Source organism: Micromonospora lupini str. Lupac 08 (assembly GCF_000297395.2).
GTDB classification, from domain to species: Bacteria; Actinomycetota; Actinomycetes; order Mycobacteriales; family Micromonosporaceae; genus Micromonospora; species Micromonospora lupini.
On record NZ_HF570108.1, the window covers coordinates 6,346,964 to 6,461,329 of the forward strand.

Annotated in this window: 99 protein-coding genes and 4 pseudogenes (2 of these 103 only partly in view); 51 read left to right on the top strand and 52 right to left on the bottom strand. The window is 71.8% G+C overall.

The window, feature by feature from the left end:
* The 5 genes in view from MILUP08_RS30095 to MILUP08_RS30115 are tightly spaced (at most 29 nt apart) and all read left to right on the top strand, a layout consistent with a single transcriptional unit that may run on beyond the window.
* On the top strand, positions 1-81 hold the final stretch of the coding sequence (locus MILUP08_RS30095) for a type VII secretion target (RefSeq protein ID WP_007464955.1). 237 nt of this gene lie to the left of the window's left edge; the window shows 81 of its 318 coding nt (coding positions 238-318); the start codon falls outside the window, past its left edge; the stop codon is at positions 79-81.
* Positions 82-89: 8 nt separating this feature from the next.
* Positions 90-581, top strand: coding sequence for a WXG100-like domain-containing protein (locus tag MILUP08_RS30100; RefSeq protein WP_007464957.1), 492 nt, complete (start codon positions 90-92; stop codon positions 579-581).
* On the top strand, positions 578-1,147 hold the full coding sequence (locus tag MILUP08_RS30105; protein ID WP_007464959.1) for a hypothetical protein: 570 nt from the start codon (positions 578-580) through the stop codon (positions 1,145-1,147). The genes MILUP08_RS30100 and MILUP08_RS30105 overlap by 4 nt, the downstream gene beginning before the upstream one ends.
* Complete coding sequence (locus MILUP08_RS30110) at positions 1,144-1,698, top strand: nucleotidyltransferase domain-containing protein (protein ID WP_007464961.1); 555 nt, start codon at positions 1,144-1,146, stop codon at positions 1,696-1,698. The genes MILUP08_RS30105 and MILUP08_RS30110 overlap by 4 nt, the downstream gene beginning before the upstream one ends.
* Positions 1,699-1,727: 29 nt before the next feature.
* Positions 1,728-2,075, top strand: a complete 348-nt coding sequence (locus MILUP08_RS30115; RefSeq protein WP_007464962.1) for a hypothetical protein — start codon at positions 1,728-1,730, stop codon at positions 2,073-2,075.
* Positions 2,076-2,082: 7 nt separating this feature from the next.
* Here the strand turns inward: MILUP08_RS30115 and MILUP08_RS30120 are convergent, their stop codons facing one another.
* Positions 2,083-2,817 (bottom strand): Type 1 glutamine amidotransferase-like domain-containing protein, encoded by a 735-nt coding sequence (locus MILUP08_RS30120; RefSeq protein WP_007464964.1) that lies wholly within the window; start codon positions 2,815-2,817, stop codon positions 2,083-2,085.
* Positions 2,818-3,150: 333 nt separating this feature from the next.
* Positions 3,151-3,576 (bottom strand): annotated as a pseudogene (locus MILUP08_RS30125) (hypothetical protein); the annotation flags it as partial.
* A 139-nt stretch (positions 3,577-3,715) separates the two neighbouring features.
* Here MILUP08_RS30125 and MILUP08_RS30130 point away from each other — a divergent pair.
* From MILUP08_RS30130 to valS, 8 genes are all read left to right on the top strand, one after another.
* The gene (locus MILUP08_RS30130; RefSeq protein WP_007464967.1) at positions 3,716-4,225 is read left to right on the top strand and encodes a SigE family RNA polymerase sigma factor; all 510 of its coding nucleotides are present in this window, start codon (positions 3,716-3,718) and stop codon (positions 4,223-4,225) included.
* Positions 4,222-4,728 (top strand): hypothetical protein, encoded by a 507-nt coding sequence (locus tag MILUP08_RS34060; RefSeq protein ID WP_007464970.1) that lies wholly within the window; start codon positions 4,222-4,224, stop codon positions 4,726-4,728. Before MILUP08_RS30130 ends, MILUP08_RS34060 begins: the two co-directional genes overlap by 4 nt.
* A 230-nt stretch (positions 4,729-4,958) precedes the next feature.
* On the top strand, positions 4,959-6,401 hold the full coding sequence (locus tag MILUP08_RS30140) for an FAD-binding oxidoreductase (RefSeq protein WP_083915946.1): 1,443 nt from the start codon (positions 4,959-4,961) through the stop codon (positions 6,399-6,401).
* A gap of 104 nt (positions 6,402-6,505) precedes the next feature.
* Positions 6,506-7,978 (top strand): DNA-3-methyladenine glycosylase 2 family protein, encoded by a 1,473-nt coding sequence (locus tag MILUP08_RS30145; protein WP_039909009.1) that lies wholly within the window; start codon positions 6,506-6,508, stop codon positions 7,976-7,978.
* Positions 7,975-8,484: a methylated-DNA--[protein]-cysteine S-methyltransferase gene (locus MILUP08_RS30150; protein ID WP_007464976.1), complete on the top strand. Its 510-nt coding sequence runs from the start codon at positions 7,975-7,977 to the stop codon at positions 8,482-8,484. Before MILUP08_RS30145 ends, MILUP08_RS30150 begins: the two co-directional genes overlap by 4 nt.
* Positions 8,485-8,521: 37 nt before the next feature.
* Positions 8,522-10,390 carry an ABC transporter ATP-binding protein gene (locus tag MILUP08_RS30155; protein ID WP_007464977.1) on the top strand — a complete coding sequence of 623 codons (1,869 nt, stop codon included), beginning with the start codon at positions 8,522-8,524 and terminating at the stop codon, positions 10,388-10,390.
* Positions 10,387-12,267, top strand: a complete 1,881-nt coding sequence (locus MILUP08_RS30160) for an ABC transporter ATP-binding protein (protein WP_007464978.1) — start codon at positions 10,387-10,389, stop codon at positions 12,265-12,267. Before MILUP08_RS30155 ends, MILUP08_RS30160 begins: the two co-directional genes overlap by 4 nt.
* 56 nt (positions 12,268-12,323) lie before the next feature.
* Entirely contained in the window at positions 12,324-14,888 is a 2,565-nt protein-coding gene (gene valS, locus MILUP08_RS30165; RefSeq protein WP_007464979.1) for a valine--tRNA ligase, read from the top strand.
* A 49-nt stretch (positions 14,889-14,937) separates the two neighbouring features.
* On the opposite strand, the gene MILUP08_RS30170 is transcribed toward valS, so the two are convergent.
* The 5 genes from MILUP08_RS30170 to MILUP08_RS30190 all read right to left on the bottom strand — a co-directional run bounded on the left by MILUP08_RS30170 (position 14,938) and on the right by MILUP08_RS30190 (position 19,114).
* Positions 14,938-15,582 (bottom strand): hypothetical protein, encoded by a 645-nt coding sequence (locus MILUP08_RS30170; protein WP_007464980.1) that lies wholly within the window; start codon positions 15,580-15,582, stop codon positions 14,938-14,940.
* 93 nt (positions 15,583-15,675) lie between these two features.
* Positions 15,676-16,386: an ABC transporter permease gene (locus MILUP08_RS30175; RefSeq protein ID WP_007464981.1), complete on the bottom strand. Its 711-nt coding sequence runs from the start codon at positions 16,384-16,386 to the stop codon at positions 15,676-15,678.
* A gap of 4 nt (positions 16,387-16,390) precedes the next feature.
* Positions 16,391-17,302 (bottom strand): ABC transporter ATP-binding protein, encoded by a 912-nt coding sequence (locus MILUP08_RS30180; RefSeq protein WP_007464982.1) that lies wholly within the window; start codon positions 17,300-17,302, stop codon positions 16,391-16,393.
* A complete protein-coding gene (locus MILUP08_RS30185; RefSeq protein ID WP_007464983.1) occupies positions 17,302-18,207 on the bottom strand; it encodes an ABC transporter permease in 906 nt (301 codons plus the stop codon). The genes MILUP08_RS30180 and MILUP08_RS30185 overlap by 1 nt, the downstream gene beginning before the upstream one ends.
* Positions 18,200-19,114, bottom strand: coding sequence for an ABC transporter ATP-binding protein (locus MILUP08_RS30190; protein ID WP_007464984.1), 915 nt, complete (start codon positions 19,112-19,114; stop codon positions 18,200-18,202). The genes MILUP08_RS30185 and MILUP08_RS30190 overlap by 8 nt, the downstream gene beginning before the upstream one ends.
* 236 nt (positions 19,115-19,350) lie before the next feature.
* On the opposite strand from MILUP08_RS30190, the gene MILUP08_RS30195 reads away from it, so the two are divergent.
* The 4 genes from MILUP08_RS30195 (at position 19,351) to galT (ending at position 24,493) form a co-directional block, all read left to right on the top strand.
* Entirely contained in the window at positions 19,351-20,865 is a 1,515-nt protein-coding gene (locus MILUP08_RS30195; RefSeq protein ID WP_007464986.1) for a glycosyltransferase family 2 protein, read from the top strand.
* Positions 20,866-20,953: 88 nt separating this feature from the next.
* Positions 20,954-22,483 (top strand): adenylyl-sulfate kinase, encoded by a 1,530-nt coding sequence (gene cysC / locus MILUP08_RS30200; RefSeq protein WP_007464988.1) that lies wholly within the window; start codon positions 20,954-20,956, stop codon positions 22,481-22,483.
* 112 nt (positions 22,484-22,595) lie between these two features.
* Positions 22,596-23,420: a DeoR/GlpR family DNA-binding transcription regulator gene (locus MILUP08_RS30205; protein WP_007464989.1), complete on the top strand. Its 825-nt coding sequence runs from the start codon at positions 22,596-22,598 to the stop codon at positions 23,418-23,420.
* Positions 23,417-24,493 (top strand): galactose-1-phosphate uridylyltransferase, encoded by a 1,077-nt coding sequence (gene galT / locus MILUP08_RS30210; protein WP_007464992.1) that lies wholly within the window; start codon positions 23,417-23,419, stop codon positions 24,491-24,493. Before MILUP08_RS30205 ends, galT begins: the two co-directional genes overlap by 4 nt.
* A 715-nt stretch (positions 24,494-25,208) precedes the next feature.
* Here the strand turns inward: galT and MILUP08_RS30215 are convergent.
* Positions 25,209-26,426: an NADP-dependent isocitrate dehydrogenase gene (locus MILUP08_RS30215; RefSeq protein ID WP_007464993.1), complete on the bottom strand. Its 1,218-nt coding sequence runs from the start codon at positions 26,424-26,426 to the stop codon at positions 25,209-25,211.
* Positions 26,427-26,562: 136 nt separating this feature from the next.
* Between MILUP08_RS30215 and MILUP08_RS30220 the strand changes: the two genes are divergently transcribed.
* Positions 26,563-27,369, top strand: coding sequence for an MBL fold metallo-hydrolase (locus MILUP08_RS30220; RefSeq protein ID WP_007464995.1), 807 nt, complete (start codon positions 26,563-26,565; stop codon positions 27,367-27,369).
* Between the two features lie 144 nt (positions 27,370-27,513).
* On the opposite strand, the gene MILUP08_RS30225 is transcribed toward MILUP08_RS30220, so the two are convergent.
* Both MILUP08_RS30225 and MILUP08_RS30230 read right to left on the bottom strand, forming a co-directional pair.
* The gene (locus tag MILUP08_RS30225) at positions 27,514-28,464 is read right to left on the bottom strand and encodes a malate dehydrogenase (protein WP_007464997.1); all 951 of its coding nucleotides are present in this window, start codon (positions 28,462-28,464) and stop codon (positions 27,514-27,516) included.
* Between the two features lie 128 nt (positions 28,465-28,592).
* Complete coding sequence (locus tag MILUP08_RS30230; RefSeq protein ID WP_039909011.1) at positions 28,593-29,453, bottom strand: bifunctional methylenetetrahydrofolate dehydrogenase/methenyltetrahydrofolate cyclohydrolase; 861 nt, start codon at positions 29,451-29,453, stop codon at positions 28,593-28,595.
* A 447-nt stretch (positions 29,454-29,900) separates the two neighbouring features.
* Between MILUP08_RS30230 and MILUP08_RS30235 the strand changes: the two genes are divergently transcribed.
* The 5 genes from MILUP08_RS30235 (at position 29,901) to MILUP08_RS30255 (ending at position 35,790) form a co-directional block, all read left to right on the top strand.
* Positions 29,901-31,502 (top strand): peptide ABC transporter substrate-binding protein, encoded by a 1,602-nt coding sequence (locus MILUP08_RS30235; RefSeq protein ID WP_007465001.1) that lies wholly within the window; start codon positions 29,901-29,903, stop codon positions 31,500-31,502.
* A 200-nt stretch (positions 31,503-31,702) separates the two neighbouring features.
* Entirely contained in the window at positions 31,703-32,641 is a 939-nt protein-coding gene (locus MILUP08_RS30240; protein ID WP_007465003.1) for an ABC transporter permease, read from the top strand.
* A 72-nt stretch (positions 32,642-32,713) separates the two neighbouring features.
* Entirely contained in the window at positions 32,714-33,670 is a 957-nt protein-coding gene (locus MILUP08_RS30245) for an ABC transporter permease (RefSeq protein WP_007465005.1), read from the top strand.
* Positions 33,671-33,740: 70 nt separating this feature from the next.
* Positions 33,741-34,769, top strand: a complete 1,029-nt coding sequence (locus tag MILUP08_RS30250) for an ABC transporter ATP-binding protein (protein ID WP_007465006.1) — start codon at positions 33,741-33,743, stop codon at positions 34,767-34,769.
* The gene (locus tag MILUP08_RS30255) at positions 34,753-35,790 is read left to right on the top strand and encodes an ABC transporter ATP-binding protein (protein ID WP_039906894.1); all 1,038 of its coding nucleotides are present in this window, start codon (positions 34,753-34,755) and stop codon (positions 35,788-35,790) included. Before MILUP08_RS30250 ends, MILUP08_RS30255 begins: the two co-directional genes overlap by 17 nt.
* Positions 35,791-35,913: 123 nt before the next feature.
* On the opposite strand, the gene purH is transcribed toward MILUP08_RS30255, so the two are convergent.
* Together purH and purN are read right to left on the bottom strand one after the other, a co-directional pair.
* Positions 35,914-37,485: a bifunctional phosphoribosylaminoimidazolecarboxamide formyltransferase/IMP cyclohydrolase gene (purH, locus tag MILUP08_RS30260; protein WP_007465010.1), complete on the bottom strand. Its 1,572-nt coding sequence runs from the start codon at positions 37,483-37,485 to the stop codon at positions 35,914-35,916.
* Positions 37,482-38,102, bottom strand: a complete 621-nt coding sequence (purN, locus tag MILUP08_RS30265; RefSeq protein WP_007465012.1) for a phosphoribosylglycinamide formyltransferase — start codon at positions 38,100-38,102, stop codon at positions 37,482-37,484. Before purN ends, purH begins: the two co-directional genes overlap by 4 nt.
* A gap of 207 nt (positions 38,103-38,309) precedes the next feature.
* Between purN and MILUP08_RS30270 the strand changes: the two genes are divergently transcribed.
* Entirely contained in the window at positions 38,310-38,897 is a 588-nt protein-coding gene (locus MILUP08_RS30270; RefSeq protein WP_007465014.1) for a DUF4190 domain-containing protein, read from the top strand.
* A 151-nt stretch (positions 38,898-39,048) separates the two neighbouring features.
* Here the strand turns inward: MILUP08_RS30270 and MILUP08_RS30275 are convergent, their stop codons facing one another.
* Positions 39,049-40,368, bottom strand: a complete 1,320-nt coding sequence (locus MILUP08_RS30275) for a cell division protein PerM (protein ID WP_007465015.1) — start codon at positions 40,366-40,368, stop codon at positions 39,049-39,051.
* 201 nt (positions 40,369-40,569) lie between these two features.
* Between MILUP08_RS30275 and MILUP08_RS30280 the strand changes: the two genes are divergently transcribed.
* A complete protein-coding gene (locus tag MILUP08_RS30280) occupies positions 40,570-40,836 on the top strand; it encodes a hypothetical protein (protein ID WP_039909012.1) in 267 nt (88 codons plus the stop codon).
* A 63-nt stretch (positions 40,837-40,899) separates the two neighbouring features.
* Here the strand turns inward: MILUP08_RS30280 and sucD are convergent, their stop codons facing one another.
* The 3 genes from sucD to MILUP08_RS30295 form a co-directional block, all read right to left on the bottom strand.
* Positions 40,900-41,787 carry a succinate--CoA ligase subunit alpha gene (sucD, locus tag MILUP08_RS30285; RefSeq protein ID WP_007465020.1) on the bottom strand — a complete coding sequence of 296 codons (888 nt, stop codon included), beginning with the start codon at positions 41,785-41,787 and terminating at the stop codon, positions 40,900-40,902.
* A gap of 2 nt (positions 41,788-41,789) precedes the next feature.
* Positions 41,790-42,968 carry an ADP-forming succinate--CoA ligase subunit beta gene (sucC, locus tag MILUP08_RS30290; protein ID WP_007465023.1) on the bottom strand — a complete coding sequence of 393 codons (1,179 nt, stop codon included), beginning with the start codon at positions 42,966-42,968 and terminating at the stop codon, positions 41,790-41,792.
* 430 nt (positions 42,969-43,398) lie between these two features.
* Entirely contained in the window at positions 43,399-43,803 is a 405-nt protein-coding gene (locus MILUP08_RS30295) for a coenzyme B12-dependent isobutyryl CoA mutase small subunit (RefSeq protein WP_007465027.1), read from the bottom strand.
* Positions 43,804-44,239: 436 nt separating this feature from the next.
* Here MILUP08_RS30295 and MILUP08_RS30300 point away from each other — a divergent pair, with 436 nt between their 5' ends.
* Positions 44,240-44,947 carry a M23 family metallopeptidase gene (locus MILUP08_RS30300; RefSeq protein WP_007465030.1) on the top strand — a complete coding sequence of 236 codons (708 nt, stop codon included), beginning with the start codon at positions 44,240-44,242 and terminating at the stop codon, positions 44,945-44,947.
* Between the two features lie 274 nt (positions 44,948-45,221).
* Positions 45,222-45,995, top strand: coding sequence for a M23 family metallopeptidase (locus MILUP08_RS30305; protein WP_007465032.1), 774 nt, complete (start codon positions 45,222-45,224; stop codon positions 45,993-45,995).
* A gap of 84 nt (positions 45,996-46,079) precedes the next feature.
* On the opposite strand, the gene pcrA is transcribed toward MILUP08_RS30305, so the two are convergent.
* A complete protein-coding gene (pcrA, locus tag MILUP08_RS30310; RefSeq protein ID WP_007465034.1) occupies positions 46,080-48,485 on the bottom strand; it encodes a DNA helicase PcrA in 2,406 nt (801 codons plus the stop codon).
* Positions 48,486-48,798: 313 nt separating this feature from the next.
* Between pcrA and MILUP08_RS30315 the strand changes: the two genes are divergently transcribed.
* Entirely contained in the window at positions 48,799-49,188 is a 390-nt protein-coding gene (locus tag MILUP08_RS30315) for a chorismate mutase (RefSeq protein ID WP_007465035.1), read from the top strand.
* Positions 49,189-49,435: 247 nt separating this feature from the next.
* Here MILUP08_RS30315 and MILUP08_RS30320 read toward each other — a convergent pair whose 3' ends face one another.
* The 8 genes from MILUP08_RS30320 to MILUP08_RS30355 all read right to left on the bottom strand — a co-directional run bounded on the left by MILUP08_RS30320 (position 49,436) and on the right by MILUP08_RS30355 (position 59,138).
* Entirely contained in the window at positions 49,436-50,449 is a 1,014-nt protein-coding gene (locus tag MILUP08_RS30320; protein WP_007465037.1) for an ABC transporter ATP-binding protein, read from the bottom strand.
* Positions 50,442-51,470, bottom strand: coding sequence for an ABC transporter ATP-binding protein (locus MILUP08_RS30325; protein WP_039909015.1), 1,029 nt, complete (start codon positions 51,468-51,470; stop codon positions 50,442-50,444). Before MILUP08_RS30325 ends, MILUP08_RS30320 begins: the two co-directional genes overlap by 8 nt.
* A 25-nt stretch (positions 51,471-51,495) precedes the next feature.
* Positions 51,496-52,455, bottom strand: coding sequence for an ABC transporter permease (locus MILUP08_RS30330; RefSeq protein WP_007465041.1), 960 nt, complete (start codon positions 52,453-52,455; stop codon positions 51,496-51,498).
* On the bottom strand, positions 52,448-53,374 hold the full coding sequence (locus MILUP08_RS30335; protein ID WP_007465043.1) for an ABC transporter permease: 927 nt from the start codon (positions 53,372-53,374) through the stop codon (positions 52,448-52,450). The genes MILUP08_RS30330 and MILUP08_RS30335 overlap by 8 nt, the downstream gene beginning before the upstream one ends.
* A 149-nt stretch (positions 53,375-53,523) precedes the next feature.
* Positions 53,524-55,164 (bottom strand): peptide ABC transporter substrate-binding protein, encoded by a 1,641-nt coding sequence (locus MILUP08_RS30340; protein WP_007465045.1) that lies wholly within the window; start codon positions 55,162-55,164, stop codon positions 53,524-53,526.
* A 663-nt stretch (positions 55,165-55,827) separates the two neighbouring features.
* Positions 55,828-56,994, bottom strand: a complete 1,167-nt coding sequence (locus MILUP08_RS30345) for a thioester domain-containing protein (RefSeq protein ID WP_039906896.1) — start codon at positions 56,992-56,994, stop codon at positions 55,828-55,830.
* A gap of 189 nt (positions 56,995-57,183) precedes the next feature.
* Positions 57,184-57,870: a response regulator gene (locus tag MILUP08_RS30350; RefSeq protein ID WP_039906898.1), complete on the bottom strand. Its 687-nt coding sequence runs from the start codon at positions 57,868-57,870 to the stop codon at positions 57,184-57,186.
* 2 nt (positions 57,871-57,872) lie between these two features.
* A complete protein-coding gene (locus tag MILUP08_RS30355) occupies positions 57,873-59,138 on the bottom strand; it encodes an ATP-binding protein (protein WP_039906899.1) in 1,266 nt (421 codons plus the stop codon).
* Between the two features lie 159 nt (positions 59,139-59,297).
* Here MILUP08_RS30355 and MILUP08_RS30360 point away from each other — a divergent pair, with 159 nt between their 5' ends.
* The 3 genes and pseudogenes from MILUP08_RS30360 (at position 59,298) to MILUP08_RS30370 (ending at position 63,496) form a co-directional block, all read left to right on the top strand.
* A complete protein-coding gene (locus tag MILUP08_RS30360; RefSeq protein WP_007465062.1) occupies positions 59,298-61,337 on the top strand; it encodes a PspC domain-containing protein in 2,040 nt (679 codons plus the stop codon).
* Positions 61,334-61,603: pseudogene (locus MILUP08_RS30365) on the top strand (hypothetical protein); the annotation flags it as partial. The gene MILUP08_RS30360 and the pseudogene MILUP08_RS30365, both read left to right, overlap by 4 nt.
* 639 nt (positions 61,604-62,242) lie before the next feature.
* Entirely contained in the window at positions 62,243-63,496 is a 1,254-nt protein-coding gene (locus MILUP08_RS30370; RefSeq protein WP_039906901.1) for a phosphatidylserine decarboxylase, read from the top strand.
* A 57-nt stretch (positions 63,497-63,553) separates the two neighbouring features.
* Here MILUP08_RS30370 and MILUP08_RS30375 read toward each other — a convergent pair whose 3' ends face one another.
* The 3 genes from MILUP08_RS30375 to MILUP08_RS30385 all read right to left on the bottom strand — a co-directional run bounded on the left by MILUP08_RS30375 (position 63,554) and on the right by MILUP08_RS30385 (position 66,950).
* Complete coding sequence (locus MILUP08_RS30375; RefSeq protein WP_039906902.1) at positions 63,554-64,492, bottom strand: CDP-alcohol phosphatidyltransferase family protein; 939 nt, start codon at positions 64,490-64,492, stop codon at positions 63,554-63,556.
* A 346-nt stretch (positions 64,493-64,838) separates the two neighbouring features.
* Complete coding sequence (locus MILUP08_RS30380) at positions 64,839-65,876, bottom strand: NUDIX domain-containing protein (RefSeq protein WP_051065844.1); 1,038 nt, start codon at positions 65,874-65,876, stop codon at positions 64,839-64,841.
* Positions 65,877-65,999: 123 nt separating this feature from the next.
* The gene (locus tag MILUP08_RS30385; protein ID WP_039906906.1) at positions 66,000-66,950 is read right to left on the bottom strand and encodes an NUDIX hydrolase; all 951 of its coding nucleotides are present in this window, start codon (positions 66,948-66,950) and stop codon (positions 66,000-66,002) included.
* 144 nt (positions 66,951-67,094) lie between these two features.
* Between MILUP08_RS30385 and MILUP08_RS30390 the strand changes: the two genes are divergently transcribed.
* Positions 67,095-67,451: a PspC domain-containing protein gene (locus tag MILUP08_RS30390; RefSeq protein WP_007465073.1), complete on the top strand. Its 357-nt coding sequence runs from the start codon at positions 67,095-67,097 to the stop codon at positions 67,449-67,451.
* Positions 67,452-67,458: 7 nt separating this feature from the next.
* Here MILUP08_RS30390 and guaA read toward each other — a convergent pair whose 3' ends face one another.
* On the bottom strand, positions 67,459-69,015 hold the full coding sequence (gene guaA, locus MILUP08_RS30395) for a glutamine-hydrolyzing GMP synthase (RefSeq protein WP_007465075.1): 1,557 nt from the start codon (positions 69,013-69,015) through the stop codon (positions 67,459-67,461).
* A 133-nt stretch (positions 69,016-69,148) separates the two neighbouring features.
* On the opposite strand from guaA, the gene MILUP08_RS30400 reads away from it, so the two are divergent.
* On the top strand, positions 69,149-69,604 hold the full coding sequence (locus tag MILUP08_RS30400; protein WP_007465076.1) for a GNAT family N-acetyltransferase: 456 nt from the start codon (positions 69,149-69,151) through the stop codon (positions 69,602-69,604).
* Here MILUP08_RS30400 and MILUP08_RS30405 read toward each other — a convergent pair.
* On the bottom strand, positions 69,601-71,298 hold the full coding sequence (locus MILUP08_RS30405) for an FAD-dependent oxidoreductase (protein WP_039906908.1): 1,698 nt from the start codon (positions 71,296-71,298) through the stop codon (positions 69,601-69,603). The genes MILUP08_RS30400 and MILUP08_RS30405 overlap by 4 nt on opposite strands.
* 160 nt (positions 71,299-71,458) lie before the next feature.
* On the opposite strand from MILUP08_RS30405, the gene MILUP08_RS30410 reads away from it, so the two are divergent.
* On the top strand, positions 71,459-72,562 hold the full coding sequence (locus tag MILUP08_RS30410; RefSeq protein ID WP_237747208.1) for an LCP family protein: 1,104 nt from the start codon (positions 71,459-71,461) through the stop codon (positions 72,560-72,562).
* Between the two features lie 49 nt (positions 72,563-72,611).
* On the opposite strand, the gene MILUP08_RS30415 is transcribed toward MILUP08_RS30410, so the two are convergent.
* The 4 genes from MILUP08_RS30415 to guaB form a co-directional block, all read right to left on the bottom strand.
* Complete coding sequence (locus MILUP08_RS30415; protein ID WP_007465082.1) at positions 72,612-74,072, bottom strand: M1 family metallopeptidase; 1,461 nt, start codon at positions 74,070-74,072, stop codon at positions 72,612-72,614.
* A 107-nt stretch (positions 74,073-74,179) separates the two neighbouring features.
* Positions 74,180-75,604 (bottom strand): M1 family metallopeptidase, encoded by a 1,425-nt coding sequence (locus MILUP08_RS30420; protein WP_007465084.1) that lies wholly within the window; start codon positions 75,602-75,604, stop codon positions 74,180-74,182.
* A gap of 151 nt (positions 75,605-75,755) precedes the next feature.
* Positions 75,756-76,874 (bottom strand): GuaB3 family IMP dehydrogenase-related protein, encoded by a 1,119-nt coding sequence (locus tag MILUP08_RS30425; protein ID WP_007465086.1) that lies wholly within the window; start codon positions 76,872-76,874, stop codon positions 75,756-75,758.
* Between the two features lie 27 nt (positions 76,875-76,901).
* Entirely contained in the window at positions 76,902-78,464 is a 1,563-nt protein-coding gene (guaB, locus tag MILUP08_RS30430) for an IMP dehydrogenase (RefSeq protein WP_007465088.1), read from the bottom strand.
* Between the two features lie 186 nt (positions 78,465-78,650).
* Between guaB and MILUP08_RS30435 the strand changes: the two genes are divergently transcribed.
* Complete coding sequence (locus tag MILUP08_RS30435; protein WP_007465090.1) at positions 78,651-79,070, top strand: DUF5319 domain-containing protein; 420 nt, start codon at positions 78,651-78,653, stop codon at positions 79,068-79,070.
* Between the two features lie 37 nt (positions 79,071-79,107).
* On the opposite strand, the pseudogene MILUP08_RS37495 reads toward MILUP08_RS30435, so the two are convergent.
* Positions 79,108-79,305 (bottom strand): annotated as a pseudogene (locus tag MILUP08_RS37495) (response regulator transcription factor); the annotation flags it as partial.
* An 83-nt stretch (positions 79,306-79,388) separates the two neighbouring features.
* Positions 79,389-79,926: pseudogene (locus tag MILUP08_RS30440) on the bottom strand (helix-turn-helix transcriptional regulator); the annotation flags it as partial.
* Positions 79,927-80,182: 256 nt separating this feature from the next.
* Between MILUP08_RS30440 and MILUP08_RS30445 the strand changes: the two are divergent.
* Positions 80,183-80,566: a WhiB family transcriptional regulator gene (locus tag MILUP08_RS30445; RefSeq protein WP_039909021.1), complete on the top strand. Its 384-nt coding sequence runs from the start codon at positions 80,183-80,185 to the stop codon at positions 80,564-80,566.
* Positions 80,567-80,693: 127 nt separating this feature from the next.
* Here the strand turns inward: MILUP08_RS30445 and MILUP08_RS30450 are convergent, their stop codons facing one another.
* From MILUP08_RS30450 to groES, 3 genes are all read right to left on the bottom strand, one after another.
* Positions 80,694-82,409, bottom strand: a complete 1,716-nt coding sequence (locus MILUP08_RS30450; RefSeq protein WP_007465097.1) for a molybdopterin-dependent oxidoreductase — start codon at positions 82,407-82,409, stop codon at positions 80,694-80,696.
* Positions 82,410-82,534: 125 nt separating this feature from the next.
* Positions 82,535-84,175, bottom strand: a complete 1,641-nt coding sequence (gene groL, locus MILUP08_RS30455) for a chaperonin GroEL (protein WP_007465099.1) — start codon at positions 84,173-84,175, stop codon at positions 82,535-82,537.
* A gap of 70 nt (positions 84,176-84,245) precedes the next feature.
* A complete protein-coding gene (gene groES, locus MILUP08_RS30460; RefSeq protein WP_030330046.1) occupies positions 84,246-84,560 on the bottom strand; it encodes a co-chaperone GroES in 315 nt (104 codons plus the stop codon).
* A gap of 335 nt (positions 84,561-84,895) precedes the next feature.
* Here groES and MILUP08_RS30465 point away from each other — a divergent pair, with 335 nt between their 5' ends.
* The 10 genes from MILUP08_RS30465 (at position 84,896) to MILUP08_RS30510 (ending at position 93,747) form a co-directional block, all read left to right on the top strand.
* Complete coding sequence (locus tag MILUP08_RS30465; RefSeq protein WP_007465103.1) at positions 84,896-85,696, top strand: helix-turn-helix domain-containing protein; 801 nt, start codon at positions 84,896-84,898, stop codon at positions 85,694-85,696.
* Positions 85,687-85,875, top strand: coding sequence for a DUF397 domain-containing protein (locus MILUP08_RS30470; protein WP_007465105.1), 189 nt, complete (start codon positions 85,687-85,689; stop codon positions 85,873-85,875). Before MILUP08_RS30465 ends, MILUP08_RS30470 begins: the two co-directional genes overlap by 10 nt.
* Before the next feature lie 295 nt (positions 85,876-86,170).
* Positions 86,171-87,367 (top strand): THUMP-like domain-containing protein, encoded by a 1,197-nt coding sequence (locus tag MILUP08_RS30475; protein WP_007465108.1) that lies wholly within the window; start codon positions 86,171-86,173, stop codon positions 87,365-87,367.
* Positions 87,368-87,377: 10 nt separating this feature from the next.
* Positions 87,378-87,857: a Cys-tRNA(Pro) deacylase gene (gene ybaK / locus MILUP08_RS30480; RefSeq protein ID WP_007465110.1), complete on the top strand. Its 480-nt coding sequence runs from the start codon at positions 87,378-87,380 to the stop codon at positions 87,855-87,857.
* A 179-nt stretch (positions 87,858-88,036) separates the two neighbouring features.
* Positions 88,037-89,131, top strand: a complete 1,095-nt coding sequence (locus MILUP08_RS30485; RefSeq protein WP_007465113.1) for a sugar ABC transporter substrate-binding protein — start codon at positions 88,037-88,039, stop codon at positions 89,129-89,131.
* A gap of 113 nt (positions 89,132-89,244) precedes the next feature.
* On the top strand, positions 89,245-90,063 hold the full coding sequence (locus MILUP08_RS30490) for an ATP-binding cassette domain-containing protein (RefSeq protein ID WP_007465114.1): 819 nt from the start codon (positions 89,245-89,247) through the stop codon (positions 90,061-90,063).
* The gene (locus MILUP08_RS30495; protein ID WP_007465117.1) at positions 90,060-91,322 is read left to right on the top strand and encodes a sugar ABC transporter permease; all 1,263 of its coding nucleotides are present in this window, start codon (positions 90,060-90,062) and stop codon (positions 91,320-91,322) included. Before MILUP08_RS30490 ends, MILUP08_RS30495 begins: the two co-directional genes overlap by 4 nt.
* Before the next feature lie 22 nt (positions 91,323-91,344).
* On the top strand, positions 91,345-92,526 hold the full coding sequence (locus MILUP08_RS30500; RefSeq protein WP_007465119.1) for an ROK family protein: 1,182 nt from the start codon (positions 91,345-91,347) through the stop codon (positions 92,524-92,526).
* A 19-nt stretch (positions 92,527-92,545) separates the two neighbouring features.
* On the top strand, positions 92,546-92,854 hold the full coding sequence (locus MILUP08_RS30505) for a DUF1707 SHOCT-like domain-containing protein (RefSeq protein WP_007465121.1): 309 nt from the start codon (positions 92,546-92,548) through the stop codon (positions 92,852-92,854).
* Between the two features lie 152 nt (positions 92,855-93,006).
* Positions 93,007-93,747, top strand: a complete 741-nt coding sequence (locus MILUP08_RS30510; protein ID WP_007465124.1) for a DUF4142 domain-containing protein — start codon at positions 93,007-93,009, stop codon at positions 93,745-93,747.
* Positions 93,748-93,769: 22 nt separating this feature from the next.
* Here MILUP08_RS30510 and MILUP08_RS30515 read toward each other — a convergent pair whose 3' ends face one another.
* Genes MILUP08_RS30515 through tsaB form a run of 4 tightly spaced genes read right to left on the bottom strand, consistent with a single transcriptional unit; the run spans position 93,770 to position 96,237 of the window.
* Positions 93,770-94,024, bottom strand: coding sequence for a hypothetical protein (locus tag MILUP08_RS30515; protein WP_039906914.1), 255 nt, complete (start codon positions 94,022-94,024; stop codon positions 93,770-93,772).
* Between the two features lie 14 nt (positions 94,025-94,038).
* Positions 94,039-95,085 (bottom strand): tRNA (adenosine(37)-N6)-threonylcarbamoyltransferase complex transferase subunit TsaD, encoded by a 1,047-nt coding sequence (gene tsaD / locus MILUP08_RS30520; protein ID WP_007465128.1) that lies wholly within the window; start codon positions 95,083-95,085, stop codon positions 94,039-94,041.
* On the bottom strand, positions 95,078-95,563 hold the full coding sequence (rimI, locus tag MILUP08_RS30525) for a ribosomal protein S18-alanine N-acetyltransferase (RefSeq protein WP_007465130.1): 486 nt from the start codon (positions 95,561-95,563) through the stop codon (positions 95,078-95,080). The genes tsaD and rimI overlap by 8 nt, the downstream gene beginning before the upstream one ends.
* Complete coding sequence (tsaB, locus tag MILUP08_RS30530) at positions 95,560-96,237, bottom strand: tRNA (adenosine(37)-N6)-threonylcarbamoyltransferase complex dimerization subunit type 1 TsaB (protein ID WP_039906916.1); 678 nt, start codon at positions 96,235-96,237, stop codon at positions 95,560-95,562. Before tsaB ends, rimI begins: the two co-directional genes overlap by 4 nt.
* A 355-nt stretch (positions 96,238-96,592) precedes the next feature.
* On the opposite strand from tsaB, the gene MILUP08_RS30535 reads away from it, so the two are divergent.
* Positions 96,593-97,297, top strand: a complete 705-nt coding sequence (locus tag MILUP08_RS30535; protein WP_039906918.1) for a helix-turn-helix domain-containing protein — start codon at positions 96,593-96,595, stop codon at positions 97,295-97,297.
* Positions 97,298-97,350: 53 nt separating this feature from the next.
* Here MILUP08_RS30535 and MILUP08_RS30540 read toward each other — a convergent pair whose 3' ends face one another.
* The 6 genes from MILUP08_RS30540 to MILUP08_RS30565 form a co-directional block, all read right to left on the bottom strand.
* Positions 97,351-98,052 (bottom strand): uracil-DNA glycosylase, encoded by a 702-nt coding sequence (locus MILUP08_RS30540; protein ID WP_007465135.1) that lies wholly within the window; start codon positions 98,050-98,052, stop codon positions 97,351-97,353.
* Positions 98,053-98,151: 99 nt separating this feature from the next.
* A complete protein-coding gene (gene tsaE, locus MILUP08_RS30545; protein WP_007465137.1) occupies positions 98,152-98,634 on the bottom strand; it encodes a tRNA (adenosine(37)-N6)-threonylcarbamoyltransferase complex ATPase subunit type 1 TsaE in 483 nt (160 codons plus the stop codon).
* Positions 98,631-99,734: an alpha/beta fold hydrolase gene (locus tag MILUP08_RS30550; protein ID WP_007465139.1), complete on the bottom strand. Its 1,104-nt coding sequence runs from the start codon at positions 99,732-99,734 to the stop codon at positions 98,631-98,633. The genes tsaE and MILUP08_RS30550 overlap by 4 nt, the downstream gene beginning before the upstream one ends.
* Complete coding sequence (alr, locus tag MILUP08_RS30555) at positions 99,731-100,852, bottom strand: alanine racemase (protein WP_007465142.1); 1,122 nt, start codon at positions 100,850-100,852, stop codon at positions 99,731-99,733. Before alr ends, MILUP08_RS30550 begins: the two co-directional genes overlap by 4 nt.
* Before the next feature lie 90 nt (positions 100,853-100,942).
* Positions 100,943-102,412: an NAD(P)H-hydrate dehydratase gene (locus MILUP08_RS30560; RefSeq protein ID WP_007465143.1), complete on the bottom strand. Its 1,470-nt coding sequence runs from the start codon at positions 102,410-102,412 to the stop codon at positions 100,943-100,945.
* 54 nt (positions 102,413-102,466) lie between these two features.
* On the bottom strand, positions 102,467-102,835 hold the full coding sequence (locus MILUP08_RS30565; RefSeq protein WP_007465147.1) for a holo-ACP synthase: 369 nt from the start codon (positions 102,833-102,835) through the stop codon (positions 102,467-102,469).
* Positions 102,836-103,008: 173 nt separating this feature from the next.
* Between MILUP08_RS30565 and MILUP08_RS30570 the strand changes: the two genes are divergently transcribed.
* Entirely contained in the window at positions 103,009-103,305 is a 297-nt protein-coding gene (locus tag MILUP08_RS30570; RefSeq protein ID WP_007465149.1) for a hypothetical protein, read from the top strand.
* On the top strand, positions 103,302-105,035 hold the full coding sequence (locus MILUP08_RS37230) for an alpha/beta hydrolase (protein WP_007465151.1): 1,734 nt from the start codon (positions 103,302-103,304) through the stop codon (positions 105,033-105,035). Before MILUP08_RS30570 ends, MILUP08_RS37230 begins: the two co-directional genes overlap by 4 nt.
* Positions 105,036-105,093: 58 nt before the next feature.
* Here the strand turns inward: MILUP08_RS37230 and glmS are convergent, their stop codons facing one another.
* Positions 105,094-107,007: a glutamine--fructose-6-phosphate transaminase (isomerizing) gene (gene glmS, locus MILUP08_RS30580; protein WP_007465152.1), complete on the bottom strand. Its 1,914-nt coding sequence runs from the start codon at positions 107,005-107,007 to the stop codon at positions 105,094-105,096.
* Between the two features lie 238 nt (positions 107,008-107,245).
* Between glmS and MILUP08_RS35635 the strand changes: the two genes are divergently transcribed.
* A complete protein-coding gene (locus MILUP08_RS35635) occupies positions 107,246-108,277 on the top strand; it encodes an MmpS family transport accessory protein (RefSeq protein WP_007465153.1) in 1,032 nt (343 codons plus the stop codon).
* Positions 108,278-108,314: 37 nt separating this feature from the next.
* Here MILUP08_RS35635 and MILUP08_RS35020 read toward each other — a convergent pair whose 3' ends face one another.
* Complete coding sequence (locus MILUP08_RS35020; RefSeq protein WP_007465154.1) at positions 108,315-112,184, bottom strand: tetratricopeptide repeat protein; 3,870 nt, start codon at positions 112,182-112,184, stop codon at positions 108,315-108,317.
* A gap of 86 nt (positions 112,185-112,270) precedes the next feature.
* Between MILUP08_RS35020 and MILUP08_RS30605 the strand changes: the two genes are divergently transcribed.
* On the top strand, positions 112,271-113,461 hold the full coding sequence (locus tag MILUP08_RS30605) for a pyridoxal phosphate-dependent aminotransferase (protein WP_007465155.1): 1,191 nt from the start codon (positions 112,271-112,273) through the stop codon (positions 113,459-113,461).
* A 30-nt stretch (positions 113,462-113,491) separates the two neighbouring features.
* On the opposite strand, the gene glmM is transcribed toward MILUP08_RS30605, so the two are convergent.
* Positions 113,492-114,366: the 3' portion of a phosphoglucosamine mutase gene (gene glmM, locus MILUP08_RS30610; RefSeq protein WP_007465156.1), read on the bottom strand. 484 nt of this gene lie beyond the right edge of the window; the window shows 875 of its 1,359 coding nt (coding positions 485-1,359); its start codon lies beyond the right edge, outside the window; its stop codon occupies positions 113,492-113,494.

Here is a 114,366-nt window from a genome sequence, read left to right on the forward strand (position 1 = left end):
GACGGGCTGAGCCTGATGGCCGACCAGTACGACCTGGTCGAGCAGGACAACGACGCCCAGTTCACGACGATGAGCTGGTAGGCGGGTCGATGGGCATCATGCTGCCCGGCGAACTCGCCGGCCTGCTCAACGAGCTGGGATACACCTGGCCCAAGTCGGACGAGACAAAGATGTTCGAGCTCGGCCAGATGTGGATGGAGATGGCCGACTCGTTGAGCAATGCGGCGGCGGAGGGCACCGCGGCCGCCCAGCGCGTGCTGACCGGCAACCAGGGCGATGCGCTGGCCGCGTTCCAGGAGCGCTGGGAGGCGGACGGCTCGGCGATGTCGGTGCTCCGCGACGGTGGCACCGGTGCGCAGAGGGTCGCCGCGACGCTCTTCGTGTGCGCGTTGATCGTTCTCGCCCTGAAGATCAACGTGATTGTCCAGCTGGTCATCCTGCTGGTGCAGATCATCCAGGCGCTGGCGACGGCCGCGCCGACGTTCGGTGCCTCGCTGCTGGAGATCCCGGTCTTCAAGAAGCTCACCGACATCGTCCTCAACATGCTTATCGACCAGGCCATCGGCGTGGTGCTGGGATGACCGCCCCCCTGCCCGAGCTGTACATCGGCGTCGACGTGGAGGCGGACGGGCCGATCCCGGGGCCGTACAGCATGATCTCGCTGGGTATGGCCGTGGCCGGCCGTCCGGATCTGACGTTCTACACCGAGCTGCGGCCCATCTCCGACGAGTTCGTTCCGGCCGCGCTCGCCGTGTCGGGCCTGGACCGGGACCGCCTGCTCCGCGAGGCGCCCACCGCCGAGGAGGCGATGTCGGCAGCGGCGGCCTGGGTCAACGGGCTGCGCCGCATCGGCCGGCCGGTCTTCCTCGCCGCGCCCGCGGTCTGGGACGGCATGTTCGTGCACTGGTACTTCGTACGCTTCGTCGGCCACAGCCCGTTCGGTGCCACTGGCTCCGGCGTCGACCTGCGCAGCTACTGGATGGGGTTGACCGGCAGCGAGTGGGTCCAGACCCGCAAAGGCAAGATCAAACACGAGCTGGGTCTGCACGACGTGCCGCACACCCACCACGCCGGCGAGGACGCCGCCGAGCTGGCGCAGGTCTTCGACGCAGTGCTGCGCCGCCGGCAGTCCGGCGAGCCGACATGACCGGTCGTCGGCGCGACCTGCCGGACGGCGCCACCAGCGCCGCCCGGGGCATCGTGGCGCAGGCCGCCCGCAGCATGATGCGGCGGGCCGACGACGTGGCCGGCGAGGCTGCCGAGGCGGCCACCACCCGGGCCGCCCGCCGGGTCCCGCAGGGGTTCACCGAACGCCAGTGGACCCGCTTCGCCCGGGGCGCCCGACAGACGCAGCGGCAGGCCGGGCTGCCCGACGGGGACCTGGTTGCCCACGGCAGCCGGGTACGCGGCACCGCCCGCCCGGACTCCGACATCGACGTGGCGCTCATCGTCGACGACAAGACGTTCTTCGACCTGGCCGAACGCTCCCTGTCCCGGGCACCGGACGGCACCCGGCTGCGCAAGACGATGCTGCGCCGGATCAACGAGAACGGTCAGCTCGCCAGCTTCGACCTGGGCACCGACTTCACCCACCTGCGCCGCGAGTTGATGGACTCGCACGTGCCGCACAAGGTGCAGTTCTCGGTGCTGCGCCGAGGCGGCAAGTTCGACAACGGCCCGTTCCTCCCGCTCGATTGAGCGGTTCCGCATCTGGCAAGGTGGCAGACGTGCAGACGACGTTGCAGTTCCTCATCATGGTCGACGGCCCGCTGACGGCGGCGGAGCTGCTGGACCTGATCCGCACCCGGCTGCCCGACGCGGTGCCCTACCGACGGGACTCGGTGGACGTCCGCGGCAACCTGCTGGAGATCAACCCCAACGAGGCCGCCGACCCGCGGCTCGCCGCGACCGACGAGGACGACTACCTCTACTTCCGGTGGCGGGTGGAGCTGACCCCGATGGACAGGGCGGTCGACGAGGGGCACCAGATCGCCCTCGCCCGGGAGCTGCTGCGGGCGATCGAGGGGCCGCAGACGCGGGCTACCGTGTGCGCCGCGTTCGAGGACCGGGTCTGACCCGCGCTCAGCCGAGCAGGCGCGGGGCGATGACGGTCTCCGCGACGGTGCCGTCGGAGGCGCGGCTGACCTCGTACGCCGAGACGCCCTCGCGGTCGGCGACCGCCTCGACCAGCCGGGTCCCCCGGTAGACCAGGCCGACGCCGTCGTCGGTGCAGTGGCTGGTCGGCAGCGTGCCGTCGCCGACCAGCTCGTGCATCAGCGGTCGGCGCTGGGCCTCGCTGTCGTAGTGCACGCCGTTGCCGTACGGCAGCCAGCCCAACGCCTCGGTGAAACCGCGCAGGCGGGGGCCGAAGCTGTCGGTGGCGCCGCCCACGTGCCAGCAGATCGAGCCGGCCGAGACGCCTGCCAGCACCACGCCGGCCTGCCAGCACTCGTGCAGGATCTCGTCGAGCCCGTGCACCCGCCAGACCGCGACAAGGTTGGCGACGCTGCCGCCGCCGACCCAGATCACGTCCTGGGCGAGCAGGTGGGCGCGGACGTCGTCGACGTTCGGCATCGGGAACAGCGCGAGGTGCGACAGGCGGAACCGGGTGTCGGCGAACGCGGCGTAGATGGCGGCGAACGAGGTGGGCTGGTCGCCGACGGCCTGCCCGAGGTAGCAGATCCGCGGCTGCGGGCCGGCCTCGGCCAGCTCGGCGGCCAGCTCGAAGATCGGGCCGGGGCGCAGGTCGGCCGGCCCGCGGTCGCCCCGGAAGAAGCCCATGCTGGTGGCGAGGATGGTCGGTTCGCTGGCGGGCATGGGAGGTCCTTCCGTCGGTGCGGTCCGACGTCCATCCTGCCCCAGTCGATCATCCGCCCGCACGGCGACCGGCGGGCCACCGGCTCAACCCGCGCGGCGTTGACGGGGCACCAGGGCCAGCGGGCCGCAGGGTGGTGTCTCGCCCGGCTCCCGCCCGGAGCCGGCGCCGGAGGGCGTGGCGGGCTCGACGGGCTGCCGGTCGGCTGGTTCGCCGCCGGTCCTGGCCGAACTGCTGTTCGCCACCTCCCCCCGCGGCTCCGTCAACGCGCCGGCTGGCACGTCGCGGAGGGCCACGCCACCGTCGGGCAGCTCGTCGATCGGACGGTCGGTCGCCGGCAGTTGCGCCGCGGCGGCGCGGGGCAGGGTGAACCGGTCGGCGGCGGCCGGCCCGGCCGAAACCGACTCGCGCAGCATCCACCGCACCTCGTCGGCCGTCCAGCCCAGCCCCGGTCGTGCGGCGATCTCGCGGATCAACCGCCGGCCGACCCTCGTGTCGTCGTCGTAGAAGCGCATGCACCAGTGGTGCGTCCACATCCCGAGCGCCCGCAGGCCCGCGTCGTCGAGCGAGCCGACCAACCGGCCGCAGGCGGTATCGGGGAAACTCTGCTCGGGGTCGCCTGCCCGGTCCCGTTCGATCGCGCCCTTGGCGGCCGGCGCGACGGCCCGCATCCGGCGGTAGAAGGACTGCGCCACCGCGCGGGGCAACGGCGGGAACGCACCCAGTGTCGACGCCGCCGCCCAACCCGCCACGCTCGTCATTCGCCGCACCCCTTCTTCAGTTGGTGGCCGGACGCTACCCGGCACGACCGACACTTTCGGGCCGAAAAACCCCACCGGTCGTGGATAGCGACGATGACCTGGGACGTCTGTATCTGTGACAACGAAACGGGGGTGGCGGGTGGACGAGGACGAACGCGCGCGGCTGGCCGAGTTCGTCGGCAGCCGGACTCCGGCGCTGATGCGGGTCGCGTACCTGCTGACCGGGGACCGTAACGCCGCCGAGGACCTGTTCCAGTCGGCGTTGGCGCGGACCATCCCGAAGTGGGGAACCATTCGGCACGCCGACCCCGAGGGCTATCTGCGGGTGGTGATGTACCGCGAGCAGATCAGCTGGTGGCGGCGACTTCGCCGGTGGCGGGAGATACCGCTCAAGCCGGCGGACGAACCGGTCGGCGGCGACCCCAGCGGCGGCTCCGACGTGCGGTTGGCGATGCGTGCCGCGCTGCGTCACCTGCCACCGACGCAACGGGCGGTGGTGGTCCTTCGCTACTACGAGGACCTGCCCGAAGCCCGGGTGGCCGAGTTGCTGGGCTGCTCGGTGGGCACCGTGCGCAGCCGTACCCACCGAGCGGTGCAGCGACTGCGCGACCTACTGCCGGACGTCGACAGGCTGGAGGTACGGCGATGACCGAACACTTCGAGAACCTCATCCGCTCCACCCTCACCGACCTGGCCGAGGAGGCACCGATCGTGCATGACCAGTTGAGCCGAGCGGAACGGCGGGTGCGCAACCGACGCCGCGCCACGGTGACAGTGGGGGCGGCGAGCACCCTGGCGGCGATCCTGATCGCCACCCCGATCGCCCTGGCGGCGACCGGCTCGGACGAGCCTCCGCCGGCCGTGCCCAGCCCGGCCGGGCCGGCGGTCGTGCCCAGCCCGGCCGTACCCACGCCGTCCGCGCCCACCGCGGTGCCCAGCCCAGGGGGCGCTGACGCGAACCCGTCGAGTCCGCCGGGACCGCCCGGCGTGCCGGGCCAGCCGACGGTCAAGCCGAGCCCGTCGAGCCCACCGGGCGACCCCGGTAACCCCGCTAACCCGGGTAACCCCGGTAACCCGGGAGCGCCCGGGGCGCCCGCGGTCGTTCCGAGCCCGTCAGGCGCCCCCGGCGTGCCGGGTCGACCGAAGAGCTGAGCGGGACCGGTCAGGCCGGCGGGTCTTCCCGCGCCGGCCTGACCGGCCAAATCTGGAGTCGAGCGGAGATCCCGGTCACCTTCGCGCACCACTCTCCCGTACTGGCGAGCGTCGCCGGCGGCGGCGACCAGCGGGTACCGGTCCGCCGAATTTGTCGAGGCCGGTGTGCCCGCTCATCCTTGAGCCATGACCGATCCCGGACACCCGAGGTGCGAGCCGCGCGGGCAACGATGAGCACCCCCATGGCCCAGGTGCCCGACTCCCTCCGGGGGCAGATCGTCACACCCGGCGACCGCCGGTACGCGCAGCTGCGCTCGACGTACACGACGACTGCCTCGCCGGCCGCCGTCCTGCTGCCGAAGACCACCGCTCAGGTGATCGACGCGGTCCGGTACGCGCGGGAGCAGCGAGTGCCGATCGCCGTCCGCAGCGGCGGGCACGGCTTCTCCGGGGCCTCCTCCAACAACGGCGGGATCGTCATCGACCTGTCGATGCTCAACCGGGTGCGGGTGCTCGACGAGCGGGCCGGGCTGGTCCGGGTCGAGGCCGGCGCGCGCTGGGCCAACGTCGCGCAGGCGCTGGCCCCGTACGGCCTGGTGATCAGCTCGGGCGACTACGGCGGTGTCGGCGTCGGCGGGCTGGCCACCGGCGGCGGCGTCGGCTGGCTGGTACGCGCCCACGGCCTCACCATCGACCGTGTCCGCGCGGTGGAGGTCGTGCTCGCCGACGGGACGCTGGTACGCGCCGACGCGACACACGAACCCGAGCTGTTCTGGCTGGTCCGGGGCGCCGGCGCGGGGGCCGGTGTCGTGGTGGCGTTCGAGATCGAGGCCGCCGAGCAGCGCAACGTCGGCGTGACGCAGCTGGTCGTCGAGGCGCACCCGGACGGCCGTACCGTCCGCGAGTGGGCGAGCTGTCTGGCGCAGGCCCCCCGGGAGCTGTCCGCCGCCGCCGTGCTGTTCGCCGAGGGCCGCTCGACGCTCATGTCCGTCACCGCCGTGGTGGCCGCGGAGAGCCTGCGCCGCGTCCGGCCCGTCGTGGAGCCGCTGCTGGCCATCGGGAAGGTCCTCGAACACCGCAGCGACCTGCTGCCCTACCCGACGCTGGTGCCGACCGCGCACCTGAACCCGAACGTCGGGCAGCAACGGGGTACGACCACCAACGGGCTGTTCACCGAGCTGGACCCGGGCGTCGCCCGGGCGGTCATGCGGGCGACCACCGGTCCGGGCCGGGCCGTGGTCCAACTGCGCTCGGTCGGCGGAGCGGTGAACGACGTCGCCGCCGACGCGACGGCCTATCGGCACCGGCACCAGAGCACCCTGGTCATCGCCTCGACGTTCCCACCGCAGGGCGGCGCGGCGTTGGACATCGCCTGGCGGGCCGTGGGCGCGCGTGCCGACGGCGAGTACGTCAACTTCGAGAGCCGACCGGACCCGGCCGCGTTCGCCCGGATCTACCCGGGCGAGACCGGCGCCCGGGTGCGCCGGCTGTGGAAGCGGTACGACCCGGACGGCGTGTTCCGCTCGCCCCTGCTCAGCGGCCAGACCAACCGGTCGGAGCAGTCCAACCGGTCGGAGCAGTCGACGCGGTCCGGCCAGCCGTCCGGGCAGCGGGCCGGCCGGTCCGCCCGGTCCGGGCAGCGGTCCGGGCAGCCGCACCGCCGTCGCCGCTGAGCGGGCGGCCTCCGGGCCGGCGAACCCATCGACGGGCGGCCCGCGCACGCCCAGGTCCGATTCCCGCCAGCCGAGGGCCCGACCAGCGGGGCACCATGGGTGACGTGGAGATGGACTTCGAACGGTGCTACCGCGCGGTGGACAGCCGTGACCAGCGGTTCGACGGCTGGTTCTACACCGGCGTGACGTCGACCGGGATCTACTGCCGGCCGTCCTGCCCGGCGACCACGCCCAAGCGGCGCAACGTCCGGTTCTTTCCGTCGGCCGCCGCCGCGCAGGGTGCCGGGTTGCGCGCCTGCCGCCGCTGCCGACCGGACGCGGCACCCGGCTCGCCGCAGTGGGACGTCCGCGCCGACGTGGTCGGCCGGGCGATGCGACTGATCGCCGACGGGGTGGTCGACCGGGACGGCGTGCCGGGGCTGGCCGCCCGCCTCGGCTACACCGAACGGCACCTGCACCGGATGCTGCGCGCCGAGATGGGCGCCGGGCCGCTCGCGCTGGCCCGGGCCCAGCGGGCGCAGACCGCCCGGATCCTGATCGAGACGACAGGCCTCGGCATGGCCGAGATCGCGTTCGCCGCCGGGTTCGGCAGCGTGCGGCAGTTCAACGACACGGTCCGCGAGGTGTACGCGAGCGCACCGTCGGAGCTGCGGACGGCCCGGGGCCGGCACCTGGCGGCGGTCGGGGCGGGCACGATCACGCTCCGACTGGCGTACCGTCCGCCGCTGCACGCCCGGGCGCTGCTGGACTTCCTCGCGCTGCGCGCGCTGCCCGGGGTGGAGGAGGTGCGCGACGGGACGTACCACCGGGGTTTGCGGTTGCCGCACGGCGTCGGCCAGGTGGCGCTGACCCCGGCGGACGGGCACGTGGCGGCGACGCTGCGCCTGGCCGACCTGCGTGACCTCGCGCCGGCGGTGGCCCGCTGCCGACGCCTGCTCGATCTGGACGCGGACCCGGTCGCCGTCGACGCCACGCTCGCGGCGGACCCGGCACTGGCCCCGGCGGTGGCCGCCGAGCCCGGCATCCGCGTCCCCCGCGCGGTGGACGGCTTCGAAATGGCGGTAAGAGCGGTAATAGGCCAACAAGTCGCGGTCACCTCAGCGAGAACCACCCTCACCCGCCTCCTGGCCGCCCGCGTCGATCATGAGGTTGACGAGGTCGACGGAGATCAAACCCCAGGTCAACCTCATGATCAACGGGATGGTCTGCGGGGGTTTCTCAGCCCGGAGGAGGTTCTGGGGTTGCCGGACTCCGCTTTTGGGATGCCTGGTCGGCGGCGGGAGACCATTCGGGGGCTTGCCCTTGCCGTCGCGGACGGGACGCTCGACCTGGCGCCGGGTGGTGACCGGGAGGAGACCGTACGGCGGCTGCTCGCGCTGCCCGGCATCGGTCCGTGGACCGCCAACTACCTCGCCATGCGCGCCCTCGGCGACCCGGACGTCCTCCTCGACACCGACCTCGCGATCCGCCGCGGCGCAACCGCGCTCGGCCTGCCCGACACGACCCTCACCGCGCACGCCGAACGGTGGCGCCCCTGGCGGTCCTACGCCACGATCAGACTCTGGAGAGCGGCATGAGCATCGACAGCACCGTCCTGACCACCCCGACCGGCCCGCTGAGCATCCTCGCCGGCCCGGACGGCGAGGTCCTGGCGGCCGGTTTCACACCCGACCCGGCGGCGCTGCTGCCCCTGATCCACCCGACCCTGCGGGCGCCGCTGCGGCAACGCGCCGACCTCGGGCCGGCCACCGTGGCCGTCCGGTCCTACCTGGACGGCGACCTCACCGCCATCGACTCGGTCCCGGTACGGCAGCACACCGGCGGCGCGTTCATGGCGCACGCCTGGCAGGTGCTGCGGGACGTTCCGGCGGGCACCCCGGTCACCTACACCGGGTACGCGGCGCTGGCCGGCCGGCCACCGGCGGTACGCGCCGCGGCGGCGGCCTGTGCCCGCAACGCGGCGGCGCTCTTCGTACCCTGCCACCGGGTGCTGCGCACCGACGGCACCCTCGGCGGCTACCGCTGGGGGCTGGACGTGAAGAAGTGGCTTCTCGGTCATGAGCGGCGGTTGACAGCAAGCTGACAGCAGCATCGACACCTATTGACGCTACCTTCGGGTAGTGCCTGTGGAGAGCGACGGCGACCGGGCCGCCCCGGTCGCCGCGGGCCGCCACCCCGTGCACAACCTCTGGCGGTTGCGCCGCTACCTGCGCCCGTACGCCGCCGAGTTCGCCTGGTTGCTGGTCGCAGGGCTCGCCGGCACGGCCGCCGGGATCGCCGTACCGCTTGTGGTGCAGCGGGTGGTGGACGGGCCGGTGGCCCGGCACGAGCCGGCGGGTCTGCTCCAGCTCGGTGGTCTGGCGCTGGTGCTCGGCGTGGTCGAGGCGGCCCTCATCTTCATCCGCCGGTGGGTGCAGTCCTCCTCGGCCGTGGGCATGGAGGCGGCACTGCGCGCCGACGTCTACGCGCACCTGCAACGGCTGCCGGCCAGCTTCCACGACCGCTGGCAGTCCGGCCAACTGCTCTCCCGGATCACCAGCGACCTGTCGGTGATCCGCCGGTTCCTCTCGTTCGGTGTCTTCTTCCTGGTGCTCAACCTGACCACCTACGTGGTGGTGGTGCTGCTGCTGATCCATCTGCACGCGGCCCTCGGGCTGCTGGTCGCGGCCAGCGCCGTGCCACTGCTGCTGATCACCCGCCGCTTCGGCCGGCACTACCACACCGCGTCCCGCCGGATGCAGGATCAGCAGGGCGACGTGGCGACGCTTGTCGAGGAGACCGCGCAGGGCCTGCGCACCATGAAGGCGTACGGCCGGGGGCCGGAGTTGGCGGCCCGCTTCGCCGCCGGGGCCCGCACGCTGCACGACACCGGTGTGGGCAAGGGCCGGCTGCTGGCGAACACCGCGGCGCTGCTCGACCTCGTGCCCAACGTGACCCTGGGCGTGGTGCTGGTGGCCGGGGCCGCCGCCGCCGCGCAGGGTGTGCTCACCATCGGCGAACTGGTGGCGTTCGCCAGCCTCCAACTGATGCTCATCTGGCCGGTGCAGTCGCTGGGCTGGATCATCGCCAACGGTCAGGAGGCGGCCACCGCCGCGGACCGCATCCAGGAGGTGCTGGACACTCCGCCGCAGATCGTGGACGCTCCGGACGCCCGCGTGCTGGCCCGGGACGCGGTCCACGGCCGGCTCCGCTTCGAACGGGTCGACTTCCGCTACCCGGGCGCCAGCGCCGCCGTACTGCACGGGATCGATCTGACCGTCGAGCCGGGCGAGACGTTGGCTCTGGTCGGGGCCACCGGCTGCGGCAAGAGCACCCTGCTCTCCCTGGTGCCCCGGCTGCACGAGGTGACCGGCGGCCGGATCACCCTGGACGGGCACGACCTGCGCGAGCTGCGGCTGGCCTCGCTGCGCCGACTGGTCGGGGTGGCGTTCGAGGAGCCCACGCTCTTCTCGATGTCGGTGCGGGAGAACCTCACCCTGGGCCGCCCGGACGCCGACGACGACGAGGTCCGCGCGGCCCTCGCGCTGGCCCAGGCCGATTTCGCGTACGACCTGCCGTGGGGTCTGGCGACCCGGGTGGGTGAGCAGGGGCTGTCCCTCTCCGGCGGCCAGCGGCAGCGGTTGGCGCTCGCGCGGGCGGTGCTCGGCCGCCCGGCGCTGCTGGTGCTCGACGACCCGCTGTCCGCCCTCGACGTGCACACCGAGGCGCTCGTGGAGGCGGCGCTGCGGCAGGTCCTGCGGGCCAGCACCGCGCTGCTGGTGGTGCACCGGCCGTCGACGATCGCACTGGCCGACCGCGTCGCCCTGCTCGACGACGGACGGATCGCCGCGGTCGGCAGGCACTCGGAACTGCTGGCGAGCGTGCCCGCCTACCGGGCGTTGCTCGCGGCCGAGCCGCCGGCCGGGGTCACCGACGCGACGCCGGGGCGCACCGGGCCGGCGGCGCCCGACGCGTCCACCCCGGACGGCTGGGGGCTGGTGCGCTCGTGAACTCCGCGGAGCCTGTCGACCCGCCCGGTGGGGAGGAGCCGGAGCTGAACCGCTGGCGGGGAACGGCAACCGACCCGGAGGCCGACCGGAGTCGGGCCGAGGAGACCACCCCGGAGGCGGTGGCCCGGCTGCGCCGGCACAGCCGAGCCCTGCTTGCCGACCTGCTGCGCCCGCACCGGGGTCGGCTCGCCGCGGCGGTCGGCCTGCTGCTGGCGCAGAACGCCGCCGCAATGGCCGGCCCGTACCTCGTCATGGTCGGCATCGACCGGGCCATCCCGCCGCTGCGGGCCGGGAACACCACCCCGCTTGTCGCCGTCGCCGGGGCGTTCGCCGTGGCCGCCGTCACCGAGTACGCGGCCCGCCGCGGCTTCCTCGCCCTCTCCGCCCGGATCGGCCAGGCCGTCCTCCTGGACCTGCGGCAGCGGGTGTTCGGGCACTTCCTGCGGCTGTCGGTGGGCTTCCACGAGCGGTACACGTCGGGCCGGATGGTGTCCCGGCTCACCAGTGACCTGGACTCGATCGCCGAACTGGTCGACGGTGGGATCGACAGCCTGGTGCTGGCCGCGCTGTCGATCCTGACGGTGGCCGGCATCCTGCTCTGGCTGGACCTGCCGCTGGCCGCGGTGACGCTGTTCGCGTTCCCGTTCCTGTTCTGGCTCTCCCGCTGGTTCGCCCGGGCGTCGGCGGGCGCGTACCGGCGGACCCGGGAGGCCGTCGCGCTTGTCATCGTGCACTTCGTCGAGTCGATGCGGGGCATCCGGGCCGTGCAGACGTTCCGCCGGGAGCCCCGCAACCAGCGGATCTTCGTGGCGCTCGGCGACGACTACCGGCAGACCAGCCTGCACGCGTTCCGGCTGATCGCCACGTACTCGCCGGCGATCAAGCTGATCGGCAACGTCACTGTCGCGCTCGTGCTCTGCTACGGCGGTTGGCGGGTGCTCGGCGGGCGGACCGAGGTCGGGGTGCTCGCCGCGTTCCTGCTCTACCTGCGCCGCTTCTTCGAGCCGATGCAGGAGCTGAGCCAGTTCTACAACTCGTTGCAGTCGGCGACGGCCGCGCTGGAGAAGCTGGCCGGGGTGCTCGACGAGCGGCCGGCCGTGGCCGAACCCGCCCGGCCGGTGCCGCTGCCGACCGGCAGCGGTCACGGCGAGCTGACCTTCCGGGGCGTCTCCTTCGGCTATCGCGCCGACACGCCCATCCTCGCCGGGCTGGACCTGACCGTGCCGGCCGGACAGACGGTGGCGCTGATCGGGCCGACCGGCGCGGGCAAGTCGACGATCGCCAAGCTGGTCGCCCGGTTCCACGACCCGGACGCCGGCAGCGTCCTGCTGGACGGGATCAACCTGCGCGAGGTGGCCGACGCCGACCTGCGCCGCGCGGTGGTGCTGGTGACCCAGGAGAACCACCTGTTCAGCGGCACGGTCGCGGAGAACATCCGGTTCGGCCGGCCGGACGCCGACGACGCCGAGGTGCGGGCCGCCGCGCAGGCGATCGGCGCGCACGACTTCATCGCCGCGCTCCCCGACGGGTACGCGACGCAGGTGCACCGGCGCGGCGGCCGGCTCTCCGCCGGGCAGCGGCAACTTGTCGCGTTCGCCCGGGCGTTCCTGGCCGACCCGACAGTGCTGATCCTCGACGAGGCGACGTCGTCACTTGACGTGCCGACGGAACGGCTCGTGCAGCGGGCGCTCGGCACCATCCTGCGGGACCGTACCGCGCTGGTGATCGCACACCGCCTCTCCACTGTGGAGACCGCCGACCGGGTGCTCGTCCTCGACGGCGGGCAGCTCGTCGAGGACGGCCCACCCGCCGTTCTGGCCGCCACCGACGGTCGCTACGCGGCCCTGCACCGGCAGTGGCGCGACTCGCTCGTGTAGAGGCGGCGATACGCAACTCCGTGGCCCGGCACCCTACTGATGCCTACGATCGGCAGATGACCGATACGGCGAGGACGGCCCGCGCCGGCGTTCCCGAGCGTCCGAGTCTGGACGGGCTCGAGGAGCGCTGGGCGCACCGCTGGCAGGAGGACGGCACGTACGCGTTCGACCGCGCGAAAAAGCGGGGCGACGTGTACTCCATCGACACCCCGCCGCCGACCGTATCGGGCGAGCTGCACATGGGTCACGTCTTCTCGTACACGCACACCGACACCGTCGCCCGCTACCAGCGGATGCGCGGCAGGGCCGTGTTCTACCCGATCGGCTGGGACGACAACGGCCTGCCCACCGAGCGTCGGGTGCAGAACGTGTACGGGGTGCGCTGCGACCCGGCCCTGGCGTACGACCCGGTGTGGCGGCCCCCGGCCACCCCTGTCGACGACGCCGCGCGCCGCGACCCCACGCCGATCTCGCGGCGCAACTTCATCGAGCTGTGTGAGCTGCTGACGGTCGCCGACGAGCAGGTCTTCGAGGCCCTCTGGCGGCGGCTCGGGCTCTCGGTGGACTGGTCCCTGACGTACACGACGATCGGTCGGGTGGCGCGCGCCACGAGCCAGCGGGCGTTCGTGCGCAACCTGCGCCGCGGCGAGGCGTACCAGGCGGAGGCGCCGACGCTGTGGGATGTCGGCTTCGCCACCGCGGTCGCCCAGGCCGAGTTGGAGGATCGGGAGCGCCCCGGGGCCTACCACCGGCTGCGGTTCGTCGGGCCGGGCGGGCGCGAGGTGCTCATCGACACCACCCGGCCGGAGCTGTTGCCGGCCTGCGTCGCGCTGGTCTGCCACCCCGACGACGAGCGGTACGCCGACCTGGTGGGTACGACGGTGCGCAGCCCGCTGTTCGACGTCGAGGTGCCGGTGCGCGCCCACCCGCTCGCCGAGCCGGGCAAGGGCACCGGCGTCGCGATGGTCTGCACGTTCGGCGACCTGAGCGACGTGACCTGGTGGCGGGATCTCGAACTCGACACCCGGGTGGTCATCGGCCGCGACGGCCGCCTGCTCCCCGAGCCACCGGCCGGGGTGCCCGCCGCGCCGTACGCGGCGCTGGCCGGGCAGACCGTCAACGGCGCCCGCCGGGAGATCGTCGGGATGCTCGCCGACGCGGGTGACCTGATCGGTGAGCCGCGCCCGATCACCCATCCGGTGAAGTTCTACGAACGCGGCGACCGGCCACTGGAGATCGTCTCGACCCGCCAGTGGTATCTGCGCAACGGCGGGCGGGACGCCGACCTGCGGGCGACACTGCTGGCCCGGGGCGCGGAGCTGCACTGGGTGCCGGCGCACATGAAGCACCGCTACGACAACTGGGTGGGCGGCCTGACCGGCGACTGGCTGGTCAGTCGGCAGCGCTTCTTCGGCGTGCCGGTGCCGGTGTGGTACCGGCTCGACGACGCTGGCGAACCGGACTGGTCCCACCCTCTCACGCCCGATGAGTCCGCGCTGCCAGTCGATCCATCGAGCGATCCGGCGCCCGGTTTCCACGAGTCGCAGCGCGGCCGACCAGGCGGTTTCCTCGGTGACCCGGACGTGCTGGACACCTGGGCGACCTCGTCGCTGACCCCGCAGATCGTCGGTGGCTGGGAGACCGACCCGGACCTGTTCGCGAAGGTCTTCCCGATGAACCTGCGTCCGCAGGGGCAGGAGATCATCCGGACCTGGCTGTTCGACACCGTCGTCCGGTCGCACTTCGAGCACGGGGTGCTGCCCTGGCGGGACACCGTGCTCTCCGGCTGGATCCTCGACCCGGACCACAAGAAGATGGCCAAGTCCAAGGGGAACGTGGTCACCCCGCTGGCCCTGCTCGAGCAGCACGGCTCGGACGCGGTGCGCTACTGGGCGGCCAGCGGCAAGCCCGGCATGGACCTGGCCTTCGACCCGGCGCAGATCAAGGTCGGCCGGCGGCTGGCCACGAAGCTGCTCAACGCGACGAAGTTCGCGCTCGGCCTCGGCGCCGGGGACGCGTTGCGCGCGGTGGCGACCGCCCCGCTGGACCGGGCCATGCTCGCCGAACTGGCCACCGTGGTCAGCGCCGCGAGCACCGCCTTCGACTCCTACGACCACACGGCCGCGTTGCAGGCCACCGAGGCGTTCTTCTGGCGCTTCTGCGACGACTACATCGAGTTGGTCAAGGAACGGGCGTACGGCGCCGGAGCGGCGGCCGACTCGGCGCGGGCAGCGCTGGCCGGCGCACTGTCGGTGCAGCTACGGCTGTTCGCCCCGGTGCTGCCGTACGTCACCGAGGAGATCTGGTCGTGGTGGCGGTACGGGTCGGTGCACCGCGCGCCCTGGCCCACCACGTACGAGGTGGACCGGACGATCGAGGGGACGGGCGAGCCGGCGCTGCTGCGGCTCGCGGGTGACGCGTTGGGCCAGGTGCGGCGGGCCAAGTCGGAACGGAAGCTGTCCATGAAGGCGGAGGTGCCGCTGGCCGAGGCGCTGGGCCCGGCGGCGCTGCTGGAGCAGCTCACCCTGGTCGCCGACGACCTGCGCGCGGCCGGCCGGATCGGCAAGCTCGACCTGCTCCCGGACCGCACCCCGGAACTCGTCATCGCCTGCGCCTTCTGACCGGCGTCCGCCGCCGCCCACCCCCCGGGGGCGGCGGCGGACCCGTCGCTCACCAGCCGCGCAGGAAGCGCAGGCCGAGCAGGATGGCCGCCACGGCCGGCCCGACCAGCAGGGTGATCGCCTGGAGCCGGTACGGCATCCGATGCCGGGTCAGCTCGCCCGCGTTGCCCAGCACGATCGCCCCGGCCAGCATCAGGAACACGCCCCACCAGCCCGTCTCCAGGTGGAGGAGACGGATGTGGATCAGTTGCAGGGTCGCGCCGAGCAGCGCGCCGGTGAGCGCGAGCAGCGCCACCGCGCGGTGCAGACCACGCGCCAGCGGGTGGGCGGCCCGCCAGCCGTACGTGCCGGCGACCGCCAGGCAGGGCAGCCCCACCAGCAGCGGCCAGCCCTCCCCCATCGCCCCGAACATCAGCAGCGCGCCCACCACGAACACGAGCGTGCCGACGCAGGCGATGACGTACCCGGCGAAGGCCCGACCGCCGCCGCGGGCCAGCAACGGCCCGCCGCCGGCCGCGATCAACGCGGCCGGGATCAGGATGAAGCCGGCCCACCAGTGGAACCGTCCGCTGCCCTGGGCGGCCGTCGCGACCGTCGCGCACGCCAGCCCGGCGACCGCCAGGCTCGTGAGCCACGGCCGGCTGCTCCGGGAGTACGGCTCAGCCAACGATGTCCAATCCGCTTCGACGCTCACACCCACGAGCCTGGGCCCAGGTGCCCCGTCCGGTCCATCCGGCCAGCCCTACCCGTCGCCGGGGGCTGGCCGGAACCGTACCCCGCACCGGCCTCAGCTCGTCTCGCCGGCCACGCTGAACGAGCGGAGGCGGTCGATCGCCAGCACTGTGAAACCGACACTGACCAGCGCGGTCATCACGGAGGCGACGGGCACCGACACGGTGGTCTCCAGCAGTCCGCTGGGGGCGAGCCGGTCGGCGAGGGCGATCACGTACTGCTGGATGGAGAGCACCTTCGTGCCACTGACGAAGTTGCCCAGCAGCCCCTCCCAGATCAGCACGTAGACCAGGCCGAGCAGCACCGGCCGCCGGGTGACCAGGCTGAGCGCGAGGAACAGCGCCGAGTACGCCAGCGCGCCGAGCGCCGCCGCGAACGCCAGCGCCAGACCGAGGCGTACCGAATCGGCAAGCACGCCCGCGACGTAGAGCGGCACCGCGACGGTGGCCGCGGTGACCCCGGCGGCCACCCCGAGCTTCGGCAGGATGATCTGCCAGCGCGGCAGAGGCTTCGTCAGGATGTGCACGACGGTGCCGTCGTCGATCTCCGCGCCCAGCACGCCGGTACCGATGATCAACGACACCACCGGCAGCACCACCGCCAGGCCGAGGCCGACCAGCACCGGCGGCCCCCACTCGCCCGGGTCCACGCCCAGCGACCGACAGAGGACGGCCAGCCCGAGCAGCACCAACGGCAGCGGGAGCAGCAGCAGGAACCGGCGCCGGCCGAACAGGCCACGCGCGGTGATCCAGGTAATGGTCGACATGTTCTCAGGCCTCCACCAGGTAGGAGAAGACGCTCTCCAGGGACTCGTCGGACGGCACCAGCTGACGCACCCGGATGCCCTGGCTCAGGGCGATCCGGGGCAGCGCCCGGGTGAAGGCGCCGTAGTCGCCGGCGCGTACGGTCAGGCCGGTGCGGTCCAGCTCGACGCCGCTCACCGACGCCTCGGCGATCAGGGCGACGGCAAGCGCCCGGTCGTCGGTGGAGCGCACCGCGAAGACGTGCGGGCGGTTGGTCATCAGCCGGCGGATGGTCCGGAAGTCACCGGAGGCCGCCAGTCGACCGGCCACCATCACCTGCACCGTCCCGGAGACCTGCTCGACCTCCTCCAGGATGTGCGAGCTGAACAGGATCGTCCGGCCGGCGTCACCCAGCTTGTGCAGCAGCTCCATCATGTGCAGCCGCTGGCGCGGGTCCATGCCGTTGAACGGCTCGTCGAGCAGTAACACCTGCGGGTCGTGCACCAGCGCGGCGGCCACCCGGGCGCGCTGACGCATCCCCTTGGAGTACGTGCCGATCCGGCGGTCCTGCGCCGACTCCAGCTCCACCAGGTCGATGGCCCGCCGGGCCGCCGCCGCCGGGTCGGCCAGCCGGTGCAGCTTCGCGCTGGCGAGCACGAACTCGTACGCGGTGAGGAAACTCTGCACCGCCTCCCGCTCGCTGACCAGCCCCAGCCGGCGGTAGACGTCGGGATTGCGCCAGGTCGGCTCGTCGTCGAGGGTCACCGTTCCGCGCGACGGGGCGAGGAACCCGGCCATCATGTGCAGCAGCGTGGTCTTGCCGGCGCCGTTCGGCCCGAGCAGACCTGTCACGCCCGGCCCGAGGGCCATGCTGATGTCGTTGACGGCGACCACGTTGCCGTACCACCGGGACACCCCGGTCAGGCTCAGCGTGCTCATCAGGAGGCGACCTTCCGGTAGCGGGCCAGCAGGAGGGCGGCCGCGCCGGCGACCAGCAGCACCGCGACCAGGGCGTAGACCGGGCCGAACCCGCCGATCATCATCTCGCCCGGATCGCCCTCGACCAGCAGGTCACCCAGCGACCAGATGCCCACTCCCTGCACCAGCGTGGTGGGCGAGGCAAGCCCGGCCAGCTCGTTGGCCGTATGCGACGGCAGGATGCTCAGCACCCCCACGATCGGGGTCGTCATCAGGAAGACCGCGACCACGCCGCCGGCGGCGAAGGCGCGCTTGCCGGTCAGCGACGCGATGAGCAGCCCCACCGAGGCGAAGACCACCGCCCACAGCCCCGCGTAGAGCAGGCCGGGAAGCAGGTCGAGCAGCTCGTTCCAGACCCCCTTCAGCCCGTCCTTGGTGGTGAACGCGGCGCCCAGGAACATCACCAACTGCGGCCCACCGAGCAGCAGCCAGAGGCCGGTGACCAGCGCGAGCAACTTGGCGAGCGCGTAGTCGGCGCGGGGCAGCGGGCGGGAGAAGTACAGCGGCAGCACACCGCTGCGCAGGTCCCGGGAGACCAGCTCCGGCGCGGCCACCGCGACGAAGAACAGGACCAGCCAGCTCATCGCGTCGGCGAACTGGGCGTACGTGGCGACCGGCTCGCCGAGCTGGCTGCGGAGGGCCGCCAGGGCCACCGCGACCAGGGTGACGATGCCGACCACCAGCCACGGGAAGATCTTGGCCTTGGCGCTGCGCCCGAACCCGAAGATGGTGCGCAGCCCGTGCAGGTAGAGCGCGCCGAAGACGTGCCGGCGACCCAGCCGTGGGCCCTCGTAGCGCTGGTAGCCGATGTCGTGGATGACGCCTGTCGGCGTGGGCCGCACGGCGGCCGATGACAGCTCAGGCATGGGTGAGCTCCCTCGTGGCGAAGAGTTCGGACACCCGGTGCCGGCGCTGGTCCAGCCGGTGCAGAGGCAGGTCCAGTTCGGCGACCGCGCCGAGGATCAGGTCGTAGGTGCTGTCGTCGGCGAGCGGTACGAGCAGCAGCCGGCCGTCCCGCGCCACCGGCAGGTCGAGCGCCGCGAGCCGGGCGGCCAACTCCTCGGTGCCCTCGCTGACCTCGACGGCCAGCACGTCGGTGGCCGTGGTCATCGCGGAGATGTGATCCGCGCGCAGCAGCCGGCCACCGTCGATGGCGATGAGCGTGTCGCAGATCCGCTCGACCTCGCCCAGCAGGTGTGAGCACACCAGCACGGAGATGCCGAACTCGGTGCCGATCCGGTGCACAAGCGCCAGCATGGCGTCCCGGCCGGCCGGGTCCAGCCCGTTGGTCGGCTCGTCGAGCAGCAGCAGGTCGGGGTCGTGCACCAGCGCCTGGGCCAGCTTGACCCGCTGCTTCATGCCTGTGGAGTAGCCGCCGACCGGGCGGTAGCGCTCCTCGTAGAGCCCGACGTGGCGCAGCGCCTCCGAGGCGCGCTCGCGGGCCGCGGTACGCGGCAGGCCGCTCATCCGGCCGAGGTGGGTCACCAGCTCGGCGGCGGACAGATCCGGTGGGAGGCAGTCGTGCTCGGGCATGTAGCCGACGCGGGCACGGACCGCCGCCGGTTCGGCGGTCGGGTCGATGTCGAGCACCGAGACCTGACCGCTGGTCGGGGCGATCAGGCCGAGCAGGATCTTGATCAAGGTGGATTTGCCGGCGCCGTTCGCGCCCACCAGGCCGATGATCCCGGGCTCGACGGCGACGGTGAGGTCGGTGAGCGCGGTGACCCGACCTCCGTACGTCTTGGTGAGCGACTGGGTCGCGATCAGTGTCACGACGCCAGCGTAGGGAGTCGATGGCCCGTACCGACACCGGCGCGCCCCCGGTGCTCCCCTGATCCTCACGCGACCCACCCCTAAGGTCCGCCGAGCGCAACGACGAACGTTTGCGCCGGTCGTGCGTTCGGCAAGACCCCGCCGCCGCAAAGACCCCTCCGGGGTGGCACGATTCACTTCCCGTTCACCGGGCAGTGTTCCGGGGGATATTCGGCCGCCAAAGCGGAAGGATCGTGATGGTCGAGGTTGGCGTCCCCAAGGTGAGTGTCGTGGTGCCCGCGTACAACTGCGGTCGGCACATCGAGAAGCTGGTGGCGTCGCTGCTGCGCCAGTCGTTACCCGCCGACGAGTTCGAGGCGATCTTCGTCGACGACGGGTCGACCGACGGCACGGGCGAACGGCTGGACCGGCTGGCCGCCGAGCACCCGCACATCCGGGCACTGCACATCGAGAACTCGGGCTGGCCGTCGCGCCCGCGCAACCTCGGCATCGAGGCGGCCCGCGGCGAGTACGTCTTCTTCGCCGACGACGACGACTGGTTCGCCGACCAGGCGTTGGAACGGCTCTACGACTGCGCGAAGACGTACGACGCGGACGTGGTGATCGGGAAGATGGCGGGGCACGGGCGCGCCGTGCCCCGGGAGCTGTTCCGCAAGAACCGCTTCGACGCCACCCTGGAGAACTCCCCGCTGATCGACAGCCTGACCTGCCACAAGATGTTCCGCCGCTCCTTCCTCAACGAGCACGGCCTGCGGTTCCCGGAGGGCGGCAAGCGGCGACTCGAGGACCACGCCCTGGTCGTACGGGCCTACTTCCTGTCCCGCCACACCTCCGTGCTGTCCGACTACACCTGCTACCACCACGCCCAGCGCGGCGACGCCCGCAACGTCACCGCGGCGCGGCTGGAGCCGGCGAGCTACTTCGCGAGCGTGCGCGACGTGCTCGACGTCGTCACCGCTCACACCGAGCCGGGGCCGCTACGCGACCGGCTGCACCGGCGGTGGCTGCGCAACGAGATGATCAACCGGCTGCGCGGCAAGCGGCTGCTGAATGCTCCCGAGGACTGGGTGGAGCAGGTCGCCGCCGAGGTCCAGCAGATCATCAAGGAGACGTTCGCTCCCGGGGTCGCCGCCGGCCTCCCGCCGCTGCAACGGGCAGTGGCGTACCTGACCGAGCACGGCCGGGTCGCGGACCTGCGACGGCTGGCCCGGTGGGAGTCGGGCGTCGCCGGGCACGGCAGGATCGACGCCCTCCGGCCGGACGAGCACGCCGTCACCGTCACCGTCGCCGCCGAGCTGCGCTCCGCGGACCAGCCGATCGGCTTCCGCGCCGACGGAGGGCGCGACGTGCTGGTGCTTCCGGTCGACGAGATCTCCCCCGAGGTGCTGGACTCCACCGCGCAGGTACGCAAGGCTCGCCTCGACGTGGTGGCCCGCCGCCGGGAGACCGGCGACGAGATCTTCCTACCGGTGCAGTTCCAGACCGAGCGGGTCACGGGCGGCGACGGCACGGAGACAGTCCACCTGGTGCACCGCGCCACCACCACCATCGACTTCCGCGCCCTCAACGGGGGCCGCACCCGTGGCAGTTGGCTCCTCAAGGCACGGATCACCAACGCCGGGTGGACCGAGGACGCACAGCTGCCGCTGCTCTTCATCTGCCCGGCCGACGGCGTGCCGCCGCGGATCCGCGACGAGCGGAAGGTCTGGAACTGGTTGCGGTCGGCGGTGGCTCGCCGGGTCCGGCGCTGACCCGACCGCTCGGGTCGTGGAGTGGCGGCCTCGACCGATCGGCGGTCGGCTGCGAAACTGTGTGCCGGTCAGCGAGTGGGGGGTGTGGATGAGCAACGGCTGGGTGCTGCCCGACGAGGTGCTCCGGGACGCGCCGGCGTACACGCCGCGTCCTGGTGAGCTCGCGGATCTTGAGCTGCTGCTGACCGGCGCGTACGCCCCCCTGACCGGCTTCATGACCCGCGCCGACCTGGTGTCGGTGAGCCGACGCGGCCGACTTGCCGACGGCACGCCGTGGCAGGTTCCGGTGACCCTGCAGGTGCCGGCCGCGCTGGCGCAGGGCTTCGACCCGCGCGACCCGGCCCGGCGGGCCCTGGTGCTGACCGACGGCGAGGGGGCGCCGGCCGCCGCCCTCGACGTCGCGGACGTCTGGCCGGTACGCGAGGGCGTGGCGGGCCTGGGTGGTCAGCTCCGCCGGCTCGGCGAGGGCGGTCACGGCCCGTTCCAGCGGTTGCGTCGCAGCCCGGAGGAGGTCCGCGCGCTGCTGCCGCCGGGTCGGGTGCTCGGGGTCATCGCCGACCGTCCGCTGCACCGGCCGCAGCTCGCCCAGATCGCGCACGCCGCCCGCACCCTGGCCGCGCACCTGCTGGTGATGATCCCGGTCGGCGAGGGCGGTGTCGGCGGGCTCGCGCCGGAGGCGCTGGTGCGTACGATCTTCGCCGCCCGGGACCGGATGCCCCCGGCCACCCTGGTGGCCGTGCCGCTGTCGCACCGCCGGGAGGAGATCAGCGACGCTCTGCTGCGCGCCCGCGTCTCCGCCGCGTACGGGGTCACCCACCTGCTCTCGACCGGGGACATGCTCTCCGGCGCCGGACTGCGGGTGCTGGTGCCGCGTGAGCTGGCGTACGACAACAGGGACGGGCAGTGGCGTTGGCGGGAGGACATCCCGCCGCGTAACCGCCGCCTCGCGCTCACCCAGGACGAGATCGACGACCTGCTCGACCGGGGCTTCCCGCTGCCGGAGTGGCACACGCCTCCGGCGGTGGCGAAGGAGTTGGCGCGGGCCCGTCCGCCGCGCCGGCACCGAGGGCTGGTGGTCTTCCTGACCGGCCTCTCCGGCTCCGGCAAGTCCACCATCGCCCGAGGGCTGGCCGACGCGCTGCGCGAGAGCGGCGACCGGACGGTGACCCTGCTCGACGGGGACGTGGTACGCCGGGAGCTCTCCGCCGGTCTGGGCTTCAGCAAGGCCGACCGCGACCTCAACGTCAGGCGGATCGGCTGGGTGGCGGCCGAGATCGCCCGGCACAACGGGGTGGGCATCTGCTGCCCGATCGCCCCGTACGCGGCGGCCCGCGCGACGGCACGGGAGATGGCCCTGGCCGCCGGGGCGGGCTTCGTGCTGGTGCACGTCGCGACGCCGCTGGAGGTGTGCGAGCAGCGGGACCGCAAGGGCCTGTACGCGCGGGCCCGCGCCGGTCTGCTCACCGGCATGACCGGCATCGACGACCCGTACGAGGAGCCGACGGACGCGGACCTGGTGCTCGACACCACCCACCTGAGCATCGCGGACGCGGTGCAGGCCGTGCTGCATCACCTGACCGAGAGTGGCTGGGTGGAGTTGAAGATCCAGTCGGCCTGAGGCGTCGTCCCACCCCTTTCCTTCCGCCGGTTCCGGGCACGCGCTAGTGTTCATGTTTGTTGGAACACGTTCGACCGCGTGAGAGTACGTGGACCCTCGGGAGGCACGGCGCATGCTCGCTCAACAGCGGCAGTCGGCGATCCTGGATCGGGTCCGGTCCGCCGGTGGTGTTCGCGTGACAGACCTGGCGACCGAGTTCGGCGTCTCCGACATGACCATCCGCCGCGACCTGGAGACCCTGCACGACCGCGGCCTGCTGGCCAAGGTGCACGGCGGCGCCACCGCGGCCGGCCCCAGCTCGACCGACGAGCCGGGCTTCCACGCCAAGTCGGTCCGTCAACTGCCGGAGAAGGCCGCCATCGCGGACCGGGCCGCCCGGCTCGTCCGGCCCGGCGCGGCGGTCGCCCTCTCCGCCGGCACCACCACCGCCGAACTGGCCCGCCGACTGGTGGACGTCCCCGGCCTGACCGTGGTGACCAACTCGCTGCCGGTGGCCGAGATCCTGCACGGCGCGGGCCGGCCCGATCAGACGGTGGTGCTCACCGGCGGCGTGCGGACCCCGTCGGACGCGCTTGTCGGGCCACTCGCGGTCGGCGCCGTCCGGCGGCTGCACCTGGATCTGCTCTTCCTCGGCGTCCACGGCATCACCGAACGGGCCGGCTTCACCACCCCGAACCTCATGGAGGCGGAGATCGACCGGGCGCTGGTGGCCGCGGCGGACCGGCTGGTGGTGCTCGCCGACCACACGAAGTGGGGCACGGTGGGCATCTCCTCGATCGTCGAGCTGGCCGCAGCTCACGTACTGGTGAGCGACGAGGCGTTGCCACCGCCCGCACGACGGGTACTCGGCGAACAGGTGGGCGAATTGATCATGGCAAAGGCAACAAGGGCGGGCCGCGCGACGCGCACGCCGACGAGTGAGGAGACGGCGACGTGAAGCGCACCGCGATCGACCTGGCCGACGGCCGGGAGCTGATCTACTTCGACGAGAACGACGACGCCGTCCGCGACCAGCCGGACCGCCGGGACCTGCCGCCACCGCCACCCGCGTCGCAACTGCGCTACGACCCGCTTACCGACGAGTGGGTGGCCGTGGCCGTGCACCGGCAGACCCGCACCTTCCTCCCGCCCGCGAACGAGTGTCCTCTCGATCCCTCGGTGGGCGACCGACTGACCGAGATCCCCGCTCCGGACTACGACGTGGTGGTCTTCGAGAACCGGTTCCCGTCGTTGAGTGGCCGCGTCGCGGACGAGCCCGGGGAGATCACCCCGTTCACGCCGGTCCGGCCGGGCGTGGGCCGGTGCGAGGTGGTCTGCTTCACCTCCGACCACAACGCCTCCTTCGCCAGCCTCCCGCCGCGTCGCGTCCGCACCGTGCTCGACGCGCTCGCCGACCGGACCGAGGTGCTCGGCGAACTGCCCGGCGTGGAGCAGGTGTTCTGCTTCGAGAACCGGGGCGTCGAGATCGGCGTCACACTGCACCACCCGCACGGGCAGATCTACGCGTACCCCTTCGTGACGCCGCGCACCCGGGCGCTGCTGGCCGCGGCCCGCAGGCACGCCGAGCGGACCGGCGGGGGCAACCTGTACGCGGACGTGCTGGCCGCCGAGCGCGCGACCGGCGACCGGGTGGTCACCGAGAACGACCACTGGACGGCGTTCGTGCCGGCGGCGGCCCGCTGGCCGTTCGAGGTGCACGTCGCGCCGCGCCGCGTGGTGCCGGACATCCCGGCGCTCAGCGACAGCGAGCGGGACGCCTTCGGGCCGCTCTACCTGGATCTGCTGCGCCGCTTCGACGGCCTGTTCGACATGCCGATGCCCTACATCGCGGCGTGGCACCAGGCGCCGGTGCGGATCGACCGCGAGCTGGGCCACCTGCACCTTCAGCTGTTCAGCATCCGGCGGGCCAAGGACAAGCTGAAGTACCTGGCCGGCTCCGAGTCGGGGATGGGCGTCTTCATCAACGACATCTCCCCCGAGCGCGCCGCCGAACTGCTCCGCGCCGCCTGATCGGGCACACCGGCAGGGCAGGTGGAGCCGGCGGGGCGGGCATTGCGGGAGACAGGGCGCGGGGGGCCCGGGACAGGGCCCCCCGCAGGGAAGGGACGGCTGGCTGTGCTCGACACAGCCGGGAAGGCTGCCTGATCGGCACGCATACCGCGGTCGACCGCGGTCAACCTTCCTTGGACGCGACTGGCATCTCGTCCACCCTGGTCAACGAGGCGCGCTGGGCCGGGTGACGCCGCAGAGGTGTCACCCGACGGACACGCCGGAGCCCGGCAGCCCGGCAGCCCGGCGATCATTGAAGTCGGTGGGCATGCGGATCCCGGCCAGCCAAGCTGGCCCGGCCACACAAAGCTGAGCCCGGCTGGACAAAGCTGAGCCCGGCTGGACAAGCTGAGCGCGGCCGGACAAGCTCAGGGCCGGCCGAGCGCGGCCCGACCAGCCGAAGTCCTCCGGCCCTGTAGAGCTGCCCCATGGGTGGGGCAGTCATCCGCCGGGCGGCCGGTCCTGGGGTGCTCCCACCGGATCTGCCCCAGAGGTGGGGCAGCTCTACAGGGGCGAGCAACGTCATCAGACGCTGGATCGGGCAGGGACGGCACCGACACCGAGACCCCGCCGAAGACACCGCTCCGCGCCGAAGACACCGGAGCGCCGAGGACCAGCCGGACACGCCGGAGCCCGCCGGCGGGTACCGACGGGCTCCGGTGCTGGTGCGGTCGAATCAGGCGGCGAGCCTACGGGCCAGGTTCTCGTCGAGCGCGTTCATGAACTCGTCGGTGGTCAGCCACGGGGCGTCGCGCGAGATGAGCAGCGACAGGTCCTTGGTCATCTGGCCACCCTCGACGGTGTCGACGATGACCTGCTCCAGCGTGTTGGCGAACTCGGTCACCGCCGGCGTGCCGTCCAGCTTGCCCCGGTGGGCGAGGCCCCGGGTCCAGGCGTAGATCGACGCGATCGGGTTGGTCGAGGTCTTCTCGCCCTTCTGGTACTGCCGGTAGTGCCGGGTGACAGTGCCGTGCGCGGCCTCGGCCTCGACGGTACGGCCGTCCGGGGAGAGCAGGACCGAGGTCATCAGGCCCAGCGAGCCGAAGCCCTGCGCGACGGTGTCGGACTGCACGTCACCGTCGTAGTTCTTGCAGGCCCAGACGTAGCCGCCCTCCCACTTGAGCGCGGCGGCGACCATGTCGTCGATGAGCCGGTGCTCGTAGGTGATGCCGGCGGCGTCGAACTCGGCCTTGAACTCGGTCTCGAACACCTCGGCGAAGATGTCCTTGAACCGGCCGTCGTACGCCTTGAGGATGGTGTTCTTGGTGGACAGGTAGACCGGGTAGTTGCGGTCCAGCCCGTACCGGAACGACGCCCGGGCGAAGTCCCGGATCGAGTCGTCGAAGTTGTACATGCCCATGGCGATGCCGCCGCCGGGGAAGTTGGCGACCTCCATCTCCATGGGGGCGCCGCCGTCAGCCGGGGTGTAGGTGATGGTCACCGTGCCCGGGCCGGGGACGACGAAGTCGGTGGCCTTGTACTGGTCACCGTGGGCGTGCCGGCCGATGATGATCGGCTTGGTCCAGCCGGGGACCAGCCGCGGCACGTTGGACATGATGATCGGCTCGCGGAAGACGACGCCGCCGAGGATGTTGCGGATGGTGCCGTTGGGCGACCGCCACATCTTCTTCAGGCCGAACTCCTCCACCCGGGCCTCGTCCGGGGTGATGGTCGCGCACTTGACGCCGACGCCGTGCTCCTTGATGGCGTTGGCGGCGTCAATGGTGACCTGGTCGTCGGTCTCGTCGCGGTACTGGATCGACAGGTCGTAGTAGTGCAGGTCGACGTCGAGGTAGGGCAGGATCAGCTGCTCCCGGATCTGCTTCCAGATGATCCGGGTCATCTCGTCGCCGTCGAGCTCCACGACCGGGTTGTTTACCTTGATCTTCGCCATCGGCCGGCGCTCCTCTCGGGGGACACGTGCTCAAGCAGTACGAGCGTACTGCAATTGGGCCGGCAGCCCTCAGCCGGCCTCGACGGACCGGAAAACCGGGCTGCGCGACACAGCAGTTCCCTGACACCATCGCTCGATGCCACTGAGCCGCATCCTCGGGTCTATCACGGTGACCGCACTCACGGACGCCGAGGGGGTCTTCTTCCAGCCTCGCGCGGAGGCATTTCCGCACGCCACGGCGGCCCAGTGGCAGGAGGCCGACCGCCGCGACCCCGCCTCGGTCACCGCCGACGGGCAGTGGTGGCTACCGTTCCGCAGTTTCGCGATCCGCGCCGGCGACGGGCCGGTGACCCTGGTCGACGCCGGGGTCGGCCCGGCCGACTCCCCGGCCGCGAGCTGGGCACCGGTACCGGGGAGGCTGCCCGCCGAACTGGCGGCCGCCGGCATCGACCCGGCCGACGTCGACACGGTCGTGCTGACCCACCTGCACAGCGACCACATCGGTTGGGCGGTCACCGGCACGCCGGGCCGGCCGTACTTTCCCAACGCGAACTACCTGCTCCAGCGCACCGAACTGGAGGCGGCCGAGGCGATCAACCCGGGGCTGCCGGCCGGGCTGGTCGCGCCGTTGCGCGCCGCCGGCCAGCTCCGGGTGGTCGACGGCGACACTCCACTCACCCCGGGGGTACGCCTGCTGAGCACCCCGGGGCACACTCCCGGCCACCAGTCGGTGCTCCTGACCACCGCCGACGAGCGGATGCTGCTCACCGGCGACCTCCTGGTGCACGTGGTGCAACTGATCGACCCCACCCTGGCGTACGCCCACGAGGAAGACCCGGACCAAGCCCGCACCTCCCGCCTGACCGCCCTGCAAACCCACAACCCCACCGTCCTGGCAACCCCCCACCTCTCCACCCCCTTCACCCCCCTGCGAGCGGGTTGATCATGGGGTTAGCGGGGCCGTTGATCTCCATCACCCTCGTTAACCTCATGATCAACCGTGGGTAGACGGACGAGTGGGGTTGGGGGGACGGCGAAGGGCCCGCCGGATCGGCCGGCGGGCCCTTCGCGTGGTTGGTTCGGGGAACTACATGCTGGAGACGTCGCCCTGCTTGGCGCGGACGGCCTCGGCGGCGGCCAGGAGGCTGGCCCGCTCGTCGGCGTCCAAGTCGGTCTCGACGACCCGACGGACACCCTCGGCGCCGATCTCGGCCTCGACACCCAGGTAGACGCCGGAGATGCCGTACTCGCCGTCGACCCAGGCGCAGACCGGCATGACGTCGCCGGAGTCCTCGGCGACCGCCTTCGCCATCCGGGCGGCGGCGGCGGACGGGGCGTAGTACGCCGAACCCGTCTTGAGCAGCGCGACCACCTCGGCGCCACCGTTGCGGGTCTTGACGACCAGCTCCTCGATCTGCTCGGCCGGCATCGCGTCACGCAGCGGCTTGCCGTTGACGGTGCTCCTGGACGGCACCGGGACCATGGTGTCGCCGTGCGAGCCCAGGGTCAGCGTGCGGACCGACGCCACAGGTACGTTCAGCGCCTCGGCGACGAAGTTGCTGAACCGGGCGGTGTCGAGCATGCCGGCCTGACCGAGGACCCGGTTCTTGGGGAACTGGGTGGCGATCTGCGCCAGCGCGGTCATCTCGTCCAGCGGGTTGGAGACGACGATGACGACGGCGCTCGGGGCGTACTTGGCGACGTTCTCGGCGACCTGCCGCACGATCTTGGCGTTGGTCTCCAGCAGGTCCATCCGGCTCATGCCCGGCTTGCGCGCCAGACCGGCGGTGATCACGACGACGTCGGAGCCCTCGATGGCCTCGTAGCCCTCGCCGTTCGGGCCGGTGGTCACGCCGACGACCTTGGTCTCGAAGCCCTCGATGGCCCGCGACTGGTTGAGGTCGAGTGCGAGGCCCGCGGGCTTGCCCTCCACGATGTCGGTGATCACAACGGTGTCGAAGACGTCGTACTCGGCCAGGCGCTGTGCGGTGGTGGAGCCGTAGAAGCCAGCCCCGACGACAGTGACCTTCTTACCCATGGTCGTCCCACTCCCTGATACCAGTCGGTTTTCCGGACCGTATCAGCCATCCTGGCACCGATCCGGCCAGGGGCGGACAGTTATGACCGGACGGACGCGAACGGCACTCGTGGGACGGCTGCGACGCTTCAGCCGCGCTCGGCGCGCTCCACGACGTTGGTGAGGAGCATGGCGCGGGTCATCGGGCCGACGCCGCCGGGCATCGGCACCAGTGCGCCGGCCGTCTCGGCCACCTCGGGGTCGACGTCGCCGGTGTAGCGGCCCTTGCCGTCCGGGCCGATCACCCGGGTGATGCCGACGTCCACGACCACCGCACCCGGGTTGATCATGTCGGCGGTCAGCAGCCCCGGTACGCCGGCCGCGACGATGACGATGTCGGCGGCCCGGGTGTGCGAGGCGAGGTCAAGGGTGCCGGTGTGGCACAGGGTGACCGTGGCGTTCTCGCTGCGCCGGGTGAGCAGCAGGCCGAGTGGGCGCCCGACGGTGTTGCCCCGCCCGACGACCGCCACGGTGGCACCGCGCAGCGCCACGTCGTGGCGGCGGAGCAGCTCGACGATGCCGCGCGGGGTGCAGGGCAGCGGGCCGTCGTAGCCGAGGACGAGACGGCCCAGGTTGACCGGGTGCAGGCCGTCGGCGTCCTTGGCCGGGTCGATCAGCTCCAGCACCCGCTGGGTGTCCAGGTGGGCGGGCAGCGGCAGCTGGACGATGTAGCCGTGGCACGCCGGGTCGGCGTTCAGCTCGGCCAGGACGTCGTCGACCTGCTGCGGGGTGGCGTCGGCCGGCAGCTCCCGGCGGATCGAGGCGATGCCCACCTCGGCGCAGTCGCGGTGCTTGCCGTTGACGTACGCCTGGCTGCCGGGGTCGGCCCCGACCAGGACCGTGCCGAGCCCGGGGGTGATGCCGCGCTCCGCGAGAGCCTTCACCCGGATCCGCAGCTCGTCCTTGATCTCCGCCGCGGTCGCCTTGCCGTCCAGAACCGTCGCCGTCACCACCAGATCGTCTCATGTCCGGCACCTGCCGATCCGGCGACCTCGCTCCGGCCAGCCGGCGAGGCCCCCGTCACGCCGCCAACGGTAACGATGAGTTACGTGTTGCTCATCACTCTGAGTGACATCCTGTGCAACCCATCACCCGGAAAACGGTAGGACCCCGCGTAGCTGGCCGAGACCGGTCGACTCGCCCGAGGTCGCCGAATCCGCCCCAGGCGGCCACACACCGCTCCCCCATCGTCGGCGGACGTGCAGCCCAGCGCCCGATGTCCCGTTTGGGGTAGCACGCCCGGCGGCACCCGGCAAGGAAGCTGTCCTCGGACCGTTACGCACCCGCAACCGGGCCGTTGTCGACGGCCGGTAACGCGACCTACCGTTACCGCTTGTTGCGCAGCGTAAACCCAGCGTCGGGCCTGACTGCGCAGCGTGAGGAGATGAGGAGGCTCAATGCGAGTTCGTAGACTCGCCGCCTGGACCGCCCTCCCGCTCGCGGTGACGCTGGGCCTCGCGGCCTGCGGCAGCGGCGGAGACGGTGGATCCGGCGGCAGCGGCAATTCGGCGGTCAGCATCCAGATCGGCGAGCCGAAGCACCTGGTTCCCACAAACACCACCGAGACGGCCGGCGCGCAGGTGCTCACCGGCCTGTTCAGCCCGCTCGTCGACTACGACGCCCAGAACAAGCCGTACGAGGTCGCCGCGCAGTCGATCACCTCGTCCGACAACAAGGTCTGGACGATCAAGCTCAAGGACGGCTTCACCTTCCACAACGGCCAGAAGGTCACGTCCGAGGACTACATCAACGCCTGGAACTACGGCGCGTACGCCCCCAACGGCCAGGACAGCAACTACTTCTTCGAGAAGATCGCTGGCTACCCGGACCTGCAGGGCAAGGAGCCGAAGGCCAAGGAGATGACCGGCCTGAAGAAGGTCGACGACCTCACCTTCACCGTGACGCTTGCCGAGCCGTACATCGACTTCCGCACGATGCTGGGTTACACCGCGTTCTACCCGATGCCGGAGGCCGCGTTCTCGGCCCCGGGCGTGCTCAAGGACTCCTACGAGCAGGCGCCGATCGGGCAGGGCCCCTTCAAGATGAAGGGCACCTGGCAGCACGACAGCAAGATCGACGTCGAGCGCTATGACGCGTACCCGGGCGAGAAGGCCAAGGTGCAGAACATCGAGTTCCGGATCTACCAGCAGCTCACCGCGGCCTACGCGGACGTCCTGGCCGACAACCTGGACGTGCTGCCGACGATCCCGAGCGAGAGCCTGAGCACCGCGCCGACCGACCTGGGCGACCGGTACCAGACCAGCCCGATGTCGTCGTTCCAGTTCCTCGCGTTCCCGACGTTCGACAAGGACTACGCGAACCCGGACGTGCGCAAGGCCATCTCGATGGCGATCGACCGTGACGAGATCACCAAGTCGGTCTTCAAGGGCTCGCAGCAGTCGGCGCGCTCCTTCGTCTCGCCGGTCCTGCCGGGCTACCGGGAGAACACCGCGGGCAAGGCGGGCGAGTTCAACCCGACCGAGGCCAAGAAGCTCTACCAGGCCGCGGGCGGCCCGAAGAAGATCGTCATCTCCTACAACGGCGACGGCGGTCACAAGGACTGGGTCGACGCCACGGTCAACCAGCTCAAGGCCAACCTGGGTGTCGACGCCGTCGGTGTCGCCGAGCCGAAGTTCGCCGACCTGCTGACCAAGGTCGAGAAGAAGACGCCGGTGGGTGCGTTCCGGATGGGTTGGGTCATGGACTACCCGACCATGGAGGACTACCTCGGCCCGCTGTACAGCACCAACGGCTCGTCGAACTACTACGGGTACAGCAACCCGGAGTTCGACAAGCTCGTCAAGGAGGGTTCCGCCGCCAAGACGCAGGACGAGGCGATCGCCAAGTACCAGCAGGCGGAGGACATCCTGGCCAAGGACATGCCGGTGATCCCGCTCCGCTTCGGCGAGAACGTGTTCGGCCACTCGTCCAAGGTCAAGAACGTGCAGATGGACCTGTTCCAGCGCGTCAACCTCGTCAAGATCGAAGCGGCCAGCTGAGCTGACCAACGGTTGCGGGCCATCCGGGCGACGACGCCCGGGTGGCCCGGACCGCGCTGTCCGGCGCGGGCCCGCACGCGGGCCGGACCGCCGGTGGCGCCGGCCTCCCCCGGGCCGGACGGCACGTCTCGGATATTTCGGGTACGACCAGAGATGCCGTCCTGCGACCCTTTCGCATATTTCCGGAGAGACTGCTAAGCATGTTCCGCTACATCTTGCGGCGCCTACTCCAGATGGTCCTGGCGTTCTTCGGGACCACCCTGATCGTCTACGCGCTGATGTTCGCCGGCCAGGGCGACCCCATTCAGGCCCTCGCGGGCGAACGACCGGTGACCGCGGCCCAGCGGGCCTACCTGACGGAGAAGTACCACCTCGACGCGACAGGCGTCGGCGGCTTCTTCTACCGCTACTTCGACTACGTCAAGAGCCTGCTCCAGGGTGACCTCGGCCAGTCCCTGACCGGCCGTCAGATCGGTGACATCCTGCAGGCGGCCTGGCCGGTCACCCTCAAGCTCGCGCTCATCGCGCTCGCCGTGGCGATCATCTTCGGAGTCAGCGCCGGCGTGGTCGCCGGCATCCGTCGGGCCAGCATCTTCGACAACTCGACGCTGGTGCTGACCCTGCTCGTGCTGGGCATCCCGACCATCGTGCTGGCGCCGCTCGCCCAGTACTTCCTGGGCGTCAAGTGGCAGCTCTTCCCGCCCACCGCCGGCTCCCAGCCGACGTTCTACGCGCTGCTGCTGCCGGGCATCGTGCTCGGCTCGCTGTCGCTGGCCACCGCGCTGCGGCTGACCCGCACCTCGGTGGCCGAGAACCTGCGCGCCGACTACGTCCGGACCGCGCGGTCCAAGGGCCTGGTCAAGCGCCGCATCGTCACCGTCCACGTGCTGCGCAACTCGCTCATCCCGGTGGTCACCTTCCTCGGCGTGGAGCTGGGCAACCTGATGAGCGGCGCGATCATCACCGAGGGCGTCTTCAACATCCCCGGCGTGGGCTTCAACCTCTTCCGCGGCATCCGCACCGAGGACGGCCCCCTGGTGGTGGGCATCGTCAGCGTGCTCGTCGTGGTCTACCTGGTCTCGAACCTGGTGGTGGACGTCCTGTACGCCGTACTCGACCCGAGGATCCGCTATGAGTGAGCGCAGCGAACGAATCATCAGCGCAGCGTGCCTGGGCTCTCATGCCGGCGCCGAGCGCAGCGAGGTGCCGGCATGAGTGACTTTGAAACGGTGGCGGCCAGCGAGAACCAGGCCGCCCGGCGTGGCCCCTCGGGCGAGCCGGGCACACCCAACCAGGTCGGCGCCGCGAACAAGCCGCGCAGCCTGGCCGGCGACGCCTGGCGCGACCTGCGCCGCAACCCGATCTTCTGGATCTCGCTGACGCTTGTCGTCGTCTTCACCCTGATGGCGCTGGCCCCCGGCGTGTTCACCGCCAACAGCCCGAACGACTGCCTGCTGTCCCGACAGCACGCCGGGCCGTCCGGCGGTGCCATCTTCGGGTACGACTTCCAGGGCTGCGACACGTACTCCCGGGCGGTCTACGGGACGCGGGCCTCGCTGCTGGTCGGCGCGCTCGCCGCGCTCGGCACCGGCATCATCGCGCTGGTCATCGGCATGCTGGCCGGGTACTTCGGCCGCTGGGTCGACGCCGTGCTCTCCCGGGTGATCGACGTGGTGCTCGGCATCCCGCTGCTGCTGGCCGCGATCGTGCTGCTCAAGCGGGTGTCCAGCGACAGCGACAACGCGCGCATCGCCGCGGTGATCTTCGTGCTGGCCATCCTGGGCTGGACCACCGCCGCCCGGGTGGTGCGCTCCTCGGTGATCACCGCCAAGGAGCAGGACTACGTGGCGGCGGCCCGGATGCTCGGCGCCGGCAACGGCCGGATCATGTGGCGGCACATCCTGCCGAACTCGCTGGCCCCGGCCATCGTCGTGTTGACCATCGCGCTCGGCTCGTTCATCGCCGCCGAGGCGACGCTCTCCTTCCTGGGCATCGGCCTCAAGGCGCCGACCATCTCCTGGGGCCAGGACATCGACACCGGCCGCATCCACATGCGGGAGGCGGCGACGCCGCTGATCGTCCCGTCGGCCTTCCTCGCGCTGACCGTGCTGGCGTTCATCATGCTCGGCGACGCGATCCGTGACGCCTTCGACCCGAAGCTGCGGTGATCCCTCACATGCGAGCGCGAGGAGTGAGCGAAGCGAGCCCCGCAGTCGCGAGCGAAAGGCAGGCACAGTCTTGACCGTCAATCCCACTCCCGCCTCGGCCACGCCCGAGGGCGGCCACCTGCTGGAGCTGCGGGACCTGCACGTCGAGTTCCGGACCAACGAGGGCGTGGCCCGGGTGATCAACGGCGTGTCGTACCACCTGGACGCCGGGGAGACCCTCGCGGTGCTCGGTGAGTCCGGCTCGGGCAAGTCGGTCACCGCCCAGGCGATCATGGGCATCCTGGACACGCCGCCCGCGTTCGTCCGCTCCGGCCAGATCCTCTACCGGGGTCAGGACCTGCTCACCGCCTCGGAGGAGCAGCGCCGGCAGGTCCGCGGCAAGGAGATCGCGATCATCTTCCAGGACGCGCTCTCCGCGCTGAACCCGGTCTTCCCGGTCGGCTGGCAGATCGGCGAGACGCTGCGCCAGCGCTCCGGCATGTCCCGGGGTGACGCCCGCCGTCGGGCCGTCGAGCTGATGGACCTGGTCAAGATCCCGGGCGCCGCCAAGCGGATCGGTGACTACCCGCACCAGTTCTCCGGTGGCATGCGGCAGCGCGTCATGATCGCCATGGCGCTGGCGCTGGACCCGAAGGTGCTGATCGCCGACGAGCCCACCACCGCGCTCGACGTCACCGTGCAGGCCCAGATCATGGACCTGCTCGCCGATCTGCGCCGGGACCTCGACATGGCGATGATCCTGATCACCCACGACCTGGGTGTCGTCGCCGGTGTCGCGGACCGGATCGCGGTCATGTACGCGGGCCGGATCGTCGAGCACGCCGACGTCCGCTCGCTCTACAAGGCGCCGGCCCACCCGTACACCAAGGGGTTGTTGGAGTCGATTCCGCGGATGGACGTCCGCGGCCAGGAACTGTCGACGATCAAGGGGTTGCCGCCGAACCTGATGCGCATCCCCTCCGGCTGCCCGTTCCACCCCCGGTGCCCGTACGTCCAGCAGGTCTGCGTGGACGTGGTGCCGCACGACCTGGTCCTCGGCGACGGCCGGACCAGCGCTTGCCACTTCGCGCAGGAGGTTCGTGATGACAGCGCCCGCTAGCTCCACCAAGGTCCGGGGCGAGACCATCCTCTCCGTCGACAACCTGGTGAAGCACTTCCCGATCAGTCAGGGTGTGCTGTTCCAGCGGCAGATCGGCGCCGTGAAGGCCGTCGACGGCGTGAGCTTCGAGCTGCGGCGGGGCGAGACGCTTGGCGTGGTCGGCGAGTCCGGCTGCGGCAAGTCGACACTCGCCCGGCTGCTGATGCGGTTGGAGACGCCGACCTCCGGGCGGGCCACCCTGGAGGGCAAGGACCTGTTCAAGGCCTCCGGGTCGGAGCTGCGCCGGCTGCGCCGCAACATGCAGATGGTCATGCAGGATCCGTACACCTCGCTGAACCCGCGGATGACCGTCGGCGACATCATCGGCGAGCCGTTCGAGATCCACCCGGACGCCGCGCCGAAGGGAAGCAAGGCCAGGCGGGTCCAGGAGCTGCTGGACGTCGTCGGGCTCAACCCGGAGCACATCAACAGGTACCCGCACCAGTTCTCCGGCGGTCAGCGTCAGCGCATCGGCATCGCCCGCGCTCTCGCGCTGCGGCCCGAGGTGATCGTCTGCGACGAGCCCGTCTCGGCGCTTGACGTCTCCATCCAGGCCCAGGTGATCAACCTGCTGGAGCAGCTCCAGGACGAGTTCGGGCTGTCGTACATCTTCATCGCGCACGACCTGTCAGTGGTCCGGCACATCGCCGACCGGGTGGCGGTCATGTACCTCGGTCGGATCGTCGAGATCGGCACCGAGGACGAGATCTACGAGCGCGCCACCCACCCGTACACCCAGGCACTGCTGTCGGCCGTGCCGGTGCCGGACCCGGAGGTACGCGACCAGCGCAACATGATCCGGCTGGTCGGCGACGTGCCGAGCCCGGCCGACCCGCCGAGCGGCTGCCACTTCCGGACCCGCTGCTGGAAGGCCCAGGACATCTGCGCCAAGGAGGACCCGCAAACGGTCCCGAGAGCAGCGGACCCCCACCCGTCCGCCTGCCACTTCGCCGAACTCCGCCCCACCACCCCGACGGTCTGACCCACCGGCCTAACCCTCCAACCGCGGTGATCATGGGGTTGACGGGCCGTTTCGTCCGGCTCGTGCCCGTCAACCCCATGATCAACCCACAGTGCGCGGGCCCGCGCTGCGCGGAGGCCGGGGTTAGTGGAAGAAGTGGCGGGTTTTCGTCAGGTACATCGTGACGTTCGCCTTTTTGGCCGCCTCGATTACCTCTTCGTCGCGGATCGAGCCGCCGGGCTGCACGATGGCGCGGACGCCGGCGTCGATGAGGATCTGCGGACCGTCGGCGAACGGGAAGAACGCGTCCGACGCCGCGACCGACCCTCGGGCGCGGTCGGCGCCGGCGCGGGTGACCGCGAGCTGCGCCGAGTCGACCCGGTTGACCTGACCCATGCCGACCCCGACGGTGGCGCCGTCCTTGGCGAGCAGGATCGCGTTGCTCTTCACCGCGCGGACCGCCCGCCAGGCGAACGCGAGGTCACGCAGCAGCTCCTCGTCGGCGGCCTCACCGGTCGCCAACTGCCAGTTCGCCGGGTCGTCGCCGGGGGCGTCCACCCGGTCGGCGACCTGGGCCAGCACCCCGCCGGTCACCGACCGCAACTCCACGAGCGCAGGCGTCCAGGCCGGCGCCCGCAGCAGCCGGACGTTCTTCTTGCCCTGCAACACCTCGACCGCGCCCTCGTCGAAGCCGGGGGCGACCACCACCTCGGTGAAGATGTCGGCGACCTGCCGGGCCAGCTCGACCGAGACCGACCGGTTGACAGCGATCACGCCCCCGTACGCCGACACCGGGTCGCAGGCGTGCGCCTTGCGGTGCGCCTCGGCGACGTCCGCGCCCACCGCGATGCCGCACGGGTTGGCGTGCTTGATGATCGCCACCGCCGGCTGGTCGGTGAAGTCGTTCGCGGCCCGCCAGGCGGCGTCGGCGTCGACGTAGTTGTTGTACGACATCTCCTTGCCGTGCAACTGCTCGGCCTGGGCCAGCCCCGCCGGGGCGTCCGGGTCGGTGTAGAGCGCGGCGGGCTGGTGCGGGTTCTCCCCGTAGCGCAGCACTGTCGACTTGCGCAGCGCCAGCCCCGCGAACTGCGGCCAGGAGTCGTCGGCGGGCGCCAGCTCCCGGGCGCACCACTGGGCCACCGCGACGTCGTACTCGGCGATGTCGGCGAACGCGCGGGCGGCCAGCGCGCGACGCTGGGCCAGCGTGAAACCACCCTCGTCGAGCGCGCCGAGCAGCGCCGGATAACCGGCCGGATCGGTGAGGACCGCCACCGAGGCGTGGTTCTTGGCTGCGGCCCGCACCATGGCCGGGCCACCGATGTCGATCTGCTCCACGCACTCCTCGACGCCGGCGCCGGAGGCGACCGTCGCCTGGAACGGGTACAGGTTGGAGACCAGCAGGTCGAACGCCGCCACACCCAACTCGTCGAGTTGTGCGACGTGCGTGTCCTTGCGCAGGTCGGCGAGGAGACCCGCGTGCACCTTCGGGTGCAGGGTCTTCACCCGGCCGTCGAGCACCTCGGGAAAGCCGGTCACCGTCTCCACCGGCGTCACCGGAACCCCGGCGGCGGCGATGGTGCCCGCCGTGCTGCCGGTGGACACGATCTCCACACCGGCCGCGTGCAGGGCCTGAGCCAGCTCGACCAGCCCGGTCTTGTCGTAGACGCTGACCAGCGCCCGCCGAATCGGGCGGCGCCCGTCCTGAGTGGGACTCACGGAACCGTGACCTTCCTTCCGGTGATGGTCCAGCCTTCGCGGACCAGTCGGCCGACCTGCTCGACGAGCTGGCGGCGCTCGGCTTCCTTGATGCGCTCGGTGAGCGCGTCCACGTCGTCGTCGTCGAGCACCGGCACCGCGACCTGCGCCACGATCGGCCCGGTGTCCATGCCGGCGTCGACGAAGAAGAGCGTGGCCCCGGTGAGCTTCACCCCGTAGGCGAGGGCGTCACGCGGGCCGTGGATGCCGGGGAACGCCGGCAGCAGGGTGTTGTGGGTGTTCAGGTAGCGGTCGCCGAAGGCGGCGAGGAAGTGCGGGCCGACCAGCTTGAGGAAGCCTGCGGAGATGACCAGGTCGGGCTGGTGCTTGGCGACGTGCGCGGTGAGCGCGCGGTCCCAGTCCTCCCGGGTGTCGTGGTCGCGGACCCGCTCGACGAACGTCGGCACCCCCGCCGCGTCGGCCCGGTCCAGGCCCGCGATGCCGTCGCGGTCCGCGCCGACCGCGACGACCTGTGCGCCGTACGCAGGGTCGACTGCGGCGTCCAGCAGGGCCTGCAGATTGCTCCCGGAGCCGGAGATGAGGACGACGATGCGGGCGACGGACGCGGGCTCGGTCACCGGGCCACCCTATCGGGCAGGTCAGGATGCCCCTCGGTTGGGCGGTTCGCCGATCTGTGACAGTGACCGACGGGTGGAGTGCGCGGTTATCAGGAGTAATGCGTGGTATGTCGTCGCGCTGCTGTGCTGTGCCTGAGGTGGTCTGACCGCGATCATGGGTGGGAACAACAGCAGCAACTGACGGAACCAGTCCAAGGAGCTTCTCGAATGCAGCCCGGCAACCCCGGTCAGGACCCGTACGGCCAGCAGCCCAACCAGGACCCGACCGCACCCCAGCCGCCGCACGACCCGTACGCCCCGCCGCCGGCCGCCCCGTACGGCCAGCAGCCCACCTCGGGTCAGCCGTACGGCCAGCCCACCTCGGGCCAGCCCTACGGTCAGCCGCCGGCGGCTCCGTACGGCCAGCAGCCCGGCGCCCCGTACGGCCAGCAGCCGCAGGACCCGTACGGCGCACCGCAGGCCCCGTACGGCCAGCAGCAGCCCTACGGCGCCCCGACGTACCCGAACGCCGGCTACCCGCAGCAGCAGGGCCAGAACAACACCCTGGGTCTGGTGTCGATGATCCTCGGCATCGCGTCGATCCCGCTGGTCTGCTGCGTCTTCCTGGGCATTCCAGTCGGCATCGCGGGCGTGGTGACCGGTTACCTCGCCAAGCAGAAGGTCGCCCAGGGCCAGGCCAGCAACGCCGGCCAGGCCAAGGCCGGCCTGATCTGCGGCGCGGTCGGTGTCGGCCTGGGCATCCTGCTGCTCATCCTGAACATCGTCGGGACCTTCAGCCTGCCGACCGAGCCCTGACAGACCCTGCTTTCGACGGGGCGCTCCGGATCCGTCCGGGGCGCCCCGCGCCGTCTCCGCACCCTCGTCGGCCGGGCCACCGACGGCCGGGCCACCGTTCGCCGGGGTCGCCGTTCGCAGCGCGGCCGTTGGCCGTCGTGCCGGCGGGTGGTCAGGCGCCGGGGCGGACCGGCGGTGTCGGGGCGGGGCGCGGGCTCCGGGCGAGCACCCGGGTGGCGGCGGCGCCGAGCAGCGCGCCGACCGCGACGACACCTGCCGCCACCGCGCCGACCTGCCAGGCCACCGGCCCGAGTTGCGCCAACCGCCCGGCACCGAGCGGCCCGCCGGAGGCCGCGGCGGCGACGCCGAGCAGCACGCCGGCAACCGGCCCGGCCAGCGCCGCCGGGGCCAACAGCTCCGCCCAGCGCCGCGGCGGCCGTTCCGACCCGGCGGACCGGGCCAGCCGGCGGGCGAGCAACCAGCCGGCGACCATCCCGGCCAGGACCGGCACCGCGAGCAGCAGGCCGCCGACGCCGTCCACCGGGCCGCGCGGCAGACCAGCGAGCAACGGTACGGCCGGCAGCGCGCCGACCGACACCTCACTGGTGCGTACGGCCGTGTCGACGCCGACCGCGAAGCCCGGCCCGAGCAGATAGCTTGTCGACCAGACTGCGGCGTTCGGTGCGTACGCCATGCTGACCAGGGTGATCCCGGCCTGCCCGGCCACCCCGGTCCGGTACGCGCCGATCATGTCCGCCGCGTCCCCGCCACCGGTGGCCACGGCCAGGCCGGCCGCCCCTGCGCCCGCCCCGAGCAGGAGGAGCGCGGCCACCAGCCCGGTGCGGACGCCGTCGCGTAGCGGGCCGGGGATCCGGGTGACGAGCAGTCGGGTCACGGCGGTGATCCGGATCGCGCCGACCAGCGCGCCGAGCGTGCCGACCACCGCGAACGTGGCCGCCGCCCGCACCGGGGACACGTGCGGCCCGCTCGCCCCGATCAGCACCGCGGCGAGCGCGCCGAGCAGCGCGTACGCCAGGCCGACCGCTCCGGCGGCGATCAGCGCGCGGCGCGGTGAGCGGGTGTCGCGGGCGCCGATCGCGCGGCTCACGTGCACGCCGGCGCGGGTCAATCGCCAGAGCGCGAGGACGGTCAGCGCCAGCGGGGCGAGCCCGAACGGGCCCGCCTCGGTGTGCAGCGGCACGCCGTGCCCCACCAGCCAACCCGCAAGCGCGGTGCGCAGAGTGCCGCCCAGCGTGGTGGAATCCGCGCCGAGCTGGACCAGGCCGAGCACGATGGCGACCGGCAGGTACGACGTGAGGGCCGCCCCGGCGGCGGCCACCCCGGCGGCGACGGGCAGCGGCGCACGCCCACGCGGCGACCCACCGGCGCGCGGCGCGGGCACCCGCCGGCGCGGCGCGGCGCGGTCGACCGGCCGGTCGTCGGCGCGTACACCGCCGGGACGGCTGGGTGGGTCAGGGGTGACGGGGGACATCCGCTCTACTCTGGCACGTCGCGCGGGCGGTGGCAGTCCGTTAACCCGCCCCGGAGGGCGGCGAGTTGGGCGAACCGCGGTCGGAGCCGCCCCGCCGGGTCTAGCGTCGGGCCAGAGGGGGTGGCCGTCGCCGCCAACCGGGTCGCACCCACCGGTCGCGGTCCGGGTCGGCCCGCCACCCACGACCGCCCGGAGGTACCCGTGACGACCGCATACCCGCCGCCCCCACCACCGCCGGCCAGGGGACGCGACCGCACCACGCTCTGGGGCGTGCTGGGCATCGTCCTCGGCCTGATCTGTTGCGGCATCCTCGGCATCATCTTCGGCTACCTGTCGCTGCGCGACGCGCGGCGCAACGGCCAGTCGCCGGTTCTCGGCTACCTCGCCATCGTGTTCGGCGTGATCAACATCATCGGCGGCTCGATCCTGCGTCTCACCGGCAACTACCCGTTCTGGAACAACGACTGACCCGGCGCCACGACGAAGGGGCCGACCAGTTCTGGTCGACCCCTTCGCTGTTGCCGTGCCGGCTCAGTTGCCGGACATGATCTCCCGCATCAGCTTGGCGGTCTCGGTGGGCGTCTTGCCGACCTTGACGCCGACGGCTTCGAGCGCCGCCTGCTTCGCCTCGGCGGTACCGGCCGAGCCGGAGATGATCGCCCCGGCGTGACCCATGGTCTTGCCGGGCGGCGCGGTGAAGCCGGCGATGTAGCCGACCACCGGCTTGGTGACGTTGCCCTTGATGAACTCGGCGGCCCGCTCCTCGGCGTCGCCACCGATCTCACCGATCATCACGATGGCGTCGGTCTCCGGGTCGGCCTCGAACGCCTTGAGGGCGTCGATGTGCGTGGTGCCGATGATCGGGTCGCCGCCGATGCCGACGCAGGTGGAGAAGCCGATGTCACGCAGCTCGTACATCATCTGGTAGGTCAGCGTGCCGCTCTTGCTGACCAGGCCGATGCGGCCGGTACCGGTGATGTCGGCCGGGATGATGCCGGCGTTGGACGCGCCCGGCGAGGCGATGCCGGGGCAGTTCGGCCCGATGATCCGGGTCCGCTCGCCCTGCGCGAGGTTGTACGCCCAGAACGCGGCGGTGTCGTGCACCGGCACGCCCTCGGTGATCACCACGGCCAGCGGGATCGCCGCGTCGATCGCCTCGACGACGGCGGCCTTGGTGAACTGCGGCGGCACGAAGATGACCGTGACGTCGGCCCCGGTCTCGGCCATGGCGTCCGCCACGGACGCGAAGACCGGCAGCTCGGTGCCGTCGAAGTCGACCTTCTGGCCCGCCTTGCGCGGGTTGACGCCGCCCACCACGTTGGTGCCGGCGGCGAGCATCCGCCGGGTGTGCTTGGAGCCCTCGGAGCCGGTCATCCCCTGAACGATGACCTTCGAGTCCTTGGTCAGCCAGATAGCCATGATCAGACCCCCGCAGCTGCCAGCTCGGCGGCCCGCTCGGCCGCGCCGTCCATGGTGTCCACCCGCTGTACGAGCGGGTTGTTCGCGCCGTCCAGGATCGCCCGGCCGGCCTCGGCGTTGTTGCCGTCGAGCCGGACGACGAGCGGCTTGGTGACCTTCTCGCCGCGCTGCTCCAGCAGGGCCAGCGCCTGGATGATGCCGTTGGCGACCTCGTCGCAGGCGGTGATGCCGCCGAAGACGTTGACGAAGACGCTCTTCACGGCCGGGTCGGAGAGCACGATCTCCAGCCCGTTCGCCATCACCGCGGCGCTCGCGCCGCCGCCGATGTCGAGGAAGTTGGCCGGCTTGACGTTGCCGTGCCGCTCACCGGCGTACGCGACGACGTCGAGGGTCGACATGACCAGACCCGCGCCGTTGCCGATGATGCCGACCTCGCCGTCGAGCTTGACGTAGTTGAGGTCCTTGGCCTTGGCGGCCTGCTCCAGCGGGTCCACGGCGGCCTGGTCGACCAGGGCCTCGTGGTCCGGGTGCCGGAACGCGGCGTTCTCGTCCAGAGTGATCTTGGCGTCGAGCAGCAGCAGCCGCCCGTCGCCGTTCTTCGCGAGGGGGTTGACCTCGACCAGGGTGGCATCCTCGGCGACGAACGCCTGCCACAGGCCGACAGCCACCTCGACGACCTGGTCGGCGACCTCGGCCGGGAAGCCGGCGGCGGTGACGATCTCCCGCGCCTTGGCCTCGTCGACGCCGGTGTTCGCGTCGATCGGCGCCTTCACCACGCGGTCCGGGGTGTCGGCGGCGACCTGCTCGATGTCCATGCCGCCGGCCACGCTGGCGATGCAGAGGAAGGTGCGGTTCGCCCGGTCGAGCAGGTAAGAGAAGTAGTACTCCTCGGCCACGTCCGCCGTCACCGTGATCATGACCTTGTGGACGGTGTGGCCCTTGATGTCCATGCCGAGGATGTCGGTGGCGCGGGCCACCGTCTCCTCGGCGCCCTCGGCCAGCTTGACGCCGCCGGCCTTACCTCGGCCGCCGACCTTCACCTGCGCCTTGACGACCACGCGACCGCCGAGGCGTTCAGCGATCGCACGGGCCTCTTCCGGGGTAGTGGCGACGCCGCCGGCCAGCACGGGCAAGCCGTGCCGCTCGAACAGGTCCCGCCCCTGGTACTCGTACAGGTCCACGATTGCGCGTCCCGTCCCGTCTCCGCGGCGCGCCGTCGCGCCGCCACCAGCGTTCAGAAAACAGTTTGACGCCTGTCATCAGTTGAAACAGGCCATTGGCGGCAGCCTAGCGATGCGGGCACCGCCGGCAACCGAGCGGGTGCACGGTGTGCGGTAATGCACAACCCCGTGCCGACTGCGGCTGATTCCGGCCGCATCGTGGGCGGCATCAGTCATCCGGGCGATGTTGCCGAGGGTCCGTAACCCGCCCGTCGGGGCGTCGTTGAGTCAGGTGTCGGCGCGCTGAGCAGCGCAAAGACGGGATACGGCCGATGCCCTGTCGGTCGAGGGGTGGCGGCGGGGCATCGTGCATAGAGGGGCCGGACGTGTGAGGGGTGCGTCCGGCCCCTCCCCCGTGCCCAAATCCCGGTCGATGCAGCAGACCGGCGCCTCAGGCGACCGGCTGCGCGACGTTCTGCCGGACCCACTCGACGATCGACTGAGTGGTGGCGCCCGGCGTGAAGATCTTCGCGACGCCCAGCTTCTCCAGCTCGGGGATGTCGCCGTTGGGAATGATGCCGCCGCCGAACACGACGATGTCCCGGGCGTCGCGCTCGGCCAGCAACTCCAGCACGCGACGGAAGAGCGTCATGTGCGCGCCGGAGAGCACGGAGAGACCGACGGCGTCGGCGTCCTCCTGGATGGCCGTCTCCACGATCTGCTCGGGCGTCTGGTGCAGGCCGGTGTAGACGACCTCCATCCCCGCGTCACGCAGAGCGCGTGCGACGACCTTCGCGCCACGGTCGTGGCCGTCCAGACCGGGCTTCGCGACGACGACCCGAATACGAGAGCTCATCAGCGCACACCTTTCACCGGCTCCACGGCCTTCACCTGAACGAACGGTAACCCGCCCGACCGGGGCCGGGAAATCCGGGCCGGGAACACGTCCCCATTCTGTCGTGGCCGGGCGCGGCCTGGGGGGCCGCTTCGACACCTCCGCACCCGGGCCCCCGCGTCAAGCCGGACGACTCCGCCGGATCGGTCACGCTCGGCGACGAACGGGTGGTTACGGGGGCACCGTTCGACGTCGCGATGCATGACAATCTCGGACGCAAACGGACAGATCGACACGCCAATTCGGCGCTCTGGCTTGTGACTCGCCTGGTGGTTGGCTAACGTGTCCACGGTTGTCATCAGGTCCATGGACGGGTGACGACGCGGTCGGCAGACGTTCACCAGAGCTTCACGGACGTCCATCGGCCGCCTCGGAACCCCGACAACGGAGGGTGTGCGTGCGCCAGCGCCTGTCGTCTGAGCCCGATCGATATCGCGGTCGCCGCCGCGTGCCCACCCCCCCGCGTAGCCGTTACGCGGCCGTCGTCACCACCGCCTTCGTCGGCGCGGGCATCGTCGCGCTTGGCGCGTCGGCCCTGCCGGACGCCAAGGACGTCAGCCCGACGGTGCTCGACGAGCTGAAGCAGGCGTCGATCACCAGTCAGGACGTCGCGGCCCGTGCGGACAACGCCGAGCGCGCCTCCCGGGACAGCCGCACGAAGGAAGCGGCCGAGCCCGAGGTCTGGATGCTGCCGCTGCAGGGCTACGACTTCAACTCCCCGTACGGGATGCGGTGGGGCAAGCTGCACACAGGCGTCGACCTGGTCGTCCCCGAGGGCACGCCGTACGTGGCGGTCCACGACGGGCTCGTCACCAAGGCCGGCTGGTTCGGCGGCTACGGCTACGCGGTGATCGTCCAGCACGCCGACGGCAGCGAGGCCATCTACGGTCACTCCTCCGCGCTCAGCGTCAAGGAGGGCCAGCAGGTCAAGGCGGGTGACCAGCTCGGCCTGGTGGGCCAGACCGGCCACGCCTACGGCACCCACCTGCACCTTGAGCTTCATGTCAAGGGCGCGCCGATCGACCCCGTTCCGTACCTGCAGGAGCGCGGAGTGGACATCAAGCTGCAAGTCGAGGCAATCTACAGCGACGTAGCGGGTTCCTGACGCTGCGTACTGACCACTGACCGCCCGGGTCTGTCGATCCGGGCGGTTTTTTCTGCGCCGTCGACAGCCGATGTCTGCTGGATCACAGGCCGGACTGTGACCCACCGCACGGCACCGCATGATCACTTTTCCGGACGGACTGCTTCAGACCGGCCCATACCAGGTCAGCCTGGCTGCCGCCGACGGTTCGGCCCCCCGGTCCCGGGCGGTCGTCCGGCTCGGCCCGACACCAGTATTTCGAGGTCAAGTGCCCCCTCGACTGTGAAGGTCCGCCGTGCAGGAAGACAGCCCCGTCCAGAACGAGAACACCCCCGACGCCACCGTCGCGCAGCCGCGAAACGCCCGCCGACGGAACCGCCTCATCGTGCTCGGCGCGGCCGCGCTGGTAGCCCTCGGCCTGGGCGGGGTCGCCGTCGCCACGTCCGGCCCCGACCGGCCGGCGCCCACCGCCGTCTCGCTCGACGCCCGGTCCCGGGCCGAGGCCGCCGGCCGGGCCGACCGCTCGGTCCGCGAGTCGAGCGCGCCGACCTCCCCGTCGGCCAGCCCGACCGTGAGCCCGTCGACGGCCAGCGCCAGCCCGACACCGACGAAGAAGGCCACCGCCACGCCGAAGCCGAAGCCGAAGCCGAAGAAGGCCACCAGGCCGACGGCCGCCTGGGTCGACCCGATGCCGGGCGCCTCGGTCACCTCCTGCTTCGGCGAGCGCTGGGGCACCCTGCACGCCGGGATCGACCTGGCGCTGCCCTCGGGCACCCCCATCCACGCCGCGGCCGCCGGCACGGTCACCCAGGCCGGTGACGCCGCGGACGGGTACGGCAACTCCGTCTTCATCGACCACGGCAACGGCTACCTGACCCACTACGCCCACCAGAGCCGCATCGCGGTCACCGTCGGGCAGAAGGTCAAGGCCGGCCAGGTGATCGGCTACGAGGGCGCCACGGGCGACGCCACGGGCCCGCACCTGCACTTCGAGGTGCACCAGGGCATGTGGAACCAGATCGACCCCGCGCCGTTCATGCGCGCGCACGGCGTGGACCTGGGCTGCTGAATCTGGCGTCAGATCGGCGATGTGGGGGTGTCCGGGAGGTCGGATGCCCCCACTCGGCGTTGTGGAGTGGACCGCCTCGGGACGTCAGAGCTTGTCGACCGGGGCGTGGCGCAGCACCAGCCACATGGTCTGGTCGCCGAAGTCGATCTGCGCGCGGGCTCCCGGGCCGTGCCCCTCCACGGCCAGCACCCGCCCCAGCCCGTAGCGCTGGTGGTTGACCCGGTCGCCGGCGGCCACCTTCGGCCCCTGCGGCAGCTCACTGGCCGTGGTCAACCGGCTGGCGTCCACACCGAGCCGCTGGGCCAGCTGCGCCGCCTTCGGCGTACCCCCGGTGAAGGTGCCGCGCCCGCCGGGCGCGCGGTCCGCGCGCCCGCCGACGCCGCCGCCCCCGCCGGCCCACGAGGTGTACGACCCCTCCGTGCGCTCCCAGCGCACCAGCTCCGGCGGCAGCTCCTCCAGGAACCGCGACGGCGGGTTGTAGGACGGCTGCCCCCACGCCGAGCGGGTCACCGCCCGGGAGAGGTAGAGCCGCTGCCGGGCGCGGGTGATGCCGACGTACGCCAGTCGGCGCTCCTCCTCCAGCTCGCGGGTGTCGCCAAGCGAGCGCAGGTGCGGGAAGACGCCGTCCTCCAGCCCGGTCAGGAAGACCACCGGGAACTCCAGGCCCTTGGCGGTGTGCAACGTCATGAGGGTGACGACGCCCTGGTGGTCGGGGTCGTCGGAGGGGATCTGGTCGGCGTCGGCCACCAGCGCGACCTGCTCCAGGAAACCCGCCACGGTGGCGCGTTCGCCGTCGGCGCCGGTCGCCTCGATCCGCTCGGTGTACTCCCGGGCGACGCTCACCAGCTCCTGGAGGTTGTCCACCCGGCCCGCGTCCTGCGGGTCCAGGCTCTCCTCCAGCTCGGTGAGGTAGCCCGAGCGGGTCAGCAGGGCCTCCAGCACCTCCTCCGGGGTGCCGGTCTCGGCGAGCTCCCGTGCGCCGTCGAGCAGCGCCACGAAGTCGCCGATGCCGTTGGCGGCCCGGGTGGAGATGCCAGGTGCCTCCCGCGCCCGGCGCAGCGCCGCGCCGAAGGAGATCCGATCACGGCTGGACAGCGCCTCGACGCACGCCTCGGCGCGGTCGCCGATCCCCCGGCGGGGGGTGTTCAGCACCCGCCGCAGGCTCACCGTGTCGTCGTCGTTGACCACCGAGCGCAGGTACGCCAGAGCGTCGCGAACCTCTTTGCGCTCGTAGAAGCGCACCCCGCCGACCACCTTGTACGGCAGGCCGGCGCGGATGAACACCTCCTCGAAGACGCGGGACTGGGCGTTGGTGCGGTAGAAGACCGCGACGTCACCGGGGCGGGTCTCGTCGGCGTCGACCAGCCGGTCGATCTCCCGGCCCACCCAGTCCGCCTCGGCGTGCTCGGTGTCGGCCACATAGCCGACGATCCGCTCGCCGTCGCCGGCCTCGCTCCACAGCCGCTTCGGCTTGCGGGAGGTGTTCCGGTCGATCACCGCGTTGGCGGCGTTGAGGATGGTCTGGGTCGAGCGGTAGTTCTGCTCCAGCAGGATCGTCCGCGCGTCGGTGAAGTCCCGCTCGAACTCCAGGATGTTGCGGATCGTCGCGCCCCGGAACGCGTAGATCGACTGGTCGGCGTCACCGACCACGCACAGCTCGGCCGGCTCCAGCCCGTCGGTGCCGGAGACCAGCTCCTTGATCAGGACGTACTGGGCGTGGTTGGTGTCCTGGTACTCGTCCACCAGCACGTGCCGGAATCGCCGCCGGTAGCTCTCCGCGACGTGCGGGTGGGACTGGAGCAGGTGCACCGTCGTCATGATCAGGTCGTCGAAGTCCAGCGCGTGCGCCTCGCGCAGCCGGCGCTGGTAGAGCGTGTACGCCTCGGCGAGCGCCCGCTCGTTGGGCCCGCTGGCCCGCGCGGCGAACTGCTCCGGGTCGACCAGCTCGTTCTTCAGGTTGGAGACCTGGGCGGCCAGCCCGCGCGCCGGGTAGCGCTTCGGGTCGAGATCCAGCTCGCGGGTCACCAACTGCATCAGCCGCCGGGAGTCGTCCGCGTCGTAGATCGAGAACGTCGACTTGAGGCCGGCGTGCTCGTGCTCGGCGCGCAGGATGCGGACGCACGCCGAGTGGAACGTCGACACCCACATCAGTCGGGCCCGCGGGCCGACGAGCGCGGCGACCCGCTCCTTCATCTCGCCGGCCGCCTTGTTGGTGAAGGTGATGGCGATGATCTCACCGGGATGCACGTCCCGTGCGGCGAGCAGGTAGGCGATCCGGTGGGTGAGCACCCGGGTCTTGCCGGACCCCGCGCCGGCCACGATCAGCAACGGCGAACCGGCGTGGCTGACGGCGTCGCGCTGCGGCCCGTTCAACCCGGCCAGGAGCTGCTGCGGATCGAGGCGGGCGGAGGCCGACCCGGGCCGGTGCGGACGGGCCGGCGCGGACTCCGGCGCGGGCGGGGACGCGGGAATGTCGAAGAGAGGATGCATCGCGCGCCAAGTCTATGCCGCCAGCCGGACACTTCCCGACCGCGCCGTCCGCGTGACCGGGCCGCCGTGCCGGCGCCTCGCGTACACGGCCGGGCCGCCCTTTTGCGCGGGAATCCTTGCGCGCCGGCCACCGGCGTGGGCATACTCGACGGCGTGATCGCTGCGCGTTACTACTTTTACTACGGCACCGGGAGTCCGGCTGCCGTAGGTCGCGCCTGATCGACAGACCTGCGAAAAGCCCCGGGCTCCTGGAGTCCGGGGCTTTTTCGTCCCGGGTTCCGGGCACCGGGCACCACAGCGCGAGAGGTACCCGATGATGACAGACGTGGTGGAGCAGAACGGCGGCCCGGCCGGACCGGAGGCGGGGCAGGCCCCGGCGAGCGGGAGCGTGCCGGAGGCGGTGCCCGCGGTGCGGGCCGGCGACCCGGCCGAGGCACGGACCGGCACCGTGGAGCCGACCGCCGCTGCGCGGATCGTGCAGATCAGAGAACGGATCGACGAGATCGACCACGCGTTGATCGCGCTCTGGCAGGAGCGGGCCGCGCTGTCGCAGGAGGTCGGGGCGACCCGGATGGCCTCCGGTGGCACCCGCCTGGTGCTCTCCCGGGAACGGGACATCCTGGAGCGCTTCCGACTCGCGCTCGGCGCCGACGGCACCCAACTGGCGCTGCTGCTGCTGCGCGCCGGCCGCGGGCCGCTCTGAGCCCCTCGGTGGGCCGCCGGGCCGCCGCCGGGCCGCTCTGAGGCACCTCGCTGGGCCGCCGGGCCGCCGCCGGGCCGCTCTGAGGCACCTCGGTGGGCCGCCGGGCCGCTCTGAGGCACCTCGCTGGACCGCCGGCGCGCCGGCGGGTCGACCGGCAGTGCGGGAGCGTGGCGGCCCGCTCAGGGTCGCTGGACAGACGAAACCGCCTGCCGTCGTCGTGGTGACGTCGGCAGGCGGTTCCGGTGACTCACGCCTCGTGGGTGGCGACGATCTCGCGCCGCTCCGCGAAGTGACAGGCGCTCGGGTGGTCCGAGTCGCGCCGGATCTCCAGCAGCGGGACCTGCTCGGCGCAGACCTCCTGCGCCTTCCAGCAGCGGGTCCGGAACCGGCAGCCCGAGGGCGGGCTGATCGGCGACGGCACGTCACCCGTGAGCCGGATGATCGTCTTGTTGTTCCGCTGGGTCGGGTCCGGCACCGGCACCGCCGAGAGCAGCGCCTGGGTGTACGGGTGGGTCGGCCGCTCGTAGATCTCGTCCTCGGTGCCGATCTCGACGATCTTGCCGAGGTACATCACCGCCACCCGGTCCGACAGGTGGCGGACCACCGACAGGTCGTGGGCGATGAAGATGTACGAGAGCCCCAGCTCGGACTGCAGCTTCTCCAGCAGGTTCATCACCTGGGCCTGGATGGAGACGTCAAGCGCCGAGACGGGTTCGTCGCAGACGATCACCTCGGGCCGCAGCGCGAGCGCGCGGGCGATGCCGATGCGCTGACGCTGACCGCCGGAGAACTGGTGCGGGTACCTGTTGATGTGCTCCGGGTTGAGCCCGACCAGGTCGAGCAGCTCGCGGACCTTGGCCCGACGGCTACCCCGGGGCGCCACCTCCGGGTGGATTTCGAACGGCTCCCCGATGAGGTCACCGACAGTCATCCGCGGGTTCAGCGAGGTGTACGGGTCCTGCATGACCAGCTGGATCTGCCGACGCAGCCGACGCAGCGCCCCACCGGAGAGCTTGGAGATGTCCTGGCCCTTGTAGACCACGCTGCCGGCGGTCGGCTTCTCCAGGTTCATCAGAACCCGGGCGAGGGTCGACTTTCCGCAGCCGGACTCGCCGACGACGCCGAGCGTCTCGCCGGCCCGCAGACCGAACGAGACCCCGTCGACGGCCTTGACCTGACCGACGGTCTTCTTGAACACCACACCCTGGGTGACGGGGTAGTGCTTGACCAGGTCATTGACCTCGAGGATGTTCTCAGACACGGTTCACCAGCTCCTCGGCGAAGTGGCAGGCGCTGGCCCGGGCGGGGCCCACCTGGAGCAGCGGGGGAACCTTCTCCCGGCACACCGGCTGAGCCATGGGGCAGCGCGGGTTGAACGGGCAGCCCGGCGGAATGTTCATCAGGTTCGGCGGGAGGCCCTTGATCGTCCGGAGCTGCTGCCCCTTCTCGTCAAGGCGCGGGATCGAGTCGATCAGACCCAGCGTGTACGGGTGCGCCGGCTTGGCGTACAGGTCGTACACGTCGGCTTCCTCGACGATCCGGCCCGCGTACATGACGGCGATCCGGTCCGCGACGTCGGCGACCACACCGAGGTCGTGGGTGATCAGGATCATGCCCATCTGCCGCTCACGCTGAAGCTCCGCGAGCAGGTCCATGATCTGGGCCTGCACGGTGACGTCGAGCGCGGTGGTCGGCTCGTCCGCGATCAGCACCTCGGGGTCGAGCGCCAGCGACATCGCGATCATCGCGCGCTGCCGCATACCGCCCGAGAACTGGTGCGGATAGTTGTTGTACCGGCCCTTGGCGTTGGGGATCTTGACCTGGTCGAGCATCTCGATCGCGCGCTTCTTGGCCTCCGCGCGACCCAGGCCCCGCCGAACCCGGAACTGCTCGGCGATCTGGAACCCGACGGTGAAGACCGGGTTCAGGGCGGACAGCGCGTCCTGGAAGATCATCGCGATGCCCTCACCGCGGATGCGGCGGCGCTCCTCGGCGGACATGCGGAGCATGTCCTTTCCGTGGAAGCGGACCTGCCCACCGGTGACGAAGCCGGGGGGCGTGTCGAGGATGCCCATGATCGTCTGCGCCGTGACGCTCTTACCGGAGCCGGACTCGCCGAGCACGGCGAGGGTCTCCCCCGCGTCGACGTGGTACGTGACCCCGTTGATGACCTTTGCGACGCCGTCCCGGGTACGGAACTCCACCCGCAGGTCGTCGACCTCGAGCAGCCGGCCGGAGGGGCGCCCGGACCCGCCGGATCCCGGCGCGGACTGCTCGGACACGAGAATGTCGGACACTGGATTTCCCCTAGCGGAGTTTCGGATCGAGGGCCTCGCGGACCGCTTCACCGAGCATCACGAAGCTCAGCACCGCGGCGACGAGGAATGCGGCAGGGAAGAACACGAGCCCCGGCGCGACCCGGATGAAATCCTTGCCCTCGCTGATCATGATGCCCCAGGACACCACCGGCGACTTCAGGCCGACACCCAGGAACGACAGGGTGGCCTCGGCACCGATGAACGAGCCGACCATGATCGTGCCGTAGACCAGCAGTGGGGCCAGGCAGTTCGGCAGCAGGTGCTTGAGGATGATCCGGCCGCTGCCGGCACCGAGCGCGCGCGCCGCAACGATGTAGTCGGCCTCCTTGGTGGAGAGCACCGAGGAGCGCATCAACCGCATCACGACCGGCCAGCTCAGCACGATCAGCGAGATGATCACCAGGCCCATGATCTCGGCCTTGCTGTTGCTGCTGCCCGAACCGTTGAACGTGGTCAGGATGACGATCGCGCCGAGCACGAACGGCACTCCGAAGAACACGTCCGCGACCCGGCTGAGAATCGTGTCGACCCAACCACCGAGGTAGCCGGAGATGATGCCCATGAAGCCGCCGACCAGCAGGGTGCCGACCACGGAGAGCACGGCGACCACGATGGAGGCACGGGCGCCGTAGATGACCCGGGCGTAGACGTCCCGGCCCTGCAGGTCGTACCCGAACCACGCGTCGCCGGACGCCTTGTTGAGGCTGCGCGAGAGCGCCCCGTTGACCGGGTCGCCCGGGGCGAACAGCGACGGGAAGGCCGCCATCAACAGGAAGATGACGATGATCGTCGCCGAGATCCAGAACAGCGGCTTGCGGCGCAGGTCCCGCCAGGCGTCACCGAGCAGACCACGGGGCTTCTCGTTGCCCTGCGGCCCGGGGGTGGCAGGGGTGTCGGTCGGCTGCGCGGCAGGGGTGCTGACGATCGATGCGGTACTGGGGTCACTCATAACGGATCCTCGGGTCCAGGGCGGCGTAGAGCAGGTCGACCAGCAGGTTCATCAACAGATAGACGACCACCAACACCACCACGATGCCAACCACGGTAGCGCTCTCCTTGGTGACGATCGCGCGGTAGACCTCGCGACCGATCCCGTTGATGCCGAAGATGCCCTCGGTGACGATCGCGCCGCCCATCAGGGCGCCGAGGTCGGTGCCGAGCAGGGTGACGACCGGAATGAGCGAGTTGCGCAGCAGGTGCACACCCACGACCCGGCGCATCGGCAGGCCCTTGGCGATGGCGGTGCGCACGTAGTCGGCACGGCGGTTCTCCGCGATGCTCGTTCGAGCCACCCGGGCGATGTACGCCACCGACGCGCTACCGAGCACGAAGCCCGGCACGATCAGCTCGGAGAAGCGCATCTCGGACGAGACCGTCGGCTTGACGATGCCCCACTGCACGCCCAGCAGCCACTGCAGCACGAAGCCGACGACGAACACCGGCAGCGCGAGCAGGAAGAGGGTCGAGACGAGGACGAGGTTGTCCAGGAAGCCGTTGCGGCGCAGACCGGTCAGGATGCCGGCGCCGAGGCCGATCACGGCCTCGATGGCGAGCGCGACCAGGGCCAGCTTCAGGGTGTTCGGGTACGCCGTGGCGATGATGTCGCCGATGTCGCGCTGCGAGAACGTCTGGCCGAAGTCGCCCTGGAGCAGGTTCTTCATGTAGTTGCCGTACTGCACGAAGACGTTCTGGTCCAGGTGGTACTTCTCGGTCATGTACGCGACGTACTGGTCGGGGCAGCGGCGCTCGCCGCACTTGCCGGCGAACGGGTCGCCGGGGACGGACCAGACGAGCCAGTAGATCAGGAAGGTCGAGCCGATGAAGACCGGCACGAGTTGGAGCAGCCGTCTCAACAGATAACGGCCCATGGGGTGGTCCTCCAGACAGGGGGCGCGTCGGACGGCCGACACGGTGGTGACAACGTGGCGAGTGGAGTGCTGTGGCACCCACTCGCGGAACGGCCCCGGGTCGGGCTCACCGGATGTGGCGAGCCCGACCCGGGGTCAGACCGTTCGGATCAGAGCTCGACCGAGGTGATGTCGAGTTCGCCGACGTTGTTCAGCTCGAGCTTCTTGATCTTCTCCGAGTGGCCGGACTGCTGGCCGTAGAAGTAGATCGGGATGCTCGGGACGTCCTGGTCGACCTTCTCGATGGCCTTGGCGAAGGCCTCGTGCGAAGCCTCGAGGCTCGGCGCGGAGCTGGCCTGCTTGGCCAGGGTGTCGACCTCGGGGTTGCTGTACAGGCCGTCGTTGGACGAGCCACCCTTGACGTAGAGCGGGTTGACCCAGTTCTCCACGTCCGGGTAGTCCTGCTGCCAGGCGGCACGGTACGGGCCGGTCATCTTGTGGGCGTTGATGTTCTGACGGAACACCGCGAAGGTCGGGATGCCCTCGGCGCGAGCCTCGATGCCGAGGTTGGTCTTGACCTGCTGCGCAACCGCGTCCATCCAGTCCTTGTGGCTGGAGTCCGAGTTGTAGTAGAAGACCATCTCGCCGGTGAAGCCGCCGGCCTCGGTCAGCAGCTGCTTGGCCGTGGTCGGGTCGAACTTGCAGGCGGTGCAGTTACCCGGCTTGGCGCCCGGGGTCAGCGGGTTCGCCCAGCTGTCGGCCGGCTTGCGGGTGCCGAAGAAGATCTTGTCCGAGATCTCCTGCCGGTTGATCGACAGCGAGACCGCACGACGCAGCTTCGGGTTCTGGAAGCGCTTGTCGTAGATCGGGAACGCGATGAGCGCGGTCGACGGCGTGACGGTGTTCAGGCCACGGTCACCGAGGTCGGTCTTCCACTTGTCGCCGGCGAGCGCCGAGGTGGGGACGACCTCCATGAAGTCCAGGTTGTTGGCGAGCAGGTCGGCGTAGGCCGCCGTCTCGTCCTGGTACAGCTTGACGTCGACGTCCTTGATCTTCATCTTGTCGCGCAGGCTGTAGTCGTCGAAACGAGTCAGCTTGATGAGGACGTTGTCCTGCCACGAGACGAACTTCACCGGGCCGTTACCGATCGGCTTCTTGCCGAACTCCTCGGGCTTCATGGTGAAGAACGCGTCCGGCAGCGGCATGAACGCGCTGTAGCCGAGCTTGGTCGGGAAGACCGCGGTCGGGGCGGCGAGGGTGACCTCGAAGGTCTGCTCGTCGATGACCTTCAGGCCGGACAGCTCCTTGGCCGTCGGCATCGGGGCCTTCTGCGGGCCGTCCGCGCCGTCCGGGTCCTCGGTGTAGGTCTTGTCGAAGCCCGCGATGTCCGCGAAGAAGGAGCCGTTCTGCGCGCCGTTCGGCGAGTACGCGGCCCAGTTCCAGGCGTCGACGAAGTTCTTCGCCTTCACCTCGGTACCGTCGTGGAACTTGGTACCCTTCTTGATCTTGATCGTGAAGACCTTGGAGTCCTTGGTGTCGATGGACTCGGCCAGCGCGTTGCGCGGGGCCCCACCGTCGTTGGGGTACTCGACCAGGCCGGTGAACAGCCAGTCGATGACCTTGCCACCGCCGGTCTCCGTGGTGTTCGACGGAACCAGCGGGTTCTCCGGCTGGACGCCGTGGATGACGATCGCGCCATCCTTGCTGGCGGCGGCGTCGCCGTCGCCGTCACCGCTCGAGCAACCGCTCGCGACAAGCGCGGCAGCCGCGCTGAGCGCGATCGCGCTCGTCGCCCGCTTCGAGACTCTCATTCCGAGGGGCCTCCTCTTTCTAACCTGGTTCCGTCGTGGGTTTCACGCACGTTTGGGGGTGACACCGCCCGACCACCCCGGGGCGGGGGTCGCCGGGACCACAGGGAAGTTTGGGGACACCCCTGATGTTCCGATCCGCCGGGCTCCCTCACCCGACGAGGCACGACCCTACGCAGGCGACACAGCCACGAACCCGCCGGGAACAGCGGAGGTCGTGGTCGTTGGCCGTACGGAGTGCCACACACCAAGGGTGAGGTGCTGCCACTGTGACACCCACTGGCCGCTTCCGTGAAGGTGCCGTTATCAAGCCGTTAGTTGCCCGCCACGTTGCCGATACTTGAAAAATGATCATAAAACGGTCGGGGCAGGTGTCCCTGACCTGGAAGTACATGACCTGCTAGAGCGCCCGCGCCGCGCTCAGGCTCGGCTTCTGTGAGGTTTTCCGCACGACGGACGCGCGGTCCGACGCCCGTCGCGGGCTCGATTTTCTTTGCCCGTCCGGACGAGGTCGCCGTCGGCTGCACGGGCACCATGGCCGGCTGGGTGGACGAGGGCGCCGCGGGCGGTTCTCTGATGACCGGAGGGCGACCGCGACTGGTACGACGACACCGGCCCCGGCGCCGCACGAGGCGGGGCCGGGGCCGGTGGTGTGGCGGGGATGGATCAGGCGGTGAAGCGGACCTTGCGACGACGCACCAGAAGCACGGCAACCGCGCCCGCGGCGAGCAGCAGCAGACCGGCGGTCGCCGCCATCGCGATCGGCGAACCGGTCAGCGGCAGGGCGCCGCCGTTGCTGGCCGGCGAGGTGGACGGTGCCGGGCTGGCCGGCTGCGCCGACTCCGACGGCGTGGCCGACGGGGTGGTCGGCGACGCCGACGCGCTCGGGGTCGGCGACGAGGTGGCCGGCGGGGTCGCGGGGGTGGCCGTGAAGGTGGCCGCCGCCCGGGCGGTGACGGTGGTGCCGGTGCTGCCGCCGAGGATCAGCTTCTGCGCCTTCTTGGCGCCGCCGCTGAACAGGAACACCCGGCCGAAGGAGACCGAGTCCTGCGCGGTCAGGGTCACGTCGACCGTGCCGGCGGCCTCGGCGGCCAGCCAGAACTGCCCGCCGTTGGTGGTCGTGGTGACCGGCTTGCCCTCGGCGTCGACGGCGGTGCCGCCGGTGGCCGCGACGGTGATCGCGCCCGCCGGGCCCTTCACCGTGAACGGACCGGCCTTGCCGCCGACGGTCGCGGTGGCGCTGGCCGGGTCGACGGCCAGGTCGGCACGCGGCTCCGGCTGGTCGGTGGCGTTCGTGATCAGGTAGTCACGGACCTTCGTGATCACCTCGTACTGGTTGGGGGCCTGCAGGCCCTTCTCCCAGGCGCCCAGCTCGATGCCGTCGCTGAAGTGCCAGACGGCGGTCTGGGTGCCGAAGTAGAGCAGGGTGTCCAGCTGCTTCTTACCGATCTTCGTCTGCACGCCGGCGGCGGCGAGAAGCGCGGTGGAGTCGGCGTTCGGGTAGCCGTGGGTGAGCACCCACTGGACCTTGCCGAGGTTCTGCACCTCGGACTTGTCCCAGGTGCCCTCCTCGTACTTGCCGTCGAGCTTCACGCTGGTGTGGTAGTCGATGCAGAACGCCGGCACCAGCTTGCCGTCGATCTTCAGGGCGAGCGCGGACGTGGTGCGCTTCTTGCCGTCGAGCTTCAGGGTGACCTCGGTGCCGTCGACCACCTTGGCCACGCCGGTGGCCGGAGCGGCGGCTGCGGCACCCGCCACGCCGAGCGCCAGCGCGCCGCCGGCGACAGCCGCCAGCGCGACCCGCGCCCAGTGTCGTCCTCGTTGTCCGAACATCAAGAGTGGTACCTCTCCCCCAGGGGTGACCCGCGACCGCGGGCACGCGTGAGCCGCCGCCTCCGCGGGATGCCAACACCCACGCGCGGAAACGGGACCGGGGCAGTATGGGACGACGGGTGATCGTTTGTCAGCCCCGCCCAGCGGCATCCGTGGCATCTGCCCGAAATGCCGGGGCGGAGGAATAGATCACACGAGCCGGCGGTCCGCCGCCCAGCGGGACAACTCGTAGCGGTTGGACATCTGGAGCTTGCGCAGCACGTTCGACACGTGCGTCTCCACCGTCTTGATGGAGATGAACAGCTCCTTGGCGATCTCCTTGTACGCGTACCCCCGGGCGAGCAGGCGCAGCACCTCCCGCTCCCGGTTGGTGAGCTGGTCCAGCTCCGGGTCGGCCACCGGGGCGTCCGGCCGGGCCGCGAAGGCGTCCAGCACGAACCCGGCGAGCCGAGGGCTGAACACCGCGTCACCGTCGGCGACCCGGCGGATCGCCGCGGCCAGCTCGTCCGGGGAGATGGTCTTGGTGACATACCCCCGCGCGCCGGCCCGGATCAGACCGATCACGTCCTCCGCCGCGTCGGAGACGCTCAGCGCCAGGAACTTGACCTGCGGATGACTGCGCCGCATCGCCTCCAGCACGGCGCGGCCACCGCCGTCGGGCATGTGCACGTCGAGCAGCACCACGTCCGGCCCGGTGGCGGCGATCCGCGTGACCGCCTCGGCCACCGTGCTCGCCTCACCCACCACCTCGACGTGGGCGCCCAGCTCGGCACGCACCCCGGCACGGAACATCGCGTGGTCGTCCACGAGGAACACCCGCAGGCGTTCGGGGCGGCTGGTCGCCGGGTCGAGATGCTCCATCGGCTGCTCGGCCATGGTCACTTGTTCCTCTCCGCTGCGGACGAGTCCCGGGAGATCGGCAGGATCAACCGGACCTCGGTCCCCTCCCCCGGACCGGACCGGATCTCGGCCCGTCCGCCGTGCCGCTTCATCCGTCCGATGATCGAACCGCGTACGCCGTGCCGGTGGTCCTCCACCGTATCCGGATCGAAGCCCTTGCCCCGGTCCCGGACGAAGACGCTGACCTGATCGGGCTCCACCTCGGCGTACAGCGACACGGTCTGCACGCCGGCGTGCCGGGCAGCGTTCACCAGCGCCTCCCGCGCGGCGGCGACAAGCGCCCCGACCTTCTCGTCGGTCTCCCGGTCGCCCACCACCACGGTCTCCACGGTGATCGCGAACGTGTCCTCGACCTCGGCGGCGGCCTGTTCCAGGGCGGCGGCGAAGCGCTCGCTCGGTGACGCCGTGGGTTTGTAGAGCCAGTTGCGCAGCGAACGCTCCTGTCCCCGGGCCAACCGCTGCACCGTCTTGACGTCGCTGGCGTTGCGCTGGATCAGAGCCAACGTGTGCAGCACCTGGTCGTGCACCATCGCGGCCAGCTCGGCCCGCTCCTGCTCGCGGATGCGCCCCTCGCGCTCCGAGCGGAGCTGGCTGTACGTCCGCCAGAGCACCGGCGCGGCGACCACGCCGACCCCGGCCAACCCGACCAGCGCGAAGATCACCCCGTTGATCACCGCGTCGAAGTTCTGTGCCGGCGAGTAGACCGCCGCGACACCGATGATGCCGACCGCGACCAGCACTCCACCGCCGATGAACCGGAGCACGAAGGCCCGCCGGTCGCTCTCCTCGACGACCGCCCCGAGCCACGGGACCGGCATCGTGTCGCCCCAGCGCCGTCGCCGCTCGGGCGCCGACTGGTGCCAGATGACCCCGGCGCCGACGGCGATGATGGCCACCAGCCAGCCGGCGGTGCCCGCCGCGCCGACGGAGTCGAAGACCATCACCTGAATCAGCAGGACGCCGAGCCCGATCCCGACGAACGGCAGGAGCTGGGCCACGTCGCGCCGGGGTGGCACGGCGGTGTCGCCGGGGCGCAGCGGCACCACCGCCCAGAAGGCCGCGTAGAGCAGGAGGCCGAGCCCGCTCAGCCCGAGCAGCACCATGAACGCGACCCGCACACGCAGCACCGAGATGCCGAGATGGTCGGCGATGCCGGCGGCGACACCGGCGGCCATCCGATGCTCGGGGGCGCGGTAGAGGCGCGGAGGCGGGGTCACGGTGCTGATCGGAGGCTCCCTGGTCACGGTGGTGGGCGGGGCGGAGGTCGGTGAGTCCGATCGTCACACGCCGCGGCGTCCGCCGACCACGGGGACGCCCCCGACATTCCGACCGCCCGGATCTCAGGGTGGGGTCAGGGTCGGGTCCTGAGGTCGTTCGGGCGCAGCGGGCAGCAGGATCGAGACATGACCGAGGAAGCTGCCCCGCCGCCCCGCCCCGGGTCGGCACAGCCGGGCGGTTCAGCACCGCCCGCACCAGCCCAGACGCCCGCCGGCTGGACCGAGCCCACCACGTTCGGCCCGACCGCCGGCACCGACCCGACCGCCGGACCGACACCGGGCGCCGCGTACGAGCCGCCGAGCGCGAGCTACGCGCCCGGCGCCGGCCACGCGGCCGGCACGGACCACGGGCCAGGCGGGGGTCCGACCGCCACGGACCGCGGCCCCGGCGCCGGCTTCGCGCCCGGAGCGGGCTACGGACCCGGTGCGGATACGACCGGTGCGGGCTACAGGCCCGGCGGGGGCTACGAGCCCAGCGGGGGCTACGGGCCCGGAGCGGGCTACGGGCCCGGCGCGGGCTACGGGCCCGGCGGGGGCGCGGGTACGCCTCCGGGGACCGGTGGGGGTGGGCCGGGGCCGTCCGTGGGGCCGCTGGGCGGCACCGGCTTCACCTCGCGGTACGGGCTGGTCCGGCCGCGCGACGGCCGCTACCTGGCCGGGGTCTGCGCGGCGATCGGACGAGCCACCAACACCGACCCGGTGCTCTGGCGGGTGCTGCTCGCGGTGCTCGGGTTCTTCGGTGGCATCGGCATCCTGGTGTACGTCGCCGCCTGGCTGATCATCCCGAACGAGGGCGACACGGCATCCCCGGTGGAGTCGATGCTGGGGCGCGGCCGTTCCAGCATGTCCCCGGTGACCGTGATCGTGCTGGGCATCCTGGTGGCGGCCAGCTTCGGCTACATCGTCACCGACGCCTTCCGCGCGGTGCTGCTCGGCGCGGCCATCCTGATCGGCGGCGCGTTGCTGCTCAACCGGGACAGCCGTGGTCCACAGCCCGGCGTCCCGGGTGGGCCGGTGCCGCCCACCCCGACCGGTACGCCACCCGGGCCCGTCCCGCCGGTCGCCTGGCCCGCGCCGACGCACGGCGCGGTGCCGCCCACCGGTCCGCTGGCGACCGCGCCGTTGGCAGGTGGCGCTCCGGCGTACGCCGCGGCGCCGGCTGAGCCGCCGAGCGCGCCCACGCCCATGTACGGCGCCCAGCCAGCCACCGCCACGCAGCCGATCGTCAGCGCACAGTCGGTGTCCGGGGCGACGCTGCCGTCCGGGGCGGGGCCGGTGTCCGGGCAGCCGGCCGGTGCCACGACGGGGCCGCAGGAGGCCACCTGGCCGGCGCCCGAGCAGGGCTGGACGGGCAGCGGCACGGCCACCGAGGGCACGTCCAGCGCCGGCTGGCCGTCGGCGCCGGTGACCGCCGTGCCCGCCGGTCCGTCCGGTTACCCGGTCGCGGCGACGCCGGGCGGTTACCGCCAGCCGTTCGCGCCACACGGCCCGTACGCCGCGCCGGCCCCGGCCCCGGCCCCGCCGCCGAAACCACCGAAGCCGCCGAAGCGGCCCCGGGAGCGTTCACCGCTCGGCGCGGTGACCTTCTCGCTGATCTTCCTGGCCCTCGGCGTGGTCGCCCTGCTCGATCTGCTGGACGTCTTCGCCGTCAGCGCCTCGGCGTACTTCGCGGCCGCGTTGGCCACGATCGGGCTGGGGCTGCTGGTCGGCACCTGGTTCGGGCGGGCCCGCTGGCTGATCGCGCTCGGCCTGGTGACCGCCGCGGCTCTGGGGACCGCGACGGTCGCCGAGTCCTACGACCGCATCCGCGGCGTGGACGGCGCGGTCACCTGGGCGCCCACCGACTACCGCGACCTCGCCGACCGGTACGAGAACAGCTTCGGTGACGCAGTGCTCGACCTACGGGGCATCGACTTCACGAAGCAGGACAGCCAGGTGACCGTCGCGATCAACTTCGGTCAGGCGACAGTTGTCGTACCGCCCAACGTGGACGTCACCACCGTGGCCGACGTGAACGCCGGCGACGCCACCGTCTTCGGCACCCGTTCCGGCGGGTTCGACGGCCGACCGCGGGAGTCCACCGACCTGGGCGCGGACGGCCCCGGCGGCGGGAAGCTGCGCCTGTACATCCACGTCAATGCCGGCAACCTGGAGGTGACCCGGTGAAGGCTCACCGTACGGACCTGCTCTCGTTCGCCTTCGGGCTGGTGTTCCTGGCGCTGTCGGCCTGGTGGCTGCTCGCCCAGATCCTCGGGCTCGCGCTGCCACCGGTCGGCTGGTTCCTGGCCGGCGCGCTGATCCTGATCGGGGTCTTCGGTCTGGTCGGCGCGTTGCGCTCCGGCCGGTCCGGCCGCCCGGACCCGAAGGAGGTCGCCGACCCGGCCGCGGCCCCGGTCCACCAGCCCGGCACGCCGACGCTGGCGTCCGGGCCGGTCACGGCCGCCGCGGAGCCCGGCGTGCCGACCTCCGGGGCCCCGACCTCCGGCGCGGGCCTTCCGGCGTGGACCGCCGAACACTCCACCTGGGACGCTCCCCTCCCGGGGCCGGCGCCAGAGGCGTCGACCGTGGCCCTGCGGGCACCAGAGGCACCGACCGCCGAGCTGCGCCCGCCGGAGGCGCCGACCGCCGAGCTGCGGGCACCGGAGGCACCGACGGAGGCCATCCACCCGGCCTGGCTGGCCCACGCCGCCCCGGAGCCGCAGACGTCTCCGGTCTCCGGCCAGACCGGCGAAGACGCCGACGAGCCGACCCGGACCGACCACCCGAGCACGACGCCCGGCGACGGCGACGGCGACGGCGACGGCGACGGCGACGGCGACGATGAGCCGACCCGGTCCGACCGGGCGAGCACGGCGACCGGCGACGATCCGGCGGACGAGCGGGAGGTCCGACGGCGGGAATCCTGACCGGTCGCCCGCCCGCGGCGGCCCGCACCGCCGCCACGGCGGTGCGGCCGGCGCGGGCAGGCGCATATGCTGGCCGGTGGAGATCTCGCCTCCGCCGGCCGGCCCGTCCCGCCGTGGCGGCCCCGCCGCGATTCCCGTCTCTACCCCGTCAGGAGCCCGCCCGACATGACGCAGTCCCCCGCCGTGCGTACCACCGGCCGGTCCGGTCCGGTCCGCATCGGCGAGCGAGCCGCCCGTACCCTCGTCACCGAGCTGGCCCGGATGAACGACCCGAAGGCCGCCCTGCTGGTCGGCGCGAGCCCGGAGTCCGCGGTGCTGGCCGCGGCGATCGAGGCGCTGCTCCCCGGTGACCAGCTCACCGTCGTGCCCGGCGACTCGTCAAGCGCCGCCGTGCTCCGCGAGCACGTCACCGCCCAGGGCCGGTGGGTCGCCGACCGGGTACGCGTGGTCGACTCGCTCGCCGACGCCGAGGCCGCCGCCGTGGTGATCGCCGGCGAGGCGTTCACCGGCACCGCCGAGGAGACCCGGAGCGGCATCGACGGGTTGTCCAAGTACCTGACCGACGGCGGGGTGCTGAGCGTGGCGACCACCGCGACGCCCGGCCGGACGACAGGCGCGGCCACCGAGCTGGCCCGGCAGGACGCCCTCTACGGCGTCGGCGGGGACCTGGTGCTGCGCAACACGCCGCCGCTGCGCGTCTACCGGCTGCGGTTCACCCCGGCCAGCCCGGCCGCTGCCGACCGACTGGCTCCGGCGTACCGGCCGTCGAGCGTGCCGCTGACCCGGGGAATGCACATCGACTCCAACGGGGTGGCCGCGGCCGGCATCACGCTGGGTCTGGCGGCGCTCGCCCGGGTGGCGCGTCCGTCGTCGAAGCTGTGGCTGCTGCCGGCGTTGGCCGCCGCGCCTGTCGCCGCGTTCTTCCGGGATCCCCAGCGGGACGTGCCGGAGGACCCGAACGCCGTGGTGGCCAGCGCGGACGGGAAGGTCCTGTCGGTGCAGCGCCTGCACGACGAGCGTTTCGGCGACGGCGAGTGGCTGCGCGTCGCGGTCTTCCTCTCCGTGCTGGACGTGCACGTCAACCGGGCTCCGGTCGCCGGCAAGGTGGTGGACTACTTCGTCGCCGACGGCGGCTTCGTCAACGCGATGAAGCCGGACGCCGAGCACAACGTCGCCGCGTACACCGTCCTGGACACCAGCCGTGGCACTGTGGTGGTCGCCCAGCGGACCGGCCTGATCGCCCGCCGCATCGTGCAGCGCGCGCCGATCGGTGCACTGCTGGCCAAGGGGGAGCGCTTCGGGCTCATCCGGTTCGGCTCGCGGACCGACGTCTACCTGCCGGCCGAGGCCGCCGACCCGCTGGTGGGGCCGGGCGACAAGGTGATCGGCGGCTCCACGGTCATCGCCCGCTGGCGCTGACACCGGAACGCGAAAACGGGGCGCCGCTGTCCGCGGCGCCCCGTTTCGTGTGTCGGATCAGGCGGTACGACGCTGGCGCAGCCAGAGCACCGGCCCGCTGACCAGGTAGCCCACCACGATCAGGGCGAACGTGAGCCGGATGTCGACGAGCGCGCCGATCACCGGGGCCAACCAGAGCCACGGCGGCAGCTTCACCAGGCGGGCGAGCTTGGCGTACGGGAAGCTGGACACCATCGCGAAGGCGAGCAGCGCCACCCCGGCGACAAGCACCAGGCCGGGCACCGGCAGGCCGATCGCCACGGTCACGGCGAGCACTGCCGCGGCCATGGTGGTGGGGACTCCGCAGAAGAAGCGGCCGTCCTTCGGCGAGACGTTGAAGCGGGCCAGCCGGATCGCCGCACACGCCGCGACCAGGAAGCAGGCCACCGCTGCCGCAGCCGTCGACACCGAGCCGGCGAGCGAGGCGTAGACCACCACGGGCGCGGCGAGGCCGAACGAGCACATGTCGGCAAGCGAGTCCATCTGAGCGCCGAACGGGCTGGCCACGCCGAGCCGGCGAGCCAACGCACCGTCGAGGCCGTCGAAGGCGACGCAGGCGATCAGGCAGAGGGCGGCGATGCGCACCTCACCCTGCATGGCGAGGAAGATGGCAAGCATGCCGAGCATGAGGCTGGCCAGGGTGCAGGCGTTGACCACGCCGAACTTCATCCGGCGGGCCATCGTGCGCTCGCCGGGGAGCAGGGGGATCGACCCGGCGGTGGCCTCGTCGGCGTACGCCATCGGCGGAAGCGCCGGGCTGACCGGCATGACCGCCTCGATCTCGGCCCGAGCGACGCCGAGCGACGGACGGCTGAGCCGGTCCAGGCCGTAACGGCGGCGCTGGCGGTCGGCGTACCGGTGCTCGGGCAGTGTCAGGTCGGTGGTCCGCAGGTCGCCGTCACGGCGACCCACCCGGACCAGTAGCACCTGGCGGGCGAACGTGCTGCTGCGGCGCAACGGGCCCGCCCAGCGACGCCCTGCGGGGCGCGGACTGTCAGTCGTACGACGCCGGCGCCATGGGGCTCTCGGCACGTTTCCTCCATCACCGGATCGGCTTGCCGCCGTTTGCGGGCGGTTGTCCGGCTGTCTCGTGCCGGACCCTGCGTGGCCCGGCAGCCGTTTTGCGGAGTACACCATCGCATAGGGGAACGTGGCTTGGCGATAGCTGCCGGCGGTACTTATCTGGTGCAAACCGCGCGAACCGCCTTGTTATTCCCATCCCGGGCTTGATCGCCCGTTTCCTCCATCATTCCCGTCTCCGACTGTACCGGAGGGTCACCATGTCGGCTCGTCGAGCCGGGTGCTATCGACCCAGCTGTCCGATTGCCGAGGCAGCGATGCCCGTCAGCGGCAGGTCAGCGGTGTCGGCGACGGTGAACCAGCCCGCCCGGGCGGTCGAGCCACCGGCGACCTCGGTCACCACCGCGTCGGTGGGTACGTCCACCAGCACCCGATAGATCACCCGTACGCCGTGCCAGTCCAGCGGACGACCCTCCGGGCCGAGCGCGGCCGGGTTGTGCAGGTTGTCCACGCCGAGCAGTTCCACGACCCGGCCCACCTGGCCACCCTCCTCGACCAGCTCGCGGAGCAGCCCGGTGGTCGGCTGCTCACCGTGATCGGTGCCACCGCCGGGCAGGTGCCACTTGCCGGCCCCGGGGTAGCCGTCCGCGATCTGGGTGAGCAGGATCCGCCCGGCCGGGTCGGTGACCAGCCCGTACGCCCCGAAGCGCAACCGGCGATCCGGATGCGCCGGCGGGAGCGGCTCGGCGGACGGCTGCGCGTCGGCCGGGAGCGGGGTGACCGGCAGTCCGAGCAGTTCGGCGCTGTACGGGGTCAGCGGCAGCCCGGCCGCCTCCTCGGGGTCGACCCAGCGGGCCTCCACGACGGCGCCCGCGGCCCCATCCAGCGCACCGCCCGCGCGGCCCAACGCACCGCCCGCGCCGCCCAGCACGCCGCCTGCGGTCCCGCCCAGCACGCCGCTCGCGGTCCCGCCCAGCACGCCGCCTACGGTTCCGCCCCGCGCGTCGTCCGGGACGGTCAGCTCGAACAGCAACCGGTCGGTGTGCAACGACACGTCGTCCGCGCGGGTGGTCACGTCGGCGACGACGGCGCGCAGCCGGCCCACCGCCACGGTCAGCCCGGTCTGCCCGGCGACCGCGCGGACGACGGCGTGCTCCGGATGCTCGGCGTGCTCGACCACACCCCCGGGCAGGGACCAGACCTCAGAACCCGGATCGCGAACCACCAAGACTGACCCAGAAGCCCACAAAGCACCGTAAACCGCAACCCGCCGCACCAGCACCGTCCCCGCCCCCCGTGCACCACTCAAGCCAGTGATCATGAAGCTATCGCCGTCCATGCCGGCGCGTCCCGACAATAACTTCATGATCGAGCCCAGCGGGGTGGTGCGGGCCGGCCGGGGGGCCGGGGGTGGGTGGGTGGGGTGGGGTGGGGGCCGGGGGGGTCAGGTTAGTTGGGCTGCTTGGACTGCTTCTGCCGTCACCTCGGTCAGGCGGTCCGTTCCGAGGGCGCCCAGTTCCTCGCGGGCGAACCAGCGGGCCTCGCAGGTGGAACCGCCCACATCGGTGATCGTCGGCGCGTTCGGCTCGTCGACCACGACCCGGTAGAAGGCGCGTACGCCGTGCCAGTCGATCGGGTAGCCCTCCGGGCCGAGCGAGGCGGCGTCACGGTGGCTCGCCACACCCAGCAGCTCGACGAGGCGGCCGGCCTGGCCGGTCTCCTCGACCAGCTCCCGGATGAGCGCCGCGCCGGGCTGCTCGCCGTAGTCGGTGCCGCCGCCGGGCAGGTGCCAGCAGCCGGCGCCCGGGTAGCCGTCGGAGATGCGGGTGAGCAGCACCCGGCCGGCCGGGTCCGTGCACACGGCGTACGCGGCGAAGCGCTGCGCCCGGTGCAGCCCGTCGGGACCGGGCACCGCGTAGAACGAGGGGAACTCGGGCACCTCGTCGGGCACCACGTCGGCCGAGGAGGCGGGCAGGCCGAGGGCGCGGGCCGTGAACGAGCGCAGTGGCAACTCGCGGGCCTCGTCAAGCGTGTACCACCGGGCGAGGTCGGTGGGGCGTTCGCCGACCCGGTCGGCGAGGGTGCCGCCACGCACCGCCACCCGGTAGATCAGCCGGTCGGTGTGGATGGTGATGCCGCGCTCGGGCAGGGACCGCATGTCGGCGAGCACGTCGGCCAGGCCGGAGACGGCGACCGAGAGGCCGGTCTCGGCGGCGGTCTCGCGGACGACCGTGTGGTTCGGGTCCTCGCCGTGGTCGACCGCCCCGCCGGGCAGCGACCAGGTGCCGGGGGTGCCGGAGCGCTCCGATGCGCGGACCAGCAACACTCGGCCGTCTGAATCAGCACAAACTGCGTATGCCGCGATCCTGCGAAGCGGCTCCAGCAAGGTGGTCACGGGACCAAATTCTCCCCGGGCCGGGTTACCGGAACGGAAAAGAGTCGGATTCCTGACTCTTTGCTACCCGCTCAGGGATCGGTCAGGGTAAGGATCCGGGCGGTCACCGAGGGCGGGCCGGGCGCCGGCGCGGACCGTGGAGACATGACATCCACCGCCGCTCCCCACGCCCCGTACAAGCAGCTCCGGCGACCCACCACCGACCGCATGGTGGCGGGGGTCGCCAGCGGCCTCGGCCGCTACTTCAACGTCGACCCCACACTGGTCCGGGTGGCCTTCGCGGTCACCGGCCTGCTCACCGGCGGGCTCGCGCTGTTCGCGTACCCCATCATGTGGTTCCTGATGCCCGAGGAGCCCACCGGCGCGCCCGCCTGGCCGCACGCGGCGGGCGTCGCGCCGCAGCCCACCGCCGGGCCCGCGCCCGGCGGACCACAGCAGGGGTACGCGCCGACGCCGCCCTACCCGCCGACGACCCCGCCCCACACGCCGCCGGCGGCGTGAGCCGCGGTCACTCCCACTCGATGGTGCCCGGCGGCTTGCTTGTCACGTCCAGCACCACCCGGTTGACCTCGGCGACCTCGTTGGTGATCCGGGTGGAGATCCGGGCCACCACGTCGTAGGGCAGCCGCGACCAGTCGGCGGTCATCGCGTCCTCGCTGGAGACCGGGCGCAGCACCACGGGATGCCCGTAGCTGCGCCCGTCACCCTGCACGCCGACGCTGCGCACGTCGGCGAGCAGCACGACGGGGAACTGCCAGACACCCCGGTCGAGGCCGGCGGCGGTCAACTCCTCGCGGGCGATCAGGTCGGCCTGGCGGAGCAGGTCGAGGCGCTCGCGGTCGACCGCGCCGATGATCCGGATGGCCAGGCCGGGACCGGGGAACGGGTGCCGCCAGACCATCGCCTCGGGCAGGCCGAGCTGGAGGCCGAGCGCCCGGACCTCGTCCTTGAAGAGGGTGCGCAGCGGCTCGACCAGGGCGAACTTCAGGTCCTCCGGCAGGCCGCCGACGTTGTGGTGGCTCTTGATGTTGGCGGTGCCGGTGCCGCCACCGGATTCGACCACGTCCGGGTAGAGGGTGCCCTGGACGAGGAACTCCACGTCGCCGTGCGAGGCGATCTCGCGGGCGGCGGCCTCGAAGACCCGGATGAACTCCCGGCCAATGATCTTGCGCTTCTGCTCCGGGTCGGTCACCCCGGCCAGCGCGCCGAGGAACCGGTCGGCGGCGTCGACCACCTTCAGCTTGATGCCGGTGGCCGCCACGTAGTCCTTCTCGACCTGCTCGGCCTCGCCCGCGCGCAGCAGACCGTGGTCGACGAACACGCAGGTGAGCTGGTCACCGACCGCCCGGTGCACGAGCGCGGCGGCGACCGCCGAGTCCACCCCGCCGGAGAGGCCGCAGATGACCTCCTTGTCGCCGACCTGGGCGCGGATCCGGGCGACCTGCTCGTCGATGATGTTCTCGGGAGTCCAGGTCGGCTCGATGCCGGCGATGTCGTACAGGAAGCGGGTGAGCATCTCCTGACCGTGCGCGGTGTGCCCGACCTCCGGGTGGAACTGCACGCCGGCCCGACGCCCGGCCACGTCCTCGAAGGCCGCCACCGGCGCGCCCGCCGACTCGGCCGTCACCGTGAAGCCCTCGGGCGCCTCGGTGACGCAGTCGCCGTGGCTCATCCAGACCGGCAGGTCCGCCGGCAGGTCGCGCAGCAGCACACCCGGGTCGAGGAGGCGGGGACGCAGCGGCGTGCCGCCGTACTCGCGGTTGCCCGTGTGCGCGACGGTGCCGCCGAGCGCCTGGGCCATCGCCTGGAAGCCGTAGCAGATGCCGAAGACCGGCACGTCGGCCGTGAACAGGCCGGCGTCGATCTGCGGGGCGTCCGGCGCGTACACGCTTGCCGGACCGCCGGAGAGGATGATCGCGGCCGGGTTCTTCGCCAGCATCTCGGCGACCGGCATCGAGTGCGGCACGATCTCGGAGTAGACCTTCGCCTCGCGGACCCGGCGCGCGATGAGCTGGGCGTACTGGGCTCCGAAGTCCACCACGAGGACAGGGCGAGGCAGGCTCATGTGCACAAAGCCTACCGACAGTCACTGCTGCGCCGGGCACGGGCCGCCCCTCCGGCGTGCCGCCGCGGCGCCTCCGAGGGCGGCGGCCGCCTAACATCGACGCGGTGCGATGACGACCGGACGGAGGACGGGTGTGACCGAGGTGACCGTACGCCCCTTCCGGGACACCGACGCCGAGCCGCTGGCCGAGCTCGTCGCCCGGTGCCTACGGGAGGTCAACGGCCGTGACTACCCGGCCGACCTGATCGAGCGGATGTGCGCGCACTTCGACGCCGCCCGCTTCCGCGAACTCGCCACCGTCCGGGAGGTGTTCGTCGCGGAGCAGGAAGGGCGCGCGGTCGGCACCGTGTCGCGGGACGGCAACAAGGTCTACACGATGTTCGTCGATCCGGACTGCGCCGGCCGTGGTGTCGGCCGCCGGCTCATGCGCCACATCGAGGGGTTGGCCGGCGCCGACGGCCACGACCACATGGAGACCGGCGCCAGCATCACGGGGCACGGCTTCTACCAGCGGATCGGTTACACCGACGTACGGGTCAGCGACACCGTGTTCGGCATCAACTACATCCTGCGCAAGCCACTGCCCTAGGCGCGCAGCGCGCCCGGGGCGTCCGCCGGCACCGCCGGGTGGAGCGGGGGTACGGGCGCCAGGCGGCGGTACGGATCCCCGAGCGCCGGGCGGGGGTCCGGCTCGCCCCGGTTGGGCCAGAAGGACATCGCCCGTTCCGCCTGTGCGGTGATGGTCAGCGACGGGTTCACGCCGAGGTTGGCCGACACCGCTGCGCCGTCGACAACGTGCAGCCCCGGATGGCCGTACACCCGGTGCCAGGGGTCGATGACCCCGTCGGCGTCGGTGGCGCCGATCACCGCCCCGCCCAGGATGTGCGCGGTCATCGGGATGTCGAACGGCTCGGTGAGCGAGCCGCCCGGCGTACCGCCGATCTCCTCGGCGAGCAGCCGCGTGGCGGTGTTGCCGGCCGGGATCCAGGTCGGGCTCGGCGTGCCGTGGCCCGGCCCGGTGACCAGCCGGCGGCCGAACGCGCCACGCCGCCAGCGGGTGGTGAGCGAGTTGTCCACCGACTGCATCACCAGGGCGATCACCGTCCGCTCCGACCAGCCGCGCACGGACAGCATCCGGGCGGCCAGCCGCGGCTGTCGCACGATGCTGCCCAGCCAGCGGCGGACGCGGTGCGGGCCGCCGTCGACGAGCAACGACTGGAGCAACCCCATGGCGTTGGAGCCGCGCCCGTAGCGGACCGGTTCGATGTGGGTCTGCGGGTCGGGGTGGAACGAGCTGGTGATCGCCACCCCCTCGGTGAAGTCCAGCCGCTCGGACCGGGCCCGCCGGTGGTCCACCGAGGCGCCCAGGATCGCCTCCGAGTTGGTCCGGGTCAGCTCGCCGAGGCGGGGTGAGAGCCGCGGCAGGGCGCCGTCGGTCTTCATGCCGTGCAGCAGCCGCTGGGTGCCGAGCGCGCCGGCGGCGAAGACCACCTGGTCGGCGTGGATCACCTGCCGCCGCCTGCGCAGCCAGGTGCCGGTGCGCTCGGTGTGCACCTCGTACCCGCCGTCGGCGGCCGGGCGGACGGCCGTCACAGTGGTCAGCGGGTGCACTGTCGCGCCCAGCCGTTCGGCGAGCCACAGGTAGTTCTTGACAAGCGTGTTCTTGGCTCCGTGCCGGCAGCCGGTCATGCACGAGCCGCAGTGCAGGCAGCCGGTGCGTTCCGGGCCGACGCCGCCGAAGTACGGGTCGGCGACGCGCTGGCCGGGGCGGCCGATGTGCACGCCGACGGGGGTGGCGTGGAAGGTGTGGCCGACCCCCATCCGGTCGGCCACCGCCCGCATGGCGCGGTCCGCGCCGGTGTCCATCGGGTACGTGGTGACGCCGAGCATCCGCTTCGCCTGGTCGAAGTGGCGGGCCAGCTCGTCGTGCCAGTCGGTGATGTCGCGCCACTGCGGGTCGGTGTAGAACGCCGGCAGCGGCTCGTAGAGGGTGTTCGCGTAGACCAGCGAGCCGCCGCCCACCCCGGCTCCGGAGAGCACGAGCACGCCGCCGCCGGATCGCCTGTCGGCGGGTCGGAGCAGGGTGAGCCGCTGGATGCCGTAGCAGCCCAGCTTCGGCGCCCACAGGAACCGGCGGGCCCGCCAGGACGTCTGCGGGAACTCGTCGTCGGCGAAGCGGCGGCCGGCCTCCAGGACGCCTACCGAGTAACCCTTCTCGGCCAGGCGCAGCGCGGTGACGCTGCCGCCGAAGCCGGACCCGATGACGACCACGTCGTACCGCATGAACGCATCATTACTCGTGAGTAGCGCTCGCGCCAGCGGCAGTTTTCGCGCGATCATGCACCGGCCGTCCGACCCGGCGCCTCCCGGCCGCAACCCGGAGCACCCGTCGGAGCGTTGTTCCGGATACGGGTGGAAGGAAACCACGATGATCCTGGGGTCGATGGAACCGCGTCGGCGGTGGCTGGTGCTCGGGCTGGCGGCCCTCGCCGTCGTCGCGCTGATCGCGGGCGGCGCGGTGGTGATCACCCGGCTGACCGGCGGCGACCCGCCCGCCGGCACTCCGGTGGCCGGCTCGCCGAGCCCGTCGCCGATCGGCACGCCCACCCCCAGCCCGAGCGGCCCACCGCCGGGCGCGAACATCACCGGCCCGCTGACGCTGCTGCTGGTCGGCGTGGACACCCGGGTCAGCGTGCCCGGCTGGGAGCCGCACTCCGACGCCGTGCTGGTGCTGCACGTGCCGAAGGGGCTGGGCCGGGCGTACCTCTTCTCGCTCCCCCGTGACCTGCTTGTGGACATTCCGGCGTTTCCGAAGTCCGGCTACAAGGGCGGCCGGACCAAGCTCACCCACTCGATGAGCTTCGGCAGCCGGGTGCCCGGCAAGCCCAAGCAGCCGAGCACCGCCCAGGGGTACGAGCTGCTGCGCAGCACGGTGAGCGGCTACACCGGACTGCGGATCGACGCCGGGGCGGTGCTCACCTTCAACGGGTTCGACCGGCTGGTGAACGCCCTCGGCGGGGTCGACATCTACGTCGACCAGCGGGTCGCCTCCCTGCACCGCAAGCCGGACGGCAAGTACCGGGACAGCGCCCCCGGCGGGTACACCGGGCCGCAGCAGGTCTACGAGAAGGGCAACCGGCACCTCAACGGGTGGCAGGCGCTTGACTACGCGCGGCAGCGCTACATCACCGGCGGCGACTACGCCCGGCAACGCCACCAGCAGCAACTGGTCCGGGCCCTGACCCGCAAGATCCTCGATGAGGGCCTGGCCCGGCAGCCGGAGCGCGTGGACCAGGTGGTCGCGGCGCTCGGCGACACCCTGATCTACGTGGGCGGCGACCGGATCGTCGACCTGGCGTACGCGCTCAGCGGGGTCCCGGAGGACAAGTTCGTGCTTGTCGGCCTGCCCGGCTCGGGTGTCGGCAAGGGCAGCGCCTACCAGGGCGAGCAACTCACAAGCGAGGGCCGGAAGTTCATCACCGAACTGCGGGCCGGCCGCGCCGACGCCTACCTCGCGGCCCACCCCAAGCTGGTCGTCAAGACCTGACCGCGCGGGCCAGGGCCCTCGGCTCGACCGAGGACCCTGGCCCGACGTCCTAGAGCTTCTTGGGCTGGGCGGGCTTCTTGGTGCCGTTGAGCCACGCGTCGAAGAGAGCGTCGAGCTGCTTGCCGGAGATCCGCTCGGCGAGGGCCACGAACTCGGCGGTGGTGGCGGTCCCGTTGCGCTTCTCCGCCGCCCAGGTCTTGACGATCTGGAAGAACGCCTTGTCGCCGACGGCCACCCGCAGCGCGTGCAGGGTCATCCCGCCGCGCTGGTAGACCGACTCGCTGAACAGGTCCTTCACCCCCGGCTTGCCCGGCGGGGTCTTCCACACCGTGGCCGGCACCCGCTGGTAGCGGATGTCGAACGCCTGCTTGGCGGTGTACTGCTTGGTGTGCTCGGCCCACAGCCACTCCGCGTACGTCGCGAAGCCCTCGTTGAGCCAGATGTCCTCCCACTTGGCCAAGGCCACGCTGTCGCCGAACCACTGGTGGGCCAGCTCGTGGGCGACCACCTCGGTGTTCTCGCCCCGCCGGAAGAAGCCGGCGGAGTAGACCGGGCGGCTCTGCGTCTCCAGCGCGTACGCGATCCGGCTGTCCGAGACGACCACCCCGCCGTACGCGTCGAACGGGTACGGCCCGAAGACGGTCTCCAGGTAGTCGGTCACCTTGACGGTCTGCGCGATGGACGCGTCCGACGCGCCCTTGGCCACCTTGGTGGTGACCGCGCTGTAGACCGGCTTTCCCTTGTGCTGGCCGGTGGTGATCCGGAACTTGCCGATCACGACGGTGCTCAGGTAGCTGGCCATGGGCGACTTCTCCGACCACTTCCAGGTGGTCCAGCCGTCAGTGGTGGTGTTGCCGCCCGGCACGCCGTTGCTGACGGCGGTCAGGCCCTTCGGCACGGTGATCTCGAAGTCGTACGCGGCCTTGTCGGACGGGTGGTCGTTGACCGGGAACCAGGTGCTCGCCGACTCCGGCTGGCCCAGCGCGATCGCGCCGTCGGAGGTGTGCAGGAACCCGCCCTCGCCGAGCACCTCGTTCTTCAGCGGCTTCGGCACGCCCTCGTACACGATCTCCGCGACGAACCCGTTGCCCGTGATCAGGCCGGCGGCCGGCTTGATCACCAGCTCGTTCTTGTCCCGGCTGTGGGTGGCCGGCGCGCCGTCCACGGTGACCGTCTTGACGGTCAGACCGGCCAGGTCGAGGTTGAACGTCGACAGGTCCGCAGTCGCCGTGGCCTGCACGGTGGCCGTACCGGTAAGCGTGTCCTTCGCGGGGTCGTAGCGCACCTTGACGGTGTACTTGCCGACGTCGTACCCGCCGTTGCCGTACGTCGGGAAGTACGTGTCGCCGACCCCGGCCGCCCCGGCGGTGAAGCTCCGCGAGGGCGTCGGCGACACGCTCGGCGTGGGCGCCGCGTCCTCCTTCGTGGACGAGTCGCATCCGGACAGGACGAGCGCCCCGGTCACCAGCAGACCCGCACCCATCCGCAGCCTGTGCCGCGTTCCCCGCATCACGAACCCTCCCCGTACGCCCGGTGCGGGTGGCCTCGCCGCCCCGCGCGACAGGCGCTCCTGCCCGATCGCAGGCGGCAGCCTATCGACAGATGATCACGGGGTCGTCACGGCGGGGTGGGTGCCGCGCCGCCCACCAGCCAGGCGTCGAAGAGTGGCCGCAACTGCCGATTCGCCACCCGCTCGGCAAGCGCCACGAAGTCCGAGGTGGTGGCGGTGCCGGCCGCCCGCTCGGTGGTCCAGGTGCGCAGGATGCGGAAGAAGGTGTCGTCACCGACCGTCCGACGCAGCGCGTGCACGGCGAGCGCGCCGCGCTTGTAGACGGCGGTGCCGAACATCCGCTCCCGTCCCGGCTCGACAGACGGCTGCGACCAGTCGGTCGACGCGTACTGCAGCTCGAAGTTGCGCTGCGCGGTCCGGCCGCCGTCGTGCTCCTCCCACAGCCACTCGGCGTAGCTGGCGAAGCCCTCGTTGAGCCAGATGTCGCTCCACCGGTGCAGGGACACGCTGTCGCCGAACCACTGGTGGGCCAGCTCGTGTGCCACCACGCCGGGGTTGGGACGGTCGTCGCTGAAGAAGGCGGGCCCGTAGACCGGCCGGGACTGGGTCTCCAACGCGTACCCGATCCGGTCGTCGGCGACCACGATCCCGCCGTACGAGTCGAACGGGTACGGGCCGAAGCGGCTAGCCAGGAAGTCGACGATCTCGCCGGTGCGGGCCAGCGAGCCGGCCGCCCCACCGCTCGCCGGCAGGCTCGCCGCGACCGCTGTGACAAGCGGTCGTCCGGCGTGCTCGCCGGTGACCACCCGATAGTTTCCGATCACGAGGGTGCTCAGGTAGCTGGCCATCGGGGTGCGCTCCGACCAGCGCCACGTCGTCCACCCGTCGGCGCTGCTCCGCGGCCCGGGCACCCCGTTGCTCAGCGCGGACAGCCCGTCCGGGACGGTCACCGCGATGTCGTAGCTGGCCTTGTCCGACGGGTGGTCGTTCACCGGGAACCAGGTGGCCGCCGAGTCGGGCTGGCCGAGGGCGACAGCCCCGTCGTCGGTGTGCAGGAAGCCACCGCTGCCCAGCTCACCGTCGGCGACAGCGGTGGGCACCCCCGCGTAGTCGACGGCCACGGTGAAGGACCCGCCGCGCGGAAGCCGGTCGCGTGGGGTCACCACCAGCTCGCCCTCTTCGCGACGGTGCTTGGCGCGCCGGTCGGCGACGGTGACCGCGCCGACGTCCAGGCCGACCAGGTCCAGGTTGAACCGGGACAGATCCTGGGTGGCCGTCGCCGTGATGGTCGCCCGACCGGTGAGCCGGTCGGTCGTCGGGTCGTAGCGGACGTCCAGCCCGTAGTGCGTGACGTCGTAGCCGCCGTTGCCACGGCCCGGCACGTACGGGTCGCCGACGTCCGCGGCGCCGGGTCGGAAGCCGCCGTCGTCGTCGCCCGTGCAGCCGGCGGCGGTCAGCGTGACGGCGCAGCTCAGCACCGTGAGAGCGGCGGCCAGCCGGCGGCGGGACGGTGCGCGTCCGCTCAGGACCATGCACGACTCCTTCCACGCCATCCCCGGGTCAGGACGAGCGTAGCCAGCGACACGCCCTCGGATGCCCGTATCGGGGGCGACCCACGGCAGGTGACGGAAAGGCCGGCCCCGCAGGATCGCGGGGCCGGCCTTCCAACGTCAACGGGGGTGATCAGCGGTCGAGGACCAGGCCGACCTTCTGGAACTCCTTGAGGTCGCGGTAGCCGCACTTGGCCATCGCCCGGCGCAGCCCGCCGAACAGGTTGAGCTGACCGTCGGCCTCGTCCGCCGGGCCGAAGAGCAGCTGCTCCATCGACCCGAGCGGCTCACCGGCGACCTCGAACGCGCCCCGGGGCAGGGACGGGTGGCTGGCCGCCGAGTGCCACCAGGCGCCGCCTGCGGGCGCCTCGTCGCAGAGCGACAACGGCTCGCCGAGCATCACGGCGTCCGCGCCACAGCCGAGGGCCTTGGCGATGTCGCCGGAGGTCTGGATGTCGCCGTCGGCGATCAGGTGCACGTACCGGCCGCCGGTCTCGTCGAGGTAGTCCCGGCGGGCCGCCGCGGCGTCGGCGATCGCGGTGGCCATCGGCACCCGGATGCCCAGCACCGACTCGGTCGTCGACCACTCGTCGCCGCCGATGCCCACGATCACGCCGGCCGCGCCGGTACGCATCAGGTGCAGCGCCGTCTTGTAGTCGGTGCAGCCGCCGACGATGACCGGCAGGTCGAGGTCGGCGATGAACTCCTTGAGGTTCAGCGGCTCGTCGGTCGTCGACACGTGCTCGGCCGACACGATCGTGCCCTGGATGACCAGGATGTCCACCCCGGCGTCCAGGATGACCGGGGCCAGCGCCAGGGTGTGCTGCGGGGAGACCCGCACCGCCACAGTGCCGCCACCGGCGCGCAGCTCACGGACCCGCTCCGCGATCAGGTCCGGGCGGATCGGCTCCGCGTACACCTCCTGGAGCCGCTTGGTGGCGCGGGCCTCCTCGTCGAGGCCGGCCAGCTCCTCCAGCACCTTCGTCGGGTTCTCGTAGCGGGTCCACAGCCCCTCGACGTTGAGCACGCCGAGACCACCGAGCTGTCCGAGCCGGACCGCCGAGGACGGGCTCATCGTGGCGTCCGAGGGGTGCCCGACACAGGGGATGCCGAACGGGTACGCGTCGAGCTGCCACGCGGTCGAGACGTCGTCGACGTCCCGGGTCCGGCGGCTCGGCACGATGGCGATGTCGTCCAGGTGGTAACCGCGCTGCGCGGTCTTGCCCAGCCCGATCTCGACCACGTCACGCATGGGGGACTCCAGGTTGTTGGGGGATGGTCAGCGGGAGTGGTAGTTGGGCGCCTCGACAGTCATCTGGATGTCGTGCGGGTGGCTCTCCTTGAGCCCCGCCGCCGTGATCCGGATCAGCTGGCCACGCCGGTGCAGCTCGGGGATGCTCTCCGCGCCGACGTACCCCATCGCGGCCCGCAGCCCGCCGATGAGCTGGTGGGCGACCGCGGACAGCGGGCCCCGGTAGGGCACCTGCCCCTCGACACCCTCGGGGACCAGCTTGTCCTCGGCGAGCACGTCCTGCTGGAAGTACCGGTCCTTCGAGTACGACTTGGCCTGCCCCCGGGACTGCATCGCGCCGAGCGAGCCCATCCCGCGGTACGCCTTGTACTGCTTGCCGTTGATGAAGATCAGCTCGCCGGGGCTCTCCTCGCAGCCGGCCAGCAGGCTGCCGAGCATCACCGTGTCGGCGCCGGCGACCAGAGCCTTGGCGATGTCGCCGGAGTATTGGATGCCGCCGTCACCGATCACCGGGACGCCGGCCGGGCGGGCGGCACGGGCCGCCTCCATGATCGCGGTGATCTGCGGGACGCCGACTCCGGCGACGATCCGGGTCGTGCAGATCGCGCCCGGGCCGACACCCACCTTGATCCCGTCGGCGCCGGCCTCGACAAGCGCCCGCGCACCGGCGTACGTGGCCACGTTGCCGCCCACGACGTCGATCGTGACGTCCTTCTTGAGCTGACGGACCATGTCCAGCACGGCCCGCTGGTGCCCGTGCGCCGTGTCCACGATCAGCACGTCCACGCCGGCGTCGACGAGCGTGCGGGCCCGCTTGTACGAGTCCTCGCCCACACCGACGGCGGCGGCCACCCGCAGCCGACCCGCGTCGTCCTTGGTGGCGTTCGGGTACTGCTCGCTCTTGGTGAAGTCCTTCACGGTGATCAGCCCGCGCAGCCGACCCGAGTCGTCCACGATCGGCAGCTTCTCGACCTTGTGGCGGCGCAGCAGCGCCAGCGCGTCGTCCTTGCTCACCCCGACCGTGGCGGTGACCAGCGGAGTCCGGGTCATGATCTCGTGGACCGGGGTGTCCGGCTCGGAGACGAAACGCATGTCGCGGTTGGTGACGATGCCGACGAGCTGACCGTTGCCGTCCACCACCGGGACGCCCGAGATCCGGTAGCGCCCGCACAGCTCGTCGACCTCGCGCAGGGTGTCGTTCGGGCTGGCGGTCACCGGGTTGGTGATCATGCCGGACTCGGAGCGCTTGACCAGGTCGACCTGGAGGGCCTGGTCCTCCAGGGAGAGGTTGCGGTGCAGCACGCCGATGCCGCCCTGGCGGGCCATGGCGATCGCCATCCGCGCCTCGGTGACCGTGTCCATGGCGCTGGAGAGCAGCGGAACGGTCAGTTCGATGCCGCGGGTGAGCTTCGTCCGGGTGTTGACCCGGCTGGGCACCACGTCCGACTCGCCCGGCTGGAGCAGCACGTCGTCGAAGGTGAGCCCGAGCGGAACGACCCGGGCCGAGCCGGCGGGCAGCTCGGGCAGGTGGCCGCCCAGCTCGGCGCGCTCGTCGCCGGCCGGAAGATCGGTGCTGGGCGAATTTTCCACGATTGCTCTCCTGAGCTGCTCGGATGGGCTTCAGCGAGGTGGCGCGGGCGGGCACCGGAACACGCCACGGCGCCGGCACGTCGTCTCATCGTACCCAGTGACCTGGGCGACCTCCGTCGGCGGCGGCCGCCTCCCTGCGGTGCCGGGGGGCGGACGTTCGCGCCGCGTTGGGTCTACGGTGAGGGGGTGCACGACGAGCCCATCGACCCGTTCAACGGCGACCCGGCCGACCCGACCGCGGGCCTGGACGACCCGGGCGACGACGCGACGCCGGATCCGCTTACCGACGTCGAGCGGCAGGATGTGCTGGAGGACCTCGCCGACCTGGAGATCTACCAGGCCCTGCTGGCGCCCATCGGGGTGCGCGGGCTGGTCATCGAATGCGAGGACTGCCGGGAACCGCACTACTTCGACTGGGACCTGCTGCGGGGCAACCTGCGGCACCTGCTCAACTCGGGGCGGCCCCGGGTGCACGAGCCGGCGTACGACCCGGATCCGGACCACTACGTGACCTGGGACTACGCCCGCGGTTACGCCGACGGGGTGCACGACACCCTGACCGAGGGCACCGAGGACGACCCGGGCACCGCCACCAGCGCCGACTGATCGCCTGGTGACGCCGCCCGGGCCTGGGCCTCGGGTGTCAGGAGACCAGGCCGGCACGGAAGCCGGCGGCGACCGCGTGGGCGCGGTCCCGGGCGCCGAGCTTGCGGAACAGCCGGCGCGCGTGGGTCTTGACGGTGTCCTCGGACACGAACAGTTCCCGGCCGATCTCCGCGTTGCTCTTGCCCTCGGCCATGCCCAGCAGCACCTGGAGCTCCCGTTCGGTGAGCCCGATCGACGCCCGGTTGGGGCGGGCACTCGGCGCGGGGCGGGTCGGATCGGTCTGGCCGGTGGTCGACCCGTCGGTAGCCGATTCGACCTCGTCCTCACCGCGCTGCACCGGCACCGACGGCACACCCGACGACCCGTCGCCGTTCGCGGCCGTCCAGCCGGGTTCGGCCGAGCCGCGTACCGATGGCGCGGAGCGGCCCGAACCACCGACCGACGCCGTGTCCCGGGCCGGGTCGGTGACCCGCTGCCGGGAGGCCCGGCCGGGCGCGGTGAGCAGCAGCAGGGCCTTGGCCACCGCGCTGGTCAGGTCGTGGTCGGCATTCTGGATGAGGCCCCGGGCGCCGGCGCTGATGGTGGCGGCGGCGGCCTCGGACTCCTCCGCGCCGAGCAGCAGGACCGCGGCCTGCGGCGCGCGGGCCAGCACCCGACGGACGAAACCCGCGCTGTCCGGCCGGGTGAGAGCCGTGTCGGCCAGGATCACGTCGGCCGGCCGCTCAGCGAGTCGCAGCATCACCTCGGGATCGGAGACGGCGGTACGGACGATCGCGGACAACCCCAGCCGGGCGGCAGCAGAAGTGAGGTGCTGAGCCGCGAGCGGTGTCCGAACGCACACAAGAACGGTACGCACTGTGGTGGTCTCCTCTCCGGACACGAGCAGACCATGACGGCGTCGGCTGGGGAGGGGGTTCCGGGCAATCATCTGAACTTTTCCGACAGATAGGACAAAAGCCGCAAGTTGCCAGACGTTTTGGATCACACACGTGTGAGCCGGCGACGGCCCGGGTACCGGGAGGGCCAGGCCGGGAACGGTGCGCCTGCGCGGCCCGCCGCCCGGAAGCCGGCCACAAGCAATCTCGCGGTGCCGCGCGGGAGGAGGGGTGCTGATGTCGAACGTACGTAGACTGCCCGGACCCATCGTCGATCTCTGGGACTGGCAGCGGCTCGGTGCCTGTCGGGGCCGCGACAGCGCCCAGTTCTTCCACCCGGACGGAGAGCGGGGCTCCTCCCGGCTGCGGCGGGAGTCCTCCGCCAAGTCGGTCTGCCGCGCCTGCCCGGTCCGCGCCGAGTGCGCCGCGCACGCCCTTGCGGTCCGCGAGCCGTACGGCGTGTGGGGTGGCTTCAGCGAGTCCGAGCGGCTGCGCCTGCTCGCCGTCGGCTGGGAGGACCTGGCCGACCGCCGGCAGATGCGGGTCGACGTCGCCCGCCTGGAAGCGCGACTGGGCCGCCCGCACAAGTCGACAGTCCCGGCCCAGCGCAACGTCGCCTGACCCAAGGCTCACTGAGAAACCGCGCCCCCTCCTTCGGGGGCGCGGTTTCCGCAGATCCTGGACAGTTCCCGTTCCGCGTTGACGGAAACTGTCCAGGATCTCCGGCGGGCGCCCGAGGGGGCGCGGGTCAGCGGACGTTTACCGGCACCGTGTGCCAGCCGGTGGCGCCGTCCGGGGCGACGCTCTGCGTACGCTCGGTCTGGGTCTCGCCTGTCGCGTCGGTCGCCCGGACCTGGAGCTTGTGCTCACCAGGCGTGGCGTCCCAACGCCAGGACCACTGCACCCAGGTGTCCACCGACACCGTCGGGGCCAGCTCCGCCTCCTGCCAGGGGCCGCCGTCGACGCGTACCTCGACCCGGCGAATGCCCCGGTGCTGCGCCCAGGCCACGCCGGCCACCGTCACCGGACCGGCGGTCAACCGGTTGCGCCGTCGCGGCGCGTCGATGCGCGACTGGGTCTTGATCGGGCCCTGGGCGGACCACCCGCGCGGCACCCAGTACGCGTCGAAGTCGGCGAACCGGGTCAGCTCCAGCTCGGTCACCCACTTGCAGGCCGACACGTAGCCGTAGAGGCCGGGCACCACCATCCGGACCGGGAACCCGTGCTCGACCGGCAGCGGCTCGCCGTTCATGCCGATCGCCAGCAGCGCGTCCCGTCCGTCCCGCAGCGCGGCGGTGGGGGTGCCACAGGTCCACCCGTCGACCGACCGGCCCACGACCTGGTCGGCGTCCTCCTCCGGCTGGACCTCGTCCAGCAGCTCCCGCAGGGGTACGCCCAGCCAGCGGGCGTTGCCGATCAGGTCCCCACCCACCTCGTTCGAGACGCAGGCAAGCGTGACGTACCGCTCGACCAACGGCCGGGCCAGCAGATCCGCGTAGCTGTAGGTGCGTTCGGTGCCCACCCGGCCGTGGATGCGCAGCCGCCAACTGTCCGGGTTCACCTGGGGCACCACCAGGGCGGTGTCGATCCGGTAGAACCCGAGATTCGGCGTGACGTACGGCGCTAGCTGGGCCAGCGACAGGTCCGCGCCCGCCGGCACGGCAGGTGCGGGGGCGACCGGCGCGGGCAGCCGGATCGCGTCCCGGGCGGCGGACACGCCGCGCCTCCCGGCCAGCCAGCGCCCGCCGAGACCGGCCACTGCTGCCGTGCCGAGCAGCACCCCGGTGCCGGTCAGGAACCTCCGGCGCGACTCCGGATCGACAGTCGCGACAGACGCGGCGGGGGTCACCGGCACCGGCGGCCCGGCCGGCGTCACCGGCCGATCAACAGGCCCGGCAGGCGACACCGACCGCCCGGCAGGCCCGGCGGTTCCGGCCGGCGACACCGGCCGCCCGCCCAGCCCGGCGGGCGGTGCCGGCGGGGAGCTTGCCGAGCCCGAGGCGGTGGGTGGGGCCCAGAGCCAGGGGTCCAGCTCGAACGGGCCGTCGATGAACAACCAGAGCACGAGGGCGCCGAGCCCGCCGCCGACAAGCGACGGCAGCGCGTCGAAGACGTCCGCGCCGGAGCGGGTCAGCGCGGCGGCCACACCGACGGCGCCGAGCGCCGCGATGCCGGCCAGGCCCAGGGCCAACCGGCGGATCGCCAGCACTCCGAGCAGCGCGGCGAACCCGCCCAGCAGCAGGGCCGTTCCGGTCAGTAGGGCGATCTTGTCGGCAGTGCCGAAAACGTCGATGGCGAACTGCTTGAGGGGTTCGGGGACGGCGTCGACGACCACCCCGCCGACCGCGACAAGCGGCGCCGACCGGGGGCCGGTCAGCACCGCCACCGGCTCCGCGGTTCCGATGGCGACGGCGGCGGCGGTCACTCCGGCCAGCGCGGCGTACCGCCGCGACGTGGTGCTCATCGGCCCAGTGTGCGCGCCCGTCTCGCCGGGTCGCCAACCATGTCAGCGCTTGGTAATGATCGCGGAGACGAACCGGGGCACACCGCCGTACGACGGTGTGCCCCGCAACAGGTGTCGCTACCGGGTCAGAAGCCCGGGCCGTGCTGGTGGCCGTGACCGTGGCCGTGCCCACCGGCGGCGGCCGGCTCGGCCTGCTCCGGCTTCTCGACCACGAGGCTCTCCGTGGTGAGCAGCAGACCGGCGATCGAGGCGGCGTTGGTGACCGCGTTGCGGGTCACCTTCACCGGGTCGATGATGCCGGCCTTGACCAGGTCGACGTACTCGCCCTTGGCGGCGTCGAGGCCGTTGCCCCACTTCAGGTCGGCGACCTTCTGCGTCACGACGTAGCCGTCGTGACCGGCGTTCTGGGCGATCCAGCGCAGCGGCTCGACGAGCGACTTGCGCACGATCGAGACGCCGACCTTCTCGTCACCGGTGAAGCCCAGGTCGTCGTCGAGCACGGGGAGGATCTGCACCAGGGCGGCGCCGCCGCCGGGCACGGTGCCCTCCTCGACCGCGGCCTTGGTCGCCGCGATGGCGTCCTCGATGCGGTGCTTGCGCTCCTTCATCTCGACCTCGGTCGCCGCGCCCACCTTGATCACGGCGATGCCGCCGGAGAGCTTCGCCAGCCGCTCGGCCAGCTTCTCCCGGTCCCAGTCGGAGTCGGAGGCCTCGATCTCCTTGCGGATCTGGGAGACCCGGTCGTCGACATCGGCCTTCTGGCCGCCGCCGTCGACGATCGTGGTGTTCTCCTTGTCGACCACGACGCGCCGGGCGGTGCCGAGCACCTCCAGGCCGACCTGGTCGAGCTTGTAGCCCAGCTCCGGGGCGACCAGCTCGGCGCCGGTGGAGATCGCGATGTCCTGGAGCATGGCCTTGCGGCGGTCGCCGAAGCCCGGGGCCTTGACCGCGCAGACCTTGAGGGTCTTGCGCAGCGAGTTGACCACCAGGGTGGAGAGCGCCTGACCGTCCACGTCCTCGGCGATGATCAGCAGGGGCTTGCTGTTCTGCAGGACCTTCTCCAGCAGCGGCAGCAGCTCCTCGATCGCCGAGATCTTCTGGGTGGTGACCAGGATGTACGCGTCCTCCAGGACGGACTCCTGACCCTCCAGGTCGGTGACGAAGTTCGGCGAGATGAAGCCCTTGTCGAACTGGAGACCCTCGGTCACGTCCAGCTCGGTGGTGAGCATCGAGCCCTCCTCGACGGTGATGACACCGTCGCGGCCGACCCGCTCCATCGCCTCGGCGATCAGCTCGCCGATGGTGGCGTCCTGCGCGGAGATCGTCGCCACGTTCGCGATCGACTCCTTGCCGGAGACCTCGACGGCCCGGCCGAGCAGCGCCTCGGAGACCTTGGCGGCCGCCGCGTCGATGCCCCGCTTGAGGCCGGCCGGGTTGGTCCCGGCGGTCACGTTGCGCAGGCCCTCACGGACCATGGCCTGCGCCAGCACGGTCGCGGTGGTGGTCCCGTCGCCGGCGACGTCGTTGGTCTTGGTCGCCACCTCCTTGACCAGCTGCGCGCCGAGGTTCTCGTAGGGGTTGGTGAGCTCGATCTCCTTGGCGATGGTCACACCATCGTTGGTGATCGTCGGCGCACCGAATTTCTTGTCCAGGACGACGTTGCGCCCGCGCGGGCCGAGGGTGACCTTGACCGCGTCTGCGAGGGCGTTGACACCGTGCTCCAGCAGGTGCCGGGCGTCGTCCGAGAAGCTCAGGATCTTCGCCATGAATGTCCCTTCGAAGCGCCGCTGCCCCGGCCCGGCGAGCCGGACCGGGGCAGCGACACTGATCGGTTGCTTACTTCTCGATGACCGCGAGGACGTCGCGGGCGGAGAGCACCAGGTACTCCTCGCCGGCGTACTTGACCTCGGTGCCGCCGTACTTCGAGTAGAGGACGGTGTCGCCGACCTGCACGTCAACCGGAACCCGGTTGCCGTTGTCGTCGACGCGCCCCGGGCCCACAGCGAGGACGGTGCCCTCCTGCGGCTTCTCCTTGGCGGTGTCGGGGATCACGATGCCCGACGCCGTGGTGGTCTCAGCCTCATTCGCCTGGACCACGATGCGGTCCTCGAGCGGCTTGATCGCAACCTTGGTCGCGGTAGTCACGGGCATACCCTCCTGGGGTACTGGTTTCGTTGCTGGTCAGCGGGGCTGACCAGCGTCAATCTGCCTCATGCCACCGGGCGGTGCCGTCGTCGCGGGTGCCGGTCCGCCTGGCGTGCGCACCCGGGTCGCGAGACCCGGAAGCTGGCACCCTCAGGGTGAGAGTGCTAATCGCAGGTTATTCCGTGGCTAGCACTCCGTCAAGGAGAGTGCCAACGCGCCGCTGTCCGTGTCGCCACAGTTCCGCCAGTCGTTACCGCAACACGCCGGGAGCGCCTCGCCCCGCCGTGGCCATCTCCCTACCGTCGGTTGCCATCACCCATGGCCGCGGAAAGGGGAATCGAGTGGCCCGGATACCGACCCTGACGTTCCTGCTCGAACAGCTACGCCGCGCACGCCAGGCGCGCGGGCTCAGCCAGGAGGAGCTGGGCAAGATGATCAACTACTCACCGTCGTACGTGAGTGCTGTCGAGACCGGGCAGAGCCCGGTCAGACCGGATTACGTCGCCCGCATCGACTCGACCCTGGACACCGGCGGTCTCTTCGTCGGCATGCTGGAGCTGATCCGCTTCCACGCCGCACCCGACTGGTTCCGCCCCTGGGAGGACAACGAGCGGGAGGCGGTGGCGCTGCGCTGGTACGACCCGACAGTGATCCCCGGCCTGCTGCAAACCGAGGGGTACGCGCGGGCGATGCTCGGCGTGGGCGGCGAGCTGACCGCCGAGGAGGTCGAGACGCGTGTGGTGACCCGGCTCGCCCGGCAGACCGTGCTGACCGCCGACCGGCGTCCACGCCTCGTCGCGGTGCTTGAGGAGCACACGCTGCGCCGGCAACTCGGCGACCAGAAGATCATGCGCGAACAGCTCCAGCACCTGCTGGCCATGAGCACCGAGCCGAACGTGCAGGTCCGGGTCGTGCCGATCGACACTCCCTGGCACGTCGGCCTCAACGGCCCGTTCATCCTGGCCCGGCTCGACACCGGGGTCGAGCTGGCCCACCTGGACAACCAGCTCCGGGGGCAGACCGTGGACGGCCCGAACGACGTTGCCGCCCTGGAGCGGCACTGGGAGACTGTGACCGGCGAAGCGCTGCCGTGCCGGCAGTCCGCCCGGCTGATCGAGGAAGTGGTGCAGACATGGACCTGACCCACGCCACCTGGCGCAAGTCCTCCCGCAGCAACAGCAACGGCGGCGCCTGCGTCGAAGTCGCCGACAACCTGCCGGGCCTGGTCGCCGTGCGCGACAGCAAGGACCCGACCGGGCCGGCCCTCACCTTCACCCCGACGAGCTGGCGCGCCTTCGTCACGGCCACCCCCACCGACTGACCCCACGCCGAGCAAGCCCACAGGGCAGGCCCGCCGCCCAACACCCGCCCCACGGGCCCGCAGGCCGAGCCGGCCGCCCGAGCCCGGGAGCCCGCCGCCCGAACTCGCCGCCCGGACTCGCCGCCCGGACTCGCCACCCGGACTCGCCGCCTGGACTCGCCACCCGGACTCGCCACCCGGACTCGCCGCCCGGACTCGCCGCCCCAGCCCGCCGCCCGAGCCCGCCAGTCGAGTCCGACACCGCCTGGTTGACACCACCGTCCGGGCGACCAGGCTGGGCCGGGACAATGGCCGGGTGGATCTCGATCAGCTGGCGGCGCTGCGTACCCCCGAGGGGTCGGCCGCGCTCTCGGCGGCGGCCACGCTGGCCGGCGGTGATCCACTGGCGGCGGCGTCGGCGTTACGCGCGGCCGGGGTGCCGCCCACGCTGGCCGCGGCGGCGCTCACCCAGGCCGAGCTGCGCCACCGGGCGGTCGGCAAGTTCGGTCCGGCCGCCGCCGGGATGTTCCTCACCCGCGCCGGGTTGGAGCAGGCCACCCGCAGGGTCGTCGCCGAGCGCCGCGCCGAGCGCCTGCGCGCGGCAGGTGTACGCACGCTTGCCGACCTCGGTTGCGGCCTCGGCGCCGACGCGCTCGCCGCCGCCCGCGCCGGCATCCGGGTGTACGGGGTGGAGGCCGACCCGGTGACCGCCGCGATGGCCGCCGCCAACGCCGCCGCGGCGGGGCTGGCCGAGCTGTTCACTGTCGAGTGCGGCGACGCCACCGCGTTCGACGTCTCCCGGGTCGACGGGGTCTTCTGCGACCCGGCCCGCCGCGCGAGCGGCACCGGTCGGCGGATCTTCGACCCGCGTGCCTACTCGCCGCCGTGGGACTTCGTGACCGGGTTGGCCGAGCGGGTGCCGCGCACGGTGGTGAAGGTGGCGCCGGGCCTGGACCACGCGCTCATCCCGGCCGGCGCGGAGGCGGAGTGGGTAGGCGTGGACGGCGACCTGGTCGAGGCCGCGCTCTGGTGCGGCGAGCTGGCGCAGGTGCCCCGCCGCGCCACCCTCTACCGGCAGGTGGGCACCGAGACGCGCCGTTCCCGGCTCACCGGCTCGGGTGCCACGGAGGCGTCGGTCGGGCCGCCGCGCCGCTACCTGTACGACCCGGACCCGGCGGTGGTGCGCGCGCACCTCGTCGCCGAACTGGCCGACCAACTGGATGCCACGTTGGGCGACCCGAGCATCGCCTACCTCTACGCGGACCGGCCGACCCGCACCCCGTACGCGCGGTGTCTGGAGATCACCGACGTGCTGCCGTTCTCCCTGAAGCGCCTGCGGGCGCTGCTGCGGGAGCGGCGGGTCGGCCGGGTGGAAATCCTCAAGCGGGGCTCCGCGCTCACCCCGGAGCAGTTGCGGCGGGACCTGCGGCTGGCCGGCGACCAGGCGGCGAGCCTGGTGCTCACCCGGATCGCCGGGGCACCGACCGTGTTGGTCGGCCACCCGGTCGACTAGGTTCGTCGACGTGGCGGGACAGGGCACTCCGGCGACGGCGCTGCTGGTCAAGCGTGGGATCGCGCATCGCACCCATCCGTACCGGGTCTCCCCGGACGCGCCGAACTACGGCGCGCTGGTCGCCGAGGCGCTCGGCGTGGCACCCGAGCGGGTGTTCAAGTCGCTGGTGACCGAGGTCGACGGCGCGCTCACCGTGGCGGTCGTCCCGGTCACCGGCGAGCTGGACCTCAAGGCGCTCGCGGCTGCGGTCGGCGGCAAGCGGGCGACGATGGCCGACCGGGCGGTGGCCGAGCGGGCCACCGGCTACGTGCGCGGCGGGATCAGCCCGCTCGGGCAGCGCCGACGCCTGCCCACCGTGCTGGACGAGTCCGCGCTGGACCTGCCGACGATCTATGTCTCCGCTGGTCGGCGTGGTCTGCAACTGGAGCTGGCGGCGGCCGATCTGGTGGCGCTCACCGAGGCCGGTACGGCGGCGTTGCAGGCCCGCTGACGGCAGTCGTTACGTCGACTCCTCCGTGGGATACCCGGGGAGTAACAGTCGCGTTGCTGAATTGTTATCGCTTCCAACAAACTTGGCACCTGCGCGGTCTTGTGGGACCAGTGTGACGCGAAATACGTTGCCGGACACAACAAAACAACACCTCCCCCACCTCCGAAAGGACCCTGCACATGCGTAAGGGGATCCTCACCATCGCCGCCGTGGGCCTGCTCGCGTCCGGCGGCTTGACCGCCTGCAGCGACGACTCCGGCACCGGCTCGGCCGACTCCAAGAAGACTCCCAAGATCGGCGTCATCCTTCCGGACAGCAAGTCCTCCCCCCGCTGGGAGACCGCGGACCGTCGCTTCCTGGAGGAGGCGTTCAAGGCCGCCGGCGTCCAGTACGACATTCAGAACGCCCAGAACGACAAGGCCACCTTCCAGACCATCGCCGAGCAGATGATCACCAGCGGCGTCACCGCCCTCATGATCGTCAACCTGGACTCCGGCACCGGCAAGGCCGTGCTCGACAAGGCCAAGTCGCAGGGCGTCGCCACCATCGACTACGACCGGCTCACCCTCGGCGGCTCCGCCCAGTACTACGTCAGCTTCGACAACGAGACCGTCGGGAAGCTCCAGGGCGAGGGTCTGGCGAAGTGCCTGACCGAGAAGGGCGCCAAGAACCCGGTCGTGGCGTACCTGAACGGCTCCCCCACCGACAACAACGCCACCCTGTTCAAGGCCGGCTACGACTCGGTGCTCAAGCCGAAGTTCGACTCCAAGGAGTACACCAAGGGCCCGGACGACGCCGTGCCGGGCTGGGACGGCCCCACCGCCGCGACCATCTTCGAGCAGCAGCTCACCGCGACCAAGGGCAAGATCGACGGCGTGCTGGCCGCCAACGACACTCTCGGCAACGCCGCCATCTCGATCCTGAAGAAGAACAAGATCAACGGCAAGGTGCCGGTGACCGGCCAGGACGCCAGCGTGGAGGGCCTGCAGAACATCCTCGCCGGTGACCAGTGCATGACCGTCTACAAGGCCGTCCGGGAAGAGGCGAAGGCCGCGTCCGACCTGGCCATCACACTGGCCAAGGGCGAGAAGAAGGACACCGGCCAGACGGTGAAGGACCCGGAGGGTGGCCGGGACGTCCCGTCGGTGCTGCTCACCCCGAAGGCCATCTACAAGGACAACGTCAAGGACGTCATCGCCGACGGTTACGCGACCAAGGAGCAGGTCTGCACCGCGGCGTACGCCAAGTTCTGCGCCGGCGCCGGCATCAGCTGACCGACGCCGCAGTACCCGCCGGGACGACAATCGCCGCCCGGCACGGGAGCACCCTCCCGTGCCGGGCGGCGCCCGCCGGACGGGCCCCGACCCTCCCTTAAGAAGGAGACCCCGTGTCCGCGACTCCCCTGCTGGAACTCCGCGGGATCGACAAGAGCTTCGGTCCCGTCCAGGTGCTCCGCGACGTCGCCCTGAGCGTCCACCCGGGCGAAGTGACCGCACTTGTCGGCGACAACGGCGCCGGCAAGTCGACCCTGGTGAAGTGCATCAGCGGCATCTACCCCACCGACGCCGGTGAGGTCCTGTTCAACGGCGAACAGGTGCACATCGGCAGTCCCCGCGACGCCGCCACGCTCGGCATCGAGGTCGTCTACCAGGACCTCGCGCTCTGCGACAACCTGGACATCGTGCAGAACATGTTCCTCGGCCGGGAGAAGCACAGCGGCATCGTCCTGGACGAGCCGACAATGGAACAGCTCGCCGCCGAGACCCTGGCGGGGCTCTCCATCCGCACCGTCACCTCGCTCCGCCAGCACGTCTCCAGCCTCTCCGGCGGTCAGCGCCAGACCGTGGCCATCGCCAAGGCGGTGCTGTGGAACAGCAAGCTCGTCATCCTGGACGAGCCGACCGCCGCCCTGGGCGTGGCACAGACCGCCCAGGTCCTCGAACTCGTCCGCCGCCTCGCCGACAACGGCCTGGCAGTGGTGCTCATCTCGCACAACATGAACGACGTCTTCGCCGTCTCCGACCGGATCGCCGCGCTGTACCTCGGCCAGATGGTCGCCCAGGTGAAGACCACCGACATCACCCACGCCCAGGTGGTTGAGCTGATCACCGCCGGGCGCTCGGGCGGGCTCGGTCTCGCCACCGACCCGGGCAGCAACGGCGACGGCCCGCAGCCGGCCGACTCGATCTCAGGAGGCGTCCGATGACCACCACCGCCGTACGGAAGGAAGGCCCCGCTGCCGTCACACCGCCGCCGACCGTCGGGAGCCACGTCCGCAACTACGTGAGCCGGGTACGCGGTGGCGACGTCGGCGCGCTACCGGCCGTGCTCGGCCTGATCGTGCTCTGCACCGTCTTCGCGATCATGCGGCCGTCGTCGTTCCTGTCGGCAGGCAACTTCGCGAACCTCTTCACCCAGGGCGCGGCGGTCACGCTCATCGCGATGGGCCTGGTCTTCGTGCTGCTGCTCGGCGAGATCGACCTCTCCGCCGGCTTCGCCAGCGGCGTCTGCGCGGCGGTACTGGCCAATGTGGTCACCGTGCTCGGCTACCCCTGGTGGGTTGCCGTCCTCGCTGCGGTCGCCACCGGCGTGGTCATCGGCACCACGCTCGGGATGCTGGTCGCGAAGATCGGCATTCCGTCCTTCGTGGTCACTCTCGCCGGCTTCCTCGCCTTCCAGGGCGTCGTGTTGCTGCTCGTGCAGGAGGGCACCAACATCTCCGTCCGCGACGAGGTGCTGGTCGCGATCGCCAACCGCAACCTCGCCCCCGCGCTGGGCTGGGCGCTGACCGCCGTCGCCGTCTTGGGCTACGCGGCGGTGCAACTGCTACGCCACCGCAACCGGGCGGCCCGTGGACTGATCACCGACCCGATCGCGGTGGTGGCGCTGCGGATCGCCGGGCTCGCCGTCATCCTCGGCACCGCGGTGTACGTGCTCAACCTGGAGCGCAGCCGCAACGTCCTCATCGTCTCGCTCAAGGGCGTGCCGATCGTGGTGCCGATCATCGCGGTGCTGCTTGTCATCTGGACCTTCGTGCTCCAACGCACCAGCTACGGCCGGCACATCTACGCCGTGGGCGGCAACCGGGAAGCGGCCCGCCGGGCCGGCATCGGCGTCGACCGGATCCGGATCTCGGTCTTCGTGATCTGCTCGTCCATGGCCGCCATCGGTGGCATCGTGGCCGCCAGCCGGGCCAACTCGGTCGACCCGAACACGGGGGGCAGTAACGTACTGCTCTACGCGGTCGGCGCGGCGGTGATCGGCGGCACCAGCCTCTTCGGCGGCAAGGGCCGGGTATTCGATGCCGTGCTGGGAGGCGCGGTGGTCGCGGTCATCGAAAACGGAATGGGCCTGATGGGGTACAGCGCGGGAGTCAAGTACGTGGTGACCGGCGTCGTGCTGCTGCTCGCCGCAAGCGTCGACGCCCTCTCCCGCCGCCGCGCGGCCGCCACCGGCACCCGCTGACCGCGCGGGAGGTAGCACCAGCATGCGCCCGGCACCCAGCCAGGAGGAGGTCCGGAGGCAGAACCTCGGGGCCCTGCTGCGGCACGTGCACGTCCACGGGGCGACCACCCGCGCCGAACTCACCACCACCCTGGGACTGAACCGGAGCACCATCGGCGCGCTCACCGCCGACCTGGCCGGCGTCGGACTGGTAAGCGAGGGAACACCGAAGGAGACCGGCCGGGCCGGACGGCCGTCACTTGTCGTCCGGCCCGAGTCGACCCGGGTGTACGCGTACGCGTACTCCGTCGAGGTGGACCGGCTGCGCGCCGCCCGGGTCGGCCTGGGCGGCGCGGTGCTGGACCGCCGGGAGCTGGACCGACCGCGCGGGCTGCTGGCCGCCGAGGCCGCCCTGCTGCTCGCCGGCGCGGTCAAGGAGATGCAGCAGGTGGTGCCCGCCGACGCGATCTGCGTCGGTACCGGCGTCGCGGTCTGCGGGATGGTCCGCCGCGAGGACGGCCTGGTCCGGCTCGGCCCCACCACGGGCTGGGTGGACGAGCCGATCGGCGCCGCGCTCGGCGCCGAACTGGGCCTCGACGTGCCGGTCACCGTCGGCAACGTGGCAGACGCGGCGGCGTTCGCCGAGCACGCCCGGGGCGTCGCGGCCGGCTGCGACAACGTCATCTACCTGTACGGCGACGTCGGCGTCGGGGCCGGCATCATCGCCGGCGGGCGTCGACTCACCGGACACGGCGGGTACGGCGGCGAGGTCGGCCACATGAAGGTGGTCCGCGACGGGATGCCCTGCGAGTGCGGCGCTCGGGGTTGCTGGGAGACCGAGATCGGCGAGCACGGCCTGCTCCGCGCGGCCGGACGATCCGACGCCCGGGGCCGCGAGGCGCTGCTGGCCGTCTTCGACGCCGCCGACCGGGGGGACGCCCGCGCACAGACGGCGGTACGCCAGGCCGGTGACTGGCTGGGCTTCGGGGTGGCCAACCTGGTGAACGTCTTCAACCCCGAGATGGTCATCTTCGGCGGCACCATGCGGGACCTCTACCTCGCGGCGGCGGCCCAGATCCGCAGCCGGCTCAACTCCAACGCCCTCGGTGCCTGCCTGGAACACGTGCGGTTGCGCACCCCGAAACTGGGCGAGGACGCGCCCCTGATCGGCGCCGCCGAACTGGCCTTCGAACGGCTCCTCGCCGACCCCCTCGACGTGGGCTGATCCGCGTACCCTGTCCGGCGTGGATGTCGAGCTGCGCGCCTCCGACGACGACCGCCACCGGGTGGTCGCCGAGCTGCACCGGCACACCGCCGCGGGCCGGCTCACGCTTGACGAGTTCTCCGAGCGGGCCGGCGCGGTCTGGACCGCCCGCACCCTCGGTGACCTGGCCGCGCTGACCCGGGACCTGCCGGCCCTGCCCGATCCCGCCGCGACCGCCGGCGGCGGCGGTGACCCGGTCGGGCAAGGCCGCCGGGAGTTGCTTGTGCTCTTCGCCGTCGCCGCGCTCACCCTGCTGCTGCTCGGCGGCTTCCTCGCCCTCACCCGCTGATCCCCCTCCACTTCGCACAGCGCCCATTTCCACCGCCTGCCGGGTGAACTGATCGGGCGATCAGTCCGTACCAGTGGGCGGACGGGCGGCCGGCAGGGTGCGGCTGCCCGGTCCAGACGCGTTTCGGTCCGGACCGAGGAGGCACCACAGACATGGCACCGCTCAGATCCGCCCGTCGTCGGCCGGGCAACCGGATGCACCGTGCGGCGATGTTGCTCATCGCGATCATCGCGGGGGTCGGTGTCCTGCCCGGAGTGGCCATCGCCGCCCCCGCCGGCGGGCAGCAGCTCAACGCCGCCGACATGACACTGCTCAACGGTGTGCGGTTGGCCGGGCTGTGGGAGATGCCGGCCGGTCAGATGGCCGCCGAGAAGGGGCAGTCGGCGAAGGTACGGGAGATCGGTGCCGGCATCGCCGGCGAGCACCAGCGGCTCGACCAGCTCGTCGTCGACGCCGCCAACAAGCTCGGCGCGAGCATCCCGAGCGAGCCGACGGCCGAACAGAAGGGCTGGCTGTCGGAGATGCAGAACGCCTCCGGCGCCCGGTTCGACCAGATCTTCGTGACCCGGCTCCGGGTGGCCCACGGCAAGATCTTCCCCGTGATTGGCGCAGTACGGGCCAGCACCCGCGACGCGACCGTCCGTAAGCTCTGCGAGGAGGCCAACGCCTTCGTGCAGCACCACATGCAGATGCTGGAGTCCACCGGCCTGGTCCGGTGGCCCGAACTGCCGCCGGCCGCGCTGCCCGCCCCCGGCAAGGACGGCCTGCTGGCCGCCGCCTCGGCGAACGCGGGACCGCAGGTCGGGGTCAGCAGCACAGTCGTCTGGCTGGTCTTCCTCGCCGCGCTCGGCACCGGCGGGATCGCCACCTACCGGATGCTGCGCCGCAGCTGACCACCCCGTCTGGTGGCCCCCGTCAGCGGTCCACCTGGGTGAAGTCCCAGGAGTGCGGGGCGCGGGCCACCAACAGGGCGGGTGGATCGGGCAGCGGACGCGGGCTGCTGCGCCACTTGGAGATGACCACGACCCGGTGGTCGGTGGAGGAGAAGACCTCGCTGGACACGTGCAGAGGGTCGTGCTCCAACTCGGGCAGCGCGGTGTCGCACACCCAGGTGATCAGGTCGGCGACGCCGTACGCCTCGGCGCGCGCCTCCCACATCCGCACGATCATCTCCGGTGCCCCCGTCACACGCTTACCGTTGTCAACGGCAACGCCGAGTCGGCCGGCAGATCGAGCCGGCTCGGCGCGACCCCGGCGGCGACCAGGTGCGACCCGAGCGCGGCGACCATCGCCCCGTTGTCGGTGCACAGCTTCGGCCGGGGCACCCGGACCCGGATGCCGTACTTCTCGGCCCGCTGCTCGGCGAGTGCCCGCAGCCGGGAGTTCGCGGCCACGCCACCGCCGATCACCAGCGTCTCGATCCCCTGCGCCCGGCAGGCGGCGAGCGCCTTGCTGGTCAGGACGTCACAGACCGCCTCCTGGAAGGACGCGGCGACGTCGGCCACCGGCACCGGCTCGCCGGCACGCTGCCGCGCCTCGACCCAGCGGGCCACCGCCGTCTTCAGCCCGGAGAACGAGAAGTCGTACCGGTGGGCGGCGAGATCCTTCGCGGCGGTGAGGCCCCGCGGGAAGGCGATCGAGGCGGCGTCACCGGCGCGGGCCTCCCGGTCGATGGGCGGGCCGCCCGGGAACGGCAACCCCAGCAGTCGGGCGACCTTGTCGAACGCCTCACCGGCCGCGTCGTCGATGGTGGCGCCGAGCGGGGTGACGCCCCGGGCCAGGTCGTCGACGAGCAGCAGCGACGAGTGCCCGCCGGAGACCAGCAGCGCGATGGCGGGTTCCGGGAGCGGGCCGTGCTCCAGGGTGTCCACCGCGACGTGCGCGGCGAGGTGGTTGACCCCGTACACCGGCTTCTCGGCGGCGAGCGCGTACCCCTTGGCGGCCGCGACGCCGACCAGCAGCGCGCCGGCCAGCCCGGGCCCGGACGTGACCGCGATGGCGTCGATGTCGGCCAGGGTGACACCGGCCTCGGTCAGCGCCCGCTGCATGGTCGGCACGATGGCTTCCAGGTGGGCCCGGCTGGCCACCTCGGGCACCACGCCGCCGAAGCGGGCGTGCTCCTCGACGCTTGACGCGAGCGCGTCGGCCAGCAGGGTGTGCCCGCGTACGATGCCGACGCCGGTCTCGTCGCACGAGGTCTCGATGCCCAGGATCAGCGGTTCGTCAGCCATGGTGATGTGGTCCGTCCCCGGTCGGCTCGGCGTCGCGCTGCATCACCAGCGCGTCGGTGTTGCTCGGTTGGTAGTAGCCGCGACGCACGCCGATCGGCTCGAACCCGTACATCGCGTAGAGCCGCTGGGCGGCGACGTTGTCGACGGCGACCTCCAGCAGGGTGCTGCGGGCCTCGCGCCGGGCCGCCTCGGCGAGCAACTCCTCCAGCAGGGCACGGCCGACGCCCCGCCGCTGGACGTCCCGCCGGACCGCGATGTTCTGCACCCACACCTCGTCGGGCGGGGCTCCGGCCAGCCCGGCGTAGCCGAGCACGGTGCCGTCGGCGTCGGTCGCGACGCGGTAGTGGTGGCCGTTGGCCAGCTCGTTCCAGAACATCGCGGGTGACCACTGCTCGGCGCCGAACAGGTCCGCCTCGATCGGCAGCGCCTCGTCGATGTGCCACCAGCGGAACGGTTCCAGCCGTACCGCCGCGGTCACGGGAGGACCGGTTTGCGGGCGGTCGCCGCCACGGCGTCCGGACGGCGCAGGTAGAGCGGGGTGAGTCGCTCGCTTGGCGCGCCGGCCCGGACCCGCTCGGCGGCGAGCTGCGCCAGCACGGTGGCCTCCGGGTAGCGCGGCTCGACCCGGACCGGCAGGTCCAGGGCTTCGGCGTACCGGTGCGCCCCGTCGCCGACCGCTATCGTCGCGCCCAGTTCCCGGGCGCGCGCGGCGGCCACCGCCGGCGTCGACACCTCCGGCCCGACGATCCGCTGACCGGCGCCGTCGTAGACGGCCCAGTACAGCTCCTTACGGCGGGCGTCGCTGGCGGCCAGCACCGGCTCGCCGGCCGCCGCCGGGTAGCCGATCCCATCCAGGGAACACACGCCGTACGTCGGCACGCCGAGCACCTGCCCCATCGTGGCGGCGGTGACCAGGCCGACCCGCAGCCCGGTGAACGGCCCCGGGCCGAGCCCGGCGACGATGGCGCCCAGGTCACGCGGACGCGCCCCGGCATCGGCGAGGACCGCGTCAACCTGGGGCGCGAGCAGTTCACCGTGCGCGCGGGCGTCGACCGTGCACCGGTGCGCCCGGGACGTCACGCCGTCCGCCGAGATCTCCACCAACGCTGCGGTCACCGCGGGGGTCGAGCTGTCCACCACGAGTACGAGCACGGTTAGCCAGCCTAGCGGCCCCGCCACGGCCACCCGCCACGCCCCGCCCCACCACCGCCCCAGGCCCGCCGCAGCCCACTGCGGTCCTCGGGACGGCCCGCCCACCCGCACCCCGCAGCCACCCCACAGCCTTCCCGCCGGGCGGCGAAGCGGCCGGAGGGACGACGCCACATTTCCTTTTGAGCGTGATGCCTGTGAGTCATCTTGATGCCCCACAGGCATCACGCTCACTGGGATGGGGCCCGCCGCCAGCCGCCAGGTCATCGACCGGGGCGGTCCTCGGCCGGATCAGCGGCGAGTCGTCAATATGCCGCAGAGGTATCGCCGGTATTCGGCCTTGGTCCACCATGCCGGGATGCCATCCACTCGCCTTGTCACCCTTCTCGGCGCTACCGTGCGGCAGCAACGACACCTGCGCGAGCTGAGCCAGCGTCAGTTGGCCGCGCTCGCCGGGGTCAGCCAGGCTGCGGTGGCCAGGATCGAACGTGGCGAGCGTGCGCCGACCATCCCGGTGCTGGAACGGATGCTCGCTGCGATGGATGTGCAGCTGACCGTCGGGGTGGAGCCGCTGGACACGCACCTTGACGCCCGGATGGACGCCCTGGCTGCTCGGCCGATCGCCGAGCGGATCGCCGAGCTGGACCTGGATCGGTTGCTGGACCGGCTCAACGATCTACCCCAGGTGCTCACCGGGAGTACGGCTGCGCTGTTGCAGGGCGCGCCGGTGCCGGTGGAGGCTCTGGAGATCGCCGTGCGTTGGCAGGACTCGAAGGTGTTGACCCGCTGGCTGGAGAGGAACTACGGCCAGCGGTGGAACGCTCGCTGGGGCGAGTTCGGCGGGGTGTGGTTGGAGCCCGAGGAGCCCGGCGAACACCGCTGGTCGACCCGGTACGGGGAGATCAGGGCCACGATGTGCGACGAGCTCCCCGAGACGATCGAGGTGCGCCACGGCGACCGGAGTTATCAGGTGGTGCCACTTGTCGAACTGGAGCTGACCGAGCCGCGCGCCGCCGATCTGCTACGCCGTTACCGGGACCGGCAATCGGCCAGCGCCGGCTGAACCAACCGCCGGCCGACCTGCGGGCTGCGGGCAGCGCGCGGCCTGGTGCCAGCTCAGCCCGCGGTGCGCTCCCAGTCGATGGTGGGGCGGCCGGCGTCGGCGAGCGCCTTGTTGGCCGCGCTGAACGGGCGACTGCCGAGGAAGCCACGCGGGTTCATCGGGCTGGGGTGGCCGGCCTCCAGCACCACGTGCTGGGGGTTGGTGACCAGGGCCGCCTTCTTGCGCGCGTAGCCGCCCCAGAGCAGGAAGACCACCCGGTCCGGTGTGGCGTTCAGCGCCCGGATGGTGGCGTCGGTGAACTCCTCCCAGCCCGAGTTGGCATGCGAGCCGGGGGTGGCCTGGCGCACGGTCAGCACCGCGTTGAGCAGCAGCACGCCCTGCGCGGCCCAGCCGTCGAGGTTGCCGCTGCGCGGCTTGGCCACGCCCACGTCCTCGCCCAGCTCCTTGAAGACGTTGCGCAGCGACGGTGGCACGGCCACCCCGTCGCGGACGCTGAAGCTCAACCCGTGGGCCTGCCCGGCGCGGTGATAGGGGTCCTGCCCGAGGATCAGCACCCGGGTGCTCTGCGGCGGGCAGAGCCGGTACGCGGAGAAGAGGTCCTCCAACGGCGGGAAGACGGTCTGCGTCTCGTACTCCCGGGCGACGAACTCGGCCAGCGCGGCGGTGCGGACCGGATCGAGGTGCGGGGTGAGCACGGCACGCCACTGCTCCGGCAGCAGGGCCAGCAGATCCAGGGCGGGGGCGTCGTCGGGCATCAGGAACCTCTTCCAGCGCGTGTCGGTCCCCCGCACTCTAGGCACCGGGTCCGACAGGCTCCAGGCACCGGGTCCGACAGCGCCGCGCCGGCACGGGCCCTAACTCAGCTCGGCGAGCCGCCGGGCCCAGTCGCCACCGACCGGGTCCAGCTCGACGATCCGGGTGTCGTCGTCGCGGCGGTCGATACGGACCCGCAGGTGCGCGTCGACCAACTGCTCCACCAGGCCCTCACCCCACTCCACGACGGTCACCGACTCGTCCACCGAGGCGTCTAGGTCCAGGTCGTCGATCTCGGCACGCGGGTCGCTGGCGGCGCCCAGCCGGTACGCGTCGGCGTGCACCAGGGCCACCCGGCCACCTCGGGCCGGGTCGGGTCGGTGCACGCGGGCGATCACGAACGTCGGCGAGGTGACGTCGCCGAGAACGTGGAGCCCCGCGCCGACGCCCTGGGTGAGCGCGGTCTTGCCGGCGCCCAGCGGGCCGGTCAACAGCACCAGGTCACCGGCCCGCAGCAACCCGGCCAGCCGGCGACCGAACTCCTGAGTGTCCTCGACGGTCGGCAGTTTGACGACGAAACTCACCGGTCCTCCATGCTCTCCAGTGACTCGAGGAACCGCGCCAGCGCGGCGTTCACCTCGTCGGCGTGCTCCAGCATCACCACGTGACCACTGTCTTTGATCTTGATGAACTCGGCGTGCGGCAACCGCCGGACGATCTCCTCGGAGTGTGTCACGGGAGTGATCATGTCCTTGTCGCCGACGACCACCAGCACCGGCGCGTTCGCCAACGCGGCCAGCGCCGGGAAACGCGAGTGTGTGGCAAGCGTCCGCAGGTAGCGGGTCACCGTGTCGGCGGAGGTCCGGGAGTTCATCGTCTCCACGTACGACACCAGCGCCGGGCTGGGCTTGCGGGTGCCGAAGCCGTACTTGCGGGTGAGCAGCCAGGCCACGTTCGACGTGGACTTGCGAGCCTTGTCGATCACCGGACCGCCGTACCGGGTGGCGTTGCTGACCATGTAGAGCACCGGCCCGCCGACCCGGCCGAGCAGCGCCGGCGCGACAAGCTTGGTCTCCGCGATCAACCCGCCCGACGTGGCCATCAGCACGGTGCCCACCACCCGGTCACCGAACAGCTCCGGGAACAGCTCGGCGAACGCCATGATGGTCATGCCGCCCATCGAGTGCCCGACCAGCACCAGCGGCCCCTCCGGAGCGGTCCGGTCGATGACCTGGCGCAGCGTCCGACCCAGCACCGCCAGGTCGTACTCCCCGGTCTCCAACCGGCCGGACCGGCCGTGACCGGGCTGGTCGTACGCGACGACCCGGTAGTCGCCGCGCGCGGCGAGCATCTGGCGCTGGAAGTGGAAGGTGCCCATGTCCAGGCAGAAGCCGTGCACCAGCACCACGGTCGGGTGACCCGGCACCGGGCGGGTCGGCTCGACCACCTCGACGTGGATGTCGGTGCCGTCCGGCAGCTCCAGCCGGAACGCCTCGTCGTACCGCTGCCCGCCGAACCTCTCGTGGGCGTAGCGGTCGGCCGGGTCGGCCTTGAGCCGGCGGACCAGGGTGCGTTCGGTCGCGACGCCTGCGGCCAGGCCGGCCGCCGCCACCCCGACCGCGGCGCCGACCAGGCCGGCGACCCGGCCGGCCGCGGTCCGCGGCCGCGGGATGCGGTACGTCATGGGGAGCGCTCGCCGTCGTAGACGCGCGGCACCCGCGTGCTGCCGAACCGGGTGACGATCTCGTAGTTGATCGTGCCGACCGCCTCGGCCCAGTCGTCGGCAGTCGGCTCGCCGTCGGCGCCGCTGCCGAACAGGGTCGCCACGTCACCGTCGGCCACCGGGTCGTCGCCGCAGTCGAGCACGAACTGGTCCATGCAGACGCGCCCGGAGATCGTCCTCCGCACGCCGCCGAGCTGCACCGGCCCGCTGTTGGAGGCGTGCCGGGGCACACCGTCGGCGTATCCGAGGGGCACCACGGCGAGGTTCGCGTCGGACTCGGTCGTGTAGGTGTGCCCGTAGGACACGCCGGTGCCGGCGGGCACCCGCTTGGTGAGCATCACCCGGGCCCGCGCCGTCATCGCCGGCCGCAGCCCGTACGTCTCGCCGGCCACCGGGGACAGACCGTAGATCGCCAGCCCGGGTCGGACCAGGTCGAAGTGGGTGTCCGGGCGGGTCAGGGTGGCCGCCGAGTTGGCCAGGTGCCGCCAGCGGGGGCGCAGCCCGGCCTGCTCGACCATCGCCAGGCCCTCGTGGAACACGGCGAGCTGCCGGTCGGTGGTCGGGTGACCGGGCATGTCCGCGTACACGAAGTGGCTCCACACACCGACCACCTCGACCAGGCCGTCGGCCTGCGCCTTGGCGGCGGCGTCGAGCAGCGCCGGCCAGTCGGCGACTGTGGCGCCGCCCCGGGACAGCCCGGTGTCGATCTTCAGGTGCAGCCGGGCGGGGCGCTCGGCACGTCGGCTCGCCTCGATCATCTCGTCCAGTTGCGCAAGGCTCGCGGCGGCGAGGTCCACCCCGGCGCCGACCCCCTCGTGCAGCGGCAGCCCCGGCGCGAGCAGCCACGCCAGCACGGGCGCGGTGATCCCGGCCCGGCGCAGCGTGAGCGCCTCGTCGAGGGTGCAGACGCCGAGCCAGTCGGCCCCCGCGTCCAGTGCCGCGCGGGCGGCCGGGAGCATCCCGTGGCCGTACCCGTCGCCCTTGACCACCGCCATCAGCTCGGCGGTGGTGCCGGAGCGGAGCCGGCTCACGTTCTCGCGGATCGCGTCAAGATCGACGCGTACCTCGGCCTGCCACATGCGCCCAGCCTACTTTCCACCCTGATCACCGTGGGCGGCGACGCACGGCCCGCTCCGGCGGACCGGTCAGGCGCCCCGGAACGGGAACGATCAGCCCAGCCGGGCGATGACCGGACGCAGCGCCGTCGCCACGTCGGGCGCGGTCACCGGGCCGCCGCGGGCCGCCTCGCGACCGGCGAGCCCGTGCAGGTACGCGGCCGAGGCCGCCGCCCGGTCCGCCGGCACCCCGGCCGCGAGGAGCGAGCCGAGCAGCCCGGCCAGCACGTCGCCGGTGCCACCGGTGGCCAGCGCCGGGGAGCCGGTCGGGTTGACGTACGCCCGGCCGTCCGGCGTGCCGATCACCGTGCGGTCCCCCTTGAGCAGCACCACCGCGTTCATCCAGGCGGCCAGCCGCAGCGCGGCCCCGACCCGGTCGGCGCCGGGCTCCTCCCCGCACAGCCGGGTGAACTCCCGGTCGTGCGGGGTGACCACGATCGGCGCGTCCCGGCCGCGCAGCCGGTCGGCGAGTGAGCCGTCCACCAGCAGGGTCAGCGCGTCCGCGTCGAGCACCACCGGCACCGGGGCGGCCAGGACGGCCCGCAGCTCGGCCGCCGCGTCGTCGCCGGTGCCCAGCCCCGAGCCGCACACCCAGGCCTGCACCCGGCCGGCGTCGCCGACGCGCCCGGTGGTGATCACCGAGGGGTGCTGGTGCAGCACCTCGGCCCGCGCGCCACCGGCGTAGCGGACCAGGCCCGTCGGCCCGGCGAGCGCCCCGCCGACGGAGAGCACCGCCGCGCCCGGATACGTCGCCGAGCCGGTCGCCACCCCGACCACGCCCCGGGTGTACTTCTCCGACGCCGCGCCCAGCTCCGGCCACCACTGTTCGAGGTCGGACCACTCGGTGACCCGCAGCGCGGGAGTGCCCCGTAGCCAGGGCCGCAGCCCGATGTCGACAAGCTCCACCTGCCCGGCCAGGACGGCCGCCGGCCCGACCACCAGGGCGGGCTTCAACGCGCCGAAGGCCACCGTCACGTCGGCGCGGACCGCGGTGGGCCGGCCGGACGCGGACAGCGGAACGTGCCCGGTGTCCACCGACACCCCGCTCGGCACGTCCACGGCCAGCACGGTGGCCCGACCGCCGTCGCGCCCGCGCAGATCGTCGAGGCGCTGGACCAGCTCGTCCGCGCTCGCCCGCAGCCCGCCCGTGCCACCGATCCCGACGATGCCGTCGACGACCAGGTCGACGGGGCCGGTCGGGCGGTCGACCAGCCGGCCACCGGCGGCGCGCAGCGCGGCCAGCCCGGCGGCGTGCGCCCGCCCCGGGGTGAGCAGCAGTGCGGACACCTCGACGCCCCGGCGGGCCAGCCGTTCCCCGGCGTAGAGGGCGTCACCGCCGTTGTCGCCGGAGCCGACGAGCAGCAGCACCCGGGCGCCGTACACCCCGCCCCGCTCGGCGAGCAGCAGGGCCGCCCGACGGGCCAACCCGGCGGCGGCACGCTGCATCAGCGTGCCCTCCGGCAGTGTGCCCTTCAGCCCCGCCTCGGCCGCCCGTACGTCGGCTGCCCGCCACACCGCTCTCATGTCACCGTGCCCCATTCCGCTCGCGGGTGGGCCACCACGGCCACCCGGCCGACGTCACCGTTCCGCGACCACCATCGCCGACGCGATCCCGCCGTCGTGCGACAGCGAGAGATGCCAGTGGTTGATCCCATGCGCGACGGCCGCCGCCGCGACGCTGCCCGAGACGGTCAGCCAGGGCCGGCCGGTCGGGTCGGGCACGATCTCGCAGTCGTGCCAGCTCAGCCCGGCCGGTGCGCCGAGCGCCTTGGCGACGGCCTCCTTCGCGGCGAACCGGGCGGCGAGCGACTCGGGCGAGCGTGGCGTGCCGGAGCGGGTGGCCCGCTCGGCCGCGGTGAAGAGCCGGTCGGCGAGCAGCGGCGTCCGCGCCAGGGACCGGGCGAACCGGTCGACCAGGACGACGTCGATGCCGACAGCGACGATCACCAGACCACCCTACCGGCGGTGGAGGCGGCAGATTAGCCGTCGGGCCCGCCGTGGGCAACGCCTGTGGACACACCGGGGTACGGCCGCAGCCGGCTGTCCACAGGGCACTCCGGGACGGCCCGGCGCTGCCTAGCGTCAGCGCGTGGAATGCCGATCGTCACGGGGGTGGGGTCATGACCGAGGAGCCGTTCGCCGTCCGGCCGCAGGAGCTGCGCGCCGTGGCCGGTGCGCTCGACGACGAGGCGTACCGGTTGGCGTGGGGCCTGGCGAGGGTTTCCGGGCTGCTGGTGCCGGCACCGGGTTGGCGCGCCGCCACGGCTCTGGCGGCGCTGGAGTCGGCCGCGCACGCGTGGTTCTGCCGGCAGGGCGCGGCGGTGGCGGCGACCGCGGGTGGCGTCCGGGCGGCGGCCGAGGCGTACGAGACGGTGGACGACCGGGCTGCCGGCCGGTTCGCCGTCCTGCCGCGGTGAGCGGCGTCGGCTACCGGCAGCTCTGGGCCGCCGATCCGGGCGGCTGGCGGGCGGCCGGGGCCGCCTGGGCCGGGTTGGCCGGTCCGGTCGAGCGGCACGCCGGCGAGCTGGCCGGTTCCGCCGGGCGGTTGCGGGGCGACTGGTCGGGCGCGGCCGCGGTGGCGGTGGACGCCCGGCTGGCCGGCCTGCGGGGCGAGATGACCTCGGTGACGCCCGCGCTGATCGAGGCCGATCAGGTGCTGTCCGAGCTGGCTGGCCAACTCGTCGTGGCGAAGGCGCGGCTCGCCGAGGCGGTCGCCCGGGCCGACGCGGCCGGCCTGGTGGTGGACCGGTCCGGCGCGGTGCACGTCGATCCGGCTCGTCCCCGACCGGCCGAACGGGCCGGCACGGTCGCAGCGGGTGCCGCAGCGTCCGCAGGGGTGACGGCGGCCGGAGCGGGTGCCGCAGCGTCCGCAGGGGTGACGGCGGCCGGAGTGGGTGTGGCGGCGGCCGGGAGGGCGGCAGCGGCGGGAGCCGGCGTGGCGGCGGCGGAGGCGGCGGCCGGGGTGGCGGCGGCGCTGCGGGGCGCGCTGGAGTTGGCCGACGCGGCGGACCGGCTGGCCACCGACCGGTTGGACGAGCTGGCCCGGGCCGCCGGCACCGGTTGGGCGTCCCCACCGCCGCCCGGCCGACCGGCCCCCGGGGCGACGCCGGCGCTTGTGCGCGCCTGGTGGTCCGGGTTGACCCCGGCGCAGCGACGGTGGCTGGTCGGGCACGAGCCGGCTCTCGTCGGCGTCCTGGACGGAGTGCCGGTGGCCGCCCGCGACCAGGCCAACCGTCTGCGGCTCGGTGCGCGGCGTGCGGAGTTGCTTGCCGAGCGTCGGCGGCTGCTGGCCCAGGTGCCGCCGGGGCCGCTCGCGTCGCTGCGACTGCGGGCGGTGGCGGCGCGGCTGGCGGGCCTGGACGCGCTCACCGAACGCCTGACGGAAGGGGAGCCGCGGGCGTACCTGCTGGGACTGGACCCGGCCGGCGAGGGTCGGGTGGTGGTGGCGCTCGGCGATCCGGACCACGCCGACCGGGTGCTGACGTACGTGCCGGGAATGACCGCCGGGCTCGACGACGCCCCCGGCGAGCTGGGTCGAGCCGCCCGGGTGCTGGAGCGCTGCGCCACGCTCGCGCCGGGCGAGCGCAGCGCGGCGGTGCTGTGGCTTGACTACGACGCACCAGACTTCCTGACCGAGGCGGCGTCGGCCGGCCAGGCCCGGGACGCCGGCCCGGCGCTGCACCGCTTCCAGGAGGGTCTGCGCGCCACCCACGAGGGGCCGCCGGCGCGGCAGACCGTGCTCGGGCACAGCTACGGGTCGCTGGTGGTGGGCGTCGCCGCCCGGGAGCACGGGCTGGCGGCCGACGCGCTCATGTTCGTCGGCTCACCGGGGGTCGGTGCGGCGCACGCCGCCGAGCTCGGCGTACCGGCCGGCGAGGTGTGGGCCAGCAGGGCTCCGGACGACGTGATCCGCCTGGCCCGGCCGGCGGACGAGCTGGGCCACCGCGTCCTGCGGGGTGCCGCCCCGCTCGCCGCCGTGCTGGCCTGGCCGGAGCGGACCGGCCACGAGCTGTGGTTCGGTCACGACCCGGCCGACTCCGGGTTCGGCGGCCGGGTCTTCCCCAGCGGTCGCGGCGGGCACAGCGGCTACTGGGAGCCGGGCAACCCGGCGCTGGACGGGATGGCCCGCGTGGTGCTGGGCCGCTGACGGCAGGGCCCCGGGCACCGCGGGTGCGGTGCGCCGGGGCCCCGGACGTGGGCGGCGACTACTCGACGGTGACCGACTTGGCCAGGTTGCGGGGCTGGTCCACGTCATGCCCCCGGGCGGCGGCGATCTCGGCGGCGAGCACCTGCAGCGGCACCGTGGTGACCAGCGGGGCCAACAGCGTCGGCGTACGCGGCACGTAGATCAGGTGGTCGGCGTACCGGACGACGGCCTCGTCGCCCTCCTCCGCGATCACGATGGTCCGCGCGCCGCGCGCCCGGACCTCCTGGATGTTGGAGACGACCTTGTCGTGCAGCATCCCCCGGCCCACCGGCGACGGCACCACGCAGATCACCGGGGTGCCCTTGTCGATCAGGGCGATCGGGCCGTGCTTCAGCTCACCGGCGGCGAAGCCCTCGGCGTGCATGTACGCCAGCTCCTTGAGCTTCAGCGCGCCCTCCAGGGCCACCGGGTAGCCGACGTGCCGGCCGATGAACAGGACTGTGGGCTCGGACTTCAACTCGCGGGCCAGCTCGCGCACGGGCTCGATGCGGTCCAGCAGCTCGCGCAGCTTGCCCGGCATGTCCTGAAGCTGGGCCACGACCGCGCCGACCTCGTCGGCGAACTTGATTCCGCGGACCTGGGCCAGGTGCAGGCCGATCAGGTAACAGGCGACGACCTGGGTGAGGAACGCCTTGGTGGAGGCGACGGCGATCTCCGGACCGCCGTGGGTGTAGAGGACGGCGTCGGACTCGCGGGGGATGGTCGAGCCGTTGGTGTTGCAGACCGCCAGCACCCGGGCCTTCTGCTCCTTGGCGTGGCGCAGGGCCATCAGGGTGTCCATCGTCTCGCCGGACTGCGAGATCACCACGATCAGCGTGGACCGGTCGAGCACCGGGTCCCGGTAGCGGAACTCGCTGGCCAGTTCCACCTCGCACGGGATCCGGGTCCAGTGCTCGATGGCGTACTTGGCGACCAGGCCGGCGTGGTACGCGGTGCCGCAGGCCACGATGAAGATCTTGTCGACGTCGCGCAGATCCTGGTCGCTGAGGCGGACCTCGTCCAGGGCGATCTCACCGCTCTCGGTGAGCCGGCCGAGCAGCGTGTCGGCGATGGCCTGCGGCTGCTCCTCGATCTCCTTGAGCATGAACCAGTCGTAGCCACCCTTCTCGGCGGCCGACGAGTCCCAGTCGATGTGGAAGTCCTTGCCGCTGGCGGGCTGACCGTCGAAGTCGGTGATCTCGATGCTGTCGCCGGTGATCAGAACGATCTGGTCCTGACCCAGCTCCACCGCCTCCCGGGTGTGCTCGATGAAGGCGGCCACGTCGCTGGCCAGGTAGTTCTCCCCCTCGCCCCGGCCGACGACAAGCGGTGAGTTGCGCCGGGCGCCGACGACCGCGCCGGGCACCCCGGCGTCGACCGCGAGCAGGGTGAACGCGCCCTCCAGCCGCTGGCACACGACGCGCATGCCGGCGGCGAGCAGCTGCGGACCGTCCGGCTGGCCGGCGGCGCGCAGGTCGGCAAGCGCGGCGGAGAGCAGGTGCGCGGCGCACTCGGTGTCGGTGTCGCTGGTGAACTGGACGCCGTCGGCCTCCAGCTCGGCGCGGAGCTTGGCGAAGTTCTCGATGATGCCGTTGTGGATCACCGCGACGCGGCCGTCGGGGGCCAGGTGCGGGTGGGCGTTGCGATCGGTCGGCCCGCCGTGGGTGGCCCACCGGGTGTGCCCGATGCCTGTGGTGCCGTCACCGATGCCGATCGGGCTGGCCGCGCAGGAGGTCGGGTCGTCGGCGGCGCGCTCGGAGAGCACCTTCTCCAGGTTGGCGAGCTTGCCCGCCTTCTTCTCGGTCAGCAGCTGGCCGTCGCAGACGATCGCGACGCCCGCGGAGTCGTAGCCCCGGTATTCCAGCCGCCGCAGCCCGTCGAGCACGATGCCCAGTGCGGGGCGCGCGCCCGCGTATCCCACGATTCCACACATGGCCCGCAGCCTAACCCAGTTTCGCTCAGCATGGGTGCTCGAAAGTCGGCTAAACAAGCACCGAATTTGAGCGATCGGTGGTGGGTGGGCCGCAATGGGACGAGTGTCACGGACCCGCTCGCGGCGCTGCGGACACGACGGGGTTGCGGACCGCCAGCGGGTACGACAGTCTTCCGGCGGGTTCGGCGCGCTCTTCCCTGACCCGTTGGCCCCATACCCACTCCCGCCCGGAGCAGCCATGTCCGACGCGCCGCCGCCCGAGGCGTCCCCGACGCCACCCCCGGAGCCAACCCCGACGCCGCCGGATCCGACGGCGGGACCGCCGACGCCGCCGCCGTCCGACTGGTCCGCGCCGGGCTCCTTCCCGATGCCCGACCCGCTGGCTCCGGGCCAGCCCTGGGCACCCCCGTCGCCCTGGACGCCCGGCCCGCCCTCCGCGCCCTGGACGCCCGGCCCGCCCTCCGCGCCCTGGACGCCCGGCCCGCCCTCTGCGCCCTGGACGCCCGGCCCGCCGCCCACGCCCTGGACGCCCGGCCAGCCGCCCGAGCCGTCGATGCCCGAGGCGACAGCCCAGCCCGATCCCACCGGAACCTCGTGGACGCCCTCCGGGTCGACCCCCTGGCCGCCCCCGGGTCACCCGCCGGCGGGCTATCCCCCACCGGGCTATCCCCCACCGGGCTACCCGCCGCAGTATCTGCACCCCGGCTATCCGCAGGTGGGTGGCCGCCCTCCCGCCGGCAACGGTCGGGTGGTCGGGATCGTCGTCGGGATCGTCGCGGCGCTCGTCCTCGCCGTCTGCGGCTGCTTCTGCGTGGCCGGGCCCCTGATCGACCAACTGGTCTCGGGGTCGGCCGCCGAGGACCCGTACGACACCGGCCCGTTCGACGACGACGGCTGGCCGCCGACCGCCGCACCGGACCCCACCGCGCCCACGGACGCGGAGACCACCACCGCCGCGCCCACCAAGAAGCCGATCACGCGCCCGACGTCGGGGCCGGCACCGGTGACAGTGGTCTACGAGGTGACAGGCGTGGGCGAGGCGGACATCGCGTACTACGACGCGGAGAGCGATCTCATCCACGTCGACGGCGCGAAGCTGCCCTGGCGCATGACCATCCGCACCAACGGCCAGAGCCGGGTCATGGTGGAGGCCAGGTGGTCCGACTATCAGGAGCGACCGATCGACTGCGCCGTCACGGTCACCGGCGGTGGCAAACCGGTCGTCAACAGGACTCGGGGGACCTGGGCGACCAGTTGTGAGCCCGAGTGAGGCTGAGTGTGCTCCGTCGGCTTGATCGTCGAGCCGTCTATTCACGGCGAGGCGGACGACCGAACGGGCCGCCTTTGGCAGCCAGACGTCCAGGCCCGAAGCTCAGGCGGCCGGGGCCAGAGCTGGGGTCACCGGTCGGCCCTGACGAAACCTGACTCAGGCTAGCTGTTAGATAAGCCTCTACACCGCCGGGAAGACGCAGTCGGTTAATAAGCGGCAAAAGAACGCCGAGTGCCACCAACCCAATCATGAGCGGCGTCAATATGGACACCATAGCTCCATCCACCCGGGAGTTGCCGGTCAAAAAGGCAACCCAGAGGGTGCAGAGTAGTGCCACGGCGAGCGTCGTCAAGGTGGCGCTACCAAAAGCCGCTGGACGAGAGAGCCGCGTTGAGCGGTCAAGCGCTCTCAGCACTCGTCGCGCCTCAAACTGCGAATTGTCTAGACGAAGGCACATGCGGAGATGACCCTTTGCCCGAAGGCGACGCCACGGGCGTAGATATATGGTGGCCTCACCCTCCCCCAATTTGTACTCGGCCACGCCTGCCACGAAGTAGGGTTCAGCGCTCCTTGGGACGAGGGCTATTACCTCGGTGGCCGTCTCCAACGCCTCCTCGTAAAGCTCAACGCGCTGCGTGGCATCACCCTCCTGCAATAACAGCCGAGCAAGCGCGAGTTGCAACTGCCAACGTGGTGTATCACTTTCCGGCAACCCGATCGCCCTTCGCAATGCTTCCTCAGCGGCCGGAAACCCGCCTTGGCCGCCTTGAGCATGTGCCAGCGCAACGCCGAGGCTCGCTGCAGCGCTCTCTGGCCATGCCGCCTCCGCCTGCCGGAAGTGATAGATGGCCAGGTCTGCCGCTACCTTCGGGTCGGTTTCGCTCAGCGCGCGCTGTAGAAGCACATTGCCCATTTCAAGGTGAGCCGCAGCGTCGAAGGGGTCGCGCTCAATGACACGACGAAGCAGCTCCTCAGCCTCGGATTGGCGCCCGAGATGAGCCAGAAAGGCTCCGAGGTCGACACGACTACCTACGGTACCGTCCAGCTCTACGGCGCGTCTCAGGTGATGCTCGGCCGCAGCAAGGCGACCGCGCCGAAAGTTCAGTACGCCGAGACAAGTATGGGCCTCCTGATTCATCGGACGGCGGGCCAGGACCTCCCAACACAGCCGCTCAGCCTCGTCATCACCGGTCCGATCGTCGCTACGCACCTGCACCCAGGCCAAGCCCAGGTGTGCGGTCGTTGAGTAGCAGCGCTCACCGAGAGCCAGCCGAAAATGTCGCTCAGCCTCGTGATGTCGATGTTGATCTAGCGCGATCCAACCGAGGCCGCATGCTGCGACGGCTCGTTCTCGAGGAGACACACTCTCCTCGAAGAGGCCGTGAAAGACGGCGGCCGCCCGCCCATACTGCCGACTGTCGCGGTAGACCCAGCCGAGTTCGGCCCTCGCTGACATACGATGAGGCCGTTCACGGACCCACTGTTCCATCAACCGCAACGCCTCATCAAATCGACGCATCGAACGCAGCGCGGCGGAGACCGATTCCTGCGAGCTGGCCGGGTACGGACCCGAGACCGGGTGGGCGTTAAATACCGCGATAGCTTCCTCGAAGCGACCCAGTGCGTCGAGAACGTGCCCGAGTTCCCGCATCGGGTCACCATCCGAGGGGAACCGCCGCATCCCCTCCCGGGCGACTGCCTCAGCCTCAGACAACCGCCCGAGCATGCGCAGAACTCTTATCCGTCCACACATGTAAAAACTGTTGATCGGATCAATACGATCCGCCTCCACCCATTCCTCCAGAGCCGCCTCGTACCTACCACATCTTTCGAGTACGTGCGCTAGATTAGCCCGACTGTTTGCCGAGTATGGCCGGTGGACACAAGCCTCCCGCGCTGCGGATTCCGCTTTTTCGAATTCCTCCTGTTCGCAGAGAGCATCTAGATACCAGCCTTGGACCCAGGCATCGGCGGGAAATCCGCAAAGTATCTCGTCGTACAGTTGCACAGCCTCTTCATATCGACCGAACGCCTCTCGCACGAAAGCGAGCTGCGTAAGCAGTCTTGGCAGTCGACCAAACCTGACAATCGCGCGTTCAGCCAGCGATTCAGCTTTAGTGAATTCTCGGATAGAGATAAGCAGGTGCACCCGCCAGTCGACAACGGCGGCATCCTCGGATCGCTGGCCAAGTTGCTCGAGCAACTTCATCGCTTCTTCGTGCTGGCCAGAGTCGTTAAACCGGCGCACCACCCTCAGGATGACATAAAGGTCAGCCTGACGTCCTTCGAGAACGCGACGCAGGACGGCATCCGCGTCGCGCCGCCTTCCTTGGAGGTCGAGCAAACGTAGCTGCTCGTCGAGTAGGTCGTTTCGATCTGGCGACACCATCAATGCATCGGCGGCGGCAGCTTCCGCTTGCCTGATACGGCCGAGCTTGCGAAGCGTGATGGTTCGCCAGAGCAACGCTTGGGAATCGCACGGGTCAAGCGTCAGGGCGCGTTCCAAGCACGGCAGCGCTGCTGCGTACTCCTCGCCATCGTCATACAGCCATGCCGCTTCTACAGCGAACTGCGCGTCGAGTGGACGACTACGACGACGGGCGGTAATGCCGTCGTGCGCTTCGTCGAGTCGCTGCATTCTTCCCAGCATCCGAGCAACACCGCGAGCAGCGGCAATTGATTGAATATCGATTTCAGCTGCGGCTTGAAACTCCACCAAAGCCGCGTGGGGCCCCTGCGCCGTCGCAAGCAACCAGGCAAGCTGGGTCCTCAAACCAGTCTCTTGCGGGAATTTTTCGACGTAGCCCCGACTAACCTCTACGGCCTTATCGAGATATCCCGACACCTCAAGACAGGTGACTCGTTTCCGCATCGCGTCGGTCAGGAAAGGGTATTCATCGAGCGTTTGCACCGCCAGACTGAGTGCCTCCGCGGGGCGACTCAGATCCAGGCGAACGTCTGCCCGAGCTCTCCACAGCCGTACCGATGCTTCGATCGATCCGTCCCGAGCGGTCAGGTGGCGCTCGGCCTCGTCGTGCCGGCCCAGCTCTCGGAGCACGTCGGCGGTACCCACCACCGACTCCACGAGGTCCGGCTGAAGCTCTTCCGCCTTCCGATACAGGGCGAGGGCCTCAGTAAGACGGCCACGAGACCAGAGAAGTCCGGCTAAGTCACTGCATGGCCAAGCCTCCTCTGGCAGCCGATCCACACTGTCCCGTAGTAACTCCTCAGCTCGCTCCCAGCGACCCAGCAGACGAGAAGTACGGACCATGCGACGCAGGGTCCACTGATCGAATGGATCCTGTTCGTAAGCAGCAGCGGCCGCCGAATAGGCATTGTCATAGAGCCCAACATCTTCGAAGCAGAGCGACAGTTCATTGTGTAGATCAATCACCTCGGGATTCAACTGCAGCGCCCGCTCATTTGCGGCCAGTGCTTCGGGGTAGCGATAACTGTAGCGCAGCCCGGTGATGTGCCATTCCAGGGCGTTGGGATCTGACGGTGACAGATCGCAAGCTTGCTCGAAGTATGCGAGGGCACGTGATTGATTGAGCTGCCACATGGCCAGGCGGCCGGCGGCGACCAGAACCAGAGGGTCTTCTGGGAAGTCGGCGAGTGCACCTTCGGCGGCTTGCTCAGCGTCCCCGATTCGCCACAGCTTCTCCAGGGCGGCGATCTGCCAGGAGCGGGGCACCGGATCATGTGGATCGGATTCAGCCGCGGCATCGAAGTGGGTCAGTGCAGACGAGAAGCGGTCCTGCTCTAAGAGCACACGGCCCCGTAGCACGTCAGCGCGTGCCCGCGGGCCAGGATCCGGGCCCAACCCGGAACCAATGATCAGATACTCGACCCGCTTCGTCTCACCGTGGCGCAGATGGCGATACGCCTGCTCAAGATTGCTGTCCATCGCCCACCCTTCATCAACGCTCGTGGTTTAACGTAGTGGCGGACCGCAAGTGGGCAGACCTACCGCCCGGCCGTAGGCTGGCGCCTGTGACGACGAGCACCGATGTCGACCCGCTGGTGGCCCGGATGCGGCCGTTCGGCACGACGATCTTCGCCGAGATGTCCGCCCTCGCCGTACGGACCGGGGCCGTCAACCTCGGGCAGGGCTTTCCGGACACGGACGGCCCGCCGGAGATGCTGGCCGCCGCCGCCGAGGCGCTGCGCGGCGGGCAGAACCAGTACCCGCCCGGCCCGGGGATACCCGCCCTGCGCGCGGCCGTCGCGGCCCACCAGCGGCGGTTCCACGACCTGGCGTACGACCCGGACGGCGAGATCGTCATCACGGCCGGCGCGACCGAGGCGGTGGCGGCCAGCATCCTCGCGCTGTGCGAGCCGGGCGACGAGGTGGTCTGCTTCGAGCCGTACTACGACTCGTACGCCGCCTCGATCGCGTTGGCCGGCGCGGTCCGGCGGCCGGTCACGCTGCGTCCCGCCGCGAACGGCCGGTACGCCTTCGATCCGGCGGCGCTGCGGGCGGCGTTCGGGCCGCGCACCCGGCTGGTGCTGCTCAACTCGCCGCACAATCCGACCGGCAAGGTGTTCACGCCGGCCGAGCTGGCGCTGGTGGCCGAGCTGTGCCAGGAGTACGGCACGTACGCGGTCACCGACGAGGTGTACGAGCACCTGGTGTTCACCGACGCGTCCAGCCCGCACGTGTCGCTGGCGGCGCTGCCCGGGATGCGGGAGCGGACGCTGCGCATCTCGTCGGCCGGCAAGACGTTTTCGTGCACCGGTTGGAAGGTCGGCTGGGCGAGCGGCCCGGCGGCGCTGGTGTCGGCGATGCTGCGGGTGAAGCAGTTCCTCACCTACGTCAACGCCGCGCCACTGCAACCGGCGGTGGCCGTGGCGCTGGCCCTGCCCGACGCCTACTACACCGGCTTCCGGGACAGTCTCCAGCAGCGACGTGACCAGCTCGTCGGTGGTCTGACCGACGCCGGGTTCGAGGTGCTCGACTCGGAGGGGACGTACTTCGTTACCGCCGACATCACCGCCCTCGGCGGCTCCGACGGGGTGGAGTTCTGCCGTTCCCTGCCGGAGCGCTGTGGCGTGGTGGCCGTGCCGACCCAGGTCTTCTACGACGACGCCGAGGCCGGCCGACGACTGGTCCGGTTCGCGTTCTGCAAGCGCCCGGAGGTGCTGACCGAGGCGGTCACCCGGTTGCGCGCCCTGACCCGCTGACGCGCCGGGCGAGAGCCCCGGCCGGCTCGGCTACGACGCGGCGGGGCTGGCGGTGCGGACGAGGGCGGCGATCCGCTCGGCGACCTCGCGGGCCGTCGCCTCGGTGGCGGCCTCGACCATCACCCGGACGAGCGGTTCGGTGCCCGACGGGCGCAGCAGCACCCGCCCGGTCTCGCCCAGCTCCGCCTCGGCCCGCTCGACCTCGGCACGGACGGCCGGCGCGGCGGCGCCGACGGTACGGTCACCGACGGGGACGTTGATCAGCACCTGCGGCAGCTTGGTGACGACGGAGGCCAGCTCGGCCAGGGATTTGCCGGTCGCGGCCATCCGGGCCATCAGGTGCAGGCCGGTGAGGACCCCGTCGCCGGTGGTGGCGTGCGCGGGCATGACGATGTGGCCGCTCTGCTCGCCGCCGAGCGCCAGCCCGGAGGCGCGCAGCTCCTCAAGCACGTACCGGTCGCCGACCTTGGTCTCGATCAGCCGGATGCCCTGCGCGGACATCGCCAGCCGCAGGCCGAGGTTGCTCATCACGGTGGCCACCAGGGTGTCCTGGGTGAGCGTGCCGGCCTCCCGCATGGCCAGCGCGATGATCGCCATCAGCTGGTCGCCGTCGACCTCGTCGCCGTCGGCGGTGACCGCCAGGCAGCGGTCCGCGTCACCGTCGTGGGCGATGCCCAGGTGGGCGCCGTGCTCGACGACGGCCTCGCGCAGCGCCTCGATGTGGTTGGAGCCGCAGTCGTCGTTGATGTTGAGCCCGTCGGGCTCGGCGTGGATCGCGATGACCTCGGCCCCGGCCTCCCGGTACGCGACGGGGGCGACCTCGGCGGCGGCGCCGTTGGCGCAGTCGACGACGACCTTGATCCCTTCGAGCCGGTGCGGCACGGTGCCGACGAGGTGCTGGACGT

Excerpts from the sequence above, each read along its gene's own strand:
- MILUP08_RS30100 (WP_007464957.1), top strand. The coding sequence starts at position 90 with ATGGGCATCATGCTGCCCGGCGAACTCGCCGGCCTGCTCAACGAGCTG.
- MILUP08_RS30105 (WP_007464959.1), top strand. The coding sequence starts at position 578 with ATGACCGCCCCCCTGCCCGAGCTGTACATCGGCGTCGACGTGGAGGCG.
- MILUP08_RS30110 (WP_007464961.1), top strand. The coding sequence starts at position 1,144 with ATGACCGGTCGTCGGCGCGACCTGCCGGACGGCGCCACCAGCGCCGCC.
- MILUP08_RS30120 (WP_007464964.1), bottom strand. The coding sequence starts at position 2,817 with ATGCCCGCCAGCGAACCGACCATCCTCGCCACCAGCATGGGCTTCTTC.
- MILUP08_RS34060 (WP_007464970.1), top strand. The coding sequence starts at position 4,222 with ATGACCGAACACTTCGAGAACCTCATCCGCTCCACCCTCACCGACCTG.
- MILUP08_RS30140 (WP_083915946.1), top strand. The coding sequence starts at position 4,959 with ATGAGCACCCCCATGGCCCAGGTGCCCGACTCCCTCCGGGGGCAGATC.
- MILUP08_RS30150 (WP_007464976.1), top strand. The coding sequence starts at position 7,975 with ATGAGCATCGACAGCACCGTCCTGACCACCCCGACCGGCCCGCTGAGC.
- valS (WP_007464979.1), top strand. The coding sequence starts at position 12,324 with ATGACCGATACGGCGAGGACGGCCCGCGCCGGCGTTCCCGAGCGTCCG.
- MILUP08_RS30175 (WP_007464981.1), bottom strand. The coding sequence starts at position 16,386 with ATGTCGACCATTACCTGGATCACCGCGCGTGGCCTGTTCGGCCGGCGC.
- MILUP08_RS30180 (WP_007464982.1), bottom strand. The coding sequence starts at position 17,302 with ATGAGCACGCTGAGCCTGACCGGGGTGTCCCGGTGGTACGGCAACGTG.
- MILUP08_RS30185 (WP_007464983.1), bottom strand. The coding sequence starts at position 18,207 with ATGCCTGAGCTGTCATCGGCCGCCGTGCGGCCCACGCCGACAGGCGTC.
- MILUP08_RS30195 (WP_007464986.1), top strand. The coding sequence starts at position 19,351 with ATGGTCGAGGTTGGCGTCCCCAAGGTGAGTGTCGTGGTGCCCGCGTAC.
- cysC (WP_007464988.1), top strand. The coding sequence starts at position 20,954 with ATGAGCAACGGCTGGGTGCTGCCCGACGAGGTGCTCCGGGACGCGCCG.
- MILUP08_RS30205 (WP_007464989.1), top strand. The coding sequence starts at position 22,596 with ATGCTCGCTCAACAGCGGCAGTCGGCGATCCTGGATCGGGTCCGGTCC.
- MILUP08_RS30215 (WP_007464993.1), bottom strand. The coding sequence starts at position 26,426 with ATGGCGAAGATCAAGGTAAACAACCCGGTCGTGGAGCTCGACGGCGAC.
- MILUP08_RS30220 (WP_007464995.1), top strand. The coding sequence starts at position 26,563 with ATGCCACTGAGCCGCATCCTCGGGTCTATCACGGTGACCGCACTCACG.
- MILUP08_RS30225 (WP_007464997.1), bottom strand. The coding sequence starts at position 28,464 with ATGGGTAAGAAGGTCACTGTCGTCGGGGCTGGCTTCTACGGCTCCACC.
- MILUP08_RS30235 (WP_007465001.1), top strand. The coding sequence starts at position 29,901 with ATGCGAGTTCGTAGACTCGCCGCCTGGACCGCCCTCCCGCTCGCGGTG.
- MILUP08_RS30240 (WP_007465003.1), top strand. The coding sequence starts at position 31,703 with ATGTTCCGCTACATCTTGCGGCGCCTACTCCAGATGGTCCTGGCGTTC.
- MILUP08_RS30245 (WP_007465005.1), top strand. The coding sequence starts at position 32,714 with ATGAGTGACTTTGAAACGGTGGCGGCCAGCGAGAACCAGGCCGCCCGG.
- MILUP08_RS30255 (WP_039906894.1), top strand. The coding sequence starts at position 34,753 with ATGACAGCGCCCGCTAGCTCCACCAAGGTCCGGGGCGAGACCATCCTC.
- MILUP08_RS30270 (WP_007465014.1), top strand. The coding sequence starts at position 38,310 with ATGCAGCCCGGCAACCCCGGTCAGGACCCGTACGGCCAGCAGCCCAAC.
- MILUP08_RS30275 (WP_007465015.1), bottom strand. The coding sequence starts at position 40,368 with ATGTCCCCCGTCACCCCTGACCCACCCAGCCGTCCCGGCGGTGTACGC.
- sucD (WP_007465020.1), bottom strand. The coding sequence starts at position 41,787 with ATGGCTATCTGGCTGACCAAGGACTCGAAGGTCATCGTTCAGGGGATG.
- MILUP08_RS30295 (WP_007465027.1), bottom strand. The coding sequence starts at position 43,803 with ATGAGCTCTCGTATTCGGGTCGTCGTCGCGAAGCCCGGTCTGGACGGC.
- pcrA (WP_007465034.1), bottom strand. The coding sequence starts at position 48,485 with ATGCATCCTCTCTTCGACATTCCCGCGTCCCCGCCCGCGCCGGAGTCC.
- MILUP08_RS30315 (WP_007465035.1), top strand. The coding sequence starts at position 48,799 with ATGATGACAGACGTGGTGGAGCAGAACGGCGGCCCGGCCGGACCGGAG.
- MILUP08_RS30330 (WP_007465041.1), bottom strand. The coding sequence starts at position 52,455 with ATGAGTGACCCCAGTACCGCATCGATCGTCAGCACCCCTGCCGCGCAG.
- MILUP08_RS30335 (WP_007465043.1), bottom strand. The coding sequence starts at position 53,374 with ATGGGCCGTTATCTGTTGAGACGGCTGCTCCAACTCGTGCCGGTCTTC.
- MILUP08_RS30340 (WP_007465045.1), bottom strand. The coding sequence starts at position 55,164 with ATGAGAGTCTCGAAGCGGGCGACGAGCGCGATCGCGCTCAGCGCGGCT.
- MILUP08_RS30345 (WP_039906896.1), bottom strand. The coding sequence starts at position 56,994 with ATGTTCGGACAACGAGGACGACACTGGGCGCGGGTCGCGCTGGCGGCT.
- MILUP08_RS30350 (WP_039906898.1), bottom strand. The coding sequence starts at position 57,870 with ATGGCCGAGCAGCCGATGGAGCATCTCGACCCGGCGACCAGCCGCCCC.
- MILUP08_RS30360 (WP_007465062.1), top strand. The coding sequence starts at position 59,298 with ATGACCGAGGAAGCTGCCCCGCCGCCCCGCCCCGGGTCGGCACAGCCG.
- MILUP08_RS30370 (WP_039906901.1), top strand. The coding sequence starts at position 62,243 with ATGACGCAGTCCCCCGCCGTGCGTACCACCGGCCGGTCCGGTCCGGTC.
- MILUP08_RS30380 (WP_051065844.1), bottom strand. The coding sequence starts at position 65,876 with ATGATCACTGGCTTGAGTGGTGCACGGGGGGCGGGGACGGTGCTGGTG.
- MILUP08_RS30390 (WP_007465073.1), top strand. The coding sequence starts at position 67,095 with ATGACATCCACCGCCGCTCCCCACGCCCCGTACAAGCAGCTCCGGCGA.
- guaA (WP_007465075.1), bottom strand. The coding sequence starts at position 69,015 with ATGAGCCTGCCTCGCCCTGTCCTCGTGGTGGACTTCGGAGCCCAGTAC.
- MILUP08_RS30405 (WP_039906908.1), bottom strand. The coding sequence starts at position 71,298 with ATGCGGTACGACGTGGTCGTCATCGGGTCCGGCTTCGGCGGCAGCGTC.
- MILUP08_RS30410 (WP_237747208.1), top strand. The coding sequence starts at position 71,459 with ATGGAACCGCGTCGGCGGTGGCTGGTGCTCGGGCTGGCGGCCCTCGCC.
- MILUP08_RS30415 (WP_007465082.1), bottom strand. The coding sequence starts at position 74,072 with ATGCGGGGAACGCGGCACAGGCTGCGGATGGGTGCGGGTCTGCTGGTG.
- MILUP08_RS30420 (WP_007465084.1), bottom strand. The coding sequence starts at position 75,604 with ATGGTCCTGAGCGGACGCGCACCGTCCCGCCGCCGGCTGGCCGCCGCT.
- MILUP08_RS30425 (WP_007465086.1), bottom strand. The coding sequence starts at position 76,874 with ATGCGTGACGTGGTCGAGATCGGGCTGGGCAAGACCGCGCAGCGCGGT.
- MILUP08_RS30445 (WP_039909021.1), top strand. The coding sequence starts at position 80,183 with ATGTCGAACGTACGTAGACTGCCCGGACCCATCGTCGATCTCTGGGAC.
- MILUP08_RS30450 (WP_007465097.1), bottom strand. The coding sequence starts at position 82,409 with ATGAGCACCACGTCGCGGCGGTACGCCGCGCTGGCCGGAGTGACCGCC.
- groL (WP_007465099.1), bottom strand. The coding sequence starts at position 84,175 with ATGGCGAAGATCCTGAGCTTCTCGGACGACGCCCGGCACCTGCTGGAG.
- groES (WP_030330046.1), bottom strand. The coding sequence starts at position 84,560 with ATGCCCGTGACTACCGCGACCAAGGTTGCGATCAAGCCGCTCGAGGAC.
- MILUP08_RS30470 (WP_007465105.1), top strand. The coding sequence starts at position 85,687 with ATGGACCTGACCCACGCCACCTGGCGCAAGTCCTCCCGCAGCAACAGC.
- MILUP08_RS30485 (WP_007465113.1), top strand. The coding sequence starts at position 88,037 with ATGCGTAAGGGGATCCTCACCATCGCCGCCGTGGGCCTGCTCGCGTCC.
- MILUP08_RS30495 (WP_007465117.1), top strand. The coding sequence starts at position 90,060 with ATGACCACCACCGCCGTACGGAAGGAAGGCCCCGCTGCCGTCACACCG.
- MILUP08_RS30500 (WP_007465119.1), top strand. The coding sequence starts at position 91,345 with ATGCGCCCGGCACCCAGCCAGGAGGAGGTCCGGAGGCAGAACCTCGGG.
- MILUP08_RS30510 (WP_007465124.1), top strand. The coding sequence starts at position 93,007 with ATGGCACCGCTCAGATCCGCCCGTCGTCGGCCGGGCAACCGGATGCAC.
- MILUP08_RS30515 (WP_039906914.1), bottom strand. The coding sequence starts at position 94,024 with ATGATCGTGCGGATGTGGGAGGCGCGCGCCGAGGCGTACGGCGTCGCC.
- tsaD (WP_007465128.1), bottom strand. The coding sequence starts at position 95,085 with ATGGCTGACGAACCGCTGATCCTGGGCATCGAGACCTCGTGCGACGAG.
- MILUP08_RS30535 (WP_039906918.1), top strand. The coding sequence starts at position 96,593 with ATGCCATCCACTCGCCTTGTCACCCTTCTCGGCGCTACCGTGCGGCAG.
- MILUP08_RS30540 (WP_007465135.1), bottom strand. The coding sequence starts at position 98,052 with ATGCCCGACGACGCCCCCGCCCTGGATCTGCTGGCCCTGCTGCCGGAG.
- MILUP08_RS30550 (WP_007465139.1), bottom strand. The coding sequence starts at position 99,734 with ATGACGTACCGCATCCCGCGGCCGCGGACCGCGGCCGGCCGGGTCGCC.
- alr (WP_007465142.1), bottom strand. The coding sequence starts at position 100,852 with ATGTGGCAGGCCGAGGTACGCGTCGATCTTGACGCGATCCGCGAGAAC.
- MILUP08_RS30560 (WP_007465143.1), bottom strand. The coding sequence starts at position 102,412 with ATGAGAGCGGTGTGGCGGGCAGCCGACGTACGGGCGGCCGAGGCGGGG.
- MILUP08_RS30570 (WP_007465149.1), top strand. The coding sequence starts at position 103,009 with ATGACCGAGGAGCCGTTCGCCGTCCGGCCGCAGGAGCTGCGCGCCGTG.
- glmS (WP_007465152.1), bottom strand. The coding sequence starts at position 107,007 with ATGTGTGGAATCGTGGGATACGCGGGCGCGCGCCCCGCACTGGGCATC.
- MILUP08_RS35635 (WP_007465153.1), top strand. The coding sequence starts at position 107,246 with ATGTCCGACGCGCCGCCGCCCGAGGCGTCCCCGACGCCACCCCCGGAG.
- MILUP08_RS35020 (WP_007465154.1), bottom strand. The coding sequence starts at position 112,184 with ATGGACAGCAATCTTGAGCAGGCGTATCGCCATCTGCGCCACGGTGAG.